The sequence below is a fragment of the Leptospira ellinghausenii genome (assembly GCF_003114815.1).
Lineage (GTDB): Bacteria > Spirochaetota > Leptospiria > Leptospirales > Leptospiraceae > Leptospira_A > Leptospira_A ellinghausenii.
The window spans coordinates 173,015-286,405 of sequence record NZ_BFAZ01000008.1 but is presented as its reverse complement, the minus strand read 5'-3'; the positions used below and the strand labels follow the sequence as shown (position 1 = coordinate 286,405).

The 113,391-nt window shown below is 37.0% G+C and carries 105 protein-coding genes, 1 rRNA gene and 1 pseudogene (1 of these 107 running past the window's edge); 52 read left to right on the top strand and 55 right to left on the bottom strand.

Translation table 11 applies throughout. The features are described from left to right. A 23S ribosomal RNA gene (locus DI076_RS08540) occupies positions 1-97 on the top strand; the annotation flags it as partial. A 558-nt stretch (positions 98-655) separates the two neighbouring features. Here DI076_RS08540 and DI076_RS08530 read toward each other — a convergent pair. Beyond that, on the bottom strand, positions 656-1,198 hold the full coding sequence (locus DI076_RS08530) for a hypothetical protein (RefSeq protein WP_108959493.1): 543 nt from the start codon (positions 1,196-1,198) through the stop codon (positions 656-658). Positions 1,199-1,867: 669 nt separating this feature from the next. On the opposite strand from DI076_RS08530, the gene DI076_RS08525 reads away from it, so the two are divergent. Next, on the top strand, positions 1,868-2,536 hold the full coding sequence (locus tag DI076_RS08525; RefSeq protein WP_108959492.1) for a DUF2461 domain-containing protein: 669 nt from the start codon (positions 1,868-1,870) through the stop codon (positions 2,534-2,536). Between the two features lie 83 nt (positions 2,537-2,619). Here the strand turns inward: DI076_RS08525 and DI076_RS08520 are convergent, their stop codons facing one another. From DI076_RS08520 to DI076_RS08510, 3 genes are all read right to left on the bottom strand, one after another. Continuing rightward, positions 2,620-3,003, bottom strand: a complete 384-nt coding sequence (locus tag DI076_RS08520) for a hypothetical protein (protein ID WP_108959491.1) — start codon at positions 3,001-3,003, stop codon at positions 2,620-2,622. 215 nt (positions 3,004-3,218) lie between these two features. Then, complete coding sequence (locus DI076_RS08515) at positions 3,219-4,034, bottom strand: ankyrin repeat domain-containing protein (protein ID WP_245918345.1); 816 nt, start codon at positions 4,032-4,034, stop codon at positions 3,219-3,221. A 106-nt stretch (positions 4,035-4,140) separates the two neighbouring features. Beyond that, positions 4,141-4,638, bottom strand: coding sequence for a DUF3592 domain-containing protein (locus tag DI076_RS08510; protein WP_108959489.1), 498 nt, complete (start codon positions 4,636-4,638; stop codon positions 4,141-4,143). A 108-nt stretch (positions 4,639-4,746) separates the two neighbouring features. Between DI076_RS08510 and DI076_RS08505 the strand changes: the two genes are divergently transcribed. The 3 genes from DI076_RS08505 (at position 4,747) to lsa20 (ending at position 7,820) form a co-directional block, all read left to right on the top strand. Next, the gene (locus DI076_RS08505) at positions 4,747-5,652 is read left to right on the top strand and encodes a thioredoxin domain-containing protein (RefSeq protein ID WP_108959530.1); all 906 of its coding nucleotides are present in this window, start codon (positions 4,747-4,749) and stop codon (positions 5,650-5,652) included. Positions 5,653-5,716: 64 nt separating this feature from the next. After that, positions 5,717-7,189: an NADase-type glycan-binding domain-containing protein gene (locus tag DI076_RS08500; protein ID WP_108959488.1), complete on the top strand. Its 1,473-nt coding sequence runs from the start codon at positions 5,717-5,719 to the stop codon at positions 7,187-7,189. A 22-nt stretch (positions 7,190-7,211) separates the two neighbouring features. Next, complete coding sequence (gene lsa20 / locus DI076_RS08495; protein ID WP_108959487.1) at positions 7,212-7,820, top strand: LIC11469 family lipoprotein adhesin Lsa20; 609 nt, start codon at positions 7,212-7,214, stop codon at positions 7,818-7,820. 3 nt (positions 7,821-7,823) lie between these two features. Here the strand turns inward: lsa20 and DI076_RS08490 are convergent, their stop codons facing one another. Further along, a complete protein-coding gene (locus DI076_RS08490; RefSeq protein ID WP_217349942.1) occupies positions 7,824-9,041 on the bottom strand; it encodes an FAD-binding domain-containing protein in 1,218 nt (405 codons plus the stop codon). 167 nt (positions 9,042-9,208) lie between these two features. Here DI076_RS08490 and DI076_RS08485 point away from each other — a divergent pair, with 167 nt between their 5' ends. Next, positions 9,209-9,808, top strand: a complete 600-nt coding sequence (locus DI076_RS08485) for a hypothetical protein (protein ID WP_108959528.1) — start codon at positions 9,209-9,211, stop codon at positions 9,806-9,808. Between the two features lie 74 nt (positions 9,809-9,882). Here DI076_RS08485 and DI076_RS08480 read toward each other — a convergent pair whose 3' ends face one another. Continuing rightward, on the bottom strand, positions 9,883-11,367 hold the full coding sequence (locus DI076_RS08480) for an NADP-dependent isocitrate dehydrogenase (RefSeq protein WP_174705037.1): 1,485 nt from the start codon (positions 11,365-11,367) through the stop codon (positions 9,883-9,885). Between the two features lie 313 nt (positions 11,368-11,680). On the opposite strand from DI076_RS08480, the gene DI076_RS08475 reads away from it, so the two are divergent. After that, positions 11,681-12,247, top strand: coding sequence for a TetR/AcrR family transcriptional regulator (locus DI076_RS08475; RefSeq protein ID WP_108959486.1), 567 nt, complete (start codon positions 11,681-11,683; stop codon positions 12,245-12,247). Between the two features lie 24 nt (positions 12,248-12,271). Here DI076_RS08475 and DI076_RS08470 read toward each other — a convergent pair whose 3' ends face one another. Next, entirely contained in the window at positions 12,272-14,539 is a 2,268-nt protein-coding gene (locus DI076_RS08470) for a fatty acid desaturase (RefSeq protein ID WP_108959485.1), read from the bottom strand. A gap of 339 nt (positions 14,540-14,878) precedes the next feature. On the opposite strand from DI076_RS08470, the gene DI076_RS08465 reads away from it, so the two are divergent. The 4 genes from DI076_RS08465 to rbp all read left to right on the top strand — a co-directional run bounded on the left by DI076_RS08465 (position 14,879) and on the right by rbp (position 21,613). Continuing rightward, positions 14,879-18,526: an adenylate/guanylate cyclase domain-containing protein gene (locus tag DI076_RS08465; protein ID WP_245918344.1), complete on the top strand. Its 3,648-nt coding sequence runs from the start codon at positions 14,879-14,881 to the stop codon at positions 18,524-18,526. Further along, a complete protein-coding gene (locus DI076_RS08460) occupies positions 18,516-19,175 on the top strand; it encodes a response regulator transcription factor (protein WP_108959483.1) in 660 nt (219 codons plus the stop codon). Before DI076_RS08465 ends, DI076_RS08460 begins: the two co-directional genes overlap by 11 nt. A gap of 32 nt (positions 19,176-19,207) precedes the next feature. Next, on the top strand, positions 19,208-21,088 hold the full coding sequence (locus tag DI076_RS08455; protein ID WP_245918343.1) for a 7TM diverse intracellular signaling domain-containing protein: 1,881 nt from the start codon (positions 19,208-19,210) through the stop codon (positions 21,086-21,088). Between the two features lie 261 nt (positions 21,089-21,349). Next, the gene (gene rbp, locus DI076_RS08450) at positions 21,350-21,613 is read left to right on the top strand and encodes an RNA-binding regulator (protein ID WP_100716636.1); all 264 of its coding nucleotides are present in this window, start codon (positions 21,350-21,352) and stop codon (positions 21,611-21,613) included. Positions 21,614-21,689: 76 nt separating this feature from the next. On the opposite strand, the gene DI076_RS08445 is transcribed toward rbp, so the two are convergent. After that, positions 21,690-22,283, bottom strand: coding sequence for an ArsR/SmtB family transcription factor (locus DI076_RS08445; protein ID WP_108959526.1), 594 nt, complete (start codon positions 22,281-22,283; stop codon positions 21,690-21,692). A 146-nt stretch (positions 22,284-22,429) separates the two neighbouring features. On the opposite strand from DI076_RS08445, the gene DI076_RS08440 reads away from it, so the two are divergent. Continuing rightward, on the top strand, positions 22,430-22,930 hold the full coding sequence (locus tag DI076_RS08440; RefSeq protein ID WP_108959481.1) for a DUF2938 domain-containing protein: 501 nt from the start codon (positions 22,430-22,432) through the stop codon (positions 22,928-22,930). 19 nt (positions 22,931-22,949) lie between these two features. Beyond that, the gene (locus tag DI076_RS08435; protein ID WP_108959480.1) at positions 22,950-24,086 is read left to right on the top strand and encodes an MFS transporter; all 1,137 of its coding nucleotides are present in this window, start codon (positions 22,950-22,952) and stop codon (positions 24,084-24,086) included. A 58-nt stretch (positions 24,087-24,144) separates the two neighbouring features. Here DI076_RS08435 and DI076_RS08430 read toward each other — a convergent pair whose 3' ends face one another. Further along, positions 24,145-25,233 (bottom strand): helix-turn-helix domain-containing protein, encoded by a 1,089-nt coding sequence (locus DI076_RS08430; RefSeq protein ID WP_108959525.1) that lies wholly within the window; start codon positions 25,231-25,233, stop codon positions 24,145-24,147. 120 nt (positions 25,234-25,353) lie between these two features. Between DI076_RS08430 and DI076_RS08425 the strand changes: the two genes are divergently transcribed. Next, entirely contained in the window at positions 25,354-25,836 is a 483-nt protein-coding gene (locus DI076_RS08425) for a hypothetical protein (protein ID WP_108959479.1), read from the top strand. Between the two features lie 9 nt (positions 25,837-25,845). Continuing rightward, positions 25,846-26,571, top strand: coding sequence for a DUF4386 domain-containing protein (locus tag DI076_RS08420; RefSeq protein ID WP_108959478.1), 726 nt, complete (start codon positions 25,846-25,848; stop codon positions 26,569-26,571). A gap of 50 nt (positions 26,572-26,621) precedes the next feature. On the opposite strand, the gene DI076_RS08415 is transcribed toward DI076_RS08420, so the two are convergent. From DI076_RS08415 to DI076_RS08400, 4 genes are all read right to left on the bottom strand, one after another. Beyond that, positions 26,622-30,314, bottom strand: a complete 3,693-nt coding sequence (locus DI076_RS08415; protein ID WP_108959477.1) for a LamG-like jellyroll fold domain-containing protein — start codon at positions 30,312-30,314, stop codon at positions 26,622-26,624. Between the two features lie 57 nt (positions 30,315-30,371). Then, entirely contained in the window at positions 30,372-32,414 is a 2,043-nt protein-coding gene (locus tag DI076_RS08410; protein WP_108959476.1) for a sensor histidine kinase, read from the bottom strand. A gap of 75 nt (positions 32,415-32,489) precedes the next feature. Further along, entirely contained in the window at positions 32,490-33,701 is a 1,212-nt protein-coding gene (locus tag DI076_RS08405) for an NAD(P)/FAD-dependent oxidoreductase (protein ID WP_108959475.1), read from the bottom strand. 121 nt (positions 33,702-33,822) lie between these two features. Continuing rightward, positions 33,823-36,066, bottom strand: a complete 2,244-nt coding sequence (locus DI076_RS08400; protein WP_108959474.1) for an autotransporter outer membrane beta-barrel domain-containing protein — start codon at positions 36,064-36,066, stop codon at positions 33,823-33,825. Positions 36,067-36,326: 260 nt separating this feature from the next. On the opposite strand from DI076_RS08400, the gene DI076_RS08395 reads away from it, so the two are divergent. Further along, the gene (locus DI076_RS08395) at positions 36,327-36,998 is read left to right on the top strand and encodes a cell envelope biogenesis protein OmpA (RefSeq protein ID WP_245918342.1); all 672 of its coding nucleotides are present in this window, start codon (positions 36,327-36,329) and stop codon (positions 36,996-36,998) included. 43 nt (positions 36,999-37,041) lie between these two features. Then, complete coding sequence (locus DI076_RS08390) at positions 37,042-37,662, top strand: glycosyltransferase family protein (protein WP_108959472.1); 621 nt, start codon at positions 37,042-37,044, stop codon at positions 37,660-37,662. 37 nt (positions 37,663-37,699) lie between these two features. Here the strand turns inward: DI076_RS08390 and rnk are convergent, their stop codons facing one another. Continuing rightward, the gene (rnk, locus tag DI076_RS08385) at positions 37,700-38,116 is read right to left on the bottom strand and encodes a nucleoside diphosphate kinase regulator (protein ID WP_108959524.1); all 417 of its coding nucleotides are present in this window, start codon (positions 38,114-38,116) and stop codon (positions 37,700-37,702) included. A gap of 242 nt (positions 38,117-38,358) precedes the next feature. Between rnk and DI076_RS08380 the strand changes: the two genes are divergently transcribed. Further along, a complete protein-coding gene (locus tag DI076_RS08380) occupies positions 38,359-38,796 on the top strand; it encodes a MarR family winged helix-turn-helix transcriptional regulator (RefSeq protein WP_108959471.1) in 438 nt (145 codons plus the stop codon). Between the two features lie 78 nt (positions 38,797-38,874). After that, positions 38,875-39,255, top strand: coding sequence for a nuclear transport factor 2 family protein (locus DI076_RS08375; RefSeq protein WP_108959470.1), 381 nt, complete (start codon positions 38,875-38,877; stop codon positions 39,253-39,255). Between the two features lie 80 nt (positions 39,256-39,335). Here the strand turns inward: DI076_RS08375 and DI076_RS08370 are convergent, their stop codons facing one another. After that, a complete protein-coding gene (locus tag DI076_RS08370; RefSeq protein ID WP_369689764.1) occupies positions 39,336-40,364 on the bottom strand; it encodes an alpha/beta hydrolase in 1,029 nt (342 codons plus the stop codon). Between the two features lie 184 nt (positions 40,365-40,548). On the opposite strand from DI076_RS08370, the gene DI076_RS08360 reads away from it, so the two are divergent. Further along, positions 40,549-41,538 (top strand): M14 family zinc carboxypeptidase, encoded by a 990-nt coding sequence (locus tag DI076_RS08360; protein ID WP_108959468.1) that lies wholly within the window; start codon positions 40,549-40,551, stop codon positions 41,536-41,538. A gap of 369 nt (positions 41,539-41,907) precedes the next feature. Then, complete coding sequence (locus DI076_RS08350) at positions 41,908-42,846, top strand: sensor histidine kinase (protein ID WP_108959466.1); 939 nt, start codon at positions 41,908-41,910, stop codon at positions 42,844-42,846. 6 nt (positions 42,847-42,852) lie between these two features. Here the strand turns inward: DI076_RS08350 and DI076_RS08345 are convergent, their stop codons facing one another. Both DI076_RS08345 and DI076_RS08340 read right to left on the bottom strand, forming a co-directional pair. Continuing rightward, on the bottom strand, positions 42,853-43,443 hold the full coding sequence (locus DI076_RS08345; protein WP_108959465.1) for an HAD family hydrolase: 591 nt from the start codon (positions 43,441-43,443) through the stop codon (positions 42,853-42,855). 576 nt (positions 43,444-44,019) lie between these two features. Next, complete coding sequence (locus DI076_RS08340; RefSeq protein WP_108959522.1) at positions 44,020-44,430, bottom strand: CoA-binding protein; 411 nt, start codon at positions 44,428-44,430, stop codon at positions 44,020-44,022. Positions 44,431-44,894: 464 nt separating this feature from the next. Here DI076_RS08340 and DI076_RS08335 point away from each other — a divergent pair, with 464 nt between their 5' ends. After that, a complete protein-coding gene (locus DI076_RS08335) occupies positions 44,895-45,443 on the top strand; it encodes a DUF4334 domain-containing protein (RefSeq protein ID WP_108959464.1) in 549 nt (182 codons plus the stop codon). Between the two features lie 28 nt (positions 45,444-45,471). Here DI076_RS08335 and DI076_RS08330 read toward each other — a convergent pair whose 3' ends face one another. The 5 genes from DI076_RS08330 to DI076_RS08310 form a co-directional block, all read right to left on the bottom strand. Beyond that, positions 45,472-46,608 (bottom strand): YheT family hydrolase, encoded by a 1,137-nt coding sequence (locus DI076_RS08330; RefSeq protein WP_108959463.1) that lies wholly within the window; start codon positions 46,606-46,608, stop codon positions 45,472-45,474. Positions 46,609-46,614: 6 nt separating this feature from the next. Further along, positions 46,615-48,303, bottom strand: a complete 1,689-nt coding sequence (locus DI076_RS08325; RefSeq protein ID WP_108959462.1) for a glycoside hydrolase family 2 protein — start codon at positions 48,301-48,303, stop codon at positions 46,615-46,617. A gap of 1 nt (position 48,304) precedes the next feature. Further along, positions 48,305-49,633 (bottom strand): MFS transporter, encoded by a 1,329-nt coding sequence (locus tag DI076_RS08320; protein WP_108959461.1) that lies wholly within the window; start codon positions 49,631-49,633, stop codon positions 48,305-48,307. 95 nt (positions 49,634-49,728) lie between these two features. After that, a complete protein-coding gene (locus DI076_RS08315; protein ID WP_108959460.1) occupies positions 49,729-51,264 on the bottom strand; it encodes a lipid A deacylase LpxR family protein in 1,536 nt (511 codons plus the stop codon). Between the two features lie 9 nt (positions 51,265-51,273). Next, positions 51,274-51,591, bottom strand: a complete 318-nt coding sequence (locus DI076_RS08310) for a DUF3817 domain-containing protein (protein ID WP_108959459.1) — start codon at positions 51,589-51,591, stop codon at positions 51,274-51,276. Between the two features lie 223 nt (positions 51,592-51,814). On the opposite strand from DI076_RS08310, the gene DI076_RS08305 reads away from it, so the two are divergent. The 5 genes and pseudogenes from DI076_RS08305 (at position 51,815) to DI076_RS08285 (ending at position 59,840) form a co-directional block, all read left to right on the top strand. Continuing rightward, positions 51,815-53,824 carry a neutral/alkaline non-lysosomal ceramidase N-terminal domain-containing protein gene (locus DI076_RS08305; protein ID WP_108959458.1) on the top strand — a complete coding sequence of 670 codons (2,010 nt, stop codon included), beginning with the start codon at positions 51,815-51,817 and terminating at the stop codon, positions 53,822-53,824. A gap of 169 nt (positions 53,825-53,993) precedes the next feature. Next, positions 53,994-54,791, top strand: coding sequence for an SDR family NAD(P)-dependent oxidoreductase (locus tag DI076_RS08300; RefSeq protein WP_108959457.1), 798 nt, complete (start codon positions 53,994-53,996; stop codon positions 54,789-54,791). Between the two features lie 156 nt (positions 54,792-54,947). Continuing rightward, positions 54,948-55,226 carry a hypothetical protein gene (locus DI076_RS08295; protein WP_245918341.1) on the top strand — a complete coding sequence of 93 codons (279 nt, stop codon included), beginning with the start codon at positions 54,948-54,950 and terminating at the stop codon, positions 55,224-55,226. Between the two features lie 111 nt (positions 55,227-55,337). Further along, positions 55,338-58,466, top strand: a pseudogene (locus DI076_RS08290) (HAD-IC family P-type ATPase). Between the two features lie 126 nt (positions 58,467-58,592). Further along, the gene (locus DI076_RS08285; RefSeq protein ID WP_108959455.1) at positions 58,593-59,840 is read left to right on the top strand and encodes a response regulator; all 1,248 of its coding nucleotides are present in this window, start codon (positions 58,593-58,595) and stop codon (positions 59,838-59,840) included. Between the two features lie 18 nt (positions 59,841-59,858). Here the strand turns inward: DI076_RS08285 and DI076_RS08280 are convergent, their stop codons facing one another. Both DI076_RS08280 and DI076_RS08275 read right to left on the bottom strand, forming a co-directional pair. Beyond that, a complete protein-coding gene (locus DI076_RS08280; protein WP_245918338.1) occupies positions 59,859-61,004 on the bottom strand; it encodes a hypothetical protein in 1,146 nt (381 codons plus the stop codon). Positions 61,005-61,068: 64 nt separating this feature from the next. Continuing rightward, complete coding sequence (locus DI076_RS08275) at positions 61,069-61,401, bottom strand: STAS domain-containing protein (protein ID WP_108959454.1); 333 nt, start codon at positions 61,399-61,401, stop codon at positions 61,069-61,071. A gap of 61 nt (positions 61,402-61,462) precedes the next feature. Between DI076_RS08275 and DI076_RS08270 the strand changes: the two genes are divergently transcribed. Then, a complete protein-coding gene (locus tag DI076_RS08270) occupies positions 61,463-61,768 on the top strand; it encodes a hypothetical protein (protein ID WP_108959453.1) in 306 nt (101 codons plus the stop codon). Here the strand turns inward: DI076_RS08270 and DI076_RS08265 are convergent. Then, positions 61,765-62,679 (bottom strand): hypothetical protein, encoded by a 915-nt coding sequence (locus tag DI076_RS08265; protein ID WP_108959452.1) that lies wholly within the window; start codon positions 62,677-62,679, stop codon positions 61,765-61,767. The two genes, DI076_RS08270 and DI076_RS08265, sit on opposite strands and share 4 nt — an antisense overlap. A 58-nt stretch (positions 62,680-62,737) precedes the next feature. Continuing rightward, positions 62,738-64,150, bottom strand: coding sequence for an LA_3751/LA_3752 family putative glycosyltransferase (locus DI076_RS08260; RefSeq protein ID WP_108959451.1), 1,413 nt, complete (start codon positions 64,148-64,150; stop codon positions 62,738-62,740). Positions 64,151-64,195: 45 nt separating this feature from the next. On the opposite strand from DI076_RS08260, the gene DI076_RS08255 reads away from it, so the two are divergent. Beyond that, positions 64,196-65,311: an SGNH/GDSL hydrolase family protein gene (locus DI076_RS08255; RefSeq protein WP_108959520.1), complete on the top strand. Its 1,116-nt coding sequence runs from the start codon at positions 64,196-64,198 to the stop codon at positions 65,309-65,311. Positions 65,312-65,319: 8 nt separating this feature from the next. Here DI076_RS08255 and cueR read toward each other — a convergent pair whose 3' ends face one another. Then, positions 65,320-65,709 (bottom strand): Cu(I)-responsive transcriptional regulator, encoded by a 390-nt coding sequence (gene cueR, locus DI076_RS08250; protein WP_108959450.1) that lies wholly within the window; start codon positions 65,707-65,709, stop codon positions 65,320-65,322. A 130-nt stretch (positions 65,710-65,839) separates the two neighbouring features. Here cueR and DI076_RS08245 point away from each other — a divergent pair, with 130 nt between their 5' ends. The 6 genes from DI076_RS08245 to purT are packed head-to-tail and all read left to right on the top strand — an operon-like array spanning position 65,840 to position 71,210. Continuing rightward, positions 65,840-66,265, top strand: a complete 426-nt coding sequence (locus DI076_RS08245; RefSeq protein ID WP_108959449.1) for a hypothetical protein — start codon at positions 65,840-65,842, stop codon at positions 66,263-66,265. Then, positions 66,258-66,461, top strand: a complete 204-nt coding sequence (locus DI076_RS08240) for a heavy-metal-associated domain-containing protein (protein WP_108959448.1) — start codon at positions 66,258-66,260, stop codon at positions 66,459-66,461. The genes DI076_RS08245 and DI076_RS08240 overlap by 8 nt, the downstream gene beginning before the upstream one ends. After that, positions 66,445-68,649: a heavy metal translocating P-type ATPase gene (locus DI076_RS08235; RefSeq protein ID WP_108959519.1), complete on the top strand. Its 2,205-nt coding sequence runs from the start codon at positions 66,445-66,447 to the stop codon at positions 68,647-68,649. Before DI076_RS08240 ends, DI076_RS08235 begins: the two co-directional genes overlap by 17 nt. Before the next feature lie 32 nt (positions 68,650-68,681). Next, on the top strand, positions 68,682-69,494 hold the full coding sequence (locus DI076_RS08230; RefSeq protein ID WP_108959447.1) for an AraC family transcriptional regulator: 813 nt from the start codon (positions 68,682-68,684) through the stop codon (positions 69,492-69,494). Positions 69,495-69,506: 12 nt separating this feature from the next. Beyond that, positions 69,507-69,977 (top strand): ankyrin repeat domain-containing protein, encoded by a 471-nt coding sequence (locus tag DI076_RS08225; RefSeq protein WP_108959518.1) that lies wholly within the window; start codon positions 69,507-69,509, stop codon positions 69,975-69,977. 45 nt (positions 69,978-70,022) lie between these two features. Then, positions 70,023-71,210, top strand: coding sequence for a formate-dependent phosphoribosylglycinamide formyltransferase (purT, locus tag DI076_RS08220; RefSeq protein WP_108959446.1), 1,188 nt, complete (start codon positions 70,023-70,025; stop codon positions 71,208-71,210). A gap of 95 nt (positions 71,211-71,305) precedes the next feature. Here the strand turns inward: purT and DI076_RS08215 are convergent, their stop codons facing one another. Continuing rightward, positions 71,306-72,007 (bottom strand): adhesin OmpL37 family surface protein, encoded by a 702-nt coding sequence (locus DI076_RS08215; RefSeq protein WP_245918349.1) that lies wholly within the window; start codon positions 72,005-72,007, stop codon positions 71,306-71,308. Positions 72,008-72,241: 234 nt separating this feature from the next. On the opposite strand from DI076_RS08215, the gene DI076_RS08210 reads away from it, so the two are divergent. The 3 genes from DI076_RS08210 to DI076_RS08200 are packed head-to-tail and all read left to right on the top strand — an operon-like array spanning position 72,242 to position 75,419. Continuing rightward, positions 72,242-73,738, top strand: a complete 1,497-nt coding sequence (locus tag DI076_RS08210; RefSeq protein WP_108959444.1) for an ABC-F family ATP-binding cassette domain-containing protein — start codon at positions 72,242-72,244, stop codon at positions 73,736-73,738. Next, positions 73,735-74,661 (top strand): ABC transporter ATP-binding protein, encoded by a 927-nt coding sequence (locus DI076_RS08205; RefSeq protein WP_108959443.1) that lies wholly within the window; start codon positions 73,735-73,737, stop codon positions 74,659-74,661. The genes DI076_RS08210 and DI076_RS08205 overlap by 4 nt, the downstream gene beginning before the upstream one ends. Then, a complete protein-coding gene (locus tag DI076_RS08200) occupies positions 74,658-75,419 on the top strand; it encodes an ABC transporter permease (RefSeq protein ID WP_100716582.1) in 762 nt (253 codons plus the stop codon). Before DI076_RS08205 ends, DI076_RS08200 begins: the two co-directional genes overlap by 4 nt. A 53-nt stretch (positions 75,420-75,472) precedes the next feature. Here the strand turns inward: DI076_RS08200 and DI076_RS08195 are convergent, their stop codons facing one another. From DI076_RS08195 to DI076_RS08180, 4 genes are all read right to left on the bottom strand, one after another. After that, a complete protein-coding gene (locus tag DI076_RS08195; RefSeq protein ID WP_108959442.1) occupies positions 75,473-76,192 on the bottom strand; it encodes an SCO family protein in 720 nt (239 codons plus the stop codon). Positions 76,193-76,226: 34 nt separating this feature from the next. After that, positions 76,227-76,862 (bottom strand): toxin-antitoxin system YwqK family antitoxin, encoded by a 636-nt coding sequence (locus tag DI076_RS08190; protein WP_108959441.1) that lies wholly within the window; start codon positions 76,860-76,862, stop codon positions 76,227-76,229. Then, complete coding sequence (locus tag DI076_RS08185) at positions 76,834-77,724, bottom strand: YHYH protein (RefSeq protein WP_439957285.1); 891 nt, start codon at positions 77,722-77,724, stop codon at positions 76,834-76,836. Before DI076_RS08185 ends, DI076_RS08190 begins: the two co-directional genes overlap by 29 nt. A gap of 112 nt (positions 77,725-77,836) precedes the next feature. Further along, positions 77,837-78,226 (bottom strand): FKBP-type peptidyl-prolyl cis-trans isomerase, encoded by a 390-nt coding sequence (locus tag DI076_RS08180; RefSeq protein WP_108959439.1) that lies wholly within the window; start codon positions 78,224-78,226, stop codon positions 77,837-77,839. A gap of 84 nt (positions 78,227-78,310) precedes the next feature. On the opposite strand from DI076_RS08180, the gene DI076_RS08175 reads away from it, so the two are divergent. Continuing rightward, positions 78,311-78,625, top strand: a complete 315-nt coding sequence (locus DI076_RS08175) for a HepT-like ribonuclease domain-containing protein (protein WP_108959438.1) — start codon at positions 78,311-78,313, stop codon at positions 78,623-78,625. A gap of 4 nt (positions 78,626-78,629) precedes the next feature. Here DI076_RS08175 and DI076_RS08170 read toward each other — a convergent pair whose 3' ends face one another. Together DI076_RS08170 and DI076_RS08165 are read right to left on the bottom strand one after the other, a co-directional pair. Further along, positions 78,630-79,763, bottom strand: a complete 1,134-nt coding sequence (locus DI076_RS08170) for a DUF1577 domain-containing protein (protein WP_108959437.1) — start codon at positions 79,761-79,763, stop codon at positions 78,630-78,632. Positions 79,764-79,863: 100 nt separating this feature from the next. Then, complete coding sequence (locus DI076_RS08165) at positions 79,864-80,424, bottom strand: hypothetical protein (protein ID WP_108959436.1); 561 nt, start codon at positions 80,422-80,424, stop codon at positions 79,864-79,866. 105 nt (positions 80,425-80,529) lie between these two features. Here DI076_RS08165 and DI076_RS08160 point away from each other — a divergent pair, with 105 nt between their 5' ends. Further along, positions 80,530-81,462 (top strand): patatin-like phospholipase family protein, encoded by a 933-nt coding sequence (locus tag DI076_RS08160; RefSeq protein WP_108959435.1) that lies wholly within the window; start codon positions 80,530-80,532, stop codon positions 81,460-81,462. Between the two features lie 5 nt (positions 81,463-81,467). Here the strand turns inward: DI076_RS08160 and DI076_RS08155 are convergent, their stop codons facing one another. Together DI076_RS08155 and DI076_RS08150 are read right to left on the bottom strand one after the other, a co-directional pair. Continuing rightward, positions 81,468-83,648, bottom strand: a complete 2,181-nt coding sequence (locus tag DI076_RS08155; RefSeq protein WP_245918337.1) for a hypothetical protein — start codon at positions 83,646-83,648, stop codon at positions 81,468-81,470. A 246-nt stretch (positions 83,649-83,894) separates the two neighbouring features. After that, complete coding sequence (locus DI076_RS08150; protein ID WP_108959434.1) at positions 83,895-86,195, bottom strand: delta-60 repeat domain-containing protein; 2,301 nt, start codon at positions 86,193-86,195, stop codon at positions 83,895-83,897. Positions 86,196-86,417: 222 nt separating this feature from the next. Between DI076_RS08150 and DI076_RS08145 the strand changes: the two genes are divergently transcribed. Both DI076_RS08145 and DI076_RS08140 read left to right on the top strand, forming a co-directional pair. Continuing rightward, complete coding sequence (locus DI076_RS08145; protein WP_167396517.1) at positions 86,418-86,744, top strand: OmpA family protein; 327 nt, start codon at positions 86,418-86,420, stop codon at positions 86,742-86,744. A gap of 72 nt (positions 86,745-86,816) precedes the next feature. Continuing rightward, positions 86,817-87,212, top strand: a complete 396-nt coding sequence (locus DI076_RS08140; RefSeq protein ID WP_108959432.1) for an acyl-CoA thioesterase — start codon at positions 86,817-86,819, stop codon at positions 87,210-87,212. Between the two features lie 120 nt (positions 87,213-87,332). Here DI076_RS08140 and DI076_RS08135 read toward each other — a convergent pair whose 3' ends face one another. Then, positions 87,333-87,719 (bottom strand): LIC_11502 family protein, encoded by a 387-nt coding sequence (locus DI076_RS08135; RefSeq protein ID WP_108959516.1) that lies wholly within the window; start codon positions 87,717-87,719, stop codon positions 87,333-87,335. On the opposite strand from DI076_RS08135, the gene queG reads away from it, so the two are divergent. Beyond that, positions 87,718-88,680 carry a tRNA epoxyqueuosine(34) reductase QueG gene (gene queG, locus DI076_RS08130; protein WP_108959431.1) on the top strand — a complete coding sequence of 321 codons (963 nt, stop codon included), beginning with the start codon at positions 87,718-87,720 and terminating at the stop codon, positions 88,678-88,680. The genes DI076_RS08135 and queG overlap by 2 nt on opposite strands. On the opposite strand, the gene thiE is transcribed toward queG, so the two are convergent. The 10 genes from thiE to DI076_RS08085 form a co-directional block, all read right to left on the bottom strand. Further along, entirely contained in the window at positions 88,677-89,309 is a 633-nt protein-coding gene (thiE, locus tag DI076_RS08125; RefSeq protein WP_108959430.1) for a thiamine phosphate synthase, read from the bottom strand. The two genes, queG and thiE, sit on opposite strands and share 4 nt — an antisense overlap. Continuing rightward, positions 89,299-90,102 (bottom strand): hydroxyethylthiazole kinase, encoded by an 804-nt coding sequence (gene thiM, locus DI076_RS08120; RefSeq protein ID WP_108959429.1) that lies wholly within the window; start codon positions 90,100-90,102, stop codon positions 89,299-89,301. The genes thiE and thiM overlap by 11 nt, the downstream gene beginning before the upstream one ends. A gap of 21 nt (positions 90,103-90,123) precedes the next feature. After that, positions 90,124-90,519 (bottom strand): response regulator, encoded by a 396-nt coding sequence (locus DI076_RS08115; protein ID WP_108959428.1) that lies wholly within the window; start codon positions 90,517-90,519, stop codon positions 90,124-90,126. A 5-nt stretch (positions 90,520-90,524) separates the two neighbouring features. Beyond that, positions 90,525-90,656 carry a hypothetical protein gene (locus tag DI076_RS20435; protein ID WP_265376373.1) on the bottom strand — a complete coding sequence of 44 codons (132 nt, stop codon included), beginning with the start codon at positions 90,654-90,656 and terminating at the stop codon, positions 90,525-90,527. 58 nt (positions 90,657-90,714) lie between these two features. Then, the gene (gene map, locus DI076_RS08110) at positions 90,715-91,470 is read right to left on the bottom strand and encodes a type I methionyl aminopeptidase (protein WP_108959427.1); all 756 of its coding nucleotides are present in this window, start codon (positions 91,468-91,470) and stop codon (positions 90,715-90,717) included. 3 nt (positions 91,471-91,473) lie between these two features. Next, positions 91,474-91,677, bottom strand: a complete 204-nt coding sequence (locus tag DI076_RS08105; RefSeq protein ID WP_002978419.1) for a hypothetical protein — start codon at positions 91,675-91,677, stop codon at positions 91,474-91,476. A gap of 11 nt (positions 91,678-91,688) precedes the next feature. Beyond that, positions 91,689-94,919, bottom strand: coding sequence for a SpiroCoCo family coiled-coil protein (locus tag DI076_RS08100; RefSeq protein WP_108959426.1), 3,231 nt, complete (start codon positions 94,917-94,919; stop codon positions 91,689-91,691). A gap of 83 nt (positions 94,920-95,002) precedes the next feature. Further along, on the bottom strand, positions 95,003-95,638 hold the full coding sequence (locus DI076_RS08095) for a rubrerythrin (protein WP_108959425.1): 636 nt from the start codon (positions 95,636-95,638) through the stop codon (positions 95,003-95,005). A 31-nt stretch (positions 95,639-95,669) separates the two neighbouring features. Next, positions 95,670-96,308, bottom strand: a complete 639-nt coding sequence (locus DI076_RS08090; protein WP_439957283.1) for a hypothetical protein — start codon at positions 96,306-96,308, stop codon at positions 95,670-95,672. Between the two features lie 8 nt (positions 96,309-96,316). Then, positions 96,317-97,573 carry a 1-acyl-sn-glycerol-3-phosphate acyltransferase gene (locus DI076_RS08085; protein ID WP_108959423.1) on the bottom strand — a complete coding sequence of 419 codons (1,257 nt, stop codon included), beginning with the start codon at positions 97,571-97,573 and terminating at the stop codon, positions 96,317-96,319. Positions 97,574-97,620: 47 nt separating this feature from the next. On the opposite strand from DI076_RS08085, the gene lmtA reads away from it, so the two are divergent. From lmtA to DI076_RS08070, 3 genes are read left to right on the top strand one after another with little or no spacing between them, the layout of a single operon-like run. Continuing rightward, a complete protein-coding gene (lmtA, locus tag DI076_RS08080) occupies positions 97,621-98,382 on the top strand; it encodes a lipid A Kdo2 1-phosphate O-methyltransferase (RefSeq protein ID WP_108959422.1) in 762 nt (253 codons plus the stop codon). A 6-nt stretch (positions 98,383-98,388) separates the two neighbouring features. Then, the gene (locus DI076_RS08075; protein ID WP_108959421.1) at positions 98,389-98,643 is read left to right on the top strand and encodes a hypothetical protein; all 255 of its coding nucleotides are present in this window, start codon (positions 98,389-98,391) and stop codon (positions 98,641-98,643) included. A gap of 29 nt (positions 98,644-98,672) precedes the next feature. Beyond that, positions 98,673-99,512: a hypothetical protein gene (locus DI076_RS08070; RefSeq protein WP_108959420.1), complete on the top strand. Its 840-nt coding sequence runs from the start codon at positions 98,673-98,675 to the stop codon at positions 99,510-99,512. Here DI076_RS08070 and DI076_RS08065 read toward each other — a convergent pair. The 7 genes from DI076_RS08065 to DI076_RS08035 are packed head-to-tail and all read right to left on the bottom strand — an operon-like array spanning position 99,490 to position 107,192. Further along, on the bottom strand, positions 99,490-100,518 hold the full coding sequence (locus DI076_RS08065; RefSeq protein WP_108959419.1) for an AAA family ATPase: 1,029 nt from the start codon (positions 100,516-100,518) through the stop codon (positions 99,490-99,492). The two genes, DI076_RS08070 and DI076_RS08065, sit on opposite strands and share 23 nt — an antisense overlap. Then, positions 100,515-101,924, bottom strand: coding sequence for an AMP-binding protein (locus DI076_RS08060; protein ID WP_245918336.1), 1,410 nt, complete (start codon positions 101,922-101,924; stop codon positions 100,515-100,517). Before DI076_RS08060 ends, DI076_RS08065 begins: the two co-directional genes overlap by 4 nt. A gap of 4 nt (positions 101,925-101,928) precedes the next feature. Next, a complete protein-coding gene (locus tag DI076_RS08055) occupies positions 101,929-102,480 on the bottom strand; it encodes a hypothetical protein (protein ID WP_108959417.1) in 552 nt (183 codons plus the stop codon). Continuing rightward, positions 102,455-104,101 (bottom strand): vWA domain-containing protein, encoded by a 1,647-nt coding sequence (locus tag DI076_RS08050; RefSeq protein WP_108959416.1) that lies wholly within the window; start codon positions 104,099-104,101, stop codon positions 102,455-102,457. The genes DI076_RS08055 and DI076_RS08050 overlap by 26 nt, the downstream gene beginning before the upstream one ends. Beyond that, a complete protein-coding gene (locus DI076_RS08045; protein ID WP_108959415.1) occupies positions 104,102-105,040 on the bottom strand; it encodes a hypothetical protein in 939 nt (312 codons plus the stop codon). After that, positions 105,037-106,614 (bottom strand): AAA family ATPase, encoded by a 1,578-nt coding sequence (locus tag DI076_RS08040; RefSeq protein ID WP_108959414.1) that lies wholly within the window; start codon positions 106,612-106,614, stop codon positions 105,037-105,039. The genes DI076_RS08045 and DI076_RS08040 overlap by 4 nt, the downstream gene beginning before the upstream one ends. Further along, complete coding sequence (locus tag DI076_RS08035; RefSeq protein ID WP_108959413.1) at positions 106,611-107,192, bottom strand: hypothetical protein; 582 nt, start codon at positions 107,190-107,192, stop codon at positions 106,611-106,613. Before DI076_RS08035 ends, DI076_RS08040 begins: the two co-directional genes overlap by 4 nt. Positions 107,193-107,265: 73 nt before the next feature. Here DI076_RS08035 and DI076_RS08030 point away from each other — a divergent pair, with 73 nt between their 5' ends. From DI076_RS08030 to DI076_RS08005, 6 genes are all read left to right on the top strand, one after another. Continuing rightward, positions 107,266-108,180 carry a TIGR01777 family oxidoreductase gene (locus tag DI076_RS08030; protein ID WP_108959515.1) on the top strand — a complete coding sequence of 305 codons (915 nt, stop codon included), beginning with the start codon at positions 107,266-107,268 and terminating at the stop codon, positions 108,178-108,180. Between the two features lie 63 nt (positions 108,181-108,243). Beyond that, positions 108,244-108,648, top strand: a complete 405-nt coding sequence (locus tag DI076_RS08025) for a c-type cytochrome (RefSeq protein WP_108959412.1) — start codon at positions 108,244-108,246, stop codon at positions 108,646-108,648. 50 nt (positions 108,649-108,698) lie between these two features. After that, on the top strand, positions 108,699-108,920 hold the full coding sequence (locus DI076_RS08020) for a hypothetical protein (protein WP_108959411.1): 222 nt from the start codon (positions 108,699-108,701) through the stop codon (positions 108,918-108,920). A 42-nt stretch (positions 108,921-108,962) separates the two neighbouring features. Then, positions 108,963-109,313, top strand: coding sequence for an STAS domain-containing protein (locus tag DI076_RS08015; protein ID WP_165780345.1), 351 nt, complete (start codon positions 108,963-108,965; stop codon positions 109,311-109,313). 56 nt (positions 109,314-109,369) lie between these two features. Further along, a complete protein-coding gene (locus DI076_RS08010) occupies positions 109,370-110,650 on the top strand; it encodes a citrate/2-methylcitrate synthase (RefSeq protein ID WP_100716548.1) in 1,281 nt (426 codons plus the stop codon). Positions 110,651-110,687: 37 nt separating this feature from the next. Then, complete coding sequence (locus DI076_RS08005) at positions 110,688-112,751, top strand: SpoIIE family protein phosphatase (RefSeq protein WP_108959514.1); 2,064 nt, start codon at positions 110,688-110,690, stop codon at positions 112,749-112,751. 5 nt (positions 112,752-112,756) lie between these two features. Here DI076_RS08005 and DI076_RS08000 read toward each other — a convergent pair whose 3' ends face one another. After that, on the bottom strand, positions 112,757-113,391 hold the 3' portion of the coding sequence (locus tag DI076_RS08000) for a TPM domain-containing protein (RefSeq protein ID WP_108959410.1). The gene runs 286 nt beyond the window's last position; only the last 635 of its 921 coding nucleotides appear in the window; the start codon falls outside the window, past its right edge; it ends in the stop codon at positions 112,757-112,759.

The following is a 113,391-nucleotide window of genomic DNA, read 5'->3' as shown; positions in this document are numbered from 1 at the left end:
GAAGAGTCCAGGCAGACGACCTGGTTGATAGGTCACAGGTGTAAGTTCAGTAATGGATTCAGCCAAGTGATACTAATCGCTCGATCGGCTTGACCATATTACAATATACACGTGTTAACGTGTATGTATAGATTAAAGCGTTGTTTGTTTTACTTTGTTCTGTTTGGCGGTCTGCGCCGAACGACTCGATTGCTAGAGCTCGAAGCTCACGCAATCGGTCGGGTGCTCGCAGTCGCGGCAGTGCCGCTTGGTGCTCCGCAGGCTTTCCCTCATCGGGATAGACAGAACCTTTGTCGTATACAAATGTTGGGAAAAGCTCTGGATGAAAGTTCAGGGCTTTTTTTATTTGTTAGAATCTTTTTCTTCAATCTTAGGTTAACCTTGCGGAATGTATTTCCATCGGAGGCGTAGCAGGATTGCGAAGCTCGCGAGTCTGGGCAGGATGCCCAGTCGAGCAGGAGATGGGAAAACATGAAGCCATGGCCAAAGCTCGCCAGTCTGAACAGGAGGTTTAGCTGGCAGGAGTCAGGAATGTATTCTGCTGTATTGGCAAAATTAGAATGTCGTTTACTACTCTTAGTTGATGGATTTGAAGAAAGAACATAGAAACTAAAAATTCAATTGATTCTTAGTTTCTTATTTGTATTTGTGAATTTTATTTTTTTCTAATATTCATTCGATATGGACTAACACTTGAACTTGGTCTAACACCCGAACATTGGTAGTCGCTAGTATTAACGAGTCCTGATCCATAAAGCGAATAAGTAGTCCCTGCAGTTAAATTAACTGTAACCGTTTGTGTTGCAGAGTCTCTGGTTGTATACAAAACCGTACTTGCTTGGTTCAATTGTGCATGGAAGGTAAAATACGATGAATTGCAACGATAAGCTGACAATGTTTGCCGTCCTGTAAAGCCTGTGATTTCATACTCACCTGAACTAGTTACAGTAAAAGTAGCTACAGCAGTAGTCCAACTACAGATGGAGTCAAAACCATCACTTAAATCAACCGCAGAACTTGTGTTTGAATCTGTTAAGACTGTGCATGGTGGGTTTGACGCTACTGATAATAACAAAGCGTCATATAAAGGATCACCGGTTAACTCCACTCCAGGGATTAATCCTTCTTTTTTTTCTGCTCCACATCCTAAAAAAAGGAATAGTGAAATCGCAAGAATGAATGCGTATTTAATTCTCAATTTGTCCTCCTAACGCTTGATTGGTATAAACCGCATAACGAAAGAATATGTCAAAACTAATTTATGAAATCATACAATTATTGTAAATTTTTAATCATAGTAAGTCTGGATTGCGAATTGTTAAATTAGGGATTTTGTATATTAAGAAGTAGAATCAATACAAAATTTGAGAATTGGTTCTTTTATTGTAATGTTTTCTAGCGCTCGGGATACGTAGGGCTTGGTCTGCCACACGGCAGACGGAAGCGAAAGCGCACCCCGGAGTAGCCCATCCCTTTTACCTACAATTTTGTGAATTCGCTAGATTGGGAGCGCCAATTGGTACAACATGATCACTAATGAGAAACTGGCAGGCCATATGGAAATATAAGTGGCTCTTCGGACAGCTTTCAATGCAGATGGATGTGATGCTCCAACTTTGAAAAGGCAAGGTCAAGTTGGGAGGTATTTTACCAATCATGGAACTCCATTGACTAAGGTGAATCGAGGAAATTTATTGTATGGGAATACTACTCGTATTTTTTGTTTTCAACAGTGAACTATGATTTGCTTGAACTGATACAGGGATATTCTTTCCTTTGGATAAACTAGAATACTGTTTTTGTTTTGGGTTATTGATTGGAAATCATTTAATGGTACTAAAAAATGTAAGGGATTTGATTAATTGATATGAAGTTAAGTAATGAGGTTTTTAAATTTTTATCGGATCTCAAAAATAATAATCAGAGAGATTGGTTTTTAGAGAACAAACCAAGATTTGAAGAAATCCAAAAAGAATTATTGTCCTTCACTGCTGCATTGTTATCAAGAATAGAAAAGTTTGATAGTTCAGTGAAAGGAGTGGATCCAAAATCTTGTATCTTTCGGATCTATAAAGATGTACGTTTTTCCAAGGATAAAAGTCCCTATAAAACTCACTTTGGGATTTTTATGAAAGGAGGAAATCGAAAAATTGATGGAACTGGATATTATCTTCATATAGAGCCAGATGGTTCTTTGTTAGGTGGAGGTTGTTACCAACCAGATGCACAATCGTTATATAAAATCCGAAACCGAATTGCAAACGATTCAAAAAACTTTCAGAAAATAATAAATGATCCAAAATTTTATGAAACATTTGGAAAACAATTTTATGCTGAGAAAGTAAAAACGGTTCCAAGAGGTTTTGCCAAAGATCATCCTATGATTGAAATCCTCAAGTATAAGGGTTTTGCAGTGGCAAAAAATTTAAAGAACGGAGATTTAACTTCTAAATTGAGTAGTGAGGATCTTGTAAAATTGTTTCGATTCGTTTATCCACTGAATCAATTTTTGGACCAAGCTATGAATCGAAAATAAGGGATCAATGTGCTCATTTTTGAATGTGTAGCACAATGATCCATGGTCCTTTTGCAAAGACTTTTCGTGAGTGAAGTGATTGATTATTTTGAAGATTTAGAAGCTAAATAAGAAACAAAGATAATCACCAATAAAGAGTCAAAAACCAACGCAGGACTTGATTTTGCCAAATAAGCTTGTCCATAAACTAAATTTAAAAGTATAAAGATACTTTTACTGATGGAAGCAACAACTAGAACTAAATTACGATTTTGTTCATGATACGCTCCATACACTAACATTCCACCTACGATCGCAATGAGTGCTCCCCAATTTCGTACGATGATGTTTGCTAGATTTCCATCCATTGTTTCTCCGAAAGTCAAGGTTAGACCCAGATTGGGATGTAATGCAGATAAAATCATTGAACATGTGATGAGTCCAGAGATTAACATGATCCATTTGATATTTGAAAAAATCAATTTCATTTGAAATACCTCGAGCCAAAGAGAGCATATTCATTTTATTTAGCTAGAATATTTTTTGTGGATCCTAAGAAGATTTGCCTTTAAAATGAACTTAGAAATTTTTCGTTCTCGAATGGATAAAAAAGGTAACGATCTTAAATCCACCAACTTAAAGTTAGATTGTTCTTCGAATTCATATTGTTTGAATTGATCGATTTGTGTGTCTTTTATCGACTTTATTTTTTGTAATTTTTTAGAGATAGAACGATTTCATTGGTATTGGGATCATCATAGTACTGATTGATAAAATCGAAAATTGATTGTCCTTCTTTATCTTTGGAATCAATGTCAGCGCCATTTTTTAATAGGAGCTTGACTAAAGCTAAATTTTGAGATCTTTTTTCGATGAGTAAACGAAGGATGGATCTGCCTGAACTGTCTTTTACATTGACATCGGCTTTTTTGTTCATCATGTAAGAAATGATTTCTAAATTTGGATTTTCAATCATAGTCAAATACATCAGAGCTGAATAGTGGTTTTTATCCAATGCATTTATATTTACACCTTGCTCGACAAAGAGTCGGATGAATTTAAAATTGTTGGGGTTAAGATTTGCCGTGAGAGTTAGGGTTGTAGATCCACTTCCATCAAAATTTGGTTTTAATCCATGATCTAACATGAGTTTAATTAAATCATATTGATTGTTTTTGATCGCAGGATGGATTAAGTGACGTCCATGAATATTGGAAACATTCACATCAGCTTTCTTCTGAATTAGAAATCTTGCTATATTCACTTGGTTTCTATCGAGAGCATAGAATAATGCAGTTTCCCCATTTTTGTCTTTTGCCTCTAGGTTTGCACCGGCAGAAACAATTTTTTTAACTTTATCTAGATCGGATTGTATGACTGCTTTGTGTAATTCAGGTAAACTTTGGAATTCACGAAAATTGTCGATTTGGTTTCCAATACTTTGGTAACCTTTCCTAACTGCATCAATGACGAGAACAGGGGAAAGGAGAATATAATGATACCATTCTAATTTCACCATATCTTTGCTTTGGCAAAATATTGAATTGGGCATGAGACAGAAGAGTAGGATTCCCATTCCGATTCGAAAATTTTTAAATGGTAACCGTTTTGAAACCATCTGAATTTTAGAACTGATCCAAGTATGCTTGTGGATTGAACAAATTGACTATTGTTTTTTTTATCTTCGAAAGAATTTGGCCCAGGAAAGTTCCAATTAAAAACAACCCTATGCTGAAGAATGCATTTCTCAATGGCTCATACCACAATTCATAAAAGGAATTGATAATCGCATAATCAGGTTGGTTTTCAGAAAGGTATAAGGGAACTGTTTGTCCAATATGGTATTGATTTCCGACTTCACCTAGAATTTTTCCATGAATTTCATAAGATTCTCCATTCACTTGGTATTTGATGATTGGTCTTAGGATGTAGTGAGTTGTGCCATAACTTTTGTTACCGGTTTGTGTAGAATAATCGGTTTCTTTGTATGATGATACAACTTTACCAAAAATTTTGGTTCCCGACTGAATGGTAATGATTTTACCTAAACTCGAATAAACCGAAGTAAAGAAGAGGTAAAGAGCTAATAACTGTAATATGCGCGAGAGGATTTTAATTTTCATACAAGAGACTCATCAAAATGGAAAGAATTTCCACTTTCAATCAAAAAAATAATTTTGATCATACAAAAATACTTGAGACTATTTTCTAAAGATCATAAGATTTCGAATGTGCCCATAGTCGTTTTATTTTTCTTTATTTTTTCTTGTTCTGAACCTTTGTCGGAAAATCAGTATCTACCTGAAACCTTACCTTCCGAGGAATCGATCAAGGAAACACTTTCATCAGAGATTCATTTGAACCAATTGAATGAGAAAGCAAATTCACTTGGAATTACCTTGTCAGAATGGAAGGAAACTGAGAAAAAACTTGTTTCCGAGATGGACATCAATCATTACTGGGTATCAGAGAAAAAACAAATACGAAGTTCGATACAGGATACAGATGCAATTGATCGATTGAGAGAAATGATTCGCATTCGAATTGTTTGGAGTCGTATATTTAAAAAATCAAATATAAGTATAAAACAAAAACCTTATGACCAATCAAGGACAAGTTTACTTTCAAAGATAGAAATTAAGACCTCACCTCAATTTGGCCAACCTCATTCGAAATGGGTGGTCATCGAATGGAGCGATTATTTATGTGGCTTTTGTAAGGAAACCTTTCCCCATACAAAAAAACTTTTATCGAAATACAAAAATCAAATTTATTATATCCATAAAGATTTCCCACTGGACGGAGATACAAACCAAAGTATAGCACCACTCGTTGTGTCACGTTGTTTGTGGGATAGAGATCCAGTTCATTTTACAGATCATATGCAAAACCTATATGCCCATGCGAAAACGATGATCAAATCAGAAGATCCAATGCCTAACCAATCTGGAGTTTGGTCTGAATGTGATTCACAAAGAGAAACAAAAAAATATCTAGACTTAGTAAAAAAAGATTGGGAAGAAGCAAAAAAACTTGGAGTCACTTCAATCCCTACATTTTGGGTCAATGGGAAATGGATCGTTGGTGCATTAAACCAAGATACTTGGGAAAGATTACTAAAAGATACGAGTCCATAAAAAATTTCTTGCCTTTTTTCCGTACAATGGGTTCTTTTAAATCCACATTTTCAAAGGACCAATAATGAAACTCAAATCCAGTCTATTTTTTGTTTTGATTCTAATGGTAACATTCGCTGTCAATTGTGGGAAAAAACTCCATTTTTCAATGGTGACATCTACATCTATGGAGAATGGCCTCCCCTTTTTGGTGTTAGACGGCAAAGAATGGAAGGCTGAGCCAGGTGCAGAATTCGTTAAGTTACATTTTTATGCAGACAATGCATTCCCGTTAACCAAAGTATCGATCGAATCTTGTAATGGTCAATTTAAAGACCGAGTCGCTGCTTATGTAAACTTTGATGAAGTATATGCAAGTACGGATATAGAAAAAGCAAACTCAGAAGTTATTTTTGATCCAGTTGTGCAAGCGAGATCAGTAACTTTGAATTTTCAAAGAAACCAAAATATATGTTTAAAAGCAGTTAAATTTTACGATGATGCCAAAAAAGCATATCGAACTTATACACCAGAAATTGTATCTGGAACGGTAACCGCTTCTGAGACTGCTTCACCTGAACCAACATATTCTGTGATGAATCTATTTGATTCTAAGTATGAGAATGGGTATGCATCTGTCAAAGGTGGAGTTGGAGTATCATTTAACTTTAATTTTGTGGATACAAAAAAGATTTCTGTCATTAAACTATGGAATGGTTACCAAAGATCCGATGTCCATTGTATTAAAAATGGCAGAGTTAAAGCATTTTTATTAACTGGTGATGATGGTTATTCTGCCAAAATCAATGTAGAAGATACAATGGGTAGCCAGGAAATTCAACTGCCATCAACCTTTAAGGGTAAAAAACTAACCATGAAAGTGGAAGAGATTTATCCTGGATTGACAGAGAAAGGGATTGTTTTATCAGAACTTCGTTTTGGTCATGATGGTGATTGGTTTGCCATGGATACTCTTCCAAAATCCAAAGACACTGCTGCAAAGAATTATGATTCATTTTCCAAATCTTCACTACGTATGGTCTTAAATCGAGGTTTAACAGGTAGAGAAGTTTATGCTGTTTCAGGTGATGAAGCAGTTGTGGACCAACCTGCAGGAGCAGAAAACCAAGTGGCTATGGAAGAGAACATGGATCCTCCTACTTCCTCTGATTGGACAATTCGATTGCGTTCGGATGGGACATTCTTTTTAGAAGGTTCAACAGCGAGAACAAATTACGATGTTGGAGAAGAAAGTTCAAATCGGTTTTATGGATTAGGAAATTATGAAGTGAAAGAGATGAATCCTGGAAAAATCCAACTTCGTATCTTTGGATTTTTGCGAAAACAAACGTTTACAAACTTTTTGGATTATGGTGGTGGCGATTGTAACGGGTGTGGAAGGGATTGTAACTTAGTGAAAAATCCAGATCCAAATAATACTGAGAAAATTTTTCAAGAATTTGTTACCTTACAATTGAAAGGGAAACAGTTTTATCTAATCAATTCTAAAAAAACTGATAATCTAGATTTCTCAACATTGGAATTAAATTTAGAATAGTAGGAGATTCGGTTTGATTAGGATGCAACAACGACTTTTCCTTTATATTGTATTTAGTTTGATTCTTTTGTTCAACTCCTGTGAAGAAAAAGTAGCTCCGCCGATTCACGAACACAATGAAGTTGTTGTTACAAACCCCATCCCATCTAACAAAGTAAAAATTGATGTTAGGTGGGTATACACTTCATTACCTTTAGAAATGGAAATTAGAGAACCTGGAGGAGCACAAGCTTTAGCACTTTGGACCACAGGTACAGTCCAAGATGGAAAACGTGTCCCCTTTGGAGACTTGATACCGAATGGACAATTGGTATTAAAACCTGGTTCTAAAAAACAATTTTTATTGGTGATGAAAAATCCTACGGATAAACCAGTCTATTTTTTCGCAGCACCCCATTCCGCGATGCCCGTCGAACATAGTTTTGGTTTTAAATTCAAATGTTTATGTGTGAACCATGCTTTTTCTGTACTACCCAAAGAAACTTGGTATCGTGTTGTTGAAATCCGTCTTGCTCCTGATTTTTTAGGAGATACATTAGTGTTGACTCATAACTTAATTGGCATTACGAAAGAAAGAATGTTACAATTTGAGAAAGGTGCAAGTAAATCTCTTCCTAGTGAGATGGATTGATTTTTAAATCAAACTTGGTTGGTTCTGCAAATTTTTTCGATCCCATATTTTTTCACATTTTTTCCAATATGTAAAAAAGGAAGGATAGTATCCAGAAACTTCAGGAAAAATCCAGTCTCTTTCCTCTTTTTTACCAATATATTCTTTGTTAGTTGGGTGTTCTTTCCAATAAATTTCAGGTCGAACTGAATTTAATTGGTGTAATAGATCTTCCCATTCGCCCCAAAAAAATTGGATTTTCGGTATATTCTTTGCGAGAGCGAATATAAAGTCCATAGTTTTGGGAGACGATGGATACTTTCTAAAAAAATGAGGGCGTAAAATAAAAATACGATTTGCCTTTATGTTTTTTTTCCAATTTGGGTCTATATTATAAAAATCATATAATAACACTGGTAAGGAAAGGTCCAAATCCAAAGGAAAATTCGGATTGGTGTAAGAATATATTCGATCCTCTGGATTTGCATTCGAAATTTTTGATTCGATCCAATTTTCAGTTTCTTGGTAAACATTCGTTAAATCCCAGTCAAACAAATCCTCCAATTCCTTTGGAATGAAATTAAATTCTAAAATTTCTTCATAACTTCTATCTAGATAAGTGTCATGGTCATTCGATTTTAGGTATTTGTTAATGTTCTCTTGGTTAGCTATATATTTTTTAGAACTAAAGGAACCAGATACCCACTGCCAGCTACAAGTGTTACTTGCTGCATCAGCATCTAACAAATGATAATACATCCATTCCGAAGGTTTTTTCCAGTAGGCACCTCCAATGTTACAAACTAGGGATGCAATGTACATTCTTACATGATTGTGAAGATAACCTGTTTCGTAAAAATCGAGTAACTCTCGGTTTATGCCCGAGATCCCTGTTTGGACATGGCCATTCAAAATTGATTTGGGAATTTGATAATGCCTGATACCGGGTTGTGGGTGTTTTAAATCTTGGAATAAAAGTTCGCCCTTGTTTCGCCAAACTTGCTGAAAATAATCACGCCAGGTTAATTCTTGAACAAATTTTGTGATTTGGTAAGGTTTGTATCCCAGGGAAGATACATGTTCAAATATCTGTTTGGTGGATATATAACCTCTCGCAATGTAAGGTGATAATAATGAAACTGATCCATCAATATAGTTTCTTGAACTTCCATACATGATTGGATCAATTGATTGGATTCTTTTTTGAATAGAGATTGGATCTGTTGGAAAGGAAACTTTCAATTGGTTACTGGATTCCCAAAATTCTATCAGAGATATGAATGTTGTTTAGACAGAACTAACAAATTACCTAACTTAATTTATTGACAAAAAAGAAAAAAAATCCAGGATCAACTCTTGCAAGTTCTGTTTCCTCTGCAAAAAAACATCGGAATACAAAAGGGAATCAAATGAAAACGATGAAAATAATTAGCATTGTAATTGGAATACTAGTCTTTATAGGTATTTCCTTTTATGCATACATGGGTGGATTTAAAACTATTGAAGTGAAACACCAATCCTTCGGGCCAGTAGAGGTGTTCATTTACACTCATAAAGGTCCCTACCAAAACCTAAATCAGAGTTGGGATAAATTCCAAAAGGAATGGGAATCAATTGGTATTACTGAATGTAATAGTTTAGCAATTTATTTGGATCCACCGGATACTCCGCCTGAAAATTTAAGATCAATTTTGGGATGTCGTATGTCAGGACTTACGGAAAACCAAATCAAATCTATTCAGTCAAAATTTGTTACCTTTCAGATTCCACAATCTGATTGTCTAACATCTACGTTTCCGTTTAAGAATGTATTCTCTTACTTCCTTGCCCCTACTAAAGTATATCCGAAGTTTCAAGAGATACTGAAACATGAATCTGGGAAAACATCAGTTGCCATTGAAGTGTATGGTGGTTCTGCAAAATTTGTAGATCATATTGAGTTTTATATGCCTTTAGGAATCAGTCGTGATGTATTTTTACCATTGGAAAAACTTTTCGAATCAAAATAATAGAAGATTCCAATTCCTTAAGTCACTATTTTGAGTTGTGACTTAAGGATTCATTGCGAAATAGGGCAGTCTATTTATTCTCCTTGACCTAAGGAATAACCAGGAACTCCATCAAACTCATACAGATTTTCTGTTTTGATAAAATCATATCCCTTTGATTCGAGTAAGGTTAGTACCGCTGTAATATCTTTGTGTTGGATTTTTCCACCGTTAGGTGAGATGAATCGACATCGAAAATGATCAGTTAAAAACGTTTCCTTTTGTCCTTTGGGATATACTTTTACTCCTCGGTTTGTAATCATTTTTAAGTGTAAGAAGTTTTCGGTAATAACCTCAATATTTTTTCCTAAAACATTTGGATCACGATCATTCGGTATATCTAAGAAAATATCAACACCAACTAATTCTTTTTTTTCATTTTGAGTTGGTAAACTGAGCGTAAAAGATTTAGGTTTTACAAGTTCACTTGCCGAAAGTACATCCGGGTTTTTTCCAAGTCGATCAATGATTGCGTCTGTATACTCTTTAGTTCCAACAAGTGTTGTATTCTTTTGATTTTGAAAAACATCAGCTGTTCGAAAACCATCCTCTATTGTTTTTAAGACAGCATTCCTAATGAGTTTTGCTTTTTCCGTTTTACCTAGATGTGTTAACATCATCACAGTTGCCTTAATCACAGCCGTTGGATTGGCAATGTTTTTACCGGCGATATCGGGAGCACTTCCATGGACAGCTTCGAACATTGACACAAAGTCACCGATGTTTGCAGATCCGCACATACCAACCGAACCTGTGACTTCTGCAGCTATATCTGAAAGGATATCACCGTATAAATTCGGAGCAAGGATCACGTCAAATTTCTGGGGTCGATTGGCGAGTAATGCTGCACCAATATCGATGATCATACTTTCTGCTTCAATTTCAGGGTATTCTTTCGCAACTGTTTGGAAGATATTGGCAAACAATCCATCTGTAATCTTCATGATGTTGTCTTTTACCATACAAGTTATCTTTTTTCTTCCATTTGATCTTGCGAACTCAAATGCATATCGCACAATTTTCTCAGTCCCGGGGACAGTAATTAATTTCAAACATTGAGTAACTTCACGTGTTTGGCGGTGTTCAATTCCTGCATATGTATCTTCTTCATTTTCTCGAATGATGACTATATCGGTATTGGGATGATTCGTTGCAATGAAAGGATCATATGTTTTTGCAGGTCTAACATTTGCATATAAACCTAATGTTTTACGAATGGTAACATTTAAACTTTTGTATCCTTTCCCTCTGGGAGTGGTGATCGGACCTTTCAATATGGTTGGGTATTTTCGAATGGTATCCCAAGCATTTTCAGCAATTCCAGAGAGGATACCGGATAAATAAACTGAAGAGCCAGCATCTACCTTTTCAAACTGTAATCCAGATTTAGCTTCATTCAATATGCGGATCGTTTGTTGGATGATCTCAGGTCCTATTCCATCTCCTTCGATCAGGGTGACGACAGCTTCTTTATTCTCTTCAGTTCTGCTTTTATTTGATTCTTTCATGGTTGTAGGCATATTATGCTCCTGATATGCAATGTAATACGTGAATTTAAATTCGTATATTAGACGGTATTAGGATCGAAAGTTGATCAAAAAAATATTTTTTTGAAATTAACTTTTGAAACTAAAGGTTACATAATCCATTTTGAATGGGACTTAGTATAGAACGAAGTATGAGTGAGTAGCTATTTTCTATGAGAAGATTCTCGCTTGATGTCCTTTGGCATAGAATTAAAATAACCCTGTTGTCTCGTCGTTTTTTGAAGGCCATTGGAAATGATTTTGTCTCAATGGAAAATCGATGGCGAGAAAAACTTAGGTGGTCTTTATGCCAAAGATTGTAGATCATAATTTGTATCGAATGGAGTTACTTTCCAAATCCCTACCAATCTTTGTCTCCAAAGGGGTAGCCTCTGTTTCGATGAGGGAACTTGCTAAAGAACTAGGAGTTTCAACTGGTACCTTGTATCATTATTTCCCAACAAAAGAGACTTTGTTTTCTTCGATGGTAAAACATCTAGTGATGACAGATGCAGAGGCAATCCAAAAATTATCAGAAGAAACAACAAGTATCATTGATATTATGAATTTTGTTTCAGGAAAAGAAGGGCATTTTTTGAATTTGATGTTACTCGCAGTTGATATCAAAAGGCAACATTCAGAATCTAAAGAATTGGTAAAATTGGTAGAAGAATCTTTTATCGCTTATGAAAGTGCACTCAATCGGTTTTTTCCAAAAGAAACAGAAGGGAAGGGTGGCAAAGCCTTCCTTGCTTTTTTTGTTGGAGTTTTATTTTTAAAATCCAAGGGAGACGAACACACTCCTTGGATTGATTTGTTTGAAGGATTAAGGTATGTAGGTGATTTACTCACTTGGGATTCCAATCAATCGTAAATCAATCTAAAGTTTTTTTCCATCTTATCCTTTTGATCGCAAAAGTGATTGGTTATGATTGGAGTTTACAAACTCTGAGTTCCCGCTGTAACGATTGGCGATTTTTACGAGTTCCAATTCTTCAGGGCTTGCAAACTTTTGATCCCATTCTTTCACTTTTGGAATCATCAGATAATGCCATAATGGTGGTATGAGTGCGATTACAATCGTTGTCAAATACCCACTGATCATCATAGGTGCATTGGGATAAGGTCTTAAATCTTGGTAAGGAACTTCTCCTTGTGCGTGGTGGTGGGAGTGTCGCGTTAGATTAAACATCGTCCAGGAACTAATTCGTTTGTTTGTATTCCAAGAGTGTCTTGGTTGAACAGGCTCTTCTGGCAATCGAACCATTCCATAATGTTCCATATAATTTACAATTTCGAGAAGGCATTTTCCAAATAATCCAGAAAGAATAAAAAAGAACATTCCAGGGGTTCCGCCAAGTGAATACGCTAATACAATCAAACTAACACTCATCAGATGACCTCTTAAGAAAGCATTGTGGTATGATAACGTAGGAACATTTTTGCGTTTCAATCGTTTTAATTCAATTTTCCAAGCACTGATATTGCCTTTGATGGTCGAAGCAAGGATATGGTAATACACATTCCTTCCACGAGGAGCGGTGGCTGGATCTTCTGTAGTGGAAACATAACGATGGTGCCCATATACATGTTCAATCGAAAAGATTGTATCAAAACTAAATGCCAATAACCAACGACCAATAAACATGGAAGTGGGGTCCCATGTTCGGTGTGTTAATTCATGTGCGGTGATGGTACCTACGAGTCCAATCATCAATCCAGTAAAAATGATCGCGTAAACATGGACAAGAGGTGATGTATTCAATTTTGCAATATTAAAATCATATCCGATTATTTGTGTTAACCAAGATCCAAAACCAAAGGTATCAGTGGGGCTCACAGTCCAAATGGAACAAAAAAAGATTAAGCTTAAGATTGGTAATGCCATCCAAAGTTGATACGTAAGAATTTCTGGTTTTGTATAATTTGGAGTATCTTTGTCATCGCCTGAAATTGCATCTCCGACAAGATAAAATAAGAGTAAGGAAAAAAATCCAATTGTAGTATAATATCCTCCCATAAGGATGCTCACAACCGATGAGAGTCCTACAACATGAAACAAAAAGAATTTTAGATAATCAAACAATCCAGCTTTGGATTTAGAATTTTTGTCATCTATTTGCAAACTAAGACTATGATCGATGGTTGTAAATCGATCAGAAAAGATTGACTGTTTTTGAATTCCCAATGTGAATAATTCGCTAGTTGCAGAATCAACCATTGGCGGAGGTCCACATAAATAAACTTCCGACGTTTTTGTTAGGTGGTCTTTGATTTTTGATGTGACAAGACCTCTTTCCCCTTTCCAAGAGTTACCTTCTGGTTCTTCGGAAAGGATGGGAACAAAGGCAAATTTTCCTTTCCAAACTTTTTGAATTTTTTTGATTTCTCTTAACTTGTATAAATCTTCTATTTTACGTGCACCAAAAAGTAAAGTGAGCGGTCGTTTGGTTCCCTTTAAAATCCCATCCTCTAACATAGCAAGTATTGGTGCAAGTCCACTACCTCCAACTACCATTAGGATTGGTTTTTTGGAATCTCTTAGATAAAAATTGCCAAATGGTCCTTTGAGTTTTGCTTTTTTCCCCAATAGATTTTCGTTCAATATATAATTTGATAATTTTCCGTTGGGAACTTTACGGACAATGAACTTAACAATTCGTTTCTGATTGGGTGCATTTGCGATGGAGTAGTTTCTTTCAGCGTCCATCCCTTCAATTGATAGAGAAACAAATTGGCCTGCTTGGAAACAAAGTTTTGTATCCAATTGGATGGAGATTTCGCATATCTCCTCAGTTAAAACATTTTGTTTGATGACTGTACCTGAATAAAAGGTTTTGTTTTCAACTTGGATCCTAACATCGGTTTGAGGGATACTTTGGCATGCAAGGATATAACCATTGTCCAATTCTTCATCAGTCAATAAATACCCAGTTTCAGTGAGTTCTTTCACCTTTCCATCCACAAGTTGACACTTACAAGTTGCACAACCACCAACTCGGCAACTATGTGGGAAATCAAACCCCTGCCGCAGTGCTGCACTCAGAATGTTTTCATTCTGTAGGACTTCCAATATAGTTCCATTGATTGTTGCCTGATTGGATTTGGAGGGGGGCAGACGAGTTTCCCCTTTCGTTTGTTTGCCCATTTGGTTTAAGAGAAACATAACCAACTCCTTTTTCTGTGGTGCGGTCCAAATGCCAATTTTGCCAATTGGAGGAAGTCCACATTTTATATCGCACGTTCGTTATAAATAAAATAAGTCAATTATGTCAAACATTAAATTCTAGATTTTTCTAGAGAATCCCGATCGTTTTTCAAGTCCCCCCACAAACCATTTCTTTCCTTGTTCTCTTTCGTATTCCCAACCTACACATCGTTCGAATGCATTTTGAATCCATTGAACAAAAACCCCCTAAATAGGGGGGAACATTTGATAAATTATTAATTTCCAAAAGAAGGATTTTTGTAAGGCTCTGACAGATTCTCTGCAAATACATTTGTTTTGCGGAAAAAACTGTTAGAAACAATTGAGGCTATCATGATCCCCCTTCCTGAACTATCGAATCATCCCTCTTCGATTGAATACTTTTGGCATAAACTTCCATGGGCAGTTCCCAATTTTTTTACAATGTTTGTTGGATTATCACTTACTTCTCTTGGAATAATTGCGATCAAACGTTCCGTTAACCGAAAACTCTTAATTAGTTTTATTTGTTTTTCGTTTTCGTTTGCTTCTCTTGGGTTAGTGCTCTGTATACGTTCTTTAGTCCAAGACCAACCTACATTATTGTATTGGAATCGATTGGGATATTTTGGAGTTGTCTTGTTATCACCTGCAGCTTCATTTTTAACATATTATCTTACCAACCAACATTATCGTTATTTAATCCTATCAGGTATCGTATCAATGTTAACCTTTGCATTCGCGAATTACGGACTATTGACTCATTATGATTTTAGTGATGGGTATTTTTCATATACTTTTGGAAAATATCCAATTGCGGAACTCCCTCTCAAAGTATGGGGCATCGTTTTGGTTTTTAATTATCTATTTATATACACTCCTACCTCTCTTCATTTTTGGGCAAAAAATAAGGTAGATTTTGAATCAAAGAAATTGATGTTTTTGGGACTACATATATGTAGTTTTTTTCTTATCACTAATTTATTGAGTTTAGTTGGTTATCCAGTTTTTCCAATGAGCAGTTTTGCATTTATTCCACTATCAATTTTAGGATATGGAATTTTTCGATCAGATTTTTTGAATTTGAATGACCTGTTATTCAAACAAAGAGGATTATTCTATTTTTTGTCAGGATTTATCACGACTGTCCTCATTTTAATTGCATATCTTGTTTCTTTTTATTTCCATCCCAATGTTCAGTTAACAGCTTATAGCCGTCCATATTTTTTAGTACCACTTCTTTCTAGTGTAGTTGTATTTGCTTTGGCGATTTATATTGCAGGCAGTAACCCAGATCAAAAATTAAATATGTTGGCATCAATATCCTTCTTTTTAGCAGGAACGTTTACCATCGTAATGGTGATCATTAAATTTGACATACCACTAGTTGTCTCAAGAAGAATTGAACAACTCTTTTACACTCTTTTCATCTTTACACCTGGAATTCATATGCGTTTTTGTTATGCGTTATATAATAAAAAAACACCAAAGATAGTCAGAGTCGTCGATCTGGTATCTTTAGTTTTATCCGTAATTGTTTGGACTCCCTATTTTTTTAGTGGGTTTTATGAACATCCCTTTACAAGGATTTCTGCAGGCGGAATCGGCCTGAATTTATTTGGGATTTTAGGTTTTTTGGGAATCGGTATATTTCTGAAGGATTGGATACAAGTTCGTAAGGAAAGGCACAGTAAGATGGCAAACTTCATAGTGGCATCTTTACTTTTTGGAGACTTACTTATCATACTCAATTTACCAGCAACAATGGGCATCCCAATATTTACATTTGGAGAATTACAATTCATTCCCGCACTAATGATTGCGTTGTTTATCATCAAACTCGGAGCTATCCCAACCTCAGGCCAAGCCACATTAATTGGAAATCGAGTCTCTCTTATGATCCTATTTTTCATACCAATATCGATGTCCTTTTATGTATTAAATCTTGTGCATGATTTTCCTTTAAGTGTTGCGATATACCATGCATTTTTTGTGGCATCTCCGATCGCTTTAGCCTTTTATCTTGTCTCTTTCGTCTTTCTACGTTCTACGGCAGTGAGGTTGGACATAACAATAGCAGCACTAGCAGAAGAAAAAATTAAAACAGATGACGCATTACTCAAATCCGAAAATGCAAAAAAAGAAACTGAAGCTATTAATCATCTAACAAATTTAATTAACTCTGAGTCTGAGTTACCCAAAATCATCAATGCGATTGCAAATTACGTAAATCAAAAGTATGGGATTTTAGCAACTTGGTTGTTATTATTGGATGAAAAAAATGAGGAAATCAAAAGTGTGCATGCTGAGGCATTCATTGAGACTTCAGAAGAACAGCGAAACTTTGTGAATGATTTACGAATTCCATTGAATGAATCTGGAGGAGTTGCATATCTAGTTTGGAAACGAAAGAAAAGCATGTTACTTCCTCAAGTCAAACGATTCGAATTTGAAATTGATAGACGAATCGGAGAAAAAGCAAAAGCAAATTCGTTTTTGCATGTTCCTTTAGTTTTAAACAATGAAACCATAGGCATCATATTGTTTTCTAACTTTATGGATCGATTGAATATCTCAAAATCAGAGGCAAGGTCAATCGAACAACTTTGCGCTCAGGTAGCTGGTGTGATCCAAAGGGTTCATCTACTTAGGGAAACCGAAAAACAAAGAAGAGATATCCTTGCTCTCAACGATTTGATCAAAGATTTAAATGAAAAAATGGATATCCATTTGATCATGAATAAAGTACATAAATATGTAAAAGAGAATTTTAACATTATGTATTATTCTTTGTTAGTTTCTGATGGAGAAAAAAAATACTTACGTTTCGTTGACATGGAAGTTCCTGATAATGTCACTGAATTCCAAAAGAAACGTATCTATGAGATGAAAATTCCTGTTAAGGGAGGGCAAGGTGCACATGAATTAGCCCTTAGAAGAAAAAAACCAATTTATATACCAGATCGAATAGGAAGTTTTGAACGTTGGCTTTCGGAAGATGACAAGTGGGTCCAAGAAATTTGTAACATTCGTTCATTTATTTTTATTCCTATGATTTTAAATGATGAAGTTGTAGGAATTCTGGATTTATCAAATTCAGAAACAAAACTTGATTTGAGTGTCGAAGACATATCTAAGTTATCAATTCTTGCTGAACAATTGGCAGGGATTATCTATGGTTCGACTCTATTTAAAGAACTGGAAGTCTCAAAAAATATTGCTGAGGAAGAAAGAAGGAAAAACGAAAAGTTACTTCTAAATATATTGCCTCATGATATTGCACAAGAGCTAAAAGAAAAAGGTGCCACCGAGCCAGTATTATATGAAAATGTAAGCGTGATGTTTACTGATTTTAAAGGATTTACTCAAATCGCAGAAGTATTGTCTCCACAGGAACTAATACGTGATTTAGATGCATGTTTTGTTCAGTTTGATAAAATCACAGAACGATACAAACTTGAAAAATTAAAAACAATTGGAGATAGTTATATGTGCGCTGGTGGCATTCCGAAACAAAATCAGACACATGCAATTGATTCAGTACTTGCTGCATTGGAAATCCAAGCGTTTATGAATTTAATGAAACAAATTAAGGCCGACCAAGGGCTTCCGTTCTGGGAATTGCGTTTGGGTATCCATTCCGGCCCACTTGTTGCTGGAGTAATTGGCGAAAAGAAATTTGCCTATGACGTTTGGGGTGATACAGTCAATACTGCCTCTCGTATGGAATCTTCAGGAACACCAGGAAAAATTAATGTCAGCGGAACAACTTATGATATGATCAAGGAAGTTTTTGATTGCGAATTTAGAGGAAAGGTCAATGCCAAAAATAAAGGAGAGGTGGAGATGTTTTATGTCATTGGCTTAAAAAAAGAATTCTCACTTTCAGAAGACCAAAGAACTCCCAATGCACATTTTTGGAAGTATTATGAAGCATTAGCAGGGACTACAGAGAATGTCGCATAAATCGAGTTTGCCTGAAGATAAAAATCAAATCAAAATTGGAATCTTAGAAAATGACGAATTCTTTTTAGGTGAATTAAAAGATCGAATTTCTGAATTAAAAAATGTTTCCGAAATTCTAACTTGGCAAACTGGAGAAATTTTACTAAGGGATCCTCGACACAAAAGTATTGATATTTTGTTTTTAGACATTATGTTACCTGGGATCAATGGGATCGAAGTTGTTAAGATTCTATCAGAAAAAAACGAAAACATTAAAGTGATTATGTTAACGAATATGAATTCCGACGAAATGATTTTTAATTCTATCAAAAACGGAGCATTGGGTTATCTATTAAAATCAGAGCTGGGACAAATCCAAAGTATCATCGATGTTTTGTTAGAGGGAGGTGCTTATATCACTCCTACAATTGCTTTAAGAGTTTTTTCCAGTTTTAGAAAACCATTCGGTAAACCAAAGGTTTATTTAACTGATCGTGAAAAACAAATTTTAGAATTATTAGTAAAAGGGAAAACAATTCCTCTTGTTTCAAAATTTTTAAGTTTAAGTGAACACACAGTCCAAGGTTATGTGAAATCAATTTATCGAAAACTACAAGTTCATAACCGATCAGAATTGGCTATGAAAGTGCAAGAATATTCTATTTTATAATGAAAAAGATTATAAGATGGATATTTGTAATTTTGGTAATAACAATTCAATTGAACTGTTATCAAAAATTACCAAATAATAATCAGGTTGATTCTTATACTGATTTGTCAGGGACCGATTGGGAAAATTCAATCCCAATCAATTTGTCATCCCATTGGGAGTTTTATTGGAATCAATTACTTAACCCCAATGATTTTGATTCAAACCAATCCTTATTTAAACCTCACATTGTTGATTTTCGGCCATGGACTAACATAAATCTTGGTAACCAAACATTCTCTGAAAAGGGTTACGCTACCTATCGAAAACGAATTAAAATTCAGAAAGAAACTGCTTCAAAACATTTAGTTATTTACTTTTCTCATTTGCATACTTCTTCTAAAGTTTTTATTAATGGAAGATTGGTACAAGAAAAAGGAAAGGTTTCTACAAATCCAAAGGAAGTGATTCCCGATCGAACAAACTCAACGATTGATATCATCACTGACAATATCGTATTGGATGTAGTATTACAAATTGCAAACCAAGATTTTTACCATGGAGGGCCAAGAAGTGTATTTTTAATCGCATCTCCCAAACAACTTCAAATCTTTAAAAATAAGAATTTGATGGTGGAAATATTTGTTTTTGGTGTGATATTCGCATCGGCCTTATACCATTTGTTTTTTTATTTTCAGAATACCAAACAATTTGCATTCCTTTACTTTGCGATTGTATGTATTACTTTTTTAGTAAGAATTCCGTTTTTGAATTCTAAGTTATATGAATATTTTTTCCCTGTTCAAAGTTTTTTATTTCAATCGATTTTGCTACACTATTTAAACATTCTCACTTTTTTGTTTTCAATGTTGTTTTTAAACGAACTCTTCAATTCAAATCGGAATTTGATCATCAATTATACTTTTTATATTGGTGCTTTTATTGCATTATTTACTCCTTTGGCTCCACGAACGATTCAAACATATCTAAATTTTATTTATATTCTTGTGTATCTTACCTTGTTTATGGGTTATTCAATTTATTTATTGTATCGTTTTAGAAAAGAGGCTCATGGTTTTTATTTTATGGCACTTGCTTTATTTGCTCTTGGTATATTTTGTTTTATGGCCATATCTATGAATTATTATGGAGTGCAGGGTGGATTATATTTAATAAGTGGTTACTTATTCTATGTTGGATTCCAATCTGCTTCTTTAAGTAAATATTTTGCTTATGCAATTGAATCAAGAGCAAATATTGAAAGGCATTTATATGAAGAGTCGATTAATGCATTGTCTAAACAACGAGCCGAGTTGCAATTAATGGTTCACGACCAATTAGGAGCAAATCTTACGGATTTAAAAGTATATTTGGAGAAAAAAAAGAATTCAACTCTGACGCAAACAGAAATCAATTCTGAATTGGATTTAGTCTACGATCGCGTGGTCTCCACAATTCATTCACTGCGAAATCAACTTCTTTATATTGAAGATCTTAGTCTTATATTTGAAAATTTTATAACAGGTGTACACATAACTTTGTTGCGAAGGTATTCGGATGTAGGAAGAGAATTTGAATTTTCGACCTCCGACGAATTTATTAATTATTTTAATCAGGTAAAGATTATTGGGAATAATCAAAATTCTTTTCTAAATCTTTTTTATTTATTATATGAAGTCTGCACAAATGACATTAAATATGGGATGGGAGATTCGATTTGGAATTTGGAGTTGAATGGAGGTGAATTCCATGTTTACCAACGAAATGTTCTTAATCAATCGATTGAACCTCCCAATCAGAATTTAGAATTAAAAAGTATTAAACAAAGATTACACCAGTTAAAAGGGAATCTTACCGTTGAAATTTTACATGAGTTTTACCATCTTAGAATCCGTTTTCCAGCGGAAAGTCTTCAAAACCGTTCCAACCAGTAAAAACAGGGTCAAAAAACTTTTGTTAAATGAAAAAAAAGTTAAATAGGGTTGCTATTAATTTGGACTAGAATTAGCTTGGTAATAGATTCAAAATATTATCGTTTTTTTAACCACTAAGTAGTCCTCACTTTTTTGCATTCTGATCTCTTTTATTAGTTTTCCCCTGCATTTTCGTTGTGTTTTTACCTAATTTCCTTTCAGGAAAGTTGTTTCTAATCCATTAAAATTTCAGAGTCAAATAAAACTTAAAAAGGACATCACATGTCAACAAATATCTATGTAGGTAACCTCTCTTACGAAATGACGGAATCAAAACTTAACGAACTTTTTTCAGTTCATGGTTCTGTTTCTTCAGCTAAAATCATTACTGACCAGTACACTGGAGGATCAAAAGGTTTTGGTTTTATCGAAATGAAAGATCGTAATGAAGCTGACAAAGCTATCAGCGATTTAAACGGAAAAAATATTCTCAATCGTGAAATGAAAGTGAATATTGCAAAACCAAAAACTAACAACTGGAACTAATTCTAGTTTAACGGAAGGGAACAAGTTTATAATTGAAATTCTATTAATTAGAAAATTGTTTATAGATTTGTTCCTTTTAGATTTCTCTTGATTCCCAGTTTCTAAAACCTCCTCCATATCGAGTAACGCTCAGTTCACGAGCTTTCAAAAAATTCAACGCATTCACAGACAATAAACACAAAGGTCCTCGGCAGTAAACAATCAGCTCCTTGTTTTTAGGAAATTTATATGTTTCTAATTCATTGTAAGGAATGTTTACGGCTTCTGGTATATGTCCTTTTTTATATTCTTCTTTCGAGCGGACATCAATAAGGAGGATTCCTCCTCTTTTCATTTTTTTTTGCAATTCAGAGGTTGATATTTCAGTGTTTCTGCCTTTTAATTTTAGATTTGAATGATCATCTTGGGCAGTGCTGTAGATTGCAAATTTTTCCAATGCTAAAAAAAGTTCCTTCATCGGACCGGATTCCCAACGATACAGTATCCTTTTTCCATCCCGTCTTGTGATGACTAGATTTGCTTTTTTTAGCGCTTGTAGGTGTTGGGACGTGTTCGCAACCGGGATACCTGATTCTTCGGAAAGAATTTCTACAGATTTTTCCCCATCTGCTAGAAGCTGAAGCAAAATTAATCGTGATTCATTCCCGAGCATACTCGCGATTTCGCTCATACGGGGAATGGTTTTCAAACTTCTCATACCAATCTTAAAAAATCAATCATTCCCATTCTGGCAAGAGTTTTTAGAATTTCTTAAAAAACTATGGACATTTTAACATTCAATAAAATAATAGAATGATTTATTGATAGGAGGTTGTCATGGATCACCTGATAGGAATAACAATTCATACAATTTTGATTGGGGTTGGTGCTACGATGGCGATGGATCTATGGAGGTTTTTTTTACAAAAGACATTTAATGTAAACTCATTGGATCTTGGACTTTTGGGTAGATGGGTAGGGCATTGTGTAAAAGGCAAATTCTTTCATTCACCAATTGTGCATTCTGCAGTGATTCCGGGAGAGATAATCATTGGTTGGGTCTCACATTATGCGATTGGAATTTTTTTTGCTAGTTTGTTGCCCATCATTTGGGGAGTGAATTGGTTAGAAAATCCTTCCATCAAAGAACCAGTTCTTTTGGGTCTTTTGACCATTCTTGCACCATGGTTTTTAATGCAACCTGCTATGGGTATTGGCATAGCAGCTTCAAAAACTCCAAAACCGTTTCAAGTTAGAATTCGAAATATGGCGATCCATACTGTTTATGGACTTGGTTTATACGGAACAGCACTTCTAACACATGTTTATTTGCGTTAATAAAATTTAAGGAATGTATATGAAATATATAATTATCATCGCGTCCATTGTGCTCTTAGGTTTTTTCTCTGTGGGAATTCCAATTGCAACACTTCCAGGTTTTATCAGAAATGCTTTAGGGTATAGTGATGTTTGGCTTGGAATTATGCTTGGAACTCAATCTTTAGTGACATTACTGTTTCGTCACCATTCAGGTTCCATCTCGGATTTAAGAGGGCCAAAAGTCGCAGTCACAAGGGGATTGTTCTTTGCAGTAATCTCAGGTATTGTAAGTTTAGGTCCTCTTTTGATACCTGGTGATATGGGACTTATAACACTTTTTATTGGTAGAATCATCTTAGGTTACTCAGAAAGTTTATTAATCACTGGAGCTCTTTCATGGGGAGTAGGCTTGGTCGGACCAGCTAACGCAGGTCGTGTGATGGCTTGGAGTGGTATGGCAATGTATGGTGCAATTGCAATCTCTGCTCCTTTGGGATATCTTATGGTACAACATTTTGGTTTCCAAGGTGGAGTTTTGTTAGCGGTTCTTTTTCCTGTTATTGCTGGAATCATTTCCATTTTTGTTCCTGCCATCCCTCCTGCAAGTAAGGTTCGAATTCCATTTTACCAAGTAATACCTAAAATATGGAAACATGGTTTTGGATTACTTTTTGCCGCCGTATCTTTTGCGGGGATTGCTGGATTTAGTACCTTACTTTTCAAAGAAAGGGGATGGGAAAACGCACAATGGGTGATGGCGATATTTGGATCTGCCTATGTTTTATCTCGTATTTTTTTTGCTGGAACGGTGGATTTATATGGTGGGAGAAAAATCGCCCTCATCTTTTCATTTGTCGCCATTATAGGACAAATATTATTATGGCAGGCGAATCACTCTTACATAGCGTTTATAGGTGCTGCCTTGACAGGTTTTGGTTACTCACTAGTTTTCCCTGCATTCGGAGTGGAAGCAGTTAAAAATATGGAACCACAATTTAGGGGAGTCGCATTAGGTGCTTATGTTGCATTCTTCGATCTTGCCTTAGGAGTGACTGGGCCACTTGCCGGATTTGTTGCCGATCATTTTGGTTATACGGCAGTGTTTGCATTTGGTATGATTGCTTGTATTTTTTCTTTTTCCATTGCCTTGAGTTTGAAGGAAACAAAGAATTAGTCATTCGCAATAGTATTTCTTAGCCGAAATGTTAGTCTGAATTTCAAAATTGTTTCGGCTAAGGTTTGTATTTTTTTCGATACTCCGAAGGAGTTAGTTGAGTTAGTTCTTTAAACACTCGTATAAATGAATTTTTAGAATTAAAACCGACTTCAAATCCAATTCTTAAAATCGTTTCATCGGAATGTTTTAAAGCATATTTTGCATGTTCAATTCTTTTTTCTTGGATGATTTCGATCAAACTTTTACCAAAATATCTGTTGCATACTTGAGATGTAGAATGAGAAGAGATTCCAATTTTATTGGCAATAAAGGAAAGATTTAAATCACCATCGAACAAAAACTCTTTGTCTTCAAGTATGCTTTCTAATTGTTTCCCCAGTTCAATCATTTGAATTTCCGGTAGATAAGACTTTTGGTATTTTACTGATTCAAATTGGTGATTTGGAAGATCATACGATTCTTTTTTATCTAAATAAACCCTATGCCAAGCAAACCCAAGTATCCAAATGGAAAACCCTAGATTTGAAATCGATTCAGAGGTTTTGCCTGGTAAAATAATGCAAAACAAAATACAGAAACAAATCCATATGAGTAATAGTAAAAGATAATTTCCAAATATTTTACCTTCCCAATATAGATCTTTTGAAAATTGACCCATTTCCAGTCTAAACCGAATGTATGTTCTTAAGAAAACGATGAATGAAAAAAATAATATGAATATCTGAAACAAATTGGTCTCACTGAATATTTCATTCGTTTGAATCTTGGTAAGAGATAAAATTTTGTCGTCTCCGCTTAATAAGAAAAAAGGAGTTTCATATAACAAAAATAGTAAAGGAACGACTAACGTGAATCCTTCCCAGTAAACACTTTCCTTAGGAATCACAAAATACCGAGTTATGATAATTGAAAAAAGTGGAGAAATACAAAATCCGAAAAAATATCCCAATTTGATCAAATGAGGGAATTTATTTAGATTTCCTGTAAAATAAATTAGATTGCAGGCCATGGTGAGAGAAAGAAAAAAAAAGAAAAAAGATAAATACAAACTGTATTGTCTTTTATGATTCCCTTGGATAAAAAAATACAATCCCAAAAACAATGACTGGATGAACCCTGCACTTAATAAAATCGATCCGATCATTGTTTGGTTGATTCTATCATAATACGTTGCATTTGGATAGACAGATTTTTTTAAAAAGAGGAGTCCCACCCAATGGGGTGAGACGACAAAGTCACCACGTTCGCTTACAATAAGAGCGAAATGTTTCGAATCATCAAAATAAAAATTTTGATCTGCCTATGTTTATTTTTTCTTTTCACTGATATTATCTTAGGAAATACAAGGTTCTCCAATGAAGAATTTTCTATTAATTTTTTTCGCGCTCCTTCCATTGGTGGAGAATATAGAAAAGGCCAATATTCTGTTCATGGTGGTTATTATGTAACCAATTTTGATCCAGGAATTACAACTGAGTTTTATAAATTAGGCATTGGCTACTGGTTTTTACCAATGGATCTTGGATCGGATTCAAATCAACCTTCCTCTTTTTACACATATTTATCCTATGGGAAAGGTGTGAATTTGGAATACCAAAAGAAATATACGGTGATGGTGGAACTTGGATATCGATTTATGATAGGGAGAGGATTTAGTTTTCGATTTGGTCTGATCGTACTTGCTGCAGAAGGTTCTCCAACAGAACTCAATCCAACGCCAAGCATTAGTTATTCAGAATTTTTTTAGAGGTAAAAAATGAAAAATGAAACAATGAAATGGAATCCGTATATTGGACTGGTATTAATCATGATACCCATTCTTATACAAATTCCTTATACACTTTTAATTATGAATTTTCAATATCCTGATATATTGAGACAACCAACAGAATTGATTTTAACGGAATTCCATAAAGGTGGTTCGTCCTTGGTATGGACATGGTGGTTTTTTGGAATTTCAGGGCTCCCACTTTTTTTTGCATATTTACATTTGTATCATTGTACAAAAACAATTAGCCCATTGTTATCTATAACGGCAGTTATTTTTGGTGTAGCTTCCTTGTTTTTCCAATTGATTGGTCTCTTACGTTGGGTATTTGTTGTACCAATACTATCAAATTTATATTTTGACTCACACTCTTCGGAAATTATGAAACAAGCAGTTCTCATCAATTTCCAAACAATTCACCATCTATTTGGAGTTTTAATTGGAGAGCATTTAGGCCAACTCTTTACAATTTTATGGATGTTTCTTGTATCAATTGTTTTTCGTAAAAACCAAATATTTCCCAAGTGGATCTCCCATTTTGGATTGGTATCTGCCTTTTTATATTTACTTGCTCAATTTGAATTATTTTCGCTTGTCATCCCAGAAGTGAAGGAAATACCCTTCGCAGGGTTAGTCGGAAGTTTGTGTTGGTTGGTTTGGATGATGGCACTAGGAATACAAATGTTGAAACAGAAAACAAACGTTGTAACTTAACAACACATACTCTTTCATTGCACCAAATGGAAATCAAGCTATTTGGTGCATCAAGGACATCGATGTCCAACTTTCATTCTGTATTTCCCTGATAAATAACACTCAACTAGTTCTCTGTCACTTGTGGAAAGAACCTGATTGAAATAGATAATATCTCCTATATGACCATTATGATAATCCCCATTGAATGGATAAGTTCCAGAATTCCATAAGTACCTTCCGATACTTAAGTCATAAACTCCACAAATAAATCCCGCACTCGGTATGGATGAGGAAGCAACTGGGGTCCCAAATTTAAAAATATTGCCCGTTGTTCCATTAAAATCTAAGGACATAAGGATATTTTCTGACGGTGTATTAAAAGGACCCGTTGAAATTAATTTTGGATTATTGAGTTGGAGATCAAAAAAACTTAAGAGATTGTTAGTTGTAATGTCCGGTAAATAGATTAGTTTTTCACCATTGTGGAAAATTCCATCACTGCCAGTCATTCCAATGTCGTTGTACATCGCAAAGATCGTATTGGAAGTAGATAAGAGTTCTGTAGAACAGGAAGTTGACAAATAATTGGCAGAAGCATCATTAAAACGAATGGCAGGTACTCCATTAATTCCTGTCGCATTGTACACTGGCTGTGCAGGGGCTGAGCCTTGGTAGACATGGAAATTGTTCCCACTGCGATCATTCCATGCAGAGACACAATTGACACTGCCAAGGCAACCACCTGGACCAATGTTTGCACTTTCTGGTAATAAGAAAAATTTTAGACTACTACTAGCAACCGTTTGGTTCCAGGAACTAACTTGTGTTGGATAAGGTCCTGAGATTGCTCGGATTTCCGCAACAGATAAGGTCCGATCATAAATTCGAATGTCATCAAGATCCCCTGAAAAATACCCAGTTGTAGTGATTAATTTTCCTATTTCTAAATTTGCGCTCGTGCCAGTAGACCAACCACTTTGTGTTTCAGAATGTCTTAATGTACCGTTTTCATATAGAGTAACGATTTGCGTTCCACCATCAAAGACACCACAAAGATGTATCCATTGATTGACAAAATCTTCGTGTAATATTTTTGCATCCGCAGACCATCCAAACATTCCCACTTCAGGAGGATCAATGACAAGACCATTTCCTGTATTTGGAACAGGTGTTCCATAACTGATGATATATTGTCCAATGCCAGAAGAGGTATTAAACCAAGCACAGATGGTACGACTTGCACTACCTGTTGGTAATCCATTTGGATTTGGTTTTTGGAAGTAGGAGGCTCCATTAAAGTAATACGCTGAATTGGGTATACCAAAACGATCTGTTGTACTGAAGGCTCCATAATTAGTCAGGTCATTCATGAAGTTGCCGTAATCTTTTCCATTTCCATTCAACGGATAATAGGAAATCAAACCTGATGGAACCTGTACGGCTAACTTTTGAATGGAATCATCATCTAACGCACCATTGAAAAAATGGACATTAGAAATTTTTCCTCTAAAGAAATTACCAGTTCCAGCATCTCCAATTTTAAATGTGGTTGTTGCATTTGGTTGGATAGGGCTTGTTGAAAAAACAATTCCTGTCGATCTTCCATTGATAAAAATTTGCCAATTGTTCGATAACCGGCGAACAGCGACATGTGCCCATCGATTGAGAGGTAATTTCATTGCAGTAGGTGGACTCTGCGTTCCTGTTAAGTCGATTCTCAAACTTCCCGAATTATCCAACATTAGCCCGTATCCATCGCTGAGACCAAGACCATTGTAAAGAATGAATTGGGTGACATCATTTGCAGAAGCGTGTACCCAAGCGGAGAAAGTGATATTATCTGTGTTTTGAGTTAATGGTCCTGATGATACAATGTAATCCGATGTTCCATTCAATTCATAAGCACCATTGGAAAGTCCATTTTCGTCTGAAGTGAAAGTAGGAGAACCAATCAGTGAACCGTGATTGGTTCCGATTGAATCGTTAGCGTTTCCATCGAATGAATAGTGGATTAATTCGGCAGGTTCTAAAAAACGAATGGAGTGGTTCCCTTGGTCAGCGATGTATACTTTTTGTCCATCCGTCGTGATGTAACCAGGGAAATTGAGTAAGCCATTCCCAGTCGCATTATCAGAATACCCTGAAGTACTTCCTACCAGTGTTGTGACTTTATTATTACTTAAGTTTATATGGCGAATTCTATGTCCGAGCCATTCTGATAAAAACAAATTTGTCCCGTCGGTTGTGATTCCATGTGGGTCATTAAATTGAGCGGAGGTCCCAAAACCATCGGTTGATGCTTGTACTCCATCACCTGCCAAGGTATCAACTGCATTTGTACCCGTGAGTGCAATCCTTCTAATTTTATAACCTCCACCCACTCCAACATCAGTTACGTAGAGGTAACTACCTAATCCTACAATAGCGATTGGAGATACAAACCTTGCGCTTGTACCAACTGGATTGTTTGCAAAATTACAAGAACCAGCTCCTCCAGCAATTGTTCCTACAGCAGAAGTGAGTGGGTCTACCGTACGAATTGTACAGTTTCCTCGGTCAACGATATAAAAAATTCCATTATGTAAGGTGAGCCAAGTCGGATTGGAAAAAGAAGCTAAAATTCCAGATGCATTATCTGCTGCGCCGGATGATCCAGATCCAGCAAACGTAGAAACAACGGATGTTGCCAAGTTTACAATTCGAATCCGATTTCCATTCAATTCTAATACGAATAAATTATTCCCATTTGTAGTGATCCCAACAATTCCATTAAATTGGGCAGCAGTTCCGACTCCATCCAAACAATTCGTAGTGACAGTCCCCGGACAAGTGATTCCTCCGCCTGTGTTTCCTCCTGCAAGAATGGTAGTAACACCTGAAGATTTATCAATTTTACGAATCACCCCATTGCCAGTATCAGCAACATAAAGGAAACTTGCATCACTTGTTAACATGCTCGGATTCGTGAACCTAGCAACAGTTGGTAAGGCGGTAGCTACCGCTACACCAGAAGCAGGACCCGTACCACCATTGTTAGTGGGGAATGAACCGACAAATGTCCTGATATATGTCTTTCGATTGATTAAATTTGTTCCTAAATCACTGCTAGTAGAAGAAAACAAATTTCCACCAACAATGTAACCATTGACACAAGTGATAAAAATTGTTACGTTCGTAGCTGCAATCGTACCAGAAGCTAACAATGGGTTATCAAAAGTACAAACCGTTCCTGCAGGTTGTGAGGTAATTGTGACTGCATAATTGGATCCAGTTGGATGCAAAGCAGAAAATTTGGTGAGTCCATTTGAAGATATCGTGAGAGTTTCCGCTGCATTGTTTTGTACAGAAATTGATCCACTGATCCCCGAAATATTGACTCCAACTTCATAAAAACCGACACCAATCCCGCAGGTAACACTAACGTTTGTTATTGGTGAGTTTTGGGCAACTCCCTTCGCATTGGTTATGGAACAAGTGATTCCAACTCCGTTAGTCGTTAAACCAACATCATAACTTTGGCCTGTTGTTAATCGTGTGGGGAATGTAAAATTTCCATCAGCTGAAATGGTGATTGAATCGTTGCCATTGGTGAGTGTTACCGATGTTCCTGACCTTAGTCCCGAAACAACTCCCCCTAAACTTTGACCTAAGCCAGTGAAAACACGAAGGAAAGCCAAATAGTCTAAGGGACTTCTTGACAAATGTGGAAACGAACAGGTAACAAGAGAAAAAAGAAACGGTAATAAAATAATACGTCTCATTTGATTTCTCCTGTTCTACAAAAGTATCCGATGCCTCGAGAAATAATCAAGAAATTATCAGGTTTGATTTCTTTTTGGAAACTCGAGTAAAAAGAGGCTCCCTTGTGTTAACTCCGATTCTACTCGTATATTTCCATTCTGCAGTCTCATTAATTCGTAACAAAGTTTTAAACCAATGCCAAATCCCTTTTCTCCTAAAGTACCTGGAGAGGAGATTGGATCGGTGAATATTCTTGATTTTTGTTCAGCAGAAATTCCTGTTCCATAATCTCGAATGGAAATGATAGATACTTCTACAGTTTCGGCAAAACTAACTTCGATTTTCCCATTTGGATGACTGAATTTGATCGCGTTTGCAATCAGATTCCTAATGATTTCATTTAGAATCGATTTGTCCGCGTATACTTTTGCCGAATCGGAAACAGTAATTTCAACTTGAATGGATTTTTTCTTAAGTTCCAATGCAAATGTTTCGATGACTTGGTTTACTGATTCGATTACATTGTTTTCAGTTAAATCCAAATGGATTTGTCCTTTATCCAATTGAAACCTATTCAAATTTAATAAATGTTCAACGGTAGACATCGCATTTTCCAATATGACAAATATTTGTTTTGAAATATGATCCTTTTCTTCTTTTGGTGTATCTTCGTCGTAAGTTAATGTAAGTGCAGAGTAAACTGTACTCAATGGTGATCGTAAGTCATGTGCCACTAGTGAAATAAATTTATCTTTCCATTGGTTTGCTTCTTCTGCAATTTGTTTTGCTTCTCGATATTCTTCTGTACGAGCCACAACTGCTTGTTCGAGAGATTCATTTAATTTTGTAAGTTCGTTTTTTAAAGTCTCATTTTTGATGAATGTTTTTGTGAAAAAAGAAGCAAGGATGAGTGATTGGAATAATACTGTAGATAAATAAGAATATTTCAAAATGAGTGAATGTTGGAAAAAACCATATAAAATTAAAGTATCGTTAATCGCACTAAATAATAAGAAAACCTGTATGAGTAATAAACTAAGTGCTAATTCTTGTTTATCGAAAGCAGATTTTGTTAAACAAAGTATGGAGTAAAGTAATCCTGAGATTGTAAAAAAAATTCCAAAAAGTGTGGTTTGGGAGCCGAGTTCCGTTGGTAACAATACCACAGCCAAATACAATATAAAACAAATAAAAGAAAATGCCCGAATGAACTTCTTGGAAAATTCTTTTGGGTATAATTGTTCTAAAAACGAAAGATAAAATGGCATCGCCAAATAAAAGATAAGTGATAAAGAAAATGCGATTCGATAAGGAACATTGGGAATCAAATGGTATAAGATGTCTCCATTTAATGAAATGGAATGAAGGGCAGTGGTGAAGCTGAATAATCCAAAAAACAAAATCAATGACCGATTCCTTCTGAAAAAGAATAATAGGAAATGATAAAATGCCATAAAAAACAAGGCACCTGTTAATAGGGAATCGAATGTGATTTCTTGGATGAATTCATTTTGAATGTCGCGATATTTTCCTAATTTTGGAGGATACCAAAACGATCCATCGTCATGGTAATAATTAGAAATATGGACAGTTAAATTGATATTTTTTATTCCATGAGGAAGAACCACGATACCTGAACTTCTAGTCGGTATCATCGCCTCTTTCGTTTTTCCCACTTTTCCCAAGGAAAGAGATGGATTTCCATCAAGGAAAACTTCCATCGCAGCTCCACCTGTTTGCAAAAAACGAATCGCAAACGGTTCTGCAGGTGAAGTCTCTGGGAAAAATATTTTGACTTGGTAGGTGGCAAAGCCTGTTCCCGAATGGATTTCTTTCCACCGTTTCCCTACTTTCAAAAATACAGGTTTACTTTCGAAATTGTTGTTTTGGATGGGTAGAGAAGAAGATACTTGGTTAGTGGATCTAGTTGGTGAGTTAAATTTTTGCCAAAAAAAATCCCATTCCCCAGATAACGGTAGGATTGTGTGATCATTGAATTTAACATTAGTTAGATCAATAATACCTTTTTGAACATGTGGAATATCTTTTAGTCTTTCATTATCGTGACAAGAAATCAAAAAAGAAAAACATAAAAGTATAATTCCAAATTTCAAATGCATTTTGGTCTAGAAACGATTTCTCAAGACCACTTTTGCTTTTGTTCTTTCCTTTCAAAGGAATATTTATGTTCAAACTTATGGAAGTTGCACAAATCCTTTTTTGTTTTTCCATAACATATATTTTTCTAACATAATTTTCCCGAAATTGTAAAACATATTGGGTATCATCAATTCAAATTGTCTGGGTTTAAATAGGTGATTGGTGAGAATCCAAACTTCTTTTTTTCCAGCATCCATGATACATATCCCTGGGATTTTACCGAAAGGCATGGTTTTGAATTTTCCATTTCCGAGGATATCATTCTTTATATTTTCTGCGACAATTTTCCCCATAACGTCCGATGGGAAACCTGTTTTGGGAACTCCGAATGGTGCAGCACATTTTTTAAATGGTGCAATTACTTCAACAGCAAGTCCTGCTGCATAAACATTTTTATATTTGATGTGTTGGTATCCTTCATTTGTAACTACGAATCCTTTTTCATCTACAAGTTCAGTAGAATTTTTCATGACATCTGCTCCTAAAAAAGGAGGTATCATCATAGACATCTTATAAGGTATCTCCGTTGAATCACCTAATGTAATTTTCTCCTTTTCAATTTTTTGAATCGTAGCATTGGTAACCCATTTAATCCCATATAATTTCATAAATATTTCTAACATTTTTTGACCACCTACAATACCACCAATTCCAAAATGACCTAAAAATGGTTCAGGTGTTACCCAGGTGATTTCAACTTGTTTGCGAACTCCTCTTTTCCTAAGATACTTATCTAAATTGAACAAATATTCATATGCTGCTCCCATACAACTTGCTCCTTGAGTAGCAGCAACTACTACTGGACCTGGATTTTTTACTATTTCTTCGAAAGCTAGCGCTGATTTTTCTGCAAGTTCAGGAGTGACAATACATTGTATCATATTTTCTTTTGGGTTTAGATTTGGTAGAATTTCGAAGTTAAGAGAAGCACCGGTTGCTACGACTAAATAGTCATATGTGATTTCACCGTGTTTTTCAGTGAGAACAACATTTCGATCTGGAATCACTTTTGTTCCTCGATCATGAATAAATCGCACACCTTTCTTTACTAACATCGGTTCAACGGGAAATGTAATGTCTTTTACTTTTCGGATTCCGAAGGGAACCCAAATGAGAGAAGGAACATATAAAAAATTGAGTGCAGGTGAAATGACAATCACTTCGACCGAATTGCCAAGTTTTCTTTTTGTTGAGATTGCTGCAGTAACACCTGCAAAATTACTACCTAAAACTACGATTCGTTTCATATACTCTCCACTAGTCATATACAATACAGGGTATTCTATATGACTTAAAATTCGAGAGAATTATGCGTTTCGGTTTTATTTTTAATTCAATTTTTAGATATTTATATAATAATTAGACTCATTATAATTTTGGTAGTTCAATGCGATGGTATCCACTAAAGGGCTCGTAACCTCGTTCTGTAATATTCCCGCCAATGAATAAATATTTCCCGTATTGTTTTTGATGGAATGTAACACCTGTTTGTGCTACGTTCCATGGAGTCACTTGGTTCGTATTCAAATTGATAAATGCTGTTCCTTGTGCTGCCGTTGTATTGATAGATGAAAAAGCACCATGTAAAACCATCAATCCATCATTTGTTACATGCATATTATAAAATGCACCACCATTCAATTGGAAACGGTTTGTTTCAAATACTCCAGTGTCTTTCTGGAAACTTGCTAAATTTTGATTGGATGATCCGCCAACGGTGGTAAAAGTACCACCAACATAAATTTTACCATTATAAGAAGCAAATCCAGAGACATCGGCATTTGGAAACGATGTTGGAATATTGATTGCCGTACCGTCAGTTTTGTTTACGGCTCGGATATAAGTAGAGATTGAACCACCAGCATTGGTAAAAAGACCACCTAACAAAATAGAGTCATTTAAATCAAACAAAGCACTTACTTGGTTATTTGCATTAGGATTCCAACTGGTAAGTGTAAAAGTATCGATTGAAAAAGAGGCAACATTATTTCTCGTTGATCCATTTACATTTGTGAAAGTACCACCAAAATAAAAATTGGTTTCATCAGAAATTAAGTTTGTGACACTTCCTGAGTTTACATTCGGATTGAAGGATGATAACTCATAGGTAGGTAGTCTAAACGCAGCTAATCGAGGCCTACTTTGTCCGCTGATAGATGTAAATGATCCACCTAAAAAGAGAAAATTCCGTTTAATATGGAGAACACTTACTTCGTTGTCAATGGAAGGTGCCCAATTAGAAGGTAAGCCAGTATCTAAATAAACAGAAGCGATATTGGATCGGTTTACATAATTCACAGTTCCAATACTTCCTGGTATCATAATCCTACTGCCATCTAACGAAAAAGCAGCAGCCGCAGACGGATAAGGGAATTGATTTAAAAAATTTGGATTCCATTCTCTCATGGTATTTGTATTCGCATCAATACTCGCGCCATAATTTCTAGTATCTCCTAAAACAGAAGTAAAGGAGCCAAACAAATAGATTTGACCATTATTTTCGATCACTTGGTGGACATTTCCATTCACTCCATAATTGAGTCCCAGTTCCGTTCCAGTATTCGAATCAACAACAGCAAAGTTAGTCCTTGCGGTTCCTCCATTCACTGTTGTAAAAGATCCTCCAACATAAATTTTAGAGCCAGAAGTGGCAATGGCATCAACAATCCCATTAAAGTTTGGATTCCATGCTAACAGCGTTCCATTTAAATCTAATGCAAATGCATAGTTTCTTGGAGAAGTAAACGCACCGCCGACGATAAGAGCAGGGGAACCAGAAATTGTACCAATTGCTAATGCTCGTATTGTACTGTTTTGAGTACTAGATGATACCCAAGAATCTAGAGAAGAAGTGAGTAAATCAATTCTTGCAATTCGATCACGTCCAAAACCATTTACCGTTGCAAATTGGCCAGCAATGTATAATTTTTGATTGTAAACTAAAAGTTTTTCTACAGCTGAGTTAACATCCATCACCATTGAATCTAAAGCACCAGTAAAGCGGTTGAGCACGACAAAATTGTTTCTTGTATTTCCGTCCCATGATGAAATGACACCACCGATATAAATTTTGTCTCCAAATATCGCCATCGAATAAATATTAGGTGGTGTAACTGGATTTGGACGAAAATTTAAATCCAATTTGCAATTTGGTAACATATGTACGATATTTTGAAATTGGATACCTCTGGCATATGTGAAATTACCAGCAATATAATAGCCTCCACTTCCGTCAGAAACGACAGCCTTAGCTATATCGTTTAGTTTTAAAAAAGGGCATTCAAAATTTGATATGATTTTTCCCGTATATGTATCTAAATAATATGTGGAACCAACATTAGGTCCTAGAGAGGTGAACGAACCACCAAGAATAAGTTCATTGCCGTAAATTTCCATTGAATTGACAGTGGCACTCCCACCAAAAACACCCCAATAATCAACATCTAATGGCGAAAATGCGGGCAAACAAGAAGGAGAAATATCAGAAGTAGCGAATCGAATGATGCTTCCCAACAAATAGGATTTTGATTTGGGGTCACATCCATTCGAAAGTTCAGCAGGTTTACAAAAGAAGAATATAGGCAAAAACAGAAGGAATATTTGAATACGCATGAGACAATTTTTTCGTATTAGTCAATTTATTTCCACATTAAATTCATTTTTTGAAAATCTGTGAGGATACTACATGAGGGATTTTTCTAAATATCCTAGAATCAGAAAATCCAATTGATTTCCTCTCGAAATTGTTTTCCCTGGGCTTAGGAATTCAAATTTTACCCATGATGATACAGATTTGCAAACTGAATTTTAAACTTATTTTTATCTCCATTTTTCTTTCGGCATTTTTCTTCTCATGTTCTGGGAAAGGTGTTTTGCTGAATCAAAAAAAAAATATCCCCATCACTCCACAGAGCGGTTGTTCCAAAAATTCAGAAATTAGAACATATCGGGTATTAGTCCTTTTACCTTTTTACCAACACCAACTAACGGAACAACAGAATTCAAATCTCGCAGATACAATTGTTTCCCAATCTGATCATTATGCAAAACCTTGGGATATGATGATTACTAGTTTAGGATTTTTGTTAACGATTAATTCTTCAACAGAACTCCAAGTAATTTGCCCAAAACAATTGGTCATTGACTCACTGCAAAAACAAAATTCACAATCAAGTCCTAAATTTTCCTATTGGCAAGTGTATGGAAATTCATCCCCAGTAGTATCGATACAGTTTTCACCTGATGATTATAAGATGATGGAAGACTCAAAAGAGAAATTGGTAATTTTTGCGAAAGACATGCAAAAAATGGAAACAAAATATAAAATCATTTTAGTCGGAAGGCAACATACAACCGGAGATGTATCATATCAGACACGACTTCTAAAACGCAGATTTGATGAAATTCGTCAAGTTTTGATCCAAGAATCAATCGAAGAAAAAAGCATACAAACTTTAATGGCTGAACGTGAATTTAAAAATACAAAATCCGACAACATGGAAGAAGTTCAGTCTACCATCTCAATTTATTTGGTAAAAAATTGATTGTAGAATCCATTGTTTCTAATTTTGGCAGAAGAAATTTTAAATGTTAAGTATCATTGTGCCTGTTGATGTGAATTTGAATACATATTACAAAGAATCATTGGCAAATTTTCAGAACCGAAGTGATGTCGAAATCATCCTCGTTCACCAAGAAGAGGCATTTACTCGGGCAGACAGACTAAACATTGGTTTTCATCGTTCAAATGGTGGAATGATATTATTCCATCATCCAAGAAGTTTGCTAACCAATGATGCCATTGAATTTTTGATTCATGAAAGTGAAAAAAAAGAGAATTCCTTTTTTTGGGGTGGTTTCACACACAAATTTGATCGAAAGCATATTCTGTTACAGTGGATTTCATGGTATTCCAATGTCATACGCATTCGATGGAAAGGGATTGTATATTTGGACCATTGTATTTTTTTCTCTCGTGAAATGTGGACTTCTGATCTTACCATCCAATATTTATTCGAGGATACAGAATTAAGTAAAAAATTTAAAAAAATCCGAAAACCAATCTTACTTCCGTATGTTAGTTTAACTTCTTCCCACCGATTTTTAAAACATGGAATTGTCAGTCAGATGGTGATGAATTTTCTTTTGAAAATTGGTTATAAATTACGACTACCTTCTTCCTTATTGTTTGCCATATACCAGAAGTAGTCGCAATTTTTATTTTAGACCAATTTTTATACTTTCATTATAGATGAAAGTGACCATTTGCTTCTGGTTGGTATTTCACATCGGTAATCTGGAATTGTTGAACACCGTGAGGAACATTCCATTGGATGATATCTCCGACTTTATATCCTAAACAAGCAGTCGCAATTGGTGCTAAAATTGAAATTTTCCTTTCGGAAGAATTAGATTCTTCAGGAAAAACCAATTGGAATTCATCAAAATCTAATTCATTTAAGTTTCTAATTTCGATAATTGAATTCATCGTAACAACATTCGCTGGAATTTTTGTTGAATCGACTTTTTGAGCTCTTTCAATTTCTCCTAATAAATCTTCTAAATTCACATTTGTTTTGTTACGTTTTGAATATTCGGAAATCATATTCTTTAATCGAATATAATCAAAATTTGTGATCGAAAGTTTCTTTTGGGTTTTCATAACCATTCTCCTCGTTTTGTGCAAAAAAACTTTCAGTTTAAATAATGATTCCTTTCTGTCAACAGGTTCCAAGAGTTCAGTTGAATTCAATCAAACAAATCTCGAATCAAATCGAATCAGAATAATTTGTCATTCGTGAGTTTAATTGATATCTTTGTGAAAAAACCGTCTAATGACAGCATTCAGTCTGAAAAATTTGCTAGACATGTTTTTGGTAATTTCTAATGTTGCTATAGCAACAAATGGAAAATGATTTTGAATTAGAAAACTCATATGCTTACTTAATCTATCGCACTGTCCGCGCTTTGAGAAAGCAGTTTATGAGGCTTGCGATGGAGCAGGGGCTTGAATTATTCCCTGAACAGTGGTTTGTGTTAGTCAAAATCATCAAACAACCAGGATGTAGCCAATCTGATTTGGGAAGGGATTTTGATGATCGGCCTTCTATGGCAAGGGCACTTCGAAATATGGAAAAAAAAACTTGGATCAAAATCATTCCAGATCCTGACGATAGAAGGAAACATAAAGTGTTTCCAACCAAAAAAGGGATCGAACTATATACCCGTTTGGTTCCAGAAATTGAAAAGGAGAGAAGTCGAATGTTCAAAAAATTAACAAAACAAGACTTTTATAACTTCAAACGGATCATTGATGAAATATACGATCAGTCGGTGAATTGAAATTTTTTTTGCATATATTGTTGCTATAGCAACATAAATGAGATTTGAAAAATGCGGATTTTTATTTCAGGGGGATATATGAGTACAAATCAAAATGAGAATACAAAAGAAAGTCTGGAGAAGGTGTTTAAAACTTTCATCAGTAATATTGATGCAAGGGATGTTTCTTCCTTAGAAAGAACATTTCACGACCAATTTACTGATCATGTGAGTATTAGTGGGATGGAGGAGCTTTTAGTATCTAACAAGGAAAAATACCTTCAATCTCTAAAAGATGGGAAGTTGGGTGGTGTAGAGAGGAAGGTTCAAATCAATTCGATTGACCTTGTAGATAATTTTGGTGTAGTGAAAGCAAACTTACAAAGTAAGGTAATGAACTTCCACACCCAATATTCTTTTTTGTGGAACCAAGGGGATTGGAAAGTCATACATGCTCTAGTATCGGCTGAAAAAATATAAGACTTTGTTTTTCCTTTAGTGTTGGAAATCGAAATTTACGAATCAAACTTTAAATCATTATGAATTTTAGGTTTGGTTCGTTAATTTAATTGATTAATGAAATTTAGAATTGTTTTATCTCTTTCTTTAATCTCATCGAATAGAATGCCATAATGATTGGATTCAATTTCAATTCCTTTTGCATTGGGGATCCTACGGATCATTTCATCAAATGAATCTTTGGGTAATAAATCATCATTAGGAAATAAATTCATTTTTGTAGCTCTCAAAATGAGAGTAGGCGTAAGAATACTTTCGAAATCCAATCTTTTATTGCGTATCATTCTTTTGCCCATTTCAATTGGATGTGATAAAAATTGTAACATTACATTCTTTAGATCAATGGCACCCCCCATCTCTTTTAATTCTTCTACCATGACATATTTTGGCATATGACAAACATAACCATTTTGAATTGGGTGTAATTCTTTCCCAAAGTAATCTTCGATTTTTTGAGTCCAATTCGGAACTAAGGGAGAATTTTTAACCAATTGAAAGTATTCATTTTGACTTCTATAAACAACATCTAATCGATCAAATGATTGTTTCAGTACCTTTAAGATTTGGATTCTTTTTTTAACTGTTAGAAGACCACCTCCATCCATTAGTATCATTCCACTGATTTTTTCAGGGAATAGGAGTGCATAACGAAGTGCGATCATACATCCAAAAGAATGTCCTAAAAAAATAAAATCCTTTAACTTGTAATGTTGTACCAATTGATGTAAGTCTTCAATATGATTCATAAAACCATACCCTGTATTTGGCTTACCTGAATGACCTCTACCTTTTAAATCATAGGAGATTACCTTATGCCCTGCTTTTGATAATAAGTTTGCGAAGGACTCCATAGAATGAAGATTTCCTGATAATCCATGTAAACATATGATAGTTTTTTTTCTTCCTGGCCAAACTCCCACATGAATGGAAGAATGATTCACAAAGATATTTTCTTCCCGAAATCTCTTTTGTTTTTTAGGACTTACTTTTTGTTTTGTATTTTTTTTTGTCATATTCGATTTGGGTGAAACCTGTTGCCGTAAATTAGGATTTGGTGAGGCAAATTTCATTTCAATGTTTTAATTCCCTTTATTTTTGGTTCCACAACGATAGAAAAGAAAATTTGTCATCAAATTGTAACAGTAGTCGTAATATTCGAATTTTAGAAATGGAGACCTAGTAAAAAGTTGAGTCAAAGAAACAAAATAGATTTGGATTTCCAATTCATTTGATTTGATTCGAGGCAAAAAATTAATGTTACGTGGCATAAAACGATTAAATCGTTATGAAAACAGAATCCTAAAAATTGTAAAGTTAGGTGGTAAGCTTGTTAGATTAAAACAATATGGCTTTTCTTCTAAAACGGAAGATGGATTTAGGTTTCCCATTTATGTATTAGAAATAGGAAAACCGAAAGCCATTAAAAGTAATGTTTCAGGTCTGATTGCAGGTGTTCATGGTTTAGAAACCATTGGCATCCGTGTGTTGTTAGATTTTTTGGATGATCTTTTTGCCCGTAAAAATTCTGTTTTGTATCATGAAATCAAAAATGGTGAAGTTGGAATCGTCTGCATTCCAGTACTAAATCCAGGTGGAGTTGCTTTAAAAAGACGTTCGAACCCAAAGGGTGTAGATTTGATGCGAAACTCGGGGGTAGAAGCGGTAAAAGCTCCATTTTTTTTTGGAGGGCATAAATATTCAAATTTATTTCCGTATTATCGTGGTAAGGTGTTACAGACTGAGTCAAGGGTTTTAGATCGATACTTTAAGGAATATTTCCTTAAAGCAGAAAATCAATTAATCCCTGTTGTTGATATTCATTCTGGCTTTGGAACTGTGGATCATGTTTGGTGGCCATACGCGAGCACACATGAGCCATGTGCTGATGAAGATTTATTTCAGAAAATTGGTTCAAATTTTACAAATCATTTAAATCATTTCCTATATCGATTTGGGCCACAAAGTGAAACGTATACAACCCATGGTGATCTATGGGATCGATTGTATGATAAATTCCAAGCAAATATAAAAGAGACACAATCTCCTGTCTCTAGGCATTTTCTCCCCCTAACATTAGAAATTGGTACCTGGTCAGATATCAATTTAGATCCATTGAAAATTTTTCGCAAAAGAGGAATCTTTAATCCTTCACGCGAATTGAAACAGAAATCAATCGTCAGCCATCGAAAATTTTTATCCGATGTTATACGGCTTGCAAAAATGAATCCTTCGGACATATACTAGATAAAATTATGTTCCGATTTTTGTAATTATTCACTTTACCTTTTTTTGATTTTCTGGTAAATTTACCCATCTAAGGAAATTAATTTCTTAGGGTAAATCCAATGTATCAACTAAGTGAAGTTCTAAATCTGATTTTCGATAGCATTGGTATCTTAATTATTTCAAGACTATTGTTCCTTCAACTGATTCCAAAATATAATTTTTTAATCACAGCATTTCTTTTGATATGGTTCAGTAATGTTTTTACAGTTCTCGAAGGATATTATTTTCACGATTTTTTTAATATTTTAGAGCATTCATTTTATTTTTTATCATCCGTTTGTTTTTTCGTAAGCTTAAAACGAGAAATATTGGTTAAGCGACATTGATATGAATCTAATCGTTTTGTTAAATGTTTTATCGCTATTCTTTTGTTTGGCGGCATTTGTATTAACTCTAAGACATTTCATCAAAAGACCTTCCTTCCGAGGGGAAGGGTCGTTTTTGATATTACTTGCTTTGATTCCTTGTTATGTAAACATTTCCAATATTTTTGAACATGGTTTGTTGATTGATTATTTTGATGAGTATGAAGGTTTTTTTAAAGATTTGTATGCAATGATTCTTTTGATTTTTCTGTATATCAGTTCCATCAAAAAAGAACAAAAAACGAGAGTGGCTCATGAACACCAAATTAAATCAGACCTAGAATTAAAGTCAAAACTACTAACAGAAATACACCATAGAGTGAATAATAACTTACAAATCATATCTGGGCTTATGGCCTTACAAATTGAATCTGAAAAAGATGAAAAATTGACATCATCACTCAACTTGATACAAAACCGAATTCAAGCTATTGCATCAGTTCATAAGATTATTTATGGTTCACCAAATTTACTTTATGTGAATTTGAATCAAATATTTTCTCTAATCCTAAGTAACTTAAAAATTACTTATTTGAAAGAAAATGTAGATATAGAATTGCGAGAGCTAGTGGAAGAAGGATTAGAAATGGATCTAGACCGTGCAATACCGATTGGATTGATCTTAAATGAATTGGTTTCCAATTGTTTTCGTCATGCTTTTACGATAGAAAATAAAGGAATTATAGAGGTGAGTTTAGGAAAATTAGAAGAGGAATTTGTTTTGGTCATTCGAGATAATGGGATAGGAATGAATGTTGAATCGGAGGAAAAAGGGATAGGTTTGATGTTAGTCAGGAATTTAGTAAAACAATTACAAGGAACTATTTTGATTGGAACTCTTAAAGGTTTAACTTTCGAAATTAGATTTCCAATCAAAAATATGAACCCATTAAAAATCTAATTTTGCTTATAGATACAAGATTTCTTCTAATTTCGTCACTTTGTAATTTGCTTCCTTTTGGAAAGGGAACAATCCCGTTGGATCAATGTAGATAGTTTCAACATTTGCTCTTTTGCCAGCTTCTAAATCAAATACATAATCACCGATCATAATCGTTTCTTCTGGTTTTGCATTCCATTGTTGCAACAGATACAAAATTCCGTCAGGATTTGGTTTTGGAAGTGCACGGTCTCTGCAAATTATATTCTGTTCACTGAAAAAATTTGAAATCCCTGCTGCATTTAATGTTTCTAAAGAATTTACAAAACTATTACGCGTTAATATGCCTAATGTTTTTGTTTGTGAGTGAACTGTTTGTAAAAATTCAAAACAACCATGTGATGCTTTTGCCAATTTTGCAATTTTATATTCAATTTTATCTAATTCTATCTGTTTTTGCTTTTTTATGTTAGGTGGAAGCATAGAGAGGGATGTCAATATGTCAACATCTGTTGGGATACCAAGTTCTTGTTTGATTGCTAAAAAATCATGTTGGGCAGTGGTTAACGTGCCATCCATATCAAAAATCCAAAACTGTTTTTTTTGGTGAAGTTTCATAACAATTCAGCTCTTCTTAGATCTAAGAATTCCTTCGAAATACCAACTTTTTAACGTTCAGAAGTTTTCACAAATTGATTCGGTTACAAATTTTTTTAGCCAAGCAAATCTTTCGATCTATGGATAGTGATTTTGCATCGTTCGGATTCCCTTTCATTTTTCAGCTGTAAATGAGAATAGTTCTCATCAGATTGACTGTATCAGCAATTTGGTGGAGAATTACCAAATGGTAGTATTGCGGGCTGGTTAAAATCAGACTCAAATCACCAAGCCGATCAAATTTGGTATCACATCGAAGATGATTCTAATCAGGAGAAAGTTTATTTTTGAGAAACGTTGTCGATTTTTCAATGTAGATCGATCGATTTTGGTCGACTTTTCAGTTGGATTCAAAATGAGAATAAATCACAAATAAAAAGAATTTACCGGTATTGTTTATGAAGGTTCTATTTTGCCAAACTTGAATGAGAGTGAGAAGAAATTTCAAACATATATGCGAAGAGATATCCGGGAGTGTGAATCGTTTAGGACGTGATAACATTCGTTTTTCGTGGATTTGAGGGACAGAGGAGGGATTTAAAAATATTTTTTGTATTCTATGATGAGGCAACGGTTGGAAACAACTTTGATCCCTGCGTTTTCGGCTCGTTTTTCAGCTTCTGGATGAGATATTCCCAATTGTAACCATAAGACTTCCGTTCCACCTAATGTTAGAATTTCATCAACTACCTCAGGAATGTTTTCAGAACTTCTAAATACATCGATGAACGTCCGATTTTCTTTTGGGATGTCTTTTAAACTTTTGTAGATTTGAAATCCTCCAATTGTATGTTCTTTGGGATAGGTTCCAATGACATTCCAACCTTTTTCACGAATGAAAACAGGGACATAATGACTAGGTTTTAAAGGATCCTGGCTTAAACCATACACTGTGATTGTTGGATAAGATTGGAGTAAGGATTTAATTTCAGAATCTGCAACATTCATAAGATGATTATACCCTGTTATGGAAAAATGACAAGTCATGTCATCGGAAAAACAAACTTTCGTTCCAAACGATTTTTCGAATCGGATGGGTATTTTGATAAATTGATTGTATAACTTCCATTGCTCGGTTTCTTGAGTTTCCTCTTTTTTTAATACGATTTTGCAAACTCATCAAAGACTGCTTCTATATGGTTTTTCGAATGAAAAGACTAGAACATTATTTCGCATTGCTATTGCCACAATGAATTTTTCCTTATGGTTATTATCATAAATTAAAGGAAGTCCTTTGACTTTCTCCAATCCAATTCTGTTTCAAGAAAAGGAAACAAGGTCAAAAAAACATTCAGAAACAAAGAAAACAAATACAATCTGTTCTTCTTTAAGATTCTAAAAAATCGGATCTTCTTTGGATATATATTTCCTAAAAATGGAGGATTGCAAAAACAGGTATAAGTTATTTATATATGAAAGACAAAAAGCTTGAAACAAGATTTCACGAGATGCGTGCTAAAAAGAACAACTCTGTTGAAGATTCATTTGCACTCTATGATGCATTGGATGTAGTTCCACTGAAAGAAATGATGGGGCGTTGGCATGGATCAGGATTTCATACAGGGCATACTATGGATGGAGCCTTAGAGACATTTAATTGGTATGGAAAGGAATTTGTTGATTCTGAAAATGTTCATCCTTTGGTTTTTAAATCTTTTGGAAAAACATTGTTTAAAGTAAATCCTTCATTAATGCCTGTCAGGTTAGCGACACTCATTCCATCTACAAAACTATGGCCATTACGTTACCTTTTTCTATTAGTTCGATTTTTGTTCCAAACGAAACATTCCAAAGCTCGTGTAAGAGAAATTGAATTTAGAGGAAAAGTTTCATCTGCAATGATCTACGATAATCTTCCGATCCATGACGTTTTTCGAAAGGTAAATGAAAAGACTTTGTTTGGATGTATGGATTATAAAGGAATGAAACAACCTTTCTTTTTTGTATTAGAACGTGATTGATAAGAAGTCAGTATAAAATCGGTTTTTATTAATCAGATTTTTTTGTAGAGATCCAATTAAATACTGACAAAAAATATTCACCAATCAACTGATTCGACCATGATTTGGCAGATAACCCTTCATAAAATGCTATATGGCTACCTCTTTTAGTGTGCACATGTATCGTATTATTGAGGTTTTCGAGCCAATGTAAGTTTTCTAAAACATTCAAATTTACGCATATAGGGTCATCTGCAGCATTTAAAACTAAGAGGGGAGTTTTGATTTGATCTGCAACAAGTATAGGATTTGAATTTTGATAATAGGAGTCTTTATCTTTAAAACCAGAAATGGAATGGAGTTTATCCTGAAATTCTCCAAGTGTTTTAACATTCAATAAATCGTCAGTCCCAGGATTATTTGCAAAAATGTTGTAATGGCGTTTCAGAAAGTAGTTAATCATTCTTTGGCCCATGATCTTGCTATACACAGGGTGGACACGGTGGAATGCTTTTTCAATGTCATACGCAGGAGATACTGCAACCGCTGCTTGGAATAAACTTTTTTGTCCAGCTTCCCCAAGATAACGTGCTAAAAGTCCTGAGCCAGCTGAAATTCCAACACCAAACAAAGGTTTACTTGGGAATTGTTTTCGAATGTGATATAATTGTTCTTTTAAATCGGAAGTTGATCCCATTGTATTGATGATTGGTTTTGTAAGTGGAAGGTTACCGTGTCCTCTTCGGACACAAACTACCACAATCCAATTCAATGTCTTTCTGATATGAGAAACCGTTGATTTAATGTCTTGTTCATCTCCGCTAATTGTATGAAAAACAACAACAATAGGTGTTTTGTCTTTATGATTGACAAATTGGATTCCTGACCAAGCAAGTCCGGTTGTGCCACCATCTTCCATTTGTAAATGTTCAATTTTGTCATAAACAAAATCTTTTGATTTTGATTCGCGAAACATTAGAAGAAACAACATAAAATGGGGATTATAACACCAAATCGTTGGAAAGTACCGTTTTAATAACTTGGGGGTTTCAGAAATAAGTTTCGATGAAAATTCCGTATCAATGAACCGAAGCGTTGGAGATTCAACAACATTGATGAAATAGTTCACTAAGAAAATACAGACGAAAATGAATGAGATTGTGACGTAAATATTTTCAAATATCATTCTTGTTTAATTGTACTTTAGTTTTGAATTCAATTCTTTCATGAATGGAATGTCAAATTTAACAACTTTTCTATCGTAAGTAACAATACCATTAATTTCTTCTTCCACATCGCTCACTTGGGTATAAATTGAGGCACTAAGTCCTTTCGGAATTAATGGTATTAGTTCATTTTCTATCAATTTCTTATATTCATAGTGTAAGGTTTCCTTATTTGGAAGGATTTTGTATCCAAATAATTTTTTGTCATCATAAACATGACCTTCTGTTTTTAAGGAATAGCCACCAAACTCGGATAATACGATTACTCTATCTTCTTTTTTGGGAACCTTTAATTTTTGGTAGTATAGGTGTAAACTTTTTAGCTCACTGCTATTTTTCCCTTGGTCATACCAACCACTTACACTATCAATGGTTCGAGTGGAATCCAGATTTTTTACTTTTTTAGTGAGATTTACACTATCAAATTGTCCCCATCCTTCATTGAATAATACCCAAACAGATAAGGAAACAGTATTGTACAAAAGATTTACTGTTTTGTCCATTTCTACTAAAAATTCTTTTTTCCCTTTTTCATCCGTACGATTTAAGAAGCGATGTTTTGTGTCATCGGTTTTCCATCCAATAAACGGTAGATAGGCGACTTTCCAGGTTTGATAAGGCCCACCTCCACAAACAAAGTCTTGCCAAACTAACATTCCCAATCGATCGCAATGATAGTACCACCGTAATGGTTCAATTTTGATATGTTTTCTTAATGTATTAAATCCCATTTCCTTCATTAATCGGATTTCATTGATCATTGATTCGTCGTCAGGTGGAGTCAATAGCCCTTCTGACCAATAACCTTGGTCAAGAAGTCCATTATGAAAATATGGTTTGTTGTTAAGGTATAATCTCTTAAATTTTCCATCATATCCAATTGAAAATTTACGCATGCCGAAATAAGATGTCACCTCATCGTTTTTGGTTTTGATCCTGATATCGTATAATTTAGGATTTTCGGGAGACCATAAAATCATATTCGGGATTGGTAATGTGCATGTTTTTTTGGAACTTTCTGCAATCACTTCATTCCCATCTAGAATTTGAATCGTTATACCATCAGTATCAGAATTGACTTCCAGTTCTACCGACTTGGTTTCTATGTTAGGTGTTATTTTTATGTTTTGAATATAATCTTCTGGGACACTTTCCAACCAAACAGTTTGCCAGATACCAGATTGAGGTGTGTACCAAATGCCACCACGTTTTAGTTTTTGTTTGCCCCTTGATTGGGTTCCAGTATCCGTTGGGTCTGTAACAGTGAGTCTTATCTCGTTTTTGCCAATTTTAATCGCTTTCGAAACATTAAAGAAGAATGGTAAAAAACCTCCCTGATGGTACCCAACTTCAACTCCATTGATATAACAAATACAGGAATAATCAACAGCTCCAAAATGTAAAAAAGTAATGTCCTTTATAAATTCAGGACTGATATCAAATTCTCTTTTGTAAAACAAAACTTCATTTGGTTTTAGAATCAAATTACCGAGTCCACTCGCTTTTGATTCTGGAGAAAATGGAACAATGATTTTGTGTTGGTATTCGAGACTTTCACCTTGTTTTACATGCCCTAAAAACCATTCTCCATTTAAATTTAGATAACTGTCCCTTTGGAGTTGTGGCCTTGGGTATTCTGTATGAGGTATTTTCATTCTAGTTTTGATTTCCTCGTCTAATTAGCATTAATGGATAAAAGATAAACAAACAAAAGATGGCTCCTGTAATGAAAATCTCTGGAGATGGAACATGCGCTAGGCTTCCATTTGCTGGATCTATATAGGTTAAATTCGTAGATTCGTTAATTTTTTGTCCAATCATTGGTCCAATGAACATTGGAATTAATACAAAGAAGATCATGCGGATTCCTTGTAATTTGCCAGTATTTTCAATTGGTGTATAATCTCTAATTTGAGCTCCAAGAAGTGCTAAAACTTGAACAAATCCTGTAATTAAAACCAAACTAGTAAAACCAACAGATACCATTAAAATTGTAGAATCATATCCTTTTAATGTTTTTGCAACTATATACAAAGATACCATTCCTAAAATATAAATTGAAGAAAATTGAACGAGAAGTTTGTCTTTATCTTTCCCATCAAATTGTTTTCCAAGGAAAATTGTAATGACACTTGCACCTAATATCACACCAGCGAGTACGATAGAATACTGGATGGCATTAAAACTGAGATACTCTTGCATAAATATGATGAGATAGGGCATGTAAATCTGACTTGCAATCCCATAAATTCCCATAGCAATAAAATACAAATACAATCGTTTATGATTTAGAATCACGGAAGTTCTAAAACCGTATACCATATCTGAAATAAAATCTGATTTTTGTGCTTTCAGATCGGGATGATCTTTGATAAACCATAAGCCAATCAAACCAGATAACGACATCAAAGTTCCAACCGCAATGAAAAGTCCAGGGTATCCAAGAGCAATGACGATCATACCAAACCCTCCTGCAACAATTAACATTGCAATCAGTGGCATTGCCGATAAAACACCTTCTGCCAAACTTCTAGCATTGCCCGTATTATCGGTAACATATGCATTAAAGGCAGCATCATTTGCGGTTGATCCAAATGCTGTCATAATACAGTCAAGAGTGATGACAATGGCGATTGTGAGTTGGATGATTTGTGTTTCATCTTTGATCCCAAACCAAAGGCTTGTGTTTTCTTTTGAAATGAAGGCAAAAGATAAGGTAAGAAATCCCCAAAACAAATAACCAAGAGAGATAAAATACTTTCGATTGCCAAGTCGATCAGATAAAATTCCAGCGAACAAAGTGACAAAAGTCGCAACAATTCCACTCAATTGCACCATTAGAGTGACGGAGGATGTACTTTTTGAGATTGTATTGTAGATAAATAAATTGAAGTAAATGTTTTCTACAGACCAAGCGATTTGGCCAACAAGACCGAATAAAATGAGAACAAACCAAAGGCGTCCACTCAAACTGTGATTTTTCATGATCGCCCAGTTTTCCTAAAACTGAGTCTGTTTGGCGACTCTTATTTTTGAATTTGGTTCAAAACTTTAGGCTGATTCAACTACCGATTTGTTCCTTAAAAGACCTTCCCGAGTTGGAAACCAATCCATTGGTGTTGTTGGGGTAATCCTTTTGCTGCTTGGAAATCAATGGTTTGGTAATTGTAATGAAGGCCAAATAAAAATCCTGCATTCGATACCGAAACAAATCCCGCTCGGATAAAACCAACAGCACGTTTTAAGTCTGCAACATAGGTTTTGTTATCTCTATACTCTGCTTCTTCACGTAACAACTGTAATAGGGTTTCTCTTTGTTTCGGATCCAAAATGAATTGAGAGAGAACTTCATAGGAGTAGTATCGAACAATGGGAGGGAGTTTTCCTCCTTCCGGTCTAAAGATCGAATAAATAGCTAATGCTCTTGCATTTGTGGGAATTTGGTCCCATTGTGCTGATAAATTCGATAATAAAAACAATCGAGTTGTTCGCTCAATTTCCTCAGCACCATTAAAGATATTGTTAAAAATTAAATAATTTAATCCAATATTATAAGGATTTGTCGTGCCATTGACCAAAAATTCATTAAACAGGATATAACGTTGTAATGTATTCCTTCCATTATCTTCCGATAACAATCTATATTGTAACTCTTTTTCCCCCACATCGGGAGTTGGGTTGTTTAAGAAACTATCCCAGTTACTAAACGCAGAACTTCTGTTTTGTGATTTATAACCTTTATCCGAACCCATTTGCCCTTGGATCGTCGCATTGTATGCTTGTAATGTGCCACCTGGATTCACATAAAAATACCAATACCCTTTTCCATCTTCGTGAAGGATGGGAGATCCTGGTTGGAGTGCTGAACTACCCGGCCCTGGTGTTTTATCCACATTACCAAAGCGAAAAATAAGTCCAAAAGAAACATCTGTTTGGATATTTCCTAAATTTACATTGTATTGGGTTCCAAAAAATCGATGATAAAATTTTCGAATATCTGTCTTTAAGGCAACGGAATAGGAATCTGGTATTTGTGTGTCCCAACCTTGCGGAGTAGGGGAACCTATGAAGTTATGAAAATTGATTTGTGCTGATTTCCCACCAACCGATGGTCCTATCATACCTAACTCAAGTTCTGTGGTAATGCTTGTATCTTCCGTAAAGGTTGTTAGTGAATTTGTAAAATAACCTCTGCTCGAATATGGCCTATCTCCATAGGACACATCCGCCTTTGTGATATTTGTAGGTGTGTAAAATTCCTGTCCTACTGCAAAACCTTGTAGATACCTTGTTTTTTCGTTTGGTGTGATAAATAAATCATTCCAATAACTGAAAACTCTTCTAGTAGGATTCGATTCCCCCGCACTCATATGAAATTCTAATCTTGATCCATTTGTATAGTATCGATCTGAAAAACCACCAAATGCATCATTTTCCATGATCAAACGAAGTTGGTACTGGTCAGGATTGTTTGGTTTAGTCCTTTCAACTTCGATTGGTGGTTCAACAACTGGTTTAATCAAAGATTGTTTTTTATTTTGTTTTGACTGCGCATATGATAAATCAACTAACAAAAAGTATATGAAGATTGGTAGGAGAATCTTTATTGTATTCATAGTTCAGTTTTAAAGGTTTTGCTCATTATCTGGTTTTAGGTATAAATATTTTTCAGCCCAAAACGTTCCAAAGGGAACCACAGATGCAAGTGCTGCGAGGAAAGTTTTTTTCATCTTCCAATTTAGTTCTACTTTCACTTGGAATAATTCTACTAGATACAAAAGAAACAAAAGACCATGTACAAGTCCCACAACTTTATTTGGTTCTGGGTTATGGTAGATATACTTAAGTGGCATCGTTACAAATAGAATTGTTAAAAAGGAAACTCCTTCCAAAAATGCCAAGATTCGGAACCTACCTAATTTGGTTTTGATTAGAGTGATCATAAAACTCCTCATGTTTTGCTATCACCAGCATACGTGGTGACCTGGAATTCGTCCGTACATTCTTTGTGACCAAATGTTTCGAATGGTTCTCTGAAAACCAAATCTTTCGCCATTTGTTCTTTTTTGAACGAAAAAACTTCTTCTCCTAGAATTTCATTCTGATCTGATTAGTCGACATTTGTTCGGGATTGACATTTTCTTGGAACCACATAAAAAGAGAAGGATGAAAATTCGGAACTACCTTTCCTTCTTTCTTTTTTTTACCCTTCCTCTAATGGCAAATGAGTCAGGGTCGTTTTTTGCTGGCATGGCTAAAAAAGACATCACAGGCCCTCCGGTTGGTGTTATGTTTTGGGGTTATGCCCGCGAAGACCAAACAGGAATGGGAATCCAAACCAGACAATATGCACGTGCATTGGTACTCGAGGATAAAACGACCCAAAAACCATTTGCCTATGTCACAGCAGAAGTGGGAGGGATTCCATTTGAAATCCAAAGAGAAGTTGTATCTAAATTACAAAGGGAAGTAGATCCAAATTTTCATTTGGGGAATGTATTATTAAATGCATCTCATACCCATAGTGGTCCTGCAGGGCATTTTCATTATTCTGAAATTTCCTTTTATTCCACACAATTTTATGGTGACTCCTATGTTGTGTTACGCGATGGAATTTTCGAAGCCATCAAAGAAGCCTATCAAAAAAGAAAACCAGCTGAATTAAAAATTGGTAAAACTTATGTGAAAGATGCAGGTGTGAATCGAAGTTTGTCTGCTTATATGGCAAATCCAGAATCAGAAAGGAAATTATACCCAGACAATATAGACAAAGAGATGGTACAACTCAATGTTTTTGTAGAAGGAAAAGCAATTGGGTTTGTGAATTGGTATGGTGTACATCCGACTAACATAACATTTGATAATCGATTGATTTCTTCAGACAATAAAGGAATCGCATCTTTACTTGCAGAAAAAGAAGCATTCAAAAATGGAGATCCATCTTTTGTTGCCATTTTTGCACAAGCTAATGAAGGAGATGTATCTCCAAATTTAAACTTGGACAATACGGGGCCAGGGAAAGATATTTATGATAGTAGTTTTATCATTGGGAAACGACAGTTTTTAGCAAGCCAGGAGATTTTAAAATCGAATGGAAAAACGTTAAAAGGTGGACTTCAATTTTCTCATACTTTTATCGATATGAGCAAACACCCAGTTAGAAGTGAATTCTCAGGGACTGGAAAAACTGAGTATACTTGTCCTTCTGCATACGGATATGCTTTTGCTGCAGGGTCAACGGAAGAAGGGGGTGGTCATTGGTTATTCCATGAAGGTATGACCGAGAAAAATCGAAAATTCTATATCGATTGGATCGCTAAATTTATGTTACAGTCACCTTCCGAAGAACTAAGAGAGTGTCAAAAACCAAAAGCAGTTTTATTCCCTATGGGTGAAACAAAACCACTTCCAAGTTTACCTCAAATATTACCATATGGAATTGTGTTAGTTGGTGATTTGTCAATACTTGTTTTACCCCACGAAGTCACAACAATGTCCAGCCGTAGATTAAAAAAAGAGGTAAAAGTCGTTATGAAAGATAAAATTTCTGAAATTGTTTTATCTGGATTAACAAATGATTTTTCTGGATACATTACAACTCCAGAAGAATATTCTACGCAAAATTATGAAGGAGGACACACATTACATGGATCACAAAGTCTAAATGCTTTACGCCAAGAATTTTCTAAAATGGCATCTGACCTTCTAAAAGGATTAGAATTTTCGAAAACTTCAACTTCGAATCCAATGCCACTCGATTTAACTGATCGTATCCACCCCTTAAAACTTCCTGATTCAGAAATTGTTTCTGAGATACCAAAACAGGTGTTAAAGCCAAATTTTGGTGTTTACAAAAAAGGGAACCAAGTGGAATGTCGGGTGAATGCGGTGAGCCCCAATATTGGATATCCGAAGGTCACTTCTTACCTTTGGCTTGAAAAAAAAGAAGGAACAGATTGGAAACGTGTGAAATCAGATGCTGATTTTGATACAAAATTTGTGTTTCACAAACCAGGATTTTTTGACAAAGGGATTGGCAAATTAGATCTCATTTGGGAATCAAGTGATTCTGAATCGGAAGGAGAATACCGATTGGTACATGAAGGAATTTACTTATCAAGTGATTTGAAAAAAAATCCTTACCGAGTGGAGTGCCCTTCTTTCCAATTACGATAAACGCAAATCAAAAGGATGTGTCTGTTCTTTATTCAAAGAAGAGACCATCTGATTCCTATCACTTCAAACCTTGACGATACAATCTTTTAACTCTTTGAAAAACAAGTTGTGAAAAATACCTAACGTATAAAATTTTCTCAGATTTATTTTTTCGGAATAAGGGGAATCTATGAACGAATTTTACCGAGATGAATGGGTTTGGATCACAGGTGCCTCTTCCGGGATTGGGAAGGAATTGGTGAAACAGGCTTCTTTTCAAAATGCAAAACTCTTACTCGCATCCCGAAAAACAAAAGATTTGGAACAAATTGCCAAAGAACTTGGATTAGAAAAAGGGAAATATGCAATTGAAAAATTGGATCTCGAAAACTATAAACAAGTTTCTATTTTTACCAAACGATGCCTTAAAAAATATGGAGTACCGAAGGTAGTCATCCATAATGGTGGGATTAGCCAAAGGTCCTATACAAGGGAAACCAATTTAACTACGATCGAAAAAATCATGAATACTAACTTTTATGGTGCTGTTGAGCTAACGCGCGCTATACTACCTGAAATTAAAAAACCAATTCATTTTGCAGTGATTTCAAGTGTCGCAGGAAAAATGGGAAGTCCTTTACGTTCTGCATATTCTGCATCTAAATTTGCTCTTGTGGGTTTTTTCCATTCGTTACGAGCAGAAGAAGAAAAATCGGGAGTATTTGTAACAATGGTTTATCCAGGTTTTATTCAAACCAATATCTCAAAAAATGCATTACAAGGTGATGGATCTTCCACTGGAAAGATGGATTCTGTGATTGAATCTGGATTACCTGTCCAATTATGCGCGCATCGAATCCTTCATGCAGTCGCCAATAACCAACGTGAAGTTGTGATTGCAGGGATCAAAGAAAAGTTTGGTTTGTTTTTACAAACATTGATTCCTTCTTTGTTTTTTAAAATGATCCAGAACGTAAAAGTAAGATAGGAGATTTGTGTTTTGAAACAAAAGGTTTTTTACCTATTCATGGTTGTTTTCTTGAGTGTGAATCTGTTTTCTCAGAATGTTGTTTTGGATTACAAAACTAAGTCTAAAAGTAATGAAATAGAAAGAACCTATTTGCTTGATTTATTAAGAGCGAGAATGTCCAACAAATTCAAACAGGAATTTATCTTTGTAGTCGAACATTTTAAAGTTTCTGGAGATTATGCTTGGTTTCGTGGAATTGCAAAACGAAAAGATGGAAGAGAAATCGAACTTGCTGAAGATTTAGCTTATGATTGTTGCCATGTAGAAGCTTTGTACAAAAAAAATAATGGGAAATGGCAATTATCAGAATCAGCAGCTTTTAGTACAGATGTTTGGTGGGAAGGAATCCAACAACGTTATCCAAAAGCACCAAAGGAAATTTTCCAAGAATAAACAATTGTAAGTAAAATTGCACTTCATATAGTAATTTTACTTTTTTTGACTTCAAAACTTTAAAATGAAAAAATGGATAGAAATTTGTTCCTTTAAGGTCTCAATAGATCCATGTTACTGGAATACTTAAATGTTGATTCCATTCAAATTTTGAATGATTCAAAAACTTGGGATGATGTTCACACTGCATTATTAAGTAAAATTAGAGAGTTGGAAATCCAAGAAGAAATCCAATTCCATTTTCATTCGATTCCGAACCAAACGTTTGAATCCCTCGGACAAAGTATTCTCATCCCACATTTTCGTTCAAAAAAAATCAAAACTCCCGAATTGTTTTTGTTCGTAATTCCCAAAGGAATCTCAGTTGGGGAACAGAAAATCAGGTTGGTATTATTTCAAATGATACCAGAAAACTTACCTTCTCTTCATCTGCGATTGTTACATGGACTTTCTTCTCTATTACCTCAAATTTTTGATGAACTAATGGTCTGCAAAAAAGAAGCAGAGGTTCTGGATGTAGTGCAACGCGGTGAAGTGAACATGAAACCAAGTTATAAAAACTTGAACCAAGCACAAATTGCATTTGAATTACAAACCGACATAGAATTGGGCTTAAGTGAAAAAGAAGCAAAAGTTCGACTACAAACATTTGGTAAAAATGTAATCGAAAAAGAAAAGTCTGTTCCCATGATCTGGAAATTCATCAAAAGTTTTTTTAATCTTTTTGCTGTTTTATTATGGGTAGCAACTGGGCTTTGTTTTGTTCCAGGAGTCGACATGCCAGAGTTAGGTGTCGCAATTTTTATTGTTGTACTCATCAATGGTATTTTTTCATTTTTTCAGGAATCAAAATCGGATCATGCAGTTGAAGCCTTACGTAAGTTACTGGCAAATGAATGTCCAGTGATTCGTGACGGAAAGATTGTAACGATTCCTGCTGATGAAATTGTACCTGGTGATGTGATTGTATTGGCAGAAGGTGATATTGTACCTGCTGATTGTCGGATCATTGAATCAGAAGATGTGGAAGTAGACAATTCTTCTTTAACTGGGGAATCCACCTCTGCAAGGAGGTATAAATCGGAAGGTGAAATCGTTTTAGAAGGAAAGTTTTTATGGTTAGAGATGCCAAATATTCTTTTTGCTGGGAGTTCACTGATCAAAGGCAAAACAAAAGCTGTCGTATTTGGAACAGGCCAATCAACAGAGATTGGTCAAATTGCGGGACTCACTTCTAAAATTAAAAGAGTCGAAAGTCCTCTTCAAATCCAATTAAGACAAACTGTCATTTCGATTTCATTATTTGCATTTAGCATTGGAGTGATCTTTTTAATCCTTGGGTATTGGGTTGCTGGACTTAGTTTTGTCCAAGCATTTTTATTTTTTATAGGAATCTTCGTTGCAAACGTCCCTGAAGGATTACTGCCTACCGTGACTTTGTCTCTTGCCTTAGGTGTCTCACGAATGGCAAAACGAAATGCGATTCTAAAAGATTTGTCGAGTGTAGAAACATTGGGTTGTACAACAGTGATTTGTTCCGACAAAACAGGTACACTCACTCAGAATCAAATGCGTGTTGTTGAGGTTTATTTTGATTCGAAGAATGTTTCTCCTGATGACTTAACAAAACTAGAAGGAAGTCAATTGTTAATTGAATGTGGTTATTATTGTAATAATGCTTCGCTCGAACCAAATCCTTTAGGAGACCCCACTGAGTTAGCTTTGTTGTATTTGGCATCAGGGAGGATTGTAAATACATCAGGAAAAAGAATTTTAACCAATGGATTTGATTCTGTTCGGAAACGAATGAGTGTGATCCTAACAAAAGAGAATTTTACAACTGCATTCGCAAAAGGAGGACCCGGAGAAATTCTCTCAATTTGTTCTCATGTTTATGAAAATGGAAGTGTTGTACTTTTGGATGAAGAGAGGAGGAAAAAATTACAAACTGCTTCCGATGCTTCGGCAAGACTAGGAAATAGAATCTTAGCTTTCTCATATAAACTATACACAAATAAAATTGATTCATTGGATTCCATCACTGAATCGGATGTTGAATCCAATATGGTATATTTAGGACATTGTTGTTTGGCAGATCCAATCCGGCCTAAGGTACCAGAAGCCATAAAAAAATGCCATACAGCGGGGATTCGGATTCTGATGATCACGGGAGATCATCCTTTGACTGCGGAATCGGTTGGCCATTCTATTGGAATTGGGGGAGAAAAACCTGTTGTGATTACAGGGGTCCAGCTGGATCAAATGTCGGATACAAGTTTGAAGGAGTGGGTGAGAAAAGGAGAGCCAATTTTTGCACGTGTTTCTCCATCTTAAAAATTAAGAATTGTCACCATATTGCAAGAGTTAGGTGAAATTGTTGCCGTCACCGGAGATGGAGTCAATGATGGACCCGCTTTGAAAAAAGCAGATATTGGAATTGCAATGGGGAAAAGAGGAACAGAAGTTGCGAAGGAAGCAGCAAGGATGATCATTGTGGATGATGATTTTGCAACCATTGTATCCGCAATTGAAGAAGGCAGAGGGGTATTTGATAATATACGAAAATTCTCAGCATATGTTTTAAATTCTAACCCACAAGAATTAATTCCATTTTTACTTTGGGCCATGTTCCCAGGGTTTCCCTTGTTAATGACAGTGATGGGAGTCCTTGCTGTGGATGTGGGGACCGACTTAATCCCTGCTATGGGACTCGGGTCAGAACCACCAGAAAAAGGAATTATGAACCGATCTCCTAGAAATCGAAATGAAAAATTAATCTCTTTAGGATTTATACTCAGATCGTATCTGAAAGAGGGGATGATTCTGTTTGGGGCTTGTATTAGTACTTATTTTTACTTTGTATACACCGAGTGTGGTGGTGTGATGCCATCATCTCCCGAAGGATTGAATATGGCAAAAGCAAGTCCTGAATATTTACAGTCATTAACAGCATTCTTCTTTCCTACAATTACCGTGCAAATTGCCAATGTATTAACGAAAAGGTCGAGAATTGAATCTGTGTTCCAAATGAATTTATTTTCAAATCACATCATATGGATTGGAATTGGATTTTCATTCCTGTTATGTTATTTGTTCTTTTATACTTCTTTAAGTTCGATTTATTATTTTGCACCTCTGCCGATTCATGTTTACGTATTTTCCTTTCACGGAACACTGGTTTTGTTACTGTATTCAGAAATTGTAAAATACTTTAGAAGAAAAAAACTAGTCTATACTTAGAATCATTCTTAAGTAATGCGCTAGGTAATGTACGAGTCGATCGCTTTCAGTGAAAAAACGCTGATTCCAGTAACTTTCATAGACTCTTAACCGATTCATTGGATCGAGTTAGAGAAAGGATCCATTTTGGAAGGGAAACGTATATTAGTTGCAGAAGATGATGCAGTTTTAGGTTATTATTTAAAACAACAACTAACAGCACTTGGTTACCAAGTAGTTCATGCAAAAGATGGTAAAATAGCTTTGCAGTATTTTCAGGACAATCCATTTCCTGTTGTCATTACAGATCATGAAATGCCAGGTTTGAATGGCGAAGAATTGATTACAGCTTTAAATGCAAATGATGTTGAACCTGTTATCATCATGATCACAGGCAATACGGATCCTAAATTTATCGTAAAAATGATGAAGTTAGGGATTTTTGATTATATCATAAAACCAATTCAAGAATATGAAATCTCTATCAAAGTAAAACGTGCATTTGAATTTTATGGAATGAAACGTGTTGAGACAATCTCACGTAAAGAACAACAATTGAGATTAGAAGGCCAGCTTGAATGGATCCAATGGAAAGAAAAGATGAGTTCTGTTGGAAAATTCAAGAGACAGAACCAAAATCTTTTTGAAAGTTTAAAACATAGTTTTTGCCAAGGTGCTGGTTTTGGTGCTTTAGTTTCCATTTTAAAAATGATTCGAGATAGTTGTGAGTTTGATGGAAAGTTTTATAAAATTGAATCAGAGTTAATGGAGTTAATCCAAACAAACGCAGATATGGCAGAGAAATCATTAAATCAATTTGCGGAAATTGATTCATTGATAAACTCAGATGTATCCCTAGAAAAATATACAATCCAAGAGTTTTATCTGGAATTAAAAACTTGGCTCGATGAAATTTCATATATTCTTAATGTTCAGAATCACAAAGCTGTTATCAGTGACATCAATCAAAACCATTCAGTGAAATTTTTATTAGTGAATGGAATCTGTTTTAAAAAATCATTTATAGAGATTATGACAAATGCTTGTAAGTTCTCTGTTCCAAATTCCACGATCACAGTCATTATTAAAGTGGAACAGGATTGGTTTAAATGTGCTGTATACAACGAACCAATCCCGAATTTTGACGGTACAATTGGTATTCCAATTCAATATGAGCATTTGATTTTTGAGCCATTTTATCGTTTGTCAAAAAATGTTTTTGAACAGTATCGAACTTTAGACTATGGATTAGGATTGAGTTATGTCGATACCTGTAGCAAAAAACATAATGGCAAAATTTCTATTTTTAATGTGAAAGACCACTTGGATTGGAATGGAAATCCGAAAACCAAAGTAGCCTTTCAAATTGCTTTACCAATCCAACATGTAAACTAAGCATAAGTTGGAGTTATTTTAGTCTTTATGTCTACGGCGTTTTTGCAATTTTAATACAACCACAAACATTGTGATTAAAATCGGTAATAAAAATGCAAATAATACATTACTATTCGATAAAAAGATAGGCATTTGATTCGAAAGGATCCATTGGTTGAATCCATTGATATTCCATCGAACACTATGTTTGCCTGGGCCCTGTCCTTTCACCACTTGTAAAATCATTTCCTTCTGGATGGTAACCAAAGTACCTACAGGGATAGGAAATACATTGATGGGATTACTATCATAAAGTTGGCCTGTGTTTGGATTAGTGGTACCACAATAATTGGTTTCACATTGTTTGCAACTACCAAGATCACTTCCATTCTGAAGGTTACCAGCGATGTATGCATTCTCTGCATATCCTTCCAATTTGCGATGTTCATTCCCAAAGAATGTACATGTTGTAAAAAGAGAATCCTCGGTGACAAATTTTAATAAGAGAGTGTGTGATCCTGCATGTCCATCACCATCGTTAGCAAGGATTGGAAATTCCTTCGGCATTAAAAATTCTGCTCTTCCAAAAATGGGAAAAAAATCAATACATTGATTTTCACTCCAACTTGTATCACATTGGATGTTTTTTAATTTGTTCGTTTGCAATTGGAAACTATACATTTCGACATGTTCTTTGTCTTTTGGGAATTGTTGGCGAAAACAGATCAAATTTGATTTGGAGTTTGATGGAAAAGTTTCAGCAGGGATTTCTCTATCTTCTACCATTGAGAGACCAACAAAACTTCTAGGATCAGTGGTTTTGATGGAACCATCTTCATTGTATAAAAACGTAACACAATTTGCATTCAATTCATTAGAAGCACAAGTTTTAAGATCTCCTTTTTTGTATTGGATAAATAATCCACCATACATCGGACAAAATTCGCCTGTGGAAGATGGATCAAGTATGGTAAGGTGGATTGTTGTGGGAACTGTTGGATCTTGGATGGGAATTGGCGTTTCAGGAATTGAATTTGAATTTTGAAATGAGTTTGATCCTAGAAGTGCCAAGAGCCATAGATAAGAGGTTGGTTCTTTTTTTTCGCAACTGTAAAAGAGCAGAATGGAAATCAGAAATAGGAAAAATGTTCGCTTCATAACGAGTATGACGGAATCAAATTTCATACCCTTACAAGTTAGTATTCGACTAAAGAAGAAATGTTCGGTTCAATTCGTACGTTCCCGTAGATTAATCGATTAAATGTAAAATTGTATCGAGTTTGTTGAGCCGGAAGACTGTTCGAATCAATTTATTGACTCCCGAGAGTTTTAACTGAAGATTTTGAGATTCAAGTGCGGCATGGTATTTCATCAATTCACCAATCGTTGCACTATCCAAGGACATAGTGATCTCCGAAAAATCGAGTTGAACATCTTCTTTCGAATTCTGAATGGTAGACATAATCCTTTCTCGAAACCCACTCAATCCATCGAAGGATATATCTTCGTTTTTGATTTGAATCACTACTGCCAATGTTCTCTCTTTTTTTTCCGTATTGAAAAATTTGAAAGAATTTTTCATGACAAATGACAAATTCTGTCTTGTTTTTTAGGATTCAAATTGTTGGAATAGTTTCTTACCTATGTCCGTAAGCCATCGCCAACTGAAATTGATCAAAGAAGCGGCCGAGTTACTCGTGATGGAGCACCGTCTAACAACTGATGATGCGGTATTGGTGATATCTTCTGCACTGAAAAAAGAGTTATCTGCCAGGCAAACGACATTCGAAAAACTTGAAAGTGGATCAAAAATCGACAGAACCAGTTTCATTCGAAGTGTTGTCAAACATGTTCAAATCTCTCTAGAAAATAATCCTTATTGGCGTTCCCATAATCTAGACAAATCCATCGAAAACTTTTACCAAGTCCTACACAAACAATGGGATTAGTTTGCACCTGTTTCTTTATTCATGCCATCAGTTTCACAATAGTATAAAGTTGGAAATTCATTTGTTCGGTAAAATTCAAAGGAAAACTTTTGAGTTTCCTTTGGTAAAAAATCTTCTTTTTCTAAAACAACAGTTCCATAATCACTCACCAAATTATCACTTCCAATGATTAAACATTTGATGCGAGTAAAGTTGGATATGGAAGTCCCTTGGTTTTGGATTTTCCCAGTGAGGCTTGTACCTTTGTTTTTTATTTTTTTAAGTTCTATCGATTTTAAAATCAAATCGGGTCGATTCAAATCTCCCTCATGTGTTGTTGCGGTAACTGATATTTCGTAGTGATGGTATTTCGGAATTTTTGACCACAAAACTTCAAATATAACAGATTCATTATTTGTGATCAGATTTTTTTCTCCATATCCATCACTGGAACCAATGGTTGATCCATCTTCATTGAATAAGGTCACAGTGAACTTTGGCATGAGTAAATCAGACCCACTCGTATTTGTAAATGTTCCTACAAAGTATGAATTCCCAATGCTATCTGGTAATTCGTTTGTGTAATAAAAATCACCTTCTGGATGGATTTCGGATACATTGTTGTTCGGATCGATGATGATGTTTTGACTCTCGTCTACTTGCGTAGAAGTCGTTGTGAAGTTTTGGAATAATGCAGTGAATGTACTTCCAAGGATCATCCACCCAACAACGACGGAAATGATGATGTACTTATATTTTGAAAAATCAGTTGGACCTGAATTTTTTTGTGTCCCATATACCTTGGAAGGTGGTGAGTCGTATATGGCACCTGATGGCAGTTTGTCGAAACAGTCAGAACACCGGTATACGGTTGCAGATTCTTGATAAATATTGGTGCTACCACAACTAGGGCATTGTTTCGAATGAGTCATTTTTTTACCTGGTAAAGGATGAGTTGTCTTCTCTCAGAAATCAAGCGAGAAATTAATTTCATGGAGATACCCTTTGGAAACGAGTTACCATAATTGGCAACATTGCATTTGGTAATGTGGATTGGTCCACAAGGCGGAATTGGCAATTGTTGTCACAGTTGGGAATCATAAGTGGATTGGGAATTGCATAGGGTGACGGAGGTAATTCGACAAAAGCAAAGGAATGAATGTGGTTATTCGACAAAAATGCACTAAAGGCATTCTTTTCTGGATTTTTCCTGAGTAAAAATAGGTTTTTGTTTTGTTCGATGAGTGGTAAGGCAACAAAGGAAAAATCAGAATTATTAAATACAATAGTTTGTTCGGGGATTTGGTTTAATGAGGACAATGTATTGGATTGGAATTTTGAAATTTTAATCAATTCTTTTGTTTGGTACTGCCATTGGTAGAGAGAATAGCATGTGAGTAATGTCGCCAAAAGCATCGTCAAATTCTTTCGATTGAATGTTTCGTAAAGATTGGAATGGAATGATAGAGCGTAAAAAGGAACTAAACAAAATAGATATCTAGGTGTATTGTGTCCTCCTGTGTTAGGTGAGGATAGGATAATCAAACAAGTAAAGAGAAATAAAATAAAAAATTGTAATTTAAATTGTTTTCGGAAAACGGAAACAACACTTAAAATTAAAAATAAAGTGAATGTCGGGATTTGTTCGATTAACAATCGAAGTAAATAAACAACGATTTCCGAGTTCCAATGGTATGTAGAATTTTTGAAAAGCCGAAGGGGGAAAACGGTAGAATATAAAATAAAATTGGCGCTGAGAAAAAGGAAAAGAAAAAAAACAAACCAAATCAGGTATTGTTTCCAAATGTTTTTCCATTCAAAATATAAGGGAAGTAAACAAACCACAAAAACAAATTCCGGTCTCATCCAAACTAAAAACAAACTCAGTAAGGACGCGAAGGAAACGTATTGTTTATGCAAGTTATACAATAAGAGAACTTCTAAAAAAAAGATAAAAATCGTATCGTGGATTAAATTGGTATAAATGGGAATCGAAGATCCAAACAAAAGAATAAGAGAGAGCACATGATCTCGTTTGATTAAAAAAAAGAGCCAAATAGCCCAAAAGAAAAGTATGAATTGGATCAATTGTATCCCTGTTTTTCCTCCGATCCAATAAAAAGGAGAAAATAAGATGGGATATAAATTGGGAAACGTTGAATCGATGTTGGTGTTTGTTAGGTGAAAGAAGACATTCGGTAAAGGGAAAAATTCTAAACTCGGGTCAGTGGTGATAAAGGCATATGGTAGATGCAAAGATCCTTTCAAAACTTGTTTCAATTGCCATTCAAACAATGAAAAATCAGAGAATGATACGGTTGGAATTGTTTTGAAGAAATTAAAAAGGATGGCTAAAAAACCAACTCCATACAAGAAACCTATTGCTTTTTTAGAATGGATCATTTGCAATCGAAACTAACACAATTAAATCAATTCAATGTACCATCAATGAAAAAAGTAGATCCTCAATCAAAATCGAATTCTTGGTCAAAACTGGGATTAATCCTTTCTGTGATGGTCGTACTATTTTTGGGACTACGTTGGTTCGACCAAAACCAATTCCAATACAATTTGCCTTATGGATATTTTCATTATCCAAAGGACCAAACAATTCCATTTTTTAGAATGGGTGTACCAGAACCTGGTAAAATTGGGAAATTTGGAATTCGTGAATCGACTACAAAAGACAAATCAAATTGCCATTCTCTATTTTTAGGAGACTCACAAACGTTTGGTTCTGGTATTTTTTGGAAGGATACATTTTCGGAAATCTTAAACCGAGAAACAAACTGCCAATGGACAAATGTAAGTATGCCTGGGTTTACTTTGGAAAATGAATATGCGATGTTTCAAGAGATCAAAAATCAAATTCCCTTTGAACATGTATACCTAGTTGTGTATGGCAATGATATTTATGAAACAGGAGAGACTCCTGATTATATCCACTTCGTAGACAAACAAAAATGGTACACAAAAGTTTTGGGATTGTTTCTTCCTAATTACACTTGGCTCATATTGAAAAAACAATATTTTGATTCAGTCCAAAAGAGAATGGAAATTGAGATTCAAAAATTTGCCAATACCAATTACCAAACCAAACAAAGTACTCCGCCTTCCAATGAAGAAGAAACGGGAGAGGAAACATTTCCTTCCTTTCGAACTTTATATTCCATCAGTCCAAATTATTTCAAAGAATCCTTAGATGTGAATTCAGTATCCAATCAAAATTTCAAAAGATGGCAACGTGTATTATTACGTTTGTTTTCAGATTTACAAACAAATCATAAGAAGTTTACAATGATTTATATCCCACTTGATGTGGAATTTGATCCAAAACGATTTGTTGTGTATCAAAAAATTGGATTTGCAATGGATAGAGAATGGTTGGTTGGGGATTCGGAATTCTTTCTTGCATTACGAACTTTTAGTGAATCAAACCAGGTACAATTGATTGATATGCGTAAAATTTTTAGAAATCAAAATCAACTTTTGCAAAAAGAAGACATCCATTTCAATGAAAAGGCAAATCGTTTGATTGCAGATGCCATCAAACAATCAATGTAATTTTTTCTCTAATTCATTTCTAAATTCTTTAGGATAGGGCAGTCGGGCCTATGGTCACCATGGCAATTGTGGACCAAATGTTTTAATGTATCTGCCATATCTTTCATTTTTTTTAATTTTAAATTGAGATCTTCTAGGTGTTTTTCGGCAAGTTGTTTCACTTGTTTGCTACTTCTGGATTTGTTTTTCCAAAGCCCTAATAAACTTTTAATGTCATCCAAAGAAAATCCAAGATCTCTTGAACGTTTGATAAACCGTACATAGTGTACGTCATCATCTGTATACAATCGATAACCATTATCATTTCTTCTTGTCTCTGGGATAAGACCAATACTTTCGTAATGACGGATGAGTTTGGATGAGACTCCAGATGATTTAGAAAGTTCACCAATATTCACAATTTTCCTCCTAAAATTTTTTTTTAAAAAATGAAAAAAAACGTAAAAAAAGAGAAATCGCCTATTGACCTTCCAACGATTGGAAGGTTTACACTGGGATTCATGATAACAAAGGAGTTAACATAAAACAATGAAAAATCTTATCAAAATCACTGTTTTTTCTGCGTTTCTCGCAATCCAACCTATTGCCGCGCATGGAGAACACAAACCGGGACCAAATGGAGGTGTGATCAGGATGCCTGGCGCTTTTCACACAGAAGTTTTGCCTTACCAGAATCTCGGTTTTAAAGTGTATCTTTTGGATATCAACTTTGAAAATCCGACTTCCAAAAATTCGAATGTCAGTGCTAGTATTGTGAATGCCGGCAAAGAAGTCAGGCTGAAGTGTACTGGTCACCCAGATCACTTTTACTGTGAATTACCAAAAGGGGTCACGCTAACAGAAGGAGAGTTACTTCTTTCTCCTGTTTGGAAAGGACAAAAAGGGGCAGAGGTAAAATACAAACTGCCATTAAATGAAATGAAAGAAGAGAAGAAGGAGCACCACCATGGTTAATTATGAAATAGAAGGAATGACTTGTAATCATTGTAAGATGACTGTAGAAAAAATTTTTGCTGAAAATGGCAAAAAAGCTACTGCTGATCTAGATTATGAAATTGTGTCAGTGAATGAAACTCTAAAAGAAGAGGAGTTGGAAAAACTCCGAAACCGTTTGAGTGAGGATGGTTATACCCTTGGAAACGTTAAATAAAACCACAGATCATACGTTAGACCTTTTTGGGATGACCTGTGCGAATTGTGCCCTTCGAATTGAGAAGGGCCTTTCCAAACTCCCAGGTCTATCGGAAGTAAGAGTCAATTTTGCTCGTGAATCGGTTTTCCTTCGAGCAGAAAAACAAATACCGGTTGATACACTCTTAAAAACAGTGGAGTCACTTGGTTACCAAGCAACGGAACATGATCCAAACAAACAATCAGAAACAGAAAAAAAACAGAAGGATCACATTCGGGTTTTAAAAATTCGATTTTTCCTTTCTACACTATTTTCACTTCCATTGTTTTATGGAATGGTGACACATTTCCAATTTTTATCCTTTTTACCTATGCCCCATATTTTAATGGACCGATGGGTGCAAATGGTCATCGCAACTCCAGTTCAATTTTTGATTGGGTTTCCTTTTTATCAATCTGCCTACCGTGCTCTTCGCAATGGAACAGCCAATATGGATGTACTTGTGGTGATTGGAACATCGGCTGCTTATGGATATAGTATCTTTGGAAAGGATTTATATTTTGAGACTTCAGCTGTCCTCATCACATTTATATTAGGTGGTAAGTGGATTGAGCACATGGCAAAAGGGAAAAGTAGTGATGGGATAAAAGCATTACTTTCACTTCGTCCGGAAACAGCTACAGTAAAATCGAATGGAGTTTGGACAGAAGTTCCCAATGAATACCTAAAACAAGGTGACTTGGTTCTTGTCAAAGCACTAGAAAGATTTCCTATGGATGGAATTGTTGCAGAAGGAGAAAGTTTTGCCGATGAATCCATGTTAACTGGTGAGAGTATGCCAGTTGAGAAAAAACTAGGAGATAAAATTCTCGGTGGAACAGTGAATGGGAACGGCTCACTCATTGTGAAAGCCATGAAGGTAGGGAATGATACCACTTTATCCCATATCATTAAATCGGTAGAGGAATCTCTAGGAACCAAAGCTCCGATCCAAAGGATTGCTGACCAGATATCAGCTTACTTTGTACCTGTTGTCATTGCCCTAAGTGTCCTAGACTTTATCGTTTGGTACTTTGTATTGGCCCCAGGTGAGATCACAAAGGCGATAGAAACGAGTATCGCCATCCTTGTCATTGCATGTCCTTGCGCACTTGGTCTTGCAACTCCGATCTCCCTCCTTGTCGGAACGGGAAGGGCTGCCAAACGAGGGGTACTCTTTCGTAGTGCAGAAGCGTTGGAATCAGTATCAAAGATCAATATGATCTTCTTTGATAAAACGGGAACTCTCACGGAAGGAAAACCTAAAGTAACAGGTGTTCTCGCCTCTGGAGTTTCGGAAGATCAAAAATCCTTAGTATTTGGACATGTGCTTGCAATGGAAGAAACTTCCGATCACCCTTTAGCAAAAGCCATTTTGGCCTTTGGAAAAGAGAAAGAATATCGATCTGGTGATCTTGGGATTGTAAAAACAATCACCTCTCCTGGTGGGGGAATCCAAACCGAATTAGAAGGCAATTTGTATTATGCCGGCAAACAATCGTTTGTTGAAGAGAAGGGGTTTTTGATTCCATCAGATATCAAAACTGGTGTCGAAGAGTGGAAGAGTGAAGGTGTGAGTTTGGTGTTTGTTGGAATCAAAGGGAATATCGATGGAATGATCGTTTTTCGAATCGAAGACCAAATCCGTGATTCCGCAAAACAAGCGATTGTTGACCTACGGTCCATTGGAGTAGAACCCGTCCTTCTAACGGGAGACAATCCGATCGCTGCAAGCAATGTCGCGAAACTTGTGGGCATCACTGCAGTGTATGCAAGTTTGTTACCCGAAGAAAAAGCAAAAATCATGAAACAACTGAAGGTTTCCAATATCCATAGTGCAATGGTGGGAGATGGGATCAATGATGCTCCTGCTCTTGCTTCTGCTGATGTCGGTATTGCGATGGGAACTGGATCAGACATTGCCATCAGTACTGCTGATGTTGTACTTGTGAATGGAGATATCCAAAGGATTGTGGATTTGATCAAAATCGGAAAGGATACGGTATTCAATATCCGCCAAAATTTTGGTTGGGCACTTGGATACAATTTACTCGGAATTCCGATAGCTGCTTCTGGTTTACTTGCTCCATGGGTGAGTGGTGCTGCAATGGCGTTTAGTTCTGTGTCCGTTGTCTTCAACGCACTTCGTATGAGTCGATGGAAATAGGAAAAAAAGGGTGAAACACTAGGAACCAATTCGTGGACATTCTATTTATAAAACCTCCTTCTGAATGGGAAACTTTTATCAAAGAGTTTTGGGTTTGGAGGGAGGTAAAATCAATCGAATTACCTTGGATTATACCGTCTTACGAATGTGAGATGGTTTTCCATTTGGGAGAACCGCCGATGGTAGAAACAGAATCGGGTGAAACCTTTTTATTGCCTAAATCCCATCTGGTTGGCCCACAAACAAGAAGGTGGCGTGTTCTCTCTCCTTCCCAGTTAAACTTAGTTTCCATCCGTTTTTATGTGGCATCTTTGTATGCACTCTTTTCCAAACAAGGTCTAAGTTTAAAAAATCAATTTCCGGAAATACCATATAACACAGGCTTGGAAAAAAATTTCCAAGGAGCAAAAATTGAGGAAACAGTTGTTATTCAATTTTTGTTGGAGTATTTAAAGAATTTTCCTGGAAAACAAACAGAAGTTCCGACTTATGTTCGATTTGCACTGATGGAACTAACCAATCCCAAAACCAGTATCAATTCGCTAACAAAAAAATTAGGCATCTCAAGAAAACAATTGGAACGAAAATTCCAGGAAGTGGTGGGACTCAATCCATCCGAATACCGATCTGTCCATCGTGTGTTATCACTTGTACGGAATCCCGAACATTACCAAACAAACAATCCAGATCTTCGTCTAACCGATATAGCCCAGAATTTTGAATATGCAGACCAGTCTCATTTCAATCATGATTTTAAACGAAATTCGGGAACGATCCCAAAAGATTGGTTTGCAGAATTTGAAAAAATGTCTCATTTTTACAAGCAAACAAACGAGGAAAAGTGATACGATATGGGTATGATCCAAAACATAATCGATTTCGCATTGAAATCAAAATCCAATATTCGGCTTCGCAGTTTGTGTTCTGCTATCACTCGGGGTGACAGAGATAGTTTTGATTTGTTGTTATCCGATGCAGAATTAAAAAAAATTTGTTTAACTGAGTCCGCTTTACTACTTGGGCTTGCAGTGGTTGAGGTGTCCGATCTCTATTTTTTAAAACGATTACTAGCAATTGGTCTGAATCCTGACGAGCCAGATAACATGGGTTTGTATCCAATTCATAAAGCAACAGAAACAGGGAATATCGAAGCAGTGGAAGTATTATTGTATGCAGGTGCAAATCCCAATGCCGCAGATCCGAGTGGTGTCACTGCCTTACACATTGCCAATAGTTTTGATGGGCTCGGTGAATTGTCTGACTTACTCATTCGAATGGGTGCCAATATTTACCAAAGAGACAAACTCGGAAAACGTTATCTGATGTAACGATTCGTTCTTGTCGTAAAACTAGGTGTCGAAATCTTTACGATTATGATAGGAACACCATTTACGAAACAGGCAACAAAACTCCTCCTTCTTGGTTCAGGAGAATTAGGAAAGGAGGTAGCAATTGAAGCCAATCGATTAGGTGTCCATGTCATCGCTGTGGATCGTTATCCTAACGCACCTGCAATGCTTGTGGCACAAGAGTCTCGTGTCATCAATATGCTTGATCCGAAAGAACTAGAAGCCACCATACGCGAGTTAAAGCCAAATTATGTTGTGCCTGAAATTGAAGCCATCCATACAGAAACCTTAGTCCGTTTAGAAACCGAGGGATTTAAGATCATTCCCAGTGCCAAAGCCGTCAACCTGACCATGAACCGTGAGGGAATTCGAAACTTTGTAGCAAAAGAATTAGGTTTAAAAACATCTGCTTATCTTTTTGCAGATACAGAAGAAGATTTTGCAAAAGCCATCCATTCGATTGGATTTCCTTGTGTGGTAAAACCCATCATGAGTTCTTCTGGGAAAGGACAGAGTCTCATCAAAAATGAATCAGACATCCACAAAGCATGGGAGTATGGCCAAACGGGGGGGCGCACTGGCAAAGGGAAAATGATCATTGAAGAGTTCATCCCTTTTGATTTTGAAATTACTTTACTCTCAATCCGTCATATTGGTGGCACAAGTTTTTTACCACCAATCGGGCATAGACAAGTAAACGGGGATTATGTGGAGTCTTGGATGCCCCAACCCATGTCAAACTTAGCATTAGAATCCGCAAAACAAATTGCTGAAAAAGTCACAACAGGACTTGGTGGTTTTGGAATTTTTGGTGTGGAACTTTTTGTCAAAGGGGACGAAGTGTACTTTAGTGAGGTTTCTCCAAGACCACATGATACAGGCCTTGTCACCCTCATCTCTCAAAATATTTCTGAATTTTCGTTACATGCGAGAGCACTTCTTGGTTTGCCAATCCCTGAACTCATATTCCAAACACCTGCTGCTAGTTCTGCGATCTTACTCGAAGGGGACACCAAGTCACCAGAATACGTGGGACTAAAGGAAGCTTTGTCGATTCCAGGAGTTGACATTCGTATCTTTGGAAAACCAGAAGTGATTGGTAAACGCCGAATGGGTGTTAGTTTGGCACTTGGTAAAACCATTGAGGAAGCAAAAGAAAAAGCAAATCGTGCAAGGGACTATATCCAATTAAAATCCTCTGAAGCGAAGTGATGATGGAACATCATCCTATCTTTGGATTTTGGTTTGTATCTGGTTCAATCTTGATTTGATACAAATCGGTATATGATCCAACTTTCATTGGATTGTTATTTGAGTGTTTCGTTTTGGTTGATGGTTTGGGTTTTGAAATTTGTCATTTTGTCTTCATAGATACTTTCTTCTCGGAAGGGGAGAAAGGCATTGTCGTAATGGATGGCGAGGTATTTGGAACTCGGACCAAAACCACGGATGAGTTCTGATTCAATTGCATCAAAATCATAAAACTCGATGGAATCCATGTACTGGCCATCATGGAGTAAGTTTAAAAAAATAACAAACTTCCCAGAATGTTTTAAAATCTTCAATGCAAACAGCATTTCTCTCAGTTTCAAAAGATACAAATAGGGACGTATGTTCCGTGCCATCACTAATTTTTGTTCCGCTTCACTTACGTCACGTAACGCCAAACGTAAAAAAGCCTTAGTTTGTGTTTTTTCTTTGTCTCTTGCTTTTCTGCCGAGTAACTCAAGTTCGCTTCGAACAAGTGTTATGTTTTTGGTAAGGATTTTATCATAAAGTAGGATGAGTTTGTATTGTGTGGAACGAACGGCAAGGTAAGCTTCTCCATAATTTCCTTGGATATGAAGGCTTTTGAAACGTAGGTATTCATCGACGATGTTTCGGTATTCTATTTTATCTTCCGCATCACCTAAATGGATGACACTGGAATCGAGGGAACGAACGAGGAGGTAGTTTTCTTCTGCACCAAAGGCCACTTGTAAGTTTCCATTGGAGTAGGATGAGTCCACTCCTAACAAACACAGGCCTCCTAGTAAACACAAAAGATAAGTTCGCACAGTACAGTTTCGGCCTTTTAGGTGCCCAAAAAAAGTTCATAATTTCTAACGTCAGTGTCTTAGTGATTATGTCAGAAATTTTTCACCAATTCCTTAAAAAACACATTTGATTCCATTTCTTTCTACTCGTCCTTTCGGATACTTTTTGCATCTTGGTTTTATCTCTACTCTCCCTTCGGAAATTATATGATCAAAATATCTGGCTTAAACAAACAATTCAATGGTAACGTTTTATTTGATGATTTACAATTCAGTGTGAATCGCGGGGAAAGGGTTGGACTTGTCGGTCGTAATGGACATGGAAAATCAACCCTTGTCCAAATCATCCAAGGGAAAACCGAACCCGATTCGGGAAACATCACCATTCCCAAAGGATACCGCATTGGCCACTTGGAACAACATTTAGTCTTCACCAAACCAACCGTACTCGAAGAATGTGCACTGGGTCTTCCAGAAGGGGATGAATACGAAACTTGGAAGGTGGAACGCATTTTATTTGGACTTGGGTTCTCCGAAAAAGACATGGAACGTAGCCCCGAAGAGTTTTCGGGTGGTTATCAAATCCGAATGAACTTGGCAAAACTTTTAGTGTCTGCACCCGATATGCTCATCTTAGATGAACCAAACAACTATTTGGACATTGTCACCATACGTTGGTTAGAGGAATTCCTTAAGGAGTGGGAAGGAGAGATCATTCTCATCACACATGATAGAAGTTTTATGGACAGTGTTGTGACCCATACAGTCGCCATCCACCGTACAAAGGCAATCAAAGTGCAGGGTGATACAGAAAAGTTATACACTCAAATCAACCAAGCCGAAGAAATTTATGAAAAAACTCGATTGAACGAAGCAAAAAAACGCAAACAAGAAGAGATGTTCATCGCTAAGTTTAAAGCAAAAGCAAGTTTTGCAAGTCGCACACAATCGCGTGTTAAAAAATTAGAAAAACAAGGTGAGATGAAGGCACTCGATACCATCGAAGATATGGAATTGTACTTTAACAGTGCCCCTTTTTCCGCCAACCAAATGTTAAGCGTTGAGGATGTTGCATTTTCTTATGATGGAAAATCTCCTTATTTGTTTGAAAATTTTTCCATCAGTGTTGGGCCTGAAGATCGAATTTGTATCATCGGAAAAAACGGAAAAGGAAAATCAACCCTTCTAAAATTGATAGCGGGTGAACTCACTCCTGTTTCAGGTAGTGTGAAAAAACACCCCATCTTAAAGGAAGGATATTTTGGGCAAACGAACAAACTGAATATGAACGAAAGTAATACGGTTGTCCAAGAAATTATGAGTGCTGATCCCAACTGTTCGGAAGGGAAAGCTCGTAATATTGCTGGTGGTTTGATGTTCTCGGAAGACCTTGCCTTAAAAAGAATCAAAGTGCTTTCCGGGGGTGAAAAGAGCCGAGTGTTACTTGGAAAAATCCTTGTGACTCCTTGCCACTTACTCTATTTAGATGAGCCCACAAACCACTTGGACATGCAATCTTGTGACTCCCTCATTGAGGCGATTGATAATTTTGATGGATCTGTGATTATGGTTACCCACAACGAAATGCACTTGCGCGCTGTGGCCACAAAACTCATTGTATTCGATGATGACCGAGTTTTTGTCTATGATGGTGGTTATGACGACTTCCTCAGTGACATTGGCTGGAAGGATGAAACCGTTTGAAACCAATCCTAACTGTAAAACAAGTTTCCAAGTCCTATGACAATGGATTCCAAGCACTCAAATCCGTGAATTGGGAAGTGGGTGAGGGAGAAATCCATGCCCTACTTGGACCGAATGGTGCCGGGAAAACCACTCTGATCAATTTGATCTGTGGCATTGTTTCACCTAGTGCCGGTGAGGTGAAAGTCGCTGGATACGATATCATCCAAGATTTCAAAAAAACAAGATCTCTCATTGGACTTGTCCCACAAGAACTCAGTGTCCATGCTTTTGAAACCGTATGGGCGAGTGTGAGTTTTACTCGTGGTTTGTATGGAAAACCAGCCAATCCTAAATACATCGAAGAAGTATTAAAATCACTTTCCCTTTGGGACAAAAAAGACCAAAGGATCATGACTTTATCTGGTGGGATGAAACGACGAGTTTTAATCGCCAAAGCATTGTCACACGAACCAAAAATTTTGTTTTTGGATGAACCAAGTGCCGGTGTGGATGTGGAACTACGAAAGGATATGTGGAAGATTGTAGAATCCCTTCGTAAAAATGGAGTTACCATCATCCTCACAACCCATTATATCGAAGAAGCAGAGTTAATTGCCGACCGTATCTCTGTGATCCGTAAGGGAGAAATTTTCCTCACCGAAAACAAAGACAAACTCATGAAACAATTGGGAACCAAACAATTGCGGATTGAATTGAAAAAGTCTGTAAAATCCATTCCAAAGTCTTTATCAAAGTACAAACTGGAACTCTCTGATAACAATACTGCATTTATTTTTACGTATGACCGTTCTGATGATAGCAGTGTGATGACCAAACTTTTGGATGATCTCAAAAAAGAAAAAATCCAATTCAGTGATTTGAGTACAAAACAAAGTAGCTTAGAAGAAATTTTTGTTCAATTATTACAGGAGACCGTATGAATTTCCATGCCATCCAAGCAATTTATCAATTTGAAATGGCTCGTACATTTCGTACGTTATTACAAAGTATAGCCTCTCCTGTATTATCCACATCTTTGTACTTCATTGTATTTGGTTCTGCGATTGGGTCTCGGATCCAAGAGATTGATGGAATCCATTATGGAAGTTTTATTGTACCAGGCCTTGTGATGTTGTCACTCCTGACAGAAAGTATCTCCAATGCATCCTTTGGGATTTATTTTCCCAAGTTCAATGGAACCATTTATGAAATCCTTTCGGCACCTGTGACGATGTGGGAAGTTGTGATTGGGTATGTGGGAGCTGCGGCAACTAAATCACTGATGCTCGGGATTCTTATGCTCATCACTGCTTCTTTTTTTGTTCCCATTCGCATTGACCATCCATTCCTGATGGTATTTTTTCTCCTCTTAACCTGCATTAGTTTTAGTTTGTTTGGGTTTGTGATTGGGATTTGGGCTGACAGTTTCGAAAAATTACAAATGATTCCGATGCTTGTCATCACTCCTCTTGTATTTCTCGGTGGGAGTTTTTATTCCATCCAAATGTTACCCAGTTTTTGGCAAAAAATCAGTATGTTTAACCCCGTATTGTATTTGGTGAGTGGGTTTCGTTATAGTTTTTTTGAACGAGCGGATGTTGCTTTGTCCGTGAGTATTGGGATGATCCTTGTGTTCCTTTCTGTTTGTTTGGCAGTCACATGGCTTATCTTTCGTACTGGGTACAAAATCAAAAATTAAGTACCCTAGATTTTTCGATTCTTTATTTCTCTTCCCCTTAGGAACCCAACCAACTATTTGGTGAGGATCCTAAGGTCTGCGACTAATCTCTGTATGTCGCCAGTCCCTTTGGCGCGGTAAATCCCACGAAGGTATTTGTTCCCATCAAATAAAAAAATATTTTCGGTATGAACAAATTCGTATTTGTTTTTTTCTACAGAAAATCCTTCTACCTCTGCCCCACATGTGGTTTTGGCAAAGGATTCAATGGCCAAAAGTTCCCCTGTATAAAAATTCCAGTTTGGATTTTGGATTTTGTAGAGAGTGCGGTACTTGGAAAGGACTGCGGGTGTGTCTTCCTTTGGATTGATGGAGATGGAACTAATTTCTAAGTCTTTGAATTCGGATAGTTGTGGTTCGATTTGGATGATATTTTTTGTGATCATCGGACAAATCCCACGACAGGTTGCATAAAAGAAGACAACCAAACTGATTTTAGGCGAATGTTCTCTGAGCTGAATTTGGTTTCCCAAATGGTTTGTGAGTTTGAATCCTTCGGGGATTTGGTGTAATCCAGGTGATTCGTTTGGAACTTTTGTCCAAATCGGATCGAAGTCTTTTCCTGAAAAATAGGGCAAAGAATCCGTTTCGGGATAAGACTGGTTTTCCTTACACGTTCCCAAAACAAACGAACTCACCAAACAGAAAAGAAAGATTGAAGTGGTTTTGGAAACAATATTCCCAAAGAAGTAATTTGGTTTCATCAGATTCGGACCTGGTTTTGTTTCATTCATTTGCAAAAAGGGTAACTCCCCTTGAATCGACTCATCAAAGTTTGGTGGTTGTGTTAGGAGAGTTAATGCCAGTTTGGTTCACAGTCTCTTCTGGGATGGGATCACAGAGTTTACTGCCTGGACGGCCAAAACTTTCTCCTGATTCCAAAAACACTTGGTTCAAATAAATTTGTCCCCGTTTGTTCCATTTTTTCACCACCTTTGGTTTCCCAGAGGGGAAGAAGGTTTGGTAGGTTGCCATTTGTCCATTGTCAAAGTATTCAAAATGTTCCCCGATTGGGACTCCCATATCATACTCCGAAGATTGGCGGACCTTACCCGATGGGAAGTATAAGGTTTGGGTTCCATGTTTTTGCCCATACCGAATGTGCCGAGATTCGAGTAACACACCAGAAAAGGATTTTACCGTATAACTTCCGTGAGGTACACCTTTGTAAAATTCGGTTTCATAGGTTTCAGCAAGTACGGCATTTTCGGCCACGTAAAACCCATTGAATGGTTTTCCTTTGTACAAAAGGAAATGGTTTTGGTCTTCCGAAAGGTCTTTGTCCCCTTGTTGTATTGTTACTTTGCCACAAGACAAATTAAGGAAAAACAAAAGTGAAACAAAGACAAATCGAATTGGGAACAACAAGGCCTTGTTAGTTGGAAACCGTTCCTGGAGTTCCATGAAAATAAGAACCAATTAGGGTTGGAATAGTAGCTGTTGGATCAGAGGTGTAATGGTAATGGTAAGTTGGCGAAGAAAAATGTAATGTTGTAGATATATGACCGTGATTATTATCTAATCCAGATCCAATCGTAGGAGTTGTAGTTGAACTACCTGCGTCCGTACAATCTCTACCATATACTGCATAACCATCGATTAACATCCCAATTAGATTGGAATTGTTGTTCGAAACATTCAATGGCTGCGAATGGTGGTGGTAAACACCTGAATTTTGTGGGTGTCCATTGTATTGGTCAAAGGTTTGTGCTTCTGTCGAAAGTGTATCAGGGGCTGCTGCTGCATTATTAAAAATGGCAAGACCATTTACAGTGATCCCCACGGAAGCATACCCACTTTGGGTACCTGTTTTGTTCGTGAGTTTTTCAGAAGGAGAACTTGGGATGGTATACACCAAACACTGGGAGGAAATTTGGTTGGTCCCCGCGGCTTTTTGTCCACTCCCTAAGGCTTCATAACGTGGTGAAGTGGATCCAAAATAATAACTTTTGTTATTCGGGATATTTTGGGAACGGAATACATAATTAGTTCCGGAAACAGAACCTACTGCACATTTAAAATTGTTTCGGATCCATGCAGGTAAGTCTGCTGACATAGAAGAGGTCATACCAGTGATACAATCAGTATTGGTATCCAAAGTGGCAGTGGAGGCCACAACAGTGGTTCCTGTGTATGCTGAGTTGGCACAAATTCTAGAAGCTGCTGCAGCTAACAAGAGTAAGGTATCTTCATCAGAGTCTGATTTGGGTTTGCAGTTTGTGAGGAGAAGTACGAAGAGTACGAGAAGAGAGGTGGTCGCTAAAATTTGTTTCCTTTCCATAGACGCAGTAGCATGGAATGATTCTAGGTCTTGTCAAGGAATTTCCCTAATTGAAATTCCTTTCTTTCGAATATTGGAAAGTTGATGAGTCTTTGTACTAATAGATCTTCAACAGTTCGACTTCAAAGATAAGTGTGGAATCAGGGGGGATGTTTCCCACACGTTTGCTTCCATACCCAAGTTCTGGTGGGATGATGAGTTTTCGTTTGCCACCCACTCGCATGCCTTTGATTCCTTTGTCCCATCCCTTCACCACTTCCCCAGCACCTAAATTGAATTCAAAGGGACGGTTGCGGTCTCTGGAACTATCAAATTTGGTTCCGTTTTGCAATTTGCCTACATAATGAACAGTCACATAAGAGCCAGAAAATGCTTCATCCCCTTTACCAATGACAATGTCAATGATCTGGAAATCTTTTTCTGCGGACGCGATGGGGAGAACCAAAAGAAACAATATCGAAATCAAAAGGGAAAGGAATGGTTTCATATCTATCGAAAGGGTAAAGAAACGGCAGAACTTTGCCAATGAAAAAAACTAGCCTAAGGAACTTCTCAATTTTTAGTTGATACCATGTTTCATGAATTAGTCTTTTATTGCAAAGAATTGGAAGCTTTTATTTTCCGAAATCAAATCCAAGAATTCAAAGAAGGGGAACACGATAGTTTTTTTGCAGAAGAAATGTTAAAAACCATCCAAACGGAATCTTTAAAAATTCCATCATCGGAAAAACAAAAGTATCCAAATCTTCCTTGGGAAAAAATGGATACTATGTGGCAAAAGGATTTGGCAAGAGCCTACGATTACATCGACTTAAAGATGTTATACTATGTTTGCGCCTACGAAATTCCCAAATTCTCTAAAACAATCAAATTGGAAATTCGTTAAAAAATTAGGCAGCTGTCCTACCATTGTTTTTGATGATTTCAATGTTCTCTTCAAAACGAACTTTTTCAGCATAGGTTCGTTTTCCAGAAAATTCTACACCCACAAGCAAATCACCTGATTCTTCTTTATGAGACCAAGCAATTTTCCCAAAAAAACGAAATGGGGTTTGGAGTTTGAATACCAATTCTAATAAAATTCCTTTTTGTTTTGGAAGAGTTTCCACCAAACTGCTATTTGTGATCTTAAGTTTGAGACCAGTCGCAGATAAGTCGAGGACTGGAAATTTTTCCACAGTTGTCATTAGATTTGCATCTTTGATCCTTTCGATCATTTCTGCAATTTGTGTTTGGTAAAACTTTAAATCGTCTTCGGTGATGTTTTTGTCTTTGGTTTGTAAGAAATAATATCCAATAGGAATAATTTCTTCTAATTCGTTTTTGTACAAAATTGGTAATATGAGTTCCGATTTGATTTTTTTGTCACGAGCGGCAAACGCGAGTTTGTCGACATTCTCTTCGATATCATCTTCGTAATTTAAAAAACCTTCCGCGTCCATTCGGTAACTTTCTGGATTTGTTGCATCTTTGATGAACAAAATCTTTTGTGTTGATTTCACAACATCAAACTTACGTTCCATTCCCGATTTAAAAATGTCCATCATTCCAGCTTCACCAGAACGAACCATCATACGTTTGCGATAGTCTTCAAAGTTAACACGTACAAGTGTTGGGATATTAAACATATTTGCTTCGATGATGGTTTTGGAACTGACGATATTGGTTACATTGACCATTCCTTCTTCGGTGATGGTAAATCGAGGGTTTAACCTTTCTTTTTTAGCAATGAGTACTTTTTCGACCTTTAATTGGATTTTATGTGGGGCCAATTGTTTGACAAAGGTACAATGGAGTTCTAGATAACGAGCAAGTAACTTGGAAAGAACAACAGTAGATCCTTCACCAATAGGCCAAACTTCTGCCCATTGCACAATAATTTCTTCACCACCAGGCACTTCTTGTAAAACCGTCATGGTTTGCACCTGACCATTCCAATTGGCTTTCATTTCCTGATTCATTAAATAGTGTAAGATCACATGGTTTTTTTGTTCTTTGCCTGTGATTTGGTCCATTGGTCGCATAGCTAATTTCCAAGTTCTATTCTATAGTAACGGGAAATAAATTTCCCATCTATTGGAAAGTAAAGCCCATCCGCATCTCTTTGGCAAGAAAAAGGATTTTTTAAAGAAGGAGTAAGTGTTTTTTTTCAGTGAATTCATAACAGAAACGAATCCACGAAAAATGATTTTGTAAGTGGGAAAACTCGGGAAGGTACTGAGATAAAAATGATTCGCAACGTTTCTCGCGTTCATTTTGTTTTTTTTCCATGACAGTTGTTAGATCATAAATTGTTTTTTCGTATATGGCTTTGTCCATATAACCTGCAAGCATTGCCTGTTTTAAAAATTCATTTTTTTGTTTCCACTCACTTGGGGAAAGTACCGGGATTGATTGGATCTCCGTCCAAAACTCTTTGAGGGCTGTTTCAATCTTAGGGATTTCCTTCTTTATGCCTTCACATTTATAATACAAAGTACGAAGGTGGCTTTTGGCATTTTGTTCGATTTCCGCCAAAGTTTCTTCTTGGAAGGGTGGGAATAATTTAGGAAACGAGAATGTATACACAGGTCCTGAGTAGGGGACATACATTTCCAATTGGTAAAAGGAATGGGTAGACCATTGTAAGGTTCCCTTGACAGACAAACCTTCGACTTCGATTTCAATGGTACGAATTCCGAGCATACAAATCAATTGCCTTCGTAGCGATTTTTATTGTCCTCTTTCCATTTTTTTTGAATCCTTTTTGCAACCAAATCTGGGTGGGAAGACTCTGGTATGGAGAGACTTATGACTGACCAAAATCCAAACCAAACTCCCAAAATTCCCAAGGCAAAAGGGACAAAACGGGCCCTATTAGTGGAAGGTGGTGGGATGAAGGGAGCCTTTTCGGGTGGCGTACTTTATGCTTGGAACCGGTTCCTTAGGCCAAATTACTTTGATTTGGTGGTGGGTGTCTCATCTGGGGCTTGTGCTGCGGCCTATTACGTGTCGATGCCGAAAGTTGAGCCTGTAAAAAGTGAAAAAGCACTTGGGGTTTGGTACAGAGATCTCTCTGGCAGTAAACTCATTTCCTACTTTCACCCATTCCAAGGGAAAACATTCTTAAACCAAGAATACCTAATTGATTTTATCTTTCGTAAAAAAGTTCGTTTGGAATCCGAAACGTTGGATTCGAAAAAATTGCCTCATTTTGTCATTGCCGTTAGTAATTTACACACACATTCCATCGAATACATCAAAGCAACATCCAGTAATGTTTTTGATTTATTAAAAGCAGCAACCTCTTTGCCTATCGCTACTAGAGGAAAACACATGTTAAATGGGAAATTGTATTCGGATGCAGCCATCCTCAATCCACTCCCCATCCAAGATATCATTGAAGCTGGTTACAAAGAAATTGTTGTGATTATGAATTCACCAATTCGGCATATATCAGGGCCACTCACTCGCCTAACAAGTTTACTCGCTTTCCCAAAACACAGAACCATCCGAAGGATGATGCGTAAACTCCACCATTTTCATTTTAATTTAGCGAGAGAGATTGTGGTAAAACCTCCAAGAGGAGTAAAGATCATTACAGTTGCTCCTGACGAACCACTCCCAGTTAAACTCACAACCACCATTCGCACAAAATTGTATAAAACGGCTTTACTCGGTGTCAAAAAAGGCGAAGAAGCGATTCAGTTCATTCTCAAACGTAAGAAAAAACAAAATAAATAACTTTCTTAGTTGTTGGGTGGTTCCGTTAAGTCAGTTAAAAAGAATCCACCATATGGTTTGTTGAAGGCGTGGATAAACTCACCACCAACATGCCATTTCCCATTTCGATATAAACTTGAATATACCGTGTTATCAGGGTTTGGTGCCCAGTTAACGATTGTGTTGGATTTTGATTGGTATGCTCCTGCAAAATTGGAAGTTGTTGAACCATTGAGTCCCGTAAACGATCCTCCTACAAAAAATTTCCCATCCGCACCAGGTGTGATAGTATTCACAAAACCATTTGCATAAATGGGAGATGGGTTTACGTAGGATTGTGTGCCTAAGTCAAAAATTGCAATGTTTGGAAAACTCCCAATCCCTGAAATGGATGTGAAGATTCCGCCTAAATAAATTTTTCCCTCATATAGGCTTTGTGTTGTCACATCACTCGATGGATAATTGCTTGTGGATGGTAAGGATATGGCTGTACCATTCACTAAATCAACGGCACGGTAATTGCTGATGGTATTGTTACCATTTAACGTTGTATAAAGCCCTCCTAAAAATAGAGCATCACCGATTACAAGCATGGAGGTGGCACTATTGGATCCTATGTTTGGGTTCCAATTGGTGAGTTGGAATGTTTCAGATGAAATGGCAGCAACACCATTTCGTGTTTGCCCAGACACAGTGGTCATCCCCGTTCCCCCAAAGAAAATCTGACCATTTGCACTTGTGATGGTTCGGATTTCAAGTGATGGGTCTGTGATTTGTAAGTTTGTTGGATTTAATTCGTAAGTGGGTAAATTGAGAATTGCAAATCCTCTCCTCGCAATGCCATTGATGGTTTCAAAACTTCCACCAAGAAAGAGGTGATTGTCTTTTACATGAATGGATTTAATGGGATAATCGAATTGGGGAGTACCATCAATGGGAGCACCAGACGCTTCATCGATGACAACAAAATTTCTTTTTGTTTGGACATTCACGGATGATTTAGCGTATGTTAGGGCCACTGCCCCCCCAAACGGTATCAAAGCACCACCAGGATTTGTGACAGGTTCTTCCAGGGAAGGATTCCAATTGGTGAGAGTACCACTGGGTAGATCAAAACCAGCTGCATAATTTCGGGGAACACCTTTCACATCTGTAAATTGACCAAGGGCATACAATTGGTTCCCGATGATTTGTAAGGTAGATACAGATTGGTTCAGACCAAACGTATTACTCGTGGCAGTTCCTGATTGGTTATCCACTGCAACAAGACCGTTTGTTGTCGTCGCTCCTGTAACAGAAGTAAACGATCCACCTAGATACACTTGATTTTCATATTGTTGGATGGATTCAACAGTGGCATTGGGATTTGGGTTCCATGGCGCCAAGGTCCCATCAGGATAAAAGGCTACCGCGTTATTTCTAGGTGTCGTAAAACTCCCACCCACATACAGAATTGGGCTTCCTTGGATATCCGTACCCAAATACAATTCGTAAGCGGATCCAGAAGCAGAGAGTTGGCTTGTAAAACTAGAATCGATACTCCCAGTGGATGCAGATAGTTTCACAATTCCAAATTTGGAGAGTGAATTGACCGTCTGGAAACTACCTCCCACAAATAGGGAAGAACCAAAGGATGTAATCGCATAAACGAAGTTATCGATAGTCCCTGCGTTAAACCCAGTATTCAATTGACCAGTATATCGATTTAGAGAAGCAAGATTACTTTGAGTGCCGGATCCCCAAGAGCCAAAAAAACCACCTACATACAAATTATCACCTAGTAAGTGTAAGGCGTAAACAGTACGCGAAGGATCGGAGACTGGATTAAAATTTGGATCCAATTGGCAACCGGGTAAGATATGGGCCACTTGGCTTCTAACAAACCCTTGGACATGGGTGAATTCCCCTCCAATGTAAAATCCACCACTACCATCAGATACGGCAGTGTAGGTGGCTCCTTTCACTTTTAAAAACGGACAAAAACGGCTGGGGACGGCGGCTCCCGATTGTGGATGTAATACAGATACACTTCCTGTCGCAAGACCAACTAACGTAAAATCACCAGCAATCAAAAGATGATTCCGGTAGGATGTCATCGCATACAGTTTTGCAGGTGGACCAAACACCCCTCCATACAAACCAAACTCTTCGTAAAATGGAAAGGCAGGTAGGCAAGAGGGAGATTTATCACCGGTAGCAAATCTCATAAGGGATGCCTGAAAAAAAGATTTTGAATCTACATCACAAGTACTTTCTAAAGATGATGGTTTGCATAAAGTAAAGGATAGAGTGAATGAGAATAAAATCAAAAGCCGAAGGTACATTCGGAAAAATCGAACCATTCACTCCATTCTAAAAATGGTCTTTCCTTGTCGACTGTTTTGGAGAGGAATGATTTGTCGTGGGATCAATGACATTTTGTTTTTACGTTCCAACTAATGAGAAGTTGGTTCTCATTCTGTTAATGTGGTTCTGACAATACCTCCATTCAATTCACGAAGAGCCACACTAAAGATTCCAGCTAAGTAATACTTCCCATTTTTGAACATTGATGAGTAAACAACATTCGTGATACCTGCATTCCATTGGTACATCGAATTGGTATAGGTTTGGTAGACTCCAAAAGTATTGAATTTAGTATCTCCATTGATGTTTGCGAAGGATCCACCATAAAAAACATTCCCATCTGGATAGGTCGTTACATAATTTACCATATTTTCTGCTGAAACTGGATTTGGTTGCAGATATGTTTTCGAACTAAGGTCGTATACAGCGGCGTTATTAAACGAACCCACCCCTGTGACAGAGGAAAAAAAGCCGCCAATATAAATTTTGGAATTCGCATAAGCGAGGCTGTACACAAGACCACCTGGTAAAGTAGAAGAACTTGGAATATCCAATCTTAATCCATTCAGTTTGTCGACTGCTTGCAAATTTTGGTAACCACCAACTCCATTGATTTGGGTAAAACTTCCTCCAATGAAAACAATATCGTTCACAACGAGGATACTTTCTCCGCTACTGCCACCACCTAAATCTGGATTCCAAGAACTTAAGGAAAGGTCAGATAAGTTTAATGCAAACACTCCATTTCGTGTTTGGCCATTCACAGTACCCAAACTGATCCCACCAGCATATACTTTTGATTCATCACTTGTCATCGTTCGGATTTCTGGAGAACCCGACAGTACAATATTAGTAGAACTCACTTGGTAATGGGGTAAATCTAAAATGGCAAAGGAAGTTCTTGATTGGCCGCCAATATTTGTAAACGTTCCTCCAACAAATAAACGATTTCCATTTACATGTATGGATTTGATCGGGAAATCAAAGTTAGGTGTTCCATCAATTGGTGCTCCAGTGTATTCATCGATGACTGCAAAATGATTTCTATGCACAACGTTCACAGTCGAACGATCAAACGTAACAAACACAATCCCATTCCCAGCAGATAAAAAAGTAGATCCAGGGTTACTGATCACACCTTCAAAATTTGGATCAAATGGAGTCACGGTTTCATTTGTTAGATCGAGGGAAGCCATTGAAATTCTAGGGATTCCTTTTACAGTAGTAAACTGTCCACTGATGTACAATGTATTTTCAATGACTTGTAGACTTGCCACATATGCATCCAATGCATAATTGTTAGTGATGATCGTACCAGAATTCTGGTTCACGGAAGCCATATAAGAAGCAACAGTTCCACCATTTATCGTGGTGAACCCTCCACCCAAATAAATTTTGTCTTGGAATTGTTGGACAGAGTTCACTTGTGCATTTGGATTTGGGTTCCAATTTGTCAACGTGCCATCTGGTGTTACCGACAGAGCATAATTTCTGCTAGGTGCAGTGAAATCACCTACGATAAACAAATTGGGGCTACCTTGAGAATCAGTTCCGAAATGTAAATCAAGACAAGATCCAGTCGTAATCGATGGGTTAAACGATGTATCGACAGCACCATTGGCGAATGAAACTTTTGCGATTCCTCGTTTGGTGATTCCACCGATCTGTGAAAAACCACCACAAACATATAGAGAATTGAAGATCGTATCTAAATCAAAAACGATACTATCTATGTTTTGGACTGAAAACGATGTATCAATGTCACCAGTATAACGATTCAATCGAACTAGGTATTTTTGGGATGTGTCTCCCCAGGAAGTAAAGTCTCCTCCCACATACAAGTGTTCACCGTTCAATGATAAGGAATAGATGATACGAGAATCTGTGATATCTCTCGGGACTTTAAAGACACGATCGACTTGGCAACCAGGTAAAATATGAGCAACGCCGTACCGAGTTTCCCCTTGGACGGCATAAAATTCTCCACCGATATAAAATCCGCCACCTCCATCGGGGATGGCAATCGAGGTAGTACCAACAATTTTAAGATAACGACAATACCGGTTTGGCACTACTTTCCCATTTGATGTTTGCAAGAAGACAGCACTGCCCGTAGAAGGTCCCATTAACTGAAAATTTCCACCAATGATGATTTGGTCTTTGTAACTTGCCATCGCATTCACACCCACATCACCTGACGGAGCTTTGAAAACTCCCCACAGGTCTTGGAAATCGAAAGAGGGAAGGCAAGAAGGAGATCGATCTCCTGTGACAAAACGAATGAGGGAACCAAGTGCATAACCATTTGATTTTCCATCACAGGCATTTGACAGTTCAGGAGGTTTGCATTGGAAGAGCACAACACAGAACAAAACATAGGTTAGAATCTTAGATCGTGTCGTATTCATAAGGAGGATTTTACCAAACAGGAAATAAATTGTCGAGCGGTTTGTTCATTTCTAAATTTACTTTTTTAGTCTAATCGGTGTATGTATTGGATTTCCCTAATCTTGGTTAGTTTGTTCTTTTTTCTCTATTGGCTTTGGCCAAAAAGAAACAGAATGCAGAGAAGGAATGTTCTTCCATCGTACAATCTGTCCCCACCACAACCATTAAAACCATTCTCCAAGATGGTAGAAAGTGTAGTCTACTTCCAAGCGGGAGAATCTAAATTGGAACATCAGGAAATACTAAAACTCAAAGATTGGATGAGCCCTTATTTAAAACAATCGTTAGATTCAGTCCTTCTTGTGGGTTCAGCAGACACAACGGGCAATTTGGCAAAAAATCGAAAATTGGTAAAAGATAGGGTCCAGAACATCCGCCAAGTTTTGGTCTCTTTGGGAATTGATTCTCAGTTGATCCAAACCGAATCTTTGGAGCCGATTTTTGGGAGAACAGCGGAGGAAAGAAAATTGTTTCGGTCTGTTGGGATCAAACTCTCAATTTTGGATTAAGAGTGTAAATCAGAATCTCTCTTAAAGGATAAAGATGACAACCAAACACGATCTGAAACTTTTGTTCAAGAGATGATCCGAACAGAAATTCAAATTCGATTTAATGATATGGACCCGATGCGTAGGGTGAATAACGCAAGTTATTCGGCATATTTGGAATTGGCACGACTCGATTTTTGTAATCGGTACTTATCTGTTTCAACCTTAGAAGACATTCCCTTTGTCTTAGCGCGTGTGGAAATGGATTTGGTTTCGTCTGTTTTGCCAGGGGATTCCATTTACGTAAATACTTGGGTTTCTCAGATTGGCAATAGTTCTTGGGAATTTTCATATGAGATCAAAAACCAAAAAACAGATATTTTGTATGTAAAAGCCAAAACAGTCCAAGTGTATTTTGATTACAGGGAAAAGAAAAAATTACCGATTCCAAAAGAATTCCGAATGAGTTTGGAAAAGGAAATGATGTGATTCAAGGACTACCTTACCAATTGGAATTGTGATATAAAATTTCAATCAAATGACTTGCAAGAAAGAAAGATAGATCACATTCCAAATCAAAGGTTTGAGACAAGTTACATTTTACTCATTTCAAAACAATTCTTTGGAATCAAAATGTTTCCACTCCCAATGGTAGGCAGACTTATCTCCAAACTGAATGCATTCCTCCAACCAATTTGATTCTACTTCTGGATTGAGAGTCTCATAGGTTTCGATAATGGTTCGGATGAGTTCTTTGTATTCGGGTACAATTTCCGGTAAAAGAGGATCTGTTTCTCTGTTTAGAAGGCGGACCACCGATTGTAAAAGGGCAAAATAGATCCCTTTTTTTAAGAGTTCCGGTAATTCTTTTGGCAAAGGAACAAGGGCTTCTAGTTTTTGGAAATGAGGGATTAGTTTTGGAACCTGGACCAACAAATGGCTTGGCAAAAGGTTTTGGATTTTTGTAAGATACACTTCATTCTCTTCATTCGCCATGACACCATCTCCACTTCCCATCCAATCTCAAATCAAGTCCCTTTGTGAAAAAGAAGGATTTTCCTTTGTAGGATTCACAAAAGCGGAAATCCCAGAAAAAGACCTAGAGTATTTGGACCATTGGATTTCAGAAAAAAAACACGGGAATATGGACTGGTTTGCCAAAGACCATGCTCTATCCATTCGCAATCGATTTGAGAATTTGGGTTTTAAACCCACATCGGCCATTTGTTTGGGATTTGTCTACCGATCGAGTGAAGGGGAAAACCTTTTAGCTCATATGAAAAGGAAGGTATCTCGTTATGCTCTTGGCACCGATTACCATATTGTACTAAGAAAAAAAGGAAACCAAATCCTAAAAGAACTAAAAGCACTGTATCCACAAAATCATTTCCGCCAATCTGTAGATAGTTTGCCCATCGCCGAAAAAATTCTCACAAGGGAATCAAGGATCGTATGGCAAGGGAAACATACAAACCTCATCCATCCAAAATTAGGTTCTTATTTTTTTCTATCCATCATACTCACTGATTTAGAGTTAGGTGAAACAAATCTAGAGGAAACCACAACAGACCATTGTGGGAGTTGCAGGCGTTGTTTGGATGTATGCCCAACAAATGCTTTGGAACCATACGAGCTCGATGCATCCAAATGTATTTCGTATCTCACCATTGAAGATAGAACTCATACAGAGGTTACTGATTCTTTTTTAAAATGGGATAAAAAGGGTTGGGTTTATGGTTGTGACCTTTGCCAAGAAGTTTGCCCTTGGAACGAAGGGATCGCCAAACGAAACCAGGTGGAAACACTCGAACCGAGTTTTTTGCCCAGGGAATTTTGGAAGGATAGATCCTTCCAAGAGAAACAGAAGTTATCGGAAGAAGAATTCCAAACTTACTTCCAAGATTCACCAATCGAACGAATTGGACTTTCCATTTGGAACCGTAACCAATCCACTTAAAACAAATTTCGTAAGGATTCTGTCGCTAGTTTTGGGTCCTTTGCAGAACAAATGGCACTCACAACCGCGAGCGAATTGGCACCTGCTTGGATCACATCTTTTGCATTGTCTAAATGGATCCCACCAATGGCTACAATCGGGAGTGTCGTTCTTTCTCGAAGCCATTGAACGCCTGCTAGGCCCCATGCAGGTTTTGTATTGGTTTTGGTTTTTGTATCGAATACGGGTGAAACTGCCAGATAATCGAGAGTCAGATTTGGATTTTCTTTTTGTAAATTTCCCCAATCTTCTTTTGTTTCAATGGAAAGCCCAATGATGGCTTTGTCACCAAGGAGTTTTCTTGCTACAAACCAAGGAAGATCTGTTTGGCCAAGGTGGACCCCATCAGCTCCCGATGCCAAACAAAGATCCACTCGGTCATTGATGAGGAGGGGAACTTTGAAAGGGCTTAGGATTTTTTTTAGGTGGATGGCAAGTTCTAAAAATTCACGGGAAGAGGTTTCTTTTTCCCTCAGTTGGACAAGGGAAACTCCACCATTTGCAGACAAACGAACGACATCTTCTAAACGATGGTGGATGCAAAGGGGTCTGTCTGTCACCAGATAAACCCCTTGGATTTTATTTTGCATTTAACTTTTGTTTAATGGTGTCTGCATTCAGTTCATAAAGTGCATCAAGGAATGCCACTTGGAAACTGCCTGGGCTGGAAGTTTTGGTTTTGGCCATTTCACCAGCAATTCCCATCACTGCCATCGCTGAGGTTGCTGCACGGAATTGGTCTTTTTGAACCGCGGCAAAAGCTCCACAAAGGGCAGAGGCCGTACACCCAAGGCCTGTTACCTTTGTCATCAGTGCATCACCATTGGAGATTTGGGCTTGGTTTGTGCCTTTTAAGATATAATCAGTAGCACCAGAGATTACAACCACACCACCAGTGACATTGGATAAGGACTTACCTGTGTCCACTGCTGATTCAGAGGAATCAGTTGCATCCACACCTTTTGTTTTTCCAGATGAAGAAAGCGTAGATAAGATTTCTGATGCATTCCCTCTAATAATACTTGGGTTACCAGAATCTAAGATCCTTCTGATTGCCGCATTGCGGATGTTACTTGCTCCTGCACCAACAGGATCTAAGACCAAAGGTTTTCCTAAGGAGACAGCTTTTTTAGCTGCTTTTTCCATACTTTGGATCCAAGGTTCTGATAAGGTTCCAATATTGATGACAGTTGCCGAACAGATTGTAACCATTTCTTCCACTTCTTCAATGGCATGAGCCATAATGGGAGAGGCACCAATGGCAAGAAGTGCATTGGCAGTGTTATTCATCACAACGTAGTTGGTAATATTATGAACTAAAGGGACTGTCGAACGTAAGAGTTCTAAATCTTCGATTGTATTTTTTAAAATGTTTTCGGACATACGGAGGTTTCCTAGGAAAACCTAGGCAATCTTCGTTATAGCGTCTTCTACTTTTTTGATTAAATCCGATTCCGACCAAGGTTTGTTTAAAAAACTATGGAGATCCACTTCCCCTTTTAATTGGTTGAGGGAATGTTCGTCGATATGTCCGGAAATAATTATTTTTTTGATTTTGGGGTAGGTTTTATGTACTTCCCGTAAGAACTCATCACCACGTTGGTTGGGCATAAGCCAATCAGAAATGATGATGAGGATGTTGATGCCTTCATCTGCTAATTCTTCAATGATGGACCATGCCTCTTCTGTATTCTGGGCAGTCTCATAACGATACTCGTTCCCAAAATGTTTTTTCAGCTGAGATTTCAAACTCATCAATATGATTTGTTCGTCATCGACGAAGAGGATGGCACGGTTCATGGAAATTATTTTCCGTCGTGTGGGCACTCAACCAATTTGTCATGGCCAGGGCAGGAACGTTTTTCTTTTCCTGGGCAAATGGCAAATACGGATGTTGCAAAGAATAAAATGGATACTAAACTCACTGTTAATTTCATACGAAATCCTCTCTCTCGATTAGACGACAATTGGTTGGGGAATGCAAGAACGTTTTCTTCAGACTTTGGTTAGAATTTCATACCCTTTGTCTGTGACAAGGATGGTATGTTCAAACTGCGCTGATAATTTGCCGTCTTTGGTGCGGACCGTCCATTTGTCAGAACGATCAAAATTCACTTCCCAAGTTCCCAAATTGACCATCGGTTCCACAGTAAAAATCATACCTGTTTCCATTTTGGCTAATTTTCGGGGAGAACGAAAGTGGGGCACTTGTGGTTCTTCATGGAAATTTCGTCCCACACCATGTCCCATCAGATCACGGACAATCCCATACCCCATTGGGGTTAAAAAATCATCAATGGCGTTCCCGATATCATCAATTCGGTTTCCCGGTTTGATTTGTTCGATTCCAATCCACATGGCTTTTTCAGTGTCGGCTACCAGTTTTTCGGCTTCGGGAGTGGTTTTTCCACCCACAATAAAGGTTTTGGAAGTGTCTCCGATGTAACCATCCACAATGGGAGAAACATCTAAATTCACAATGTCACCATCTAACAAAACATCTTCTTTTTTGGGAATCCCATGGCAGACCACTTGGTTGATGGAAGTACAAATGGATTTTGGGAATCCTTTGTAACCGAGTGGGGCAGAGCGGTGGCCGTTCTTTTTGGTATAAGCTTCCGCTATATCGTTCAGTTCCAATGTGGAGACACCCGATTTCACAAAGGGTTCCAAATAAACGAGGAGTTCGGCGGCAAATTTACCCGCCTTCCTCATCTTTTCAATTTCTGATTTGTTTTTGATATAAATCACGGATTAGAAATCAGTCGACCGAACCGTTGTTCTTTTGTTGGCAGAAGTTCTTTCGAGAGCTTTGTCGATCAAACGGTAAATTTCTTCGTTGATACCGTCAATGGCATCCCCGGAAGTCATAAATCCCTTACTTTTGATGTAAGCTTTCACTTTAGAAGTGACAATAAGGGATTCTTTCGACGTTGTTTCTGTTTGTTCTTCGGACATGGATACCTCGGTTATTTCTTTCTAACTCCGAGGATGGTATCCACGAGGGATTTTTCAATATTTAATTTTTCACTAATTGCCTCGGAAGACCACTGGTAGTTGTCGTGGAGGCTTTGGATTGTGGCTCTTTTTCGCTCGACCAAGGGATTTCCCGAATTTTTTCGGTCCATTTTGGGGGAGGCGGAAGGGTTTTGCATCGCTCCTTGCACAATGTCCAAAAATTGGGAGAGTTTTTCGAAGGTTTCGTCTGCTTCCCCGAGGAGAGATTCCAAATCGTCCTTCGTGTCCTTTGTGGAATCCCTCAGGTCTTCCAAACGTTTTTGTAAGGTGAGGATTTGGCGGTGGCGGTCCGATAGGTCACCTAGCAGTTCTTCGATTTTGTCAAATTTGCGTTCGACGGAATCAATTTGTGCTTCTCGTTCCACAAGGAAGGAAGTGCGGTTTTCTGCTTGGCGGATGGTTTCTGTGAGTTCTTTTTCTCTCGCTTCCACCACATCGATTTCGCGGTCGAGGATGTCGAGGCGAGCTTGCAACTCCCGTGCATTGTGTTTTTGGCCTTCCAAGTTTTCCACCAAATGGAAAACGGAATCTTGTGACTCCTGGAGTGAGGACAAAAAGGATTCGATTTTGGCTTGTTCTTTTGTAAGATTTGTCACACGAGATTCAATCGATGTAATCTCTGTTAGGCTCTGTTCAAACCCTTCCATGGTTTCGGAAACATGGACCAAGTTGGAAGCAAGGATTTGGATTTGTTTGTCGATGTCTTCCGATTGGAATTGTGCTTCTCTCAGTGCCTCAAGTTCGTTTGCAATTTGAGTGCGCATTTCGCTGAATTCAGAGATGGCCGATTGGACAAGTTCCAAATCAGGTTTTCCTTTTTCGAGAGAACGTAAGGCTTCTGAAATTTCTTCCACAGCCTTGTTTGATTCGTCTGCAATTTGTTTGGCGGACGCAAATAAATCAGAGTGTTCTTTGACAGTTTCGAGTTCACTCGATAAAGTTAAGATTTCATCTTTGAGAGATTCCAATTCGTTTTGGAAACCAGACAAGGTTTCTTCTTTGGTTTCGTTGAGAGATTCCAAACCATTTTGGATTTCAAATTTGAGATCATGAAAACGGTTCAGGCTGTCCTTTAAGAAGTCTTGGCTTTCTTTTGCAATTTCTTTGAACGATTTTTCGTAATCTCTTTGGTAGGTCTCAATTTGTTTTTTCGATTCGTCTTTGGAACGTTTGATGCTTTCTTCTAAGTTGCGACGAACTGTATTTAGGTGGTTCGAAATTTTTTCTTCTAATTGACCGAGTTGGACATTCCCTTTGTCGAGGAGTTTTGTGAGTTGGTGTGAGATTTTGGAATCGATGGTTTCGTTCAAACGATCCATTTTCTCTTCTTGAAGATTGAAAAAGGATTCCCCAGATTCTTCCAAGTGTTTGAGGATACGTTCGACTTCACTACGAGCCAGTTTTGATTCTTCTTCCAATCGCGAGATACTCTCTTTGGTTTTGGATTCGGCCACAAGTTCCAAGTTAGATTTTGCTTTTTGGAACTGGTTTTGGAATTCACCAAGTAAGTCTGCGCCTTCCACATGGATTTCTTTAAGGCGGTCTTGGAGTTTTTCGATGCTATAATTTTGGTCTTCGCGGATCCTACTGAGTTCTTCTTCCCATTTACTCACAAATTGTTCTAAATTCGCATTGGCGATGCGGATTTTTTCTGTAACAATGGTTTCGGATTCTTTGGCTTTTTCTTCTGCCGTTTCTAAGATTTCGTGAGCGGATTCGCGTAACGCTGACTTCAATTCTTCTACGTATTCATCCACATCTTTGGTTTGAGTCGTGATGGTTTCATTCAGCTCTTTCACTTGGGATTGGATGGAGCTTAAGTCTGATTCCATTTCGTGTTTTTGGATTTTGAAATCAGAATGCATTCTTTCTTCGAGTTCTTTTTTCAAATCAAAAAGGGAGGATTTGATCACCATCTCTTGGCCAGAACGAACAGTTTCTAATTCGCGATCAAATTCTTTTAACTCTTGTAATGCGCTTTTTTTGAGAGTATTTGCTTCTTCTCTAAGTTCTTCTGAAATGCGGTGGAATTCTTCTGAGAAAGCTTCGATCTCTCGGATGAGTTCTTGTTTGCGGATGTCTGCTTGTCGGAGGAGTTTGTTCTCTGCTTCTAAGTATTTCTCTTGGAATTGGATGATGGTTTGGTTGATTCCATCCGCTTGCCTTCTCGTTTCATTGATGATGTCATCTCGTTTGGAAAGTGTTTCCAAAGAGAGGTCTTCAATTTCTCGTTTGATCGCATCCGTTTCTTGGCTTAGACCTTTCATAAATGAATCTTTGGTATGGCTTACTTGGTCTACGATGGAATCAAATCGTTCTTGGATTTTTTTCTCAAGCAGTGATACTTTTTCTTCTACTTTCGAAGATGCTCTTTGGTATTTTTCTTCTAACCTTTCATCAAACTTATCTACTTTGTCAGAAAGTAATGACGATGTGTCTTCAAACTTCGTGAGCCGAACATCTAAGTCACCTTGTGCATACTTCATCGATTCGAGGAGTAAATCCATTTCTTTTCTGGCATGGTCAAGACGGCCCGCCGTTTCATTCACCATCACATCGGCATGGGTTAATAATTTTTCTCTGGCGGTCTCTGCAATTTTAGAAAGGGAATTGTCTAAGAAATCTGATTTGGTTTCGAGTAGGCTTTCGAGTTCCACCATCTTTTGAGCAACGGATTGTAAAATTTCATCACTACGTAAGTTCAATTTGTTTTGGAAGGTATCGAGCATCGAAATGGATTCGTTATGAAGTGCTTCCATATCTTCTGATACTTCGCGTAACTCACGTTTGTGGGTATTGATTTGAGAAAGTCCTTCTTCCATGTATTGTTTTTCACGGCGGACTTGGTTACTCAAATCTTGGATTTGTTCCATTTCGCCCGAGAGAGAAGAGAGGTAGTCTTTACTCGCTCTGATTTTTTCGAAGAGGTCTCTCGATTCGGCACTTAAATGTTGGATGTCTTCTGCTACTTTACGCGATTGTTTGACAAGGATGTCCAAATCAATCCCTGCATCCTTGACCATTTGGATCTTTTGGAGGGCGACACCTTGCATTTCTTCCGTGAGTTTGGAGGCATACCTCTTTAATTGGGACAGTTTGGTATTGGATTTGTCCAAACGACGGAGTCCGATGGTCACGGCTACACTCGCCAAAAAAGGCAATAAAAAGACTTCTAATCCCATTTTCTCAAAGATCCAATAATAGTATTATGTCGCATGAAGATGGTTGAAGGAAACCAGTCTCGGATTTTTTTCGCAAGCCTTTTTTAATTTAGGGAGAATTCGCTGATTTGGTGCCAAAAACGGGCGAAAATTTTCGCTTCTTCCTCTTCCAATTGCGCAAGCCTTTCGGAAGCATTCGGGTCCAAACGGAACATTTCTGCACTCATCTCGGACAAATGGCCTTCTTCTTCTAGGATGAGGTTGGTTAGGCGGATGGGAGAACCATTCTGGTTCAGAATTTCATCATACGCAGTGTAGATGACCATTGCTCTTTTTTCAATCACGGTTGTGGTGTACAAGTAGGCAAGGTAAGTGAAGGTTTTTTCCTCTGGGAAAACTTTCCTTAGATTCCTGCGGACTAAGGTGTCTAGTTTTGCGAAATAAATTCTTGCGGCAGTCCCCCGAACCAGTGAGGAGTTTTGGTACCCAGACCGGAACTCTGGTTGGATCGTCCTTGCGGCTTTTTTGAAAAAGAGGGCATGCCTTGCTTCTTCCGTGGCATGGCGTAAAATCATTTCAGAGGTATCTTCACTCGATTGTGTGAGAAGGATTTTGCGGGACCCAATGTGTTCGAGAAGGGAGAGTGTGTTTAGCCAAAGAGCATGGTTTGTCTCATTTGAGATGATGGCTTGTAAAACTTGCGGAATCGAATCGTTTTTTGTCTCTGTCGCTTGGCCCATACATCCAAGTTGGAAAACCAGGGATTCTCTGCTAGCCTTTCTTTAGAGGAATGGTGAGTTGGGCAATGGTTTCGCCGTCTTCATGGTAGATGCGGAACTGGTCCGTGGGAAGGCCCTCCCCTTTGAGTAGGATGATACAAAGAGCGATACCAATTCCTTCCCCTTCGGAATTATCACCCCGTTCGATGTAGTATTCCATGATATCGTTGTAGTTCTGTGCATGCAAAAGAGAGTTTCTGATTTTTTGCATTTCCCCTCGCACTAACATTGAATTGTTACGGATATCAAATTTGATTTGGGTATCGTTATGTTCAATTTTGACATGGACATACAAATTTTTTTCACGAGCAAGAGGTTCAAACGTATTCCCTCTGCCTGATAGGATGAGGCTTTTGTACATTCGAACACCTAATTCGTAGTCGGCGGGAGATTGAATGTCTAACAAGTTCTCTTGGAAAAATAATCGTTTGAAATTGGCTTTGAATCCATTGAGGATCAAATCTTTGACAATGGTAAAAAGAATGGCAGATAGGTTTTCAATTTTGTATTTATTTGTTAACGAATCGAGTAATTGCACTAAATTTTCATCTAAATTTTTGGAAGCTCCATAGGCTGAAAATTCCAAAGGACTAGGTGTTTTTAACCAGTCCTCAATTTGAGATGGCAACATTCGTTCCATTAAAAAATATACTGACTCGGGAATAGTGGATTTGATTTGGACTTTTCATCTACTAACATAGATTGTAACTCATCCCTTAGACGTTCCGTAATGTTATCTATTGTTTTCTTTTTGTCTTCCTTATAAGAACCAAGATAGTCATTGATCTTAAATGGTTTCCCTAACCTAACGATTGCTTTGTGAGGCCTGGATTTGGTTTCACCCAAAATTTCGTTTTCATAACGGTACAAAAATTCATACAGACGTTCAGGGCTTGGTAATTCTTTGATATAAGCAGTTTGGATGGAGATAAAATCGTAAGCTTTTGTGGCGGCATTCCTTGCCCACCTTGCCATTTCCAAACTAGGAAGTTCTCCATTGGGGTCAGGCATTCCGACAGAAACCATTTCGAGTACACTGAGTATCTTCCTAAGTTTTTCGATCGCATTGGCATCGCTGTCCCATTTTGGGATGTTCGCTTTTCTTGCGATATTATCTAACATAGCATGTCGCATCCGACCCAATCGGTAGTCAAAATCATCGGCTTTACTTTCGTCTACGGGCACACCGTATTCTTTTTCTTCCCGTTCCATCATTCGTTTCCCAACTGATAAAAATCGGTGGACAATGTCTTTTCCCGTTTTGGAAATTCCGAGTCTCTCTTCCATTCTCGTCAGACTTTGGTCGATGTCTCGTTGCATGGATTGGATTGAACTAGTCATCCGATATTTGATGAAAGTGGGGAGTACCCAGATGGTCGCATTTGGATCTTGTTTGAGTGCATCTTCCAGCCCCCAAATTCCCAGTTGGGCCACTCCTGGTTGGAAGGGGAGTAAGGTATCATTCATACCACTTGTCGGTTCCCCTTCTGGAAACAGTGCCAATTTGCCAGAGTTGTTTGCAAGGATGGATCTTGATGCTTTTAAGGATTCACGGTCAGGTGCTCCAGCTAACACAGAATAGGCTCCGATTGACTGGATAAAATCACCAACAAACCCATACCCCCATTCAAATACCTCCCTTGCTGCCATGTAATGAAAACGAGAACCCATAATGTTTGCAACATGGAAGGCCACACCTGGTTCTTTGGTTGTGGGATGGTTGGAAATGTAAACCAAACGTTCCTTTTGTAAGGATTTTAAAGTTTTTATGTCATTTTCAGAGATTTCAATCGAATCGATATTGTGAACCAATTTGTTGAGAAGAGGTAGTGTCAGATCGGTAAACCAAAGAGCAGGGAGATTGAACTTTGCAGGAATGAAGGATTTGATTGACATAGGACGAATGCTGACAGCTTAATCAAAGGAAGCAAGTACGATTTAACATGGCACTTATAGAAGAACTCAACCAACAAGGCAATTTTCTCTTCCGATGGCGCTCCTACATTCCAGGAGTCATTTTGTTCCTTTCCTTACTGTATCTACCGTATGTTCCTTATTTCCAAGGGAATTATATGTCCAATTTGTATTGGTTAACAGCTGCATTTGTAGTTAGTTTAGCAGGTCTTTTTGTAAGATGTTTTACCATTGGTTACACTCCCAAAAATACATCAGGGCGAAATACAAAACAACAAGTAGCAGATGTCGTCAACCAATCAGGGATTTACTCTCTTGTGAGACATCCCCTTTATGTGGGAAACTTTTTAATGTATTTGGGTCCTGTGCTCATCTTACGGGACTTTGCTTTTGCATTGGTTTACATCATGTTCTTTTACCTATATTACGAAAGGATTATCTTTGCTGAAGAATATTTCCTTCGTGGTAAATTCAAAGATGCTTATTTAAAATGGGCAGACAAAACACCAGCGTTTATCCCTCGTTTGTCGGGTTATGTAAAACCGAATTTGGACTTTTCGTTTCGTAATATTTGGAAACGAGAATACCCAAGTTTGTTTGGAATCATCGTTGTGTTCACAGTGTTTGATTTAATCCAAATATATTACCAAGAACCAAACTTACGTGTTGTCGACATTGTTGGGATCTGGAAACCATTTCATACTTGGTTTTTTGGGTTTGGACTTGTGTTTTATGTTGTCACACGTCTTATTGTAAAGACCACCAAACTTTTAGAAGTCGAAGGACGTTAAATTTCGATGAGTCGTTTGTCCAATGGATGGAAAGTTCCTGAGTCCTTAGAAGACAAAAAGGAACTTTTAGAATCCTACCAAAAAACAGTAGAAAGTATGGAAAGTGAAAATCCACTGACCATCTTTCGGGAACATATGGACAACGGCTTACTTTTCAAAGCTGGGTTACAAGATGCGATGAACCAACTCACCACTTTTGCGAACCTCTACATGAGTATCATTGAACTAAAAGATGAAATCAAAAAACAAACCAATGTTTAATGGTGATAAAACAGTCACACAATTAAGTTATGGATATTTTATCCCTTTATCAAGGTAAAACCTACAAAGGTTCTCTTTCTAACGAATCAAAATCTTTTTTAAACCCCATACACAACTACATCCAAGAAGAATTTTCGAAAGGAATTCCAACCAATGTAAGTTCAGATATTTCGTATCCTGAATTACAAACTTCAATGGCAAACATCCGTTCTAGGATTTACGAGAATGTTTCCATCAAAGGATTTTTGTTCCCCATTTTAGAAGAATGGAAAGTAGATGCAAATGATGTTTATGTAGATTTATTTCGACTCCGGTGTGTTCCTAATGGATTTCATACCTTAGAAGGCGCAAAATCTGTACAATACATCCACCGTGACCCTTGGTATGCCAATCCGCAAAACCAAATTAACCTTTGGCTTCCAATCACAAACGTTGAGTTAGGTTCTGGATTTTCCGTGTATCCATCCTATTTTGGAAAACCCATTCAAAACAATTCTTCTTTGTTTGAGTATGAACACTGGAAAGAAACTGGTGGATTCCAAACGAATACAACCCACCCGCGTATTGGCGAAAAAATATTTCCAAAACCATTAGAGGAAGTAAAAGATCCAAATCCACTTTCGGTGTATGGTGATTTTGGAGATTATTTTATCTTCGCATCACACCACTTACATGGAACAAACGATAATACACAAGGGTATTCTCGATTTAGTTTGGAAGTAAGGTTAGTCATTGGTGAACATACCAAACATCACTTGGGACCGAAAAATATCGATAATGGATCCCGAGGTACCACACTTTATGAAATGAAACATCTAGTGACTGGCGAAATTTTACCAAGTGAGGTCATTCAATCATACGTAAATTGATCTGCTCTTTCGTGAATGATAAAGGATTGATTGGTTGGTCTTTGATTTGGTTTACAAACTCGATTGCTAGTTTTTCTCTTTCTAAAAAATTCCCTTTTACTAAAAAATAATCTCGTTTTGCATCTTCCATCGCTTTTAAAAAGCGAATTTTCATCTCCCCTCTTTCTTCACCTAAGTCTCGTAATTTGTCCCTTTCCCAAGGGATGTCGATGTCTAAAAATAAAGAGGCATCATACCGTAAACCAAGCGCTCGTTCGGTGAGCCAAGGGATTTCTGAATTGTAATACCGTTCCAAATAAACTTTTGTCGTAAGTAAATCCGTATCTAAAAATAAAAGCCCGTTGGAAGTTTTGGTTGTTTCCACCTCCGATAATAAATGTCCTTTTGCGATGGGTAAAAAATCAGATTCTTCCATTGGACTTGGTTTCTTCTCTAAGTAATCTCTGGCAAATTCAGGGATCCAATTGGTTTGGAACAATTCTGCTAGTTTTTTCGCTAGAGTTGTTTTCCCCACCGATTCACTCCCCGTAAGGACAATTTTTTTTACAAAATAAGGTCTGATCGGTTCAGGGATGTATTCCCAATACTTCAGTGGGGATTCACGGATTTTTGTAGCAGAGATTGGAATTTTGTTTCTTCCGATATCAATAGGTATGTGTTTACATCCTAAAACAGATGCTAGTGGGTCTCCATAATTTTCAGACGTAAAGAGGGAATGGATGGGGTATGGCGAATGGGACTCAATGGTTTGTTTCCATATCTGCCAAAAATGGGGATGGTCTTCGGGAAACTGTGGGTTTTCATCCTTAACCCATATGACGTTTATGTTTTGGTTCGGCAGGAGTTCTTTCATCCATTCAAATCGAAGTGCACCTGGAATGATTTCCTGATTCAAAGAACAAACAAGGACTGTCAAATCCTCACACTGTTTTTTCGCTTCCCGAACTAAATGCAAATGGCCTTTGTGAGGTGGGTAAAACTTACCGAGGATGAGACCATGTTTCATGATTTTGAGTCCCTTTGGGAAAGATAAGAATTGATAAAAACAATTTGTTTTTTTCCATCTAACGGAAAATTGGTGCTTATATAAACTTGAGATCCTTTTCCAAAAAGGGATTCAAGTTCCTCTTTGATTTTTGTTTTTTCATTTTCCAAGCTGATCTCACTCATATCCATTGTGTCAGAAAGTGATAACCTACATTCCCATCTCACTTCAGTGATTTGTTCCACTTGGAATTGGTAAATGATGGAATTTTTTCTGAGAATCCTTGCTACATCGATTGGATTTACCGTTTCCCCGTTTGGTTTTTGGAAGTACACTGGTTTTCTACCGGATAACAGGCGTAAACGAGGGAAATGGTCTCCACATTCGCAAGTTCCGTATTGGATTTCTCCTTGGTCACCAGTTTTATACCTCAGGAGAGGTAAGTAAGGATTTCTTCCACCTGTAAGGACAATCTCACCCACATTGCCAGTGGGGATTGGTGTGAGAGTTTCATTTGAGATCACCTCTACATACAAATCATGTGGGAGTAGGTGCATCCATTCTGGATCTTTGGGGCAGGAATAAGCAATGGGACCTGTTTCATTTAGAGAATAAAAATTAATAACGGGGCATTGGAAGTATTCGGAAAGATTGTTTCGTAAAGCAGGTGTTAACTCTAAGGCAGTAGAGTGAATGGCTTCTGGTTTGTATTTGATACCCATTTTCATTGCCGATTCAAATGCATAAGGGTCTCCCGTTAAAATTTGTGGGGAAAATTCTAAAAGGAAGTTTTGTAAATCGGAAGGTTTGTTCCAAGAATTGGGATGGATATTAATTTTTGCAAATTTGGCTCCTCCCGCCAAACTATGGCAGGTGGCATATACAATTGTGTTTTGTTGGTAACAAAGTTGAATGGCAAAGGTGGACTTTGGAGAATGGATAGGAGTTACTCCATATTTATTTACACTGTATTCGATTAGCGGCACATAACATCCAATCGCCTTTGGGTGGTTTGGTGCAAGGATTGGTTTTCCTGTCGTACCAGAAGTGGGATTGATCACCATATCCTTTAGGTTTGCATCTATTGGGATGATGTCTGTGATTTTTGATTGTAAGTCATCACGGTTTGTAAAGGGGATGGACTCAAAGTTTTGTTTCCATTGGATCCCTTCCAATTGTTGTTTAAAAAATGTAGATGTATTTATATAAATTTCGATAAAGGAGAGAATCGATTCCTTTGTTTGATACAGAGAATGTTCTTTTGCATACACTAAATCCTTTTGGAAGGACTTTACAAATTCAAATTCCTCTTCTCCAATTCGGTCCCCAATGTTTGCATTCCATTTGGGCGCAAAACGTGACTCGAACATTTTTTGTAATTCGAGATCCCATTCCTCTCGTAAAAGTGGTGTTCTTTTTGAATCCAAAACTTTATTCACGGTTGTACTTAGAAGCTGCTTCTTCCTCTTCTTTTTGTCTGAGTTGCCTTAAAATTTCTTTGGCTCTTTCTTGGGCTTTTTTTGTTTCTTCCAAAATTCGAACTCTCTCTCTGGAATCAATGGAACGATATCGATCCGTAAAGTATTCTTTGGTTTCAGTTGCGGGGAGGAAATGAATCGCATCAAATAAACTTCTGATAAGTTCTTCTGCTCGTTCAGAATCGCTTGTCCAAGTATGATAGTCTGGAATCAGTTCACATAATTTAGGTAAGGTGTTTGAAAGGTAATCGTAAAAAGATTGTAAGGTAAATTCAGGGATTTGTGATTCTTTATCATACAATACATTGGCCAAAATGATGTGAATTGCCTTTAGATTGAGGTTGGTTATGGTATCAAATGATTTTGGGAACGGGAACAACTTCCCTTGGTTCGTACGAGAGAAAAACACATCAAACCATAAAGCATCTAGCGACACTGAAAATAAGTCCACTTGGTGAATGGGAGTGTTGAGTATTTGTTTAATATAATGTCTGATTTCTAACATAATTTTTTTCTACAAAATCTTTGCTAAACTGGAGTAAATCTGTCCAATTTTGAATGGGATAAATGTCCCATCCACTTTGTTCTAATTCTTTTACAACAGGATTATGGTTTGGTTGGTAGAGTTGTAAAACCATAGAACCTCCACCTTGCGCTTGTTCGAGGGCATTCTTAACTATGGTCCTCGGATCCCTTGGGTAGTTTTGCGTAAACATCGTATCAATTCCATCATCGGAGATCACAAGGATATGTCTTTTCCGTTTGGGAGGTTCCTTGTATTCGTCTTCCAAGAGTTCTAAAGGGAAACAAGTCCCCCCTCCGAAATATCCAGTCAGTACTTTTAAGATTTCCTTTTCATTCTGAATGAATCCATCGGTGGTTAAAAATTCCCTTTCCCCTGACCATAAAGTTACTCTCACAGAACTACCTGTTTTCAGTGCAGACAGTGCTATGATAGCACCAGCCAATGTTAAGTAGGATAAATCTTGCTGCGGATTGGGCATCGAACCAGAACAATCAACAAACAAGTCTAAGTCGATTGGGTTAACCATTATTTCATTTGATGAGGTCTCACCATAAACATCTTCCACGGTCGTGTAACCAGGAATGATCACAGGGCTTTTGATCGTAGATTCCAACCAATTGATTTTTTCAATTGGAGAACCTGGCTCCCATAATTCATTTCCTTCCAGGATTTCTTCTTTTGCTCCTGAAGTTCTCCGTTCGGGAAATGGAACAAGGTATGGTAGTGCTTTATCTTTATAATATCTGTAAGTAATTTCTGATATATCAGCATCAATACCCATACTTTTACAAATGCTTGAATAATCAGAAGGGCTAAGTGAATTTTTGGAACCAGTGACTCCTTCTAATGGGAAAAGTTCGGATGAGATTTCGACTTCTGATAAACCAGAAGGTGGACTCATCCCTTTCCCTGCATCAAGTGTGTCTAATAATGATTTTAACTGATTTGATTCAGATTCTTTTTCCCCTTCAAAAAAATATGGGAAACAGATGCTGGCAAAATCAAACATACCTTTTGCCCAATCATTTGGGAAATTTCGAATCATTCGAGAGACTAAAGCAGCATCCGATTGGATTTGATCACTTAACGTCCCTTCGGTGAGAGTTCCGGTGGGAAGTGCCCACAATAACTCATAAGTACGCATATAAAAATTCCAAAATGGATCCTTTTGTTTTCCTAACTTTAGGTATACTTCTTCCATTCTTAAATGATTTTGTCGTTTGAGATGGTCGTTGATAAACAAATCTTCGTAAATATTCACTATCATTGGGGTTAGGTGATTTAGCCTTGGCATGGCTATATTCGAAATATAAACAAGTTTTGCTTGGTCAGCCAAATCACCTGGGCAATACACATGGTGTCCGATTTCATGTCCTAAAATTTCCAAAGCAAAATCTTCAAGATGATAGGATTTGATTTGATTTACAGAAAGTAAAACTCTGTGGTCTTTTAATCGGATGGCAGCAAAGGATGAAGTGAGTCCTTCTGTTTTTTCCTCTTGTTCTGAGAATAAAAATCTTGCAGGTGATAGTTTAACATAATCACTCCAAAGTTTGAGAGCATCTTCCCATTTAGATTCCCAAACCTTAACAAAATCCACTTAGGTTCTCCCCAAATAAAATAAATATAATTGATACGAATGTTTTAACGTATAAAGAGCATAGGATTCCTTTTCAATCGATGATGTGATTGAATTGATATCCAATTTTTGCGCTAGGATTTGTTTCCAAAGATTGGATGTTGGAGAACTTGTGATGGTGGGGGACATTGGAGGTTCAATCGAGTACAAACTGGTTCCAAACTCATCAACAAACAGTTGGTACCAAGATTCCCCCGATGATACCAATACTTTCCCAAGATTTACATAAAGTTTTGGGACAGTTGTGAAAGTGCCACCAAACAAAGTATAACCAGGAATGGAACGAAAGTGAAAATTCCCTTTTGGTGTTTGGTTAGCGATTGATGGAACGAAGGGAGATTGGATCGAAGTCTCATCGATCCCGAGTATCTTTTTACACTCTGTTTTTAAATCATCTCCGAGAAGTGGGAAACAAGACTCAACAACTTCGCGATATTCTGGTTTTCCACTCGCCCAATACAATACAGCCAAAACAATTTTTAATTCTTCCATGGTTTGTACATTTTGAAGGAGTGAAAGGCATCGTTTTAAATATATTTCTTTTTTTTCATCCTCCACTTTTGAGATGGCATTCGAAAGATACGGGATGAATAAATTTGGAATTTGTTTTAAGTTAGGATGGCAATCTTTGATCACTTGGTAATAAAGAGGTTCTGAGTTCCCCAATCGTTGTAGAAACTGTTTTGAAAGGAGCCTAACAAATGTTTCAAAGAGAGATAAAATCACTCCTTCTTCCCACTGCCAAACAAGATTGGAATATAGTGAGTCAAAAAAAAGGACCAAATGATAGGATAAATCTTCCTCTGTAATTTGTGGGTTTAGTTTTCTTGCGGTAAAAATGATTTGGTTACAAACTTCCTTTTCTTTTTTTAAGGTATCCTTCCAAGAAGTGGAGTTCATACATTAGATTCCGCCCACTTTAAATAGTTCGTATACCTTTGGTGTAAATACTTTAGGTTTAATATATCATCAAACATATGTCCGTATAACTTTCGCTGTTTGGATATTGATTCGATTTCTTTTTCAATTTCTACAAGTCTTTGTTTGGTTTCCTTTATCGACAAACCTTCCAATCCCATTTCGAATGTTTCCGAAAGTTTGGCAATTTTATCGTTTTTATCTAAACCAAGTCGTTCGTATTCGCTGAGTGATAAAGTAAATAATTTTCGAATCCAACTCACACGATCACTGCGGTAAATTTGGTTATCTGCTTCTTCAAAAAAAGGTGAGTCTATATTTTGAACTAATTTATCATGCAAAACAAATGGTAATACATGGCTTAGGTCATCGAGTGTTACTTCACGGAGTCCCCTAAAATAAGCGAGTGCCTTTGCATAATTGATACAAGTAAAGATGGCTCGTACACTCAGTCCGTTTTTTGTTTGGGATCCGATGTCTTTGATTTTATCTTTTCCGGTTTCTAAAGAAAACAAACGGCCAAAATCTGAGGCACTTAGTTTTGCAGTGTCCTTGGTTTTGTATTCCAATTGTTCACCTGCATATTCCATAAATTCAAATTGAGAGGCAAAAAATTCCATACGACGGCGAAGACCTGGTGGAAAGTTTACCTGTTTGATTTGTTCCCCTATGTTTTTCATTTCCTCTTCCGAAAAAATGATTTCTTTGGGTACGAGGGATTCTGGTTTATAACCTTCTTCGACCCTTTGGATGAGTTCTTTGATGAAACGTGTATTAAAGTGTGGAGCTTTTACGACTACATCAATCCTATCTTTTAGAGCTTCAATGACTTGGTAAGTACCTCCACCCGCATCATCATTTGCAGTTAAATACCAAGCTGCATCTGGACATTCATAAATTTGGTCATAAATTTCAGCGTAGTTATCCCCCATGATGGTGAGTAAGGCAGATTGGGTCCTTGTTGGAATACGATTGTATTCATCGATGATTTTTACTTGCATCCCAAGCCATTTTCGCCATGCAATTTTGATTTCCTCCATTGATTTGGCTTGCATCATATCACTTGGTAGAGGGTTCCCTAATAAATCTGTAATTGTCATCTGTGGTTGGCCATGTTGTATGGCTCGTTTGATTTCTTTGATCGAATAACCAGCAAGAACACCCATAAGGATTGCTGATGCAGTTTTCCCTCTGCCTGGACCACCAACTAACAAACATTTTCCTTTTACTATCAGTGAGAGTAGAGGAAGTAAAACAAAGCTCGAATAACTTTGTGCAGTTGGGAGTGTGATTGTGGATTTAGAATCACCAATTGAAAACCTTAATGGTGGTGTGTCATTGTATTCAATGTCATAAAACGGATTGATGATGGCAAAATTGGTGATCCAAAAATATGCTTTTCGTAATTTTTCATCCAAATCAAGATTTTGTGTATCCCCCTTTCCCAAAGGGATTGGACCATCTTCAAGAATGTCGGAGATATCGAATTTTTTCTCCTTACCCTTGTTTTGTGGGATTGTTGGGGATGCTGAAAGTTTATTTGGAGAAGAAGTCATAGTTTTTCCTTTAGAGTTACTTCTGCCAAACACCCATTTTGTGACTCAATTTTGAATTCTGGAGTTAGGATGAAAATTTGATTGGGGTAGTCTCTTTCCATTTGGAACTTCGGAAGTTTGTCCAAAGGTATGGAAATTTGCTTTTTCCCTTTTTCTTGGAAAGGATATACAAATACGATTTTATCTTTTGGCATTCGTAATTCTTTATCCACATTGATGCTCTCTCTTAGTAAAAAACGTAATGTGAAAGGGGGAATGGTCTCTCCAGGGCATGCTTCTACATCTAAGGATTGGAATGTTCTAGGTTGGAACACTTCTCCATCCCAAACATGGGAAAGTTTCATTTCCAAGAAAAAATCAAAATCGAGGGGAGAGTTTCGAATCTTTCTCCAAACTGTGGAAGGATTTTTGTCTAATAAAAGCGAAAGACCATTGGAAGCAGTGGCATCCTCAATGCGAAATGGTGGATTTTCTTTGTAGCCTTCTATCTTTTTGTTTGTTCCTGAAATTAGAAAGTAATTTCCAAACAATACAAGTACAATGGCAGAGAATATTGGGATTACGATTACAGGTCTCATAGAAAGAAAAAATGATACTGAATGCGAAAAAGGGCTACTTCTTTTTTTATTTACACCAACTCTTGGAGTCTTTATGAAAATAGGAATTTTAGGTGGAACGGGACTGATTGGAACGTCTTTGATTACCACCGCAATCCAAAATGGCCATCAATTTCGTGTCTTTTCTCGTCAAAAATCCATTCCCAAATCTCTTTCCTCATTCTCTGGCATAGAATTTATAACCTGCCTTCTTCCCCAATCCTCCGATTTGGAGGGACTTGACGCCATCATCAATTTAGTTGGAGAACCGATTGCGGGCGTTAGGTGGACAGAAGAAAGAAAACAATTAATCAGTACATCGAGAATTGAATTCACTCGAGGACTTGTTGCTCGTATCCTAGATCTAAAACAACCACCCAAAGTTTTTTTGAATGCAAGTGCAGTTGGTTATTATGGAATGTCAGAGACAGGACACCCTGCTTACACAGAAAGTTCACCTCCAGGAGATGATTTTTTAGCAAAACTCTGTGTCGAATGGGAAAACCAAACAAACCCTCTGAAAGTGAATGGAATCCGAACGGTATTACTCCGAACAGGGATTGTACTTTCTCCAAAAGGTGGTGCCTTAGAAAAGATGCTCCCACCATTTTTATTAGGAGTGGGAGGTGCGATTGCTTCTGGAAACCAAGGAATGAGTTGGATTCATATTTCCGATTTTATCAATGCAAGCATTCACCTGATGACAAATGAACAAACAAATGGAGCTTATAATTTAGTCTCTCCTCATCCGACAAGTAATGCAGAGTTTTCCAAACAATTGGCAAAAACTTTAAAACGCCCAAATCTTTTTAAGGTACCTAGTTTCGCTATACAAGCGTTATTTGGAGAAGGTAGTGTCGTCGTGACAAAAGGGCAGTATGTAGTGCCTGAACGATTGTTACAATCGGGATATGAGTTTCAGTTTCAAAATTTACAGGAGGCACTCTCAAATCTTTTAGAAAAAAACTGATTTCTTCTTTTCAAAAGATGAGAAGGGTAAGAGACTGGAGCCATCCTTATCTCGGAGTAAGAAATGAACTCAAAAAAAGTATTAGTCTCTCTACTCGCTGTCTCCTTCGCATTTGTGATGGTGGCTTGTGGCGACTCCAAACCAAAAGAAGAAGCACCTGCAGTGCAAGAAACCAGTGCCAGTGCTGATCCTGATTTAGTGAAAGGAGAAGAATTATACCTCCAAAACTGTTCTTCTTGCCACGGTGAAAAAGGGGCTGGTGACGGAGCTGCTGCTGCTGCACTCAATCCAAAACCACGTAACTACAAAGCTCCTGCTGCTGAGTGGAAAAATGGAAACACAATCGCAGGAATCACTAAAACTTTGAAAGAAGGAATCAAAGGATCTCCAATGGTAGCTTACGGCCATTTGGGTGATGACAACATCAAAATCCTTGCAAAATACGTAGAACACCTTTCTAAAAATTAAATTGCCTTATTTCGGTTCCGTTTTTTTGGCGGAACCGAAATCCTTCCTATATGAACCAAATCGTTAAAAAAGCTGACCGACCCACTTGTGATTGTGGAACCACTCGCGAAGATGAAAACGCACGTAAGGTTGTGAAATATTCAACTTGGGGACTGATTGCCATGGGGCTTGTCGGGATATCTGCTACACCAACGGATGTTTACTTTGTTTGCCGTAAATGCAAACAACCCTTCGGTCGATTGACAAAAGAAGAAAGAAAATCGAAATCCTAATTTTTGTTGACCCGCGTTCTTAGTGGAATTCCCTGGAGGCTAATGATGGAAGAGTTTAAGATTCGATTGGGTTTTGAGAATGGTGGTAACCTCCCTGTGATCCACATTTCTGGCGAAATCACATCCGAAGCGGAAGAAGAAATTGTGCAATCTTACGAATCGATTCCACAAGACAAACGCACACGAGTGATCCTCAATTTTTCCGAAACCTCGTACATCAACTCAGCTGGCATCGCCACTCTCATCAGTCTCATCACAAAATCTTCTGAGAACCAAGGTAAAATTGAATTCGCAGGTCTCAACACCCATTTTCGAAAGGTGATGGACATTGTGGGTTTAACGGATTTTGTTCTCATCCACGATTCTCTCAATTCTGCACTCGCCCAAGTGTAAATTCTTCTAGATTCCTAACTTACGTTTGGTAAGATAGGAGGGAGAGAGGTCTTTTCATGAGTGAAGTGGAAATCCACATCAAAGGCAAAACATATAAACTTCCAGTGATCACTGGAACTGATGGAAAAGAAGGTATCGACCTTACTGACTTTTACCGAAAAACAGGGCTTGTCACTGTAGACCCTGGTCTTTTTAATACTGCCCTTGGTTTATCAAAGGTTTCTAGAAGGGATCCCGAAAAAGGGGAACTCACTTACCGTGGTTATGACTTAAAAGAATTAGCATACCAATCTACTTTTGTTGAAACTTCATTTTTATTAATTTATGGAAACCTTCCCACAAAACAAGAGTTAAATGACTTTTCAAGTCGCCTCTCCAAACACTCTATGATCCATGAAGATATGTTAAATCTATTTGATGGATTTCCTGGTGTGGCTAACCCACTTGCTGTTCTATCTGTGATGGTAACTTCTTTATCTAGTTATTACTTAGAAGAATACGAAGAAAAATTAGATATGGGTGTGGATTTGATTGCACGTTTACTTGCTAAAATTCGTACCATTGCTGCTTTTACTTACAAACACGCAGTGGGACATCCATTTGTATATCCACTCGATAAAAATCCATATTGCACAAACTTTTTGTATATGATGCACAAACTCCCAGCAGACAATTATAATGTCCCTGAAGAATTTGATCGCATCCTAAACCAAATGTGGATTCTACATGCAGACCATGAACAAAATGTATCCAATACCGCCGTACAAGTAGTAGGTTCCACACAAGCGAATCTCTTTGCATCTATCTCTGCAGGGATTATGGCACAATGGGGAGCAAGGGAAGGAGGAAGGCCTACTGCTGCGATTGGACTCATCGAAGACATCATCAAAACCAAAACTCCTGTGAAAGATTATTTTGAAAGATTCAAACGTGGAGGACTCACCATCCGTACGAATGGATTTGGACAAAAGGCATATGATGTGGTAAGTCCAAGAGCACAGGTGGCAAGAGAGATCATCAAAGAATTTTACAAAAACCGCAAACTCAGTGCCGTAGAAGACATTGCTTTACAAATTGATGAAGTTGTCTGGAACGATTCTTACTTTATGGAAAATCTTTTGTACCCAAATTTAGAATACTATTCTGGATTGGTGTTCCATACATTGGGAATTCCGAAAAATATGTTTTCTGTCATGCAAGTGATAGGACGGCTTCCCGGTTGGCTTGCGCACTGGAGAGAACAAAGGATGAAAGGAGATTTCTCAAAAGTTCGTCCAAAACAAATATATGTGGGCGAAAACCAAAGAAAGTACATCCCAATCGCCAATCGTCTCTAAAGGAAATCGGGACCAAGTGAAACTTCATCTCCGTTGGATGGGATTCCTTTGGAGTTTGGTACTTTTGTCATGTTCTATGACAGAAGTACCTCCTACCGCTTTGAAAGGCCATCTAACGGCCGATTCCTATTTATCACAATCTCACAAAACAATTCAACTCACTGGGGAGTGGGAATATTACCCAGGGCTTTTATTTTCTCCTTCGGAACTGACAGAACTTAAGTCCATCCGAGAACCCCATTATTTTATAGTGCCTGGAGTTTGGACAAAGTCATTTCTCGACAGAGGATTTTTAGCAGGAGATGGGTATGCTACATTTCAATTGGAAATGGTTCATGGCCTAAAAGGAATTCCATTGTCCATTAAGGTTCCTGAAATGGAATCCGCTTATACATTGTTTGTTGATGGTGAACGACTATCATCTAATGGATTTGTTTCTACATCTTACCAAACGGGCATACCCGAATACAGACCCCAAATCATTGACTTTATACCGAAAGATAACCAAACTTCCTTTTTAATCCAAATTTCGAATTACCATCATAGAAAAGGTGGTCCAGCCCAAGTCATCACATTGGGTAGAACTTCAGACATACACAAACAATACGAATTTGAAATCCTTAGAGATATGTTACTCGTCGGAAGCATCCTATTTATGGGCTTGTATCATATTTTCCTATATTGGAATCGCAAAAAAGATCCATTTACCTATTGGTTTGCTCTCACTTGTATCCTTGTTGCCTTACGTGTTTTCATCACTGGAAACAAATACCTAGTCCAAGTATATCCAAACCTTCCTTGGGAAATTCACTTAAAACTAAGTTACTTAAGCTTTTTCTTTATCACACCCATATTTGCAAAGTATGTTTATTTATTATTTAAACCATATTTTTCAAGAAGGGTATATGAACTTTTGAAATATGTAGGGTTTGCTTTTTGTTTCATCGTGCTTGTTACACGTTCTTCGTTTTACACGTATTTAATGGTACCATTTCAGATATTTACTTTATTTGGAGCATTGTATACTGTTTTAGTTCTAACAAGGGCAATACGAGATTCTTTACCAGGGTCCGTTATATTTCTATTTAGCTTTTTGGTTTTTGTGGCTAGTTTTGTAAACGATATACTAGTAAACAATCTCATCATTAATTCCCCTCTCACAATCCACTTCGGGATTTTTATGATGTTTTTCGTACAATCGATTTATATTGCGCGAAATTTTTCAAAGGGATTTGTAGATGCAGAAAACCTTGCTATTGAATTATCTGAAAAAAACCAAACACTTCAAAAAGTACAAAATCAAATCACGATTTTAAATGAACGTTTAGAAACAAGAGTCAAAGACAAAACCATCGAATTACAAAGCAAGTTGGACCAAATCACAAAGGATATGAAACTTGCAAAGTCCATCATCCAAAGTGTTACAAAAGTTCCTGATATGGATCCATACATCAAGGTGGACATTTTGTACAAACCAACGGCTGATGTAGGTGGAGATATTTTCTTTGTCAAAAGAATTCAAGATTTTTATTATCGATTCTTTTTGGGAGATGCAACGGGACATGGATTACAAGCTGCATTGTATTCTATGATGATCCAATCTGAGTTTGAAAGGGTTTCCGCTGTTGCGATGCGTCCAAACGATCTTTTGTTTTATATGAACCAACATTTTTATGATAAAAATGCAGATTTACAAATTTATTTTCCTGCTCTTGTTATGGATTTTGATTTTCACCAGAGTATCCTCCGTTATGCGGGAGGTGGTGTACAAAACCAAATCATCCTTAGAAAAAATGCAGATCCCATTATTCTGGAAAATACAGGTCCAATCATTGGTATTTTAGAACACTACAGATACGGAATTTTTGAAACAAAGGTGGAATCGGGAGATCGAATTTTTTTGTTTACCGACGGCTTGTTTGAAGAATTAAACGAAGCAGATGGTATGGAAGCATGGGATGATTTATTGTCCGTAATCCAAAGTACGAGTGACTTACCTTTCCAGGAAGTCATCTCGTCCATTCAGACTATGTTGTATCAGAAAATGAATAAATCGAGTTGGAAAGATGATTCCACTCTGATTTTGATTGAAATCACCTAATTAAATTACCAGTCTCCGGAAGAACCACCACCTGCGGAATCTCCACCTCCACCAGACCAACTATCACTCGAATCACTCGAAGACCAGGAATCCCCACCAGAAGACCAACCTCCGTAATAACCACCCCCGTCGGATCCGCCTCCACCTTGGTTGAATCCAAGTTTGCGCCTGATGAACATCACTAGGATAAATAAAACAATGGCTGCTATGAGTCCGAATGTACTTCCAAGGAATAATAGGAAAAAGGGTAACATCACGAATAATCCGATGATGGTGAAGATCACTCCACCAAAGGATGGGATGAAAATGGAAATGAAAGTAAAAATTCCTCCGACTATACCTGATGGAATCACATCAGCAGTGGATTGCCTTCCTGAAGTTTGAACATCATCCTCACTAGGTGCATACTCCCCGCGTATGGCGGCCATAATTGCGTTTACTCCAGCGGTAACTCCACCATCCATATCACCTGATTTAAAACTAGGACGAAGTTCATTTCGGATGATTTGTTTTGCCTGTAAGTCTGTGAGCGCACCTTCAAGTCCTCGGCCAACTGCAATTCTCATTTTGCGTTCGTTAGGTGCAATTATCAGGAGAACTCCATTGTTTTTCGATTGTTGGCCTAATTTCCATTCGTCGA

Excerpts from the sequence above, each read along its gene's own strand:
- DI076_RS08485 (WP_108959528.1), top strand. The coding sequence starts at position 9,209 with ATGAAAACGATGAAAATAATTAGCATTGTAATTGGAATACTAGTCTTT.
- DI076_RS08275 (WP_108959454.1), bottom strand. The coding sequence starts at position 61,401 with ATGAAAAATTCTTTCAAATTTTTCAATACGGAAAAAAAAGAGAGAACA.
- DI076_RS08320 (WP_108959461.1), bottom strand. The coding sequence starts at position 49,633 with ATGAAAAATCACAGTTTGAGTGGACGCCTTTGGTTTGTTCTCATTTTA.
- DI076_RS08190 (WP_108959441.1), bottom strand. The coding sequence starts at position 76,862 with ATGGAACTCCAGGAACGGTTTCCAACTAACAAGGCCTTGTTGTTCCCA.
- DI076_RS08345 (WP_108959465.1), bottom strand. The coding sequence starts at position 43,443 with ATGAAACTTCACCAAAAAAAACAGTTTTGGATTTTTGATATGGATGGC.
- DI076_RS08070 (WP_108959420.1), top strand. The coding sequence starts at position 98,673 with ATGGATATTTTATCCCTTTATCAAGGTAAAACCTACAAAGGTTCTCTT.
- DI076_RS08265 (WP_108959452.1), bottom strand. The coding sequence starts at position 62,679 with ATGACTCATTCGAAACAATGCCCTAGTTGTGGTAGCACCAATATTTAT.
- DI076_RS08210 (WP_108959444.1), top strand. The coding sequence starts at position 72,242 with ATGATCAAAATATCTGGCTTAAACAAACAATTCAATGGTAACGTTTTA.
- DI076_RS08520 (WP_108959491.1), bottom strand. The coding sequence starts at position 3,003 with ATGAAATTGATTTTTTCAAATATCAAATGGATCATGTTAATCTCTGGA.
- DI076_RS08260 (WP_108959451.1), bottom strand. The coding sequence starts at position 64,150 with ATGATCCATTCTAAAAAAGCAATAGGTTTCTTGTATGGAGTTGGTTTT.
- DI076_RS08430 (WP_108959525.1), bottom strand. The coding sequence starts at position 25,233 with ATGATCGGATCGATTTTATTAAGTGCAGGGTTCATCCAGTCATTGTTT.
- DI076_RS08015 (WP_165780345.1), top strand. The coding sequence starts at position 108,963 with ATGATGGAAGAGTTTAAGATTCGATTGGGTTTTGAGAATGGTGGTAAC.
- DI076_RS08310 (WP_108959459.1), bottom strand. The coding sequence starts at position 51,591 with ATGATCACTCTAATCAAAACCAAATTAGGTAGGTTCCGAATCTTGGCA.
- lmtA (WP_108959422.1), top strand. The coding sequence starts at position 97,621 with ATGGCACTTATAGAAGAACTCAACCAACAAGGCAATTTTCTCTTCCGA.
- DI076_RS08390 (WP_108959472.1), top strand. The coding sequence starts at position 37,042 with ATGTTAAGTATCATTGTGCCTGTTGATGTGAATTTGAATACATATTAC.
- DI076_RS08425 (WP_108959479.1), top strand. The coding sequence starts at position 25,354 with ATGTTTCGAATCATCAAAATAAAAATTTTGATCTGCCTATGTTTATTT.
- DI076_RS08040 (WP_108959414.1), bottom strand. The coding sequence starts at position 106,614 with ATGACTTCTTCTCCAAATAAACTTTCAGCATCCCCAACAATCCCACAA.
- purT (WP_108959446.1), top strand. The coding sequence starts at position 70,023 with ATGATAGGAACACCATTTACGAAACAGGCAACAAAACTCCTCCTTCTT.
- DI076_RS08150 (WP_108959434.1), bottom strand. The coding sequence starts at position 86,195 with ATGAATACGACACGATCTAAGATTCTAACCTATGTTTTGTTCTGTGTT.
- thiE (WP_108959430.1), bottom strand. The coding sequence starts at position 89,309 with ATGCAAAATAAAATCCAAGGGGTTTATCTGGTGACAGACAGACCCCTT.
- DI076_RS08415 (WP_108959477.1), bottom strand. The coding sequence starts at position 30,314 with ATGAGACGTATTATTTTATTACCGTTTCTTTTTTCTCTTGTTACCTGT.
- DI076_RS08525 (WP_108959492.1), top strand. The coding sequence starts at position 1,868 with ATGAAGTTAAGTAATGAGGTTTTTAAATTTTTATCGGATCTCAAAAAT.
- DI076_RS08100 (WP_108959426.1), bottom strand. The coding sequence starts at position 94,919 with ATGGGATTAGAAGTCTTTTTATTGCCTTTTTTGGCGAGTGTAGCCGTG.
- DI076_RS08270 (WP_108959453.1), top strand. The coding sequence starts at position 61,463 with ATGTCCGTAAGCCATCGCCAACTGAAATTGATCAAAGAAGCGGCCGAG.
- DI076_RS08245 (WP_108959449.1), top strand. The coding sequence starts at position 65,840 with ATGAAAAATCTTATCAAAATCACTGTTTTTTCTGCGTTTCTCGCAATC.
- queG (WP_108959431.1), top strand. The coding sequence starts at position 87,718 with ATGACACCATCTCCACTTCCCATCCAATCTCAAATCAAGTCCCTTTGT.
- DI076_RS08325 (WP_108959462.1), bottom strand. The coding sequence starts at position 48,303 with ATGAAAATACCTCATACAGAATACCCAAGGCCACAACTCCAAAGGGAC.
- DI076_RS08155 (WP_245918337.1), bottom strand. The coding sequence starts at position 83,648 with ATGAGATTTGCTACCGGTGATAAATCTCCCTCTTGCCTACCTGCCTTT.
- DI076_RS08445 (WP_108959526.1), bottom strand. The coding sequence starts at position 22,283 with ATGAGCGAAATCGCGAGTATGCTCGGGAATGAATCACGATTAATTTTG.
- DI076_RS08140 (WP_108959432.1), top strand. The coding sequence starts at position 86,817 with ATGATCCGAACAGAAATTCAAATTCGATTTAATGATATGGACCCGATG.
- rnk (WP_108959524.1), bottom strand. The coding sequence starts at position 38,116 with ATGAAAACCCAAAAGAAACTTTCGATCACAAATTTTGATTATATTCGA.
- DI076_RS08330 (WP_108959463.1), bottom strand. The coding sequence starts at position 46,608 with ATGATATTTGAAAATATTTACGTCACAATCTCATTCATTTTCGTCTGT.
- DI076_RS08405 (WP_108959475.1), bottom strand. The coding sequence starts at position 33,701 with ATGAAACGAATCGTAGTTTTAGGTAGTAATTTTGCAGGTGTTACTGCA.
- DI076_RS08005 (WP_108959514.1), top strand. The coding sequence starts at position 110,688 with ATGGGATTCCTTTGGAGTTTGGTACTTTTGTCATGTTCTATGACAGAA.
- DI076_RS08350 (WP_108959466.1), top strand. The coding sequence starts at position 41,908 with ATGAATCTAATCGTTTTGTTAAATGTTTTATCGCTATTCTTTTGTTTG.
- DI076_RS08360 (WP_108959468.1), top strand. The coding sequence starts at position 40,549 with ATGTTACGTGGCATAAAACGATTAAATCGTTATGAAAACAGAATCCTA.
- DI076_RS08225 (WP_108959518.1), top strand. The coding sequence starts at position 69,507 with ATGATCCAAAACATAATCGATTTCGCATTGAAATCAAAATCCAATATT.
- DI076_RS08305 (WP_108959458.1), top strand. The coding sequence starts at position 51,815 with ATGAAAATTCGGAACTACCTTTCCTTCTTTCTTTTTTTTACCCTTCCT.
- DI076_RS08020 (WP_108959411.1), top strand. The coding sequence starts at position 108,699 with ATGAACCAAATCGTTAAAAAAGCTGACCGACCCACTTGTGATTGTGGA.
- DI076_RS08035 (WP_108959413.1), bottom strand. The coding sequence starts at position 107,192 with ATGAGACCTGTAATCGTAATCCCAATATTCTCTGCCATTGTACTTGTA.
- DI076_RS08055 (WP_108959417.1), bottom strand. The coding sequence starts at position 102,480 with ATGTTAGAAATCAGACATTATATTAAACAAATACTCAACACTCCCATT.
- DI076_RS08025 (WP_108959412.1), top strand. The coding sequence starts at position 108,244 with ATGAACTCAAAAAAAGTATTAGTCTCTCTACTCGCTGTCTCCTTCGCA.
- DI076_RS08135 (WP_108959516.1), bottom strand. The coding sequence starts at position 87,719 with ATGGCGAATGAAGAGAATGAAGTGTATCTTACAAAAATCCAAAACCTT.
- DI076_RS08420 (WP_108959478.1), top strand. The coding sequence starts at position 25,846 with ATGAAAAATGAAACAATGAAATGGAATCCGTATATTGGACTGGTATTA.
- DI076_RS08045 (WP_108959415.1), bottom strand. The coding sequence starts at position 105,040 with ATGAACTCCACTTCTTGGAAGGATACCTTAAAAAAAGAAAAGGAAGTT.
- DI076_RS08510 (WP_108959489.1), bottom strand. The coding sequence starts at position 4,638 with ATGAAAATTAAAATCCTCTCGCGCATATTACAGTTATTAGCTCTTTAC.
- DI076_RS08460 (WP_108959483.1), top strand. The coding sequence starts at position 18,516 with ATGTCGCATAAATCGAGTTTGCCTGAAGATAAAAATCAAATCAAAATT.
- DI076_RS20435 (WP_265376373.1), bottom strand. The coding sequence starts at position 90,656 with ATGAAATTAACAGTGAGTTTAGTATCCATTTTATTCTTTGCAACATCC.
- DI076_RS08400 (WP_108959474.1), bottom strand. The coding sequence starts at position 36,066 with ATGCGTATTCAAATATTCCTTCTGTTTTTGCCTATATTCTTCTTTTGT.
- lsa20 (WP_108959487.1), top strand. The coding sequence starts at position 7,212 with ATGCAACAACGACTTTTCCTTTATATTGTATTTAGTTTGATTCTTTTG.
- DI076_RS08380 (WP_108959471.1), top strand. The coding sequence starts at position 38,359 with ATGGAAAATGATTTTGAATTAGAAAACTCATATGCTTACTTAATCTAT.
- DI076_RS08090 (WP_439957283.1), bottom strand. The coding sequence starts at position 96,308 with ATGTTGCCATCTCAAATTGAGGACTGGTTAAAAACACCTAGTCCTTTG.
- DI076_RS08255 (WP_108959520.1), top strand. The coding sequence starts at position 64,196 with ATGAAAAAAGTAGATCCTCAATCAAAATCGAATTCTTGGTCAAAACTG.
- DI076_RS08145 (WP_167396517.1), top strand. The coding sequence starts at position 86,418 with ATGGTAGAAAGTGTAGTCTACTTCCAAGCGGGAGAATCTAAATTGGAA.
- DI076_RS08195 (WP_108959442.1), bottom strand. The coding sequence starts at position 76,192 with ATGAATGAAACAAAACCAGGTCCGAATCTGATGAAACCAAATTACTTC.
- DI076_RS08240 (WP_108959448.1), top strand. The coding sequence starts at position 66,258 with ATGGTTAATTATGAAATAGAAGGAATGACTTGTAATCATTGTAAGATG.
- thiM (WP_108959429.1), bottom strand. The coding sequence starts at position 90,102 with ATGTCCGAAAACATTTTAAAAAATACAATCGAAGATTTAGAACTCTTA.
- DI076_RS08335 (WP_108959464.1), top strand. The coding sequence starts at position 44,895 with ATGAAAGACAAAAAGCTTGAAACAAGATTTCACGAGATGCGTGCTAAA.
- DI076_RS08065 (WP_108959419.1), bottom strand. The coding sequence starts at position 100,518 with ATGAAACATGGTCTCATCCTCGGTAAGTTTTACCCACCTCACAAAGGC.
- DI076_RS08075 (WP_108959421.1), top strand. The coding sequence starts at position 98,389 with ATGAGTCGTTTGTCCAATGGATGGAAAGTTCCTGAGTCCTTAGAAGAC.
- DI076_RS08030 (WP_108959515.1), top strand. The coding sequence starts at position 107,266 with ATGAAAATAGGAATTTTAGGTGGAACGGGACTGATTGGAACGTCTTTG.
- DI076_RS08440 (WP_108959481.1), top strand. The coding sequence starts at position 22,430 with ATGGATCACCTGATAGGAATAACAATTCATACAATTTTGATTGGGGTT.
- DI076_RS08410 (WP_108959476.1), bottom strand. The coding sequence starts at position 32,414 with ATGCATTTGAAATTTGGAATTATACTTTTATGTTTTTCTTTTTTGATT.
- DI076_RS08315 (WP_108959460.1), bottom strand. The coding sequence starts at position 51,264 with ATGAATACAATAAAGATTCTCCTACCAATCTTCATATACTTTTTGTTA.
- DI076_RS08300 (WP_108959457.1), top strand. The coding sequence starts at position 53,994 with ATGAACGAATTTTACCGAGATGAATGGGTTTGGATCACAGGTGCCTCT.
- DI076_RS08295 (WP_245918341.1), top strand. The coding sequence starts at position 54,948 with ATGTCCAACAAATTCAAACAGGAATTTATCTTTGTAGTCGAACATTTT.
- DI076_RS08435 (WP_108959480.1), top strand. The coding sequence starts at position 22,950 with ATGAAATATATAATTATCATCGCGTCCATTGTGCTCTTAGGTTTTTTC.
- DI076_RS08175 (WP_108959438.1), top strand. The coding sequence starts at position 78,311 with ATGTTTCATGAATTAGTCTTTTATTGCAAAGAATTGGAAGCTTTTATT.
- DI076_RS08375 (WP_108959470.1), top strand. The coding sequence starts at position 38,875 with ATGAGTACAAATCAAAATGAGAATACAAAAGAAAGTCTGGAGAAGGTG.
- DI076_RS08340 (WP_108959522.1), bottom strand. The coding sequence starts at position 44,430 with ATGAATGTTGCAGATTCTGAAATTAAATCCTTACTCCAATCTTATCCA.
- DI076_RS08010 (WP_100716548.1), top strand. The coding sequence starts at position 109,370 with ATGAGTGAAGTGGAAATCCACATCAAAGGCAAAACATATAAACTTCCA.
- DI076_RS08115 (WP_108959428.1), bottom strand. The coding sequence starts at position 90,519 with ATGAACCGTGCCATCCTCTTCGTCGATGACGAACAAATCATATTGATG.
- DI076_RS08480 (WP_174705037.1), bottom strand. The coding sequence starts at position 11,367 with ATGCCTACAACCATGAAAGAATCAAATAAAAGCAGAACTGAAGAGAAT.
- DI076_RS08500 (WP_108959488.1), top strand. The coding sequence starts at position 5,717 with ATGAAACTCAAATCCAGTCTATTTTTTGTTTTGATTCTAATGGTAACA.
- DI076_RS08470 (WP_108959485.1), bottom strand. The coding sequence starts at position 14,539 with ATGTTTCTCTTAAACCAAATGGGCAAACAAACGAAAGGGGAAACTCGT.
- DI076_RS08105 (WP_002978419.1), bottom strand. The coding sequence starts at position 91,677 with ATGTCCGAAGAACAAACAGAAACAACGTCGAAAGAATCCCTTATTGTC.
- DI076_RS08475 (WP_108959486.1), top strand. The coding sequence starts at position 11,681 with ATGCCAAAGATTGTAGATCATAATTTGTATCGAATGGAGTTACTTTCC.
- DI076_RS08165 (WP_108959436.1), bottom strand. The coding sequence starts at position 80,424 with ATGCTCGGAATTCGTACCATTGAAATCGAAGTCGAAGGTTTGTCTGTC.
- DI076_RS08200 (WP_100716582.1), top strand. The coding sequence starts at position 74,658 with ATGAATTTCCATGCCATCCAAGCAATTTATCAATTTGAAATGGCTCGT.
- DI076_RS08160 (WP_108959435.1), top strand. The coding sequence starts at position 80,530 with ATGACTGACCAAAATCCAAACCAAACTCCCAAAATTCCCAAGGCAAAA.
- rbp (WP_100716636.1), top strand. The coding sequence starts at position 21,350 with ATGTCAACAAATATCTATGTAGGTAACCTCTCTTACGAAATGACGGAA.
- DI076_RS08370 (WP_369689764.1), bottom strand. The coding sequence starts at position 40,364 with ATGAAATTTGCCTCACCAAATCCTAATTTACGGCAACAGGTTTCACCC.
- DI076_RS08095 (WP_108959425.1), bottom strand. The coding sequence starts at position 95,638 with ATGGGCCAAGCGACAGAGACAAAAAACGATTCGATTCCGCAAGTTTTA.
- DI076_RS08280 (WP_245918338.1), bottom strand. The coding sequence starts at position 61,004 with ATGAAATTTGATTCCGTCATACTCGTTATGAAGCGAACATTTTTCCTA.
- DI076_RS08180 (WP_108959439.1), bottom strand. The coding sequence starts at position 78,226 with ATGAAACCATTCCTTTCCCTTTTGATTTCGATATTGTTTCTTTTGGTT.
- DI076_RS08515 (WP_245918345.1), bottom strand. The coding sequence starts at position 4,034 with ATGGTGAAATTAGAATGGTATCATTATATTCTCCTTTCCCCTGTTCTC.
- DI076_RS08085 (WP_108959423.1), bottom strand. The coding sequence starts at position 97,573 with ATGTCAATCAAATCCTTCATTCCTGCAAAGTTCAATCTCCCTGCTCTT.
- DI076_RS08170 (WP_108959437.1), bottom strand. The coding sequence starts at position 79,763 with ATGCGACCAATGGACCAAATCACAGGCAAAGAACAAAAAAACCATGTG.